The 114112-nt window shown below is 70.8% G+C and carries 99 protein-coding genes and 2 tRNA genes (2 of these 101 cut by a window edge); 28 read left to right on the forward strand and 73 right to left on the reverse strand.

What is annotated here, in order from left to right; translation table 11 throughout:
• Nucleotides 1-1450, reverse strand: partial view of an AbgT family transporter gene (locus tag PKE79_RS07760; protein ID WP_271173116.1) — the 5' portion only. The gene continues 101 nt to the left of window position 1, outside the view; only the first 1450 of its 1551 coding nucleotides appear in the window; its start codon is at nucleotides 1448-1450; its stop codon lies beyond the left edge, outside the window.
• Nucleotides 1451-1583: 133 nt separating this feature from the next.
• Between PKE79_RS07760 and PKE79_RS07765 the strand changes: the two genes are divergently transcribed.
• Nucleotides 1584-2564 carry an Lrp/AsnC family transcriptional regulator gene (locus tag PKE79_RS07765; RefSeq protein ID WP_271173117.1) on the forward strand — a complete coding sequence of 327 codons (981 nt, stop codon included), beginning with the start codon at nucleotides 1584-1586 and terminating at the stop codon, nucleotides 2562-2564.
• Between the two features lie 36 nt (nucleotides 2565-2600).
• Here PKE79_RS07765 and PKE79_RS07770 read toward each other — a convergent pair whose 3' ends face one another.
• From PKE79_RS07770 to PKE79_RS07795, 6 genes are read right to left on the reverse strand one after another with little or no spacing between them, the layout of a single operon-like run.
• A complete protein-coding gene (locus tag PKE79_RS07770) occupies nucleotides 2601-3821 on the reverse strand; it encodes an aspartate transaminase (RefSeq protein WP_271173118.1) in 1221 nt (406 codons plus the stop codon).
• Nucleotides 3818-4504 carry a 4-carboxy-4-hydroxy-2-oxoadipate aldolase/oxaloacetate decarboxylase gene (locus PKE79_RS07775; RefSeq protein WP_271173119.1) on the reverse strand — a complete coding sequence of 229 codons (687 nt, stop codon included), beginning with the start codon at nucleotides 4502-4504 and terminating at the stop codon, nucleotides 3818-3820. Before PKE79_RS07775 ends, PKE79_RS07770 begins: the two co-directional genes overlap by 4 nt.
• A 10-nt stretch (nucleotides 4505-4514) precedes the next feature.
• Nucleotides 4515-5276, reverse strand: coding sequence for an SDR family oxidoreductase (locus tag PKE79_RS07780; protein ID WP_271173120.1), 762 nt, complete (start codon nucleotides 5274-5276; stop codon nucleotides 4515-4517).
• Entirely contained in the window at nucleotides 5273-6271 is a 999-nt protein-coding gene (locus tag PKE79_RS07785) for a 5-oxoprolinase subunit C family protein (RefSeq protein ID WP_271173121.1), read from the reverse strand. Before PKE79_RS07785 ends, PKE79_RS07780 begins: the two co-directional genes overlap by 4 nt.
• The gene (locus PKE79_RS07790; protein WP_271173122.1) at nucleotides 6268-6978 is read right to left on the reverse strand and encodes a 5-oxoprolinase subunit B family protein; all 711 of its coding nucleotides are present in this window, start codon (nucleotides 6976-6978) and stop codon (nucleotides 6268-6270) included. The genes PKE79_RS07785 and PKE79_RS07790 overlap by 4 nt, the downstream gene beginning before the upstream one ends.
• Nucleotides 6975-7751: a LamB/YcsF family protein gene (locus PKE79_RS07795; protein WP_271173123.1), complete on the reverse strand. Its 777-nt coding sequence runs from the start codon at nucleotides 7749-7751 to the stop codon at nucleotides 6975-6977. The genes PKE79_RS07790 and PKE79_RS07795 overlap by 4 nt, the downstream gene beginning before the upstream one ends.
• Before the next feature lie 207 nt (nucleotides 7752-7958).
• Between PKE79_RS07795 and PKE79_RS07800 the strand changes: the two genes are divergently transcribed.
• On the forward strand, nucleotides 7959-8972 hold the full coding sequence (locus PKE79_RS07800; RefSeq protein ID WP_271173124.1) for a LacI family DNA-binding transcriptional regulator: 1014 nt from the start codon (nucleotides 7959-7961) through the stop codon (nucleotides 8970-8972).
• A gap of 48 nt (nucleotides 8973-9020) precedes the next feature.
• Here the strand turns inward: PKE79_RS07800 and PKE79_RS07805 are convergent, their stop codons facing one another.
• The 5 genes from PKE79_RS07805 to PKE79_RS07825 all read right to left on the reverse strand — a co-directional run bounded on the left by PKE79_RS07805 (nucleotide 9021) and on the right by PKE79_RS07825 (nucleotide 15348).
• A complete protein-coding gene (locus tag PKE79_RS07805; protein ID WP_271173125.1) occupies nucleotides 9021-10385 on the reverse strand; it encodes an MFS transporter in 1365 nt (454 codons plus the stop codon).
• 352 nt (nucleotides 10386-10737) lie between these two features.
• A tRNA-Ser gene (locus tag PKE79_RS07810) sits at nucleotides 10738-10828 on the reverse strand.
• A gap of 45 nt (nucleotides 10829-10873) precedes the next feature.
• On the reverse strand, nucleotides 10874-11914 hold the full coding sequence (locus tag PKE79_RS07815) for an alpha-hydroxy acid oxidase (protein WP_271173126.1): 1041 nt from the start codon (nucleotides 11912-11914) through the stop codon (nucleotides 10874-10876).
• Between the two features lie 52 nt (nucleotides 11915-11966).
• Nucleotides 11967-14117: an alpha-galactosidase gene (locus tag PKE79_RS07820; protein ID WP_271173127.1), complete on the reverse strand. Its 2151-nt coding sequence runs from the start codon at nucleotides 14115-14117 to the stop codon at nucleotides 11967-11969.
• Between the two features lie 79 nt (nucleotides 14118-14196).
• A complete protein-coding gene (locus tag PKE79_RS07825) occupies nucleotides 14197-15348 on the reverse strand; it encodes an ROK family transcriptional regulator (RefSeq protein WP_271173128.1) in 1152 nt (383 codons plus the stop codon).
• 113 nt (nucleotides 15349-15461) lie between these two features.
• Between PKE79_RS07825 and PKE79_RS07830 the strand changes: the two genes are divergently transcribed.
• A complete protein-coding gene (locus PKE79_RS07830; protein ID WP_271173129.1) occupies nucleotides 15462-17573 on the forward strand; it encodes a glycoside hydrolase family 36 protein in 2112 nt (703 codons plus the stop codon).
• A gap of 74 nt (nucleotides 17574-17647) precedes the next feature.
• Here PKE79_RS07830 and PKE79_RS07835 read toward each other — a convergent pair whose 3' ends face one another.
• From PKE79_RS07835 to PKE79_RS07900, 14 genes are all read right to left on the reverse strand, one after another.
• Nucleotides 17648-18541, reverse strand: coding sequence for an ABC transporter ATP-binding protein (locus PKE79_RS07835; RefSeq protein ID WP_271173130.1), 894 nt, complete (start codon nucleotides 18539-18541; stop codon nucleotides 17648-17650).
• Entirely contained in the window at nucleotides 18538-19425 is an 888-nt protein-coding gene (locus tag PKE79_RS07840) for an ABC transporter ATP-binding protein (protein ID WP_271173131.1), read from the reverse strand. The genes PKE79_RS07835 and PKE79_RS07840 overlap by 4 nt, the downstream gene beginning before the upstream one ends.
• Nucleotides 19422-20435: an ABC transporter permease gene (locus tag PKE79_RS07845; protein WP_271173132.1), complete on the reverse strand. Its 1014-nt coding sequence runs from the start codon at nucleotides 20433-20435 to the stop codon at nucleotides 19422-19424. The genes PKE79_RS07840 and PKE79_RS07845 overlap by 4 nt, the downstream gene beginning before the upstream one ends.
• Nucleotide 20436: 1 nt before the next feature.
• Nucleotides 20437-21426, reverse strand: coding sequence for an ABC transporter permease (locus PKE79_RS07850; RefSeq protein ID WP_271173133.1), 990 nt, complete (start codon nucleotides 21424-21426; stop codon nucleotides 20437-20439).
• A gap of 40 nt (nucleotides 21427-21466) precedes the next feature.
• Nucleotides 21467-23170: an ABC transporter substrate-binding protein gene (locus tag PKE79_RS07855; RefSeq protein ID WP_271173134.1), complete on the reverse strand. Its 1704-nt coding sequence runs from the start codon at nucleotides 23168-23170 to the stop codon at nucleotides 21467-21469.
• Nucleotides 23171-23370: 200 nt separating this feature from the next.
• Complete coding sequence (locus tag PKE79_RS07860; protein ID WP_271173135.1) at nucleotides 23371-25809, reverse strand: glycoside hydrolase family 2 protein; 2439 nt, start codon at nucleotides 25807-25809, stop codon at nucleotides 23371-23373.
• Between the two features lie 106 nt (nucleotides 25810-25915).
• Nucleotides 25916-26563, reverse strand: coding sequence for a VOC family protein (locus PKE79_RS07865; protein WP_271173136.1), 648 nt, complete (start codon nucleotides 26561-26563; stop codon nucleotides 25916-25918).
• Nucleotides 26560-27183, reverse strand: coding sequence for an alkylhydroperoxidase domain protein (locus tag PKE79_RS07870; protein ID WP_271173137.1), 624 nt, complete (start codon nucleotides 27181-27183; stop codon nucleotides 26560-26562). The genes PKE79_RS07865 and PKE79_RS07870 overlap by 4 nt, the downstream gene beginning before the upstream one ends.
• Nucleotides 27180-27782 (reverse strand): CMD domain protein, encoded by a 603-nt coding sequence (locus PKE79_RS07875; protein WP_271173138.1) that lies wholly within the window; start codon nucleotides 27780-27782, stop codon nucleotides 27180-27182. Before PKE79_RS07875 ends, PKE79_RS07870 begins: the two co-directional genes overlap by 4 nt.
• On the reverse strand, nucleotides 27779-28846 hold the full coding sequence (locus PKE79_RS07880; protein WP_271173139.1) for a putative FMN-dependent luciferase-like monooxygenase: 1068 nt from the start codon (nucleotides 28844-28846) through the stop codon (nucleotides 27779-27781). Before PKE79_RS07880 ends, PKE79_RS07875 begins: the two co-directional genes overlap by 4 nt.
• Nucleotides 28843-30492, reverse strand: a complete 1650-nt coding sequence (locus PKE79_RS07885; protein WP_271173140.1) for a dipeptide ABC transporter ATP-binding protein — start codon at nucleotides 30490-30492, stop codon at nucleotides 28843-28845. The genes PKE79_RS07880 and PKE79_RS07885 overlap by 4 nt, the downstream gene beginning before the upstream one ends.
• Complete coding sequence (locus tag PKE79_RS07890) at nucleotides 30489-31328, reverse strand: ABC transporter permease (protein ID WP_271173141.1); 840 nt, start codon at nucleotides 31326-31328, stop codon at nucleotides 30489-30491. The genes PKE79_RS07885 and PKE79_RS07890 overlap by 4 nt, the downstream gene beginning before the upstream one ends.
• A complete protein-coding gene (locus PKE79_RS07895; protein WP_271173230.1) occupies nucleotides 31325-32287 on the reverse strand; it encodes an ABC transporter permease in 963 nt (320 codons plus the stop codon). The genes PKE79_RS07890 and PKE79_RS07895 overlap by 4 nt, the downstream gene beginning before the upstream one ends.
• A gap of 7 nt (nucleotides 32288-32294) precedes the next feature.
• Entirely contained in the window at nucleotides 32295-33944 is a 1650-nt protein-coding gene (locus PKE79_RS07900; RefSeq protein ID WP_271173142.1) for a TIGR04028 family ABC transporter substrate-binding protein, read from the reverse strand.
• Between the two features lie 178 nt (nucleotides 33945-34122).
• Here PKE79_RS07900 and radA point away from each other — a divergent pair, with 178 nt between their 5' ends.
• The gene (radA, locus tag PKE79_RS07905) at nucleotides 34123-35481 is read left to right on the forward strand and encodes a DNA repair protein RadA (protein ID WP_271173143.1); all 1359 of its coding nucleotides are present in this window, start codon (nucleotides 34123-34125) and stop codon (nucleotides 35479-35481) included.
• 22 nt (nucleotides 35482-35503) lie between these two features.
• On the opposite strand, the gene PKE79_RS07910 is transcribed toward radA, so the two are convergent.
• The 4 genes from PKE79_RS07910 to PKE79_RS07925 form a co-directional block, all read right to left on the reverse strand.
• Nucleotides 35504-35917: a dehydrogenase gene (locus PKE79_RS07910; RefSeq protein WP_271173144.1), complete on the reverse strand. Its 414-nt coding sequence runs from the start codon at nucleotides 35915-35917 to the stop codon at nucleotides 35504-35506.
• A gap of 253 nt (nucleotides 35918-36170) precedes the next feature.
• Nucleotides 36171-36827, reverse strand: coding sequence for a hypothetical protein (locus tag PKE79_RS07915; protein WP_271173145.1), 657 nt, complete (start codon nucleotides 36825-36827; stop codon nucleotides 36171-36173).
• Between the two features lie 12 nt (nucleotides 36828-36839).
• On the reverse strand, nucleotides 36840-37343 hold the full coding sequence (locus tag PKE79_RS07920) for an amino-acid N-acetyltransferase (protein ID WP_271173146.1): 504 nt from the start codon (nucleotides 37341-37343) through the stop codon (nucleotides 36840-36842).
• Between the two features lie 97 nt (nucleotides 37344-37440).
• Nucleotides 37441-39966, reverse strand: a complete 2526-nt coding sequence (locus tag PKE79_RS07925) for an ATP-dependent Clp protease ATP-binding subunit (RefSeq protein WP_271173147.1) — start codon at nucleotides 39964-39966, stop codon at nucleotides 37441-37443.
• Between the two features lie 307 nt (nucleotides 39967-40273).
• On the opposite strand from PKE79_RS07925, the gene PKE79_RS07930 reads away from it, so the two are divergent.
• From PKE79_RS07930 to PKE79_RS07940, 3 genes are all read left to right on the forward strand, one after another.
• On the forward strand, nucleotides 40274-40891 hold the full coding sequence (locus PKE79_RS07930) for a hypothetical protein (protein WP_271173148.1): 618 nt from the start codon (nucleotides 40274-40276) through the stop codon (nucleotides 40889-40891).
• 137 nt (nucleotides 40892-41028) lie between these two features.
• Nucleotides 41029-41673, forward strand: coding sequence for a hypothetical protein (locus tag PKE79_RS07935; protein ID WP_271173149.1), 645 nt, complete (start codon nucleotides 41029-41031; stop codon nucleotides 41671-41673).
• Entirely contained in the window at nucleotides 41670-41903 is a 234-nt protein-coding gene (locus PKE79_RS07940; protein ID WP_271173150.1) for a helix-turn-helix domain-containing protein, read from the forward strand. The genes PKE79_RS07935 and PKE79_RS07940 overlap by 4 nt, the downstream gene beginning before the upstream one ends.
• Nucleotides 41904-41906: 3 nt before the next feature.
• Here PKE79_RS07940 and PKE79_RS07945 read toward each other — a convergent pair whose 3' ends face one another.
• The 6 genes from PKE79_RS07945 to PKE79_RS07970 form a co-directional block, all read right to left on the reverse strand.
• The gene (locus tag PKE79_RS07945) at nucleotides 41907-42302 is read right to left on the reverse strand and encodes a type II toxin-antitoxin system VapC family toxin (protein WP_271173151.1); all 396 of its coding nucleotides are present in this window, start codon (nucleotides 42300-42302) and stop codon (nucleotides 41907-41909) included.
• Nucleotides 42299-42568 (reverse strand): hypothetical protein, encoded by a 270-nt coding sequence (locus PKE79_RS07950; protein WP_271173152.1) that lies wholly within the window; start codon nucleotides 42566-42568, stop codon nucleotides 42299-42301. Before PKE79_RS07950 ends, PKE79_RS07945 begins: the two co-directional genes overlap by 4 nt.
• A gap of 59 nt (nucleotides 42569-42627) precedes the next feature.
• Entirely contained in the window at nucleotides 42628-43473 is an 846-nt protein-coding gene (locus PKE79_RS07955; RefSeq protein ID WP_271173153.1) for a TY-Chap2 family putative peptide chaperone, read from the reverse strand.
• Nucleotides 43474-43710: 237 nt separating this feature from the next.
• Nucleotides 43711-46251: a GIY-YIG nuclease family protein gene (locus tag PKE79_RS07960; RefSeq protein WP_271173154.1), complete on the reverse strand. Its 2541-nt coding sequence runs from the start codon at nucleotides 46249-46251 to the stop codon at nucleotides 43711-43713.
• Nucleotides 46244-47935 (reverse strand): Eco57I restriction-modification methylase domain-containing protein, encoded by a 1692-nt coding sequence (locus PKE79_RS07965; protein WP_271173155.1) that lies wholly within the window; start codon nucleotides 47933-47935, stop codon nucleotides 46244-46246. Before PKE79_RS07965 ends, PKE79_RS07960 begins: the two co-directional genes overlap by 8 nt.
• Nucleotides 47932-48561 (reverse strand): N-6 DNA methylase, encoded by a 630-nt coding sequence (locus tag PKE79_RS07970; RefSeq protein WP_271173156.1) that lies wholly within the window; start codon nucleotides 48559-48561, stop codon nucleotides 47932-47934. The genes PKE79_RS07965 and PKE79_RS07970 overlap by 4 nt, the downstream gene beginning before the upstream one ends.
• A gap of 91 nt (nucleotides 48562-48652) precedes the next feature.
• On the opposite strand from PKE79_RS07970, the gene PKE79_RS07975 reads away from it, so the two are divergent.
• Both PKE79_RS07975 and PKE79_RS07980 read left to right on the forward strand, forming a co-directional pair.
• A complete protein-coding gene (locus PKE79_RS07975; RefSeq protein ID WP_271173157.1) occupies nucleotides 48653-48928 on the forward strand; it encodes a helix-turn-helix domain-containing protein in 276 nt (91 codons plus the stop codon).
• A gap of 143 nt (nucleotides 48929-49071) precedes the next feature.
• Nucleotides 49072-50466 (forward strand): dicarboxylate/amino acid:cation symporter, encoded by a 1395-nt coding sequence (locus PKE79_RS07980; protein WP_271173158.1) that lies wholly within the window; start codon nucleotides 49072-49074, stop codon nucleotides 50464-50466.
• 71 nt (nucleotides 50467-50537) lie between these two features.
• Here the strand turns inward: PKE79_RS07980 and PKE79_RS07985 are convergent, their stop codons facing one another.
• Nucleotides 50538-52310, reverse strand: coding sequence for a cation:proton antiporter (locus PKE79_RS07985; RefSeq protein ID WP_271173159.1), 1773 nt, complete (start codon nucleotides 52308-52310; stop codon nucleotides 50538-50540).
• A 95-nt stretch (nucleotides 52311-52405) separates the two neighbouring features.
• On the opposite strand from PKE79_RS07985, the gene PKE79_RS07990 reads away from it, so the two are divergent.
• A complete protein-coding gene (locus tag PKE79_RS07990) occupies nucleotides 52406-54493 on the forward strand; it encodes an acyltransferase family protein (RefSeq protein WP_271173160.1) in 2088 nt (695 codons plus the stop codon).
• A 68-nt stretch (nucleotides 54494-54561) separates the two neighbouring features.
• On the opposite strand, the gene PKE79_RS07995 is transcribed toward PKE79_RS07990, so the two are convergent.
• Together PKE79_RS07995 and PKE79_RS08000 are read right to left on the reverse strand one after the other, a co-directional pair.
• Nucleotides 54562-56019 (reverse strand): LAVTG motif-containing sortase-dependent surface protein, encoded by a 1458-nt coding sequence (locus PKE79_RS07995; RefSeq protein WP_271173161.1) that lies wholly within the window; start codon nucleotides 56017-56019, stop codon nucleotides 54562-54564.
• A 248-nt stretch (nucleotides 56020-56267) separates the two neighbouring features.
• Nucleotides 56268-56621 (reverse strand): collagen-binding domain-containing protein, encoded by a 354-nt coding sequence (locus PKE79_RS08000; RefSeq protein ID WP_271173162.1) that lies wholly within the window; start codon nucleotides 56619-56621, stop codon nucleotides 56268-56270.
• Nucleotides 56622-56872: 251 nt separating this feature from the next.
• On the opposite strand from PKE79_RS08000, the gene PKE79_RS08005 reads away from it, so the two are divergent.
• Nucleotides 56873-57925, forward strand: a complete 1053-nt coding sequence (locus PKE79_RS08005; RefSeq protein ID WP_271173163.1) for an LLM class flavin-dependent oxidoreductase — start codon at nucleotides 56873-56875, stop codon at nucleotides 57923-57925.
• Between the two features lie 307 nt (nucleotides 57926-58232).
• Here PKE79_RS08005 and pheA read toward each other — a convergent pair whose 3' ends face one another.
• Entirely contained in the window at nucleotides 58233-59201 is a 969-nt protein-coding gene (gene pheA / locus PKE79_RS08010) for a prephenate dehydratase (protein ID WP_271173164.1), read from the reverse strand.
• A gap of 81 nt (nucleotides 59202-59282) precedes the next feature.
• Between pheA and pgm the strand changes: the two genes are divergently transcribed.
• The 5 genes from pgm (at nucleotide 59283) to PKE79_RS08035 (ending at nucleotide 67519) form a co-directional block, all read left to right on the forward strand.
• A complete protein-coding gene (pgm, locus tag PKE79_RS08015) occupies nucleotides 59283-60926 on the forward strand; it encodes a phosphoglucomutase (alpha-D-glucose-1,6-bisphosphate-dependent) (protein ID WP_271173165.1) in 1644 nt (547 codons plus the stop codon).
• 63 nt (nucleotides 60927-60989) lie between these two features.
• The gene (locus tag PKE79_RS08020) at nucleotides 60990-62441 is read left to right on the forward strand and encodes a DUF3375 domain-containing protein (protein ID WP_271173166.1); all 1452 of its coding nucleotides are present in this window, start codon (nucleotides 60990-60992) and stop codon (nucleotides 62439-62441) included.
• Complete coding sequence (locus PKE79_RS08025) at nucleotides 62438-63085, forward strand: DUF4194 domain-containing protein (protein ID WP_271173167.1); 648 nt, start codon at nucleotides 62438-62440, stop codon at nucleotides 63083-63085. Before PKE79_RS08020 ends, PKE79_RS08025 begins: the two co-directional genes overlap by 4 nt.
• Nucleotides 63072-66374 (forward strand): ATP-binding protein, encoded by a 3303-nt coding sequence (locus PKE79_RS08030; protein ID WP_271173168.1) that lies wholly within the window; start codon nucleotides 63072-63074, stop codon nucleotides 66372-66374. The genes PKE79_RS08025 and PKE79_RS08030 overlap by 14 nt, the downstream gene beginning before the upstream one ends.
• Nucleotides 66371-67519, forward strand: coding sequence for a Wadjet anti-phage system protein JetD domain-containing protein (locus PKE79_RS08035; protein WP_271173169.1), 1149 nt, complete (start codon nucleotides 66371-66373; stop codon nucleotides 67517-67519). Before PKE79_RS08030 ends, PKE79_RS08035 begins: the two co-directional genes overlap by 4 nt.
• 3 nt (nucleotides 67520-67522) lie before the next feature.
• On the opposite strand, the gene PKE79_RS08040 is transcribed toward PKE79_RS08035, so the two are convergent.
• Together PKE79_RS08040 and PKE79_RS08045 are read right to left on the reverse strand one after the other, a co-directional pair.
• Nucleotides 67523-67774 carry a hypothetical protein gene (locus PKE79_RS08040; protein ID WP_271173170.1) on the reverse strand — a complete coding sequence of 84 codons (252 nt, stop codon included), beginning with the start codon at nucleotides 67772-67774 and terminating at the stop codon, nucleotides 67523-67525.
• A gap of 167 nt (nucleotides 67775-67941) precedes the next feature.
• Nucleotides 67942-68784 carry an alpha/beta fold hydrolase gene (locus tag PKE79_RS08045; RefSeq protein WP_271173171.1) on the reverse strand — a complete coding sequence of 281 codons (843 nt, stop codon included), beginning with the start codon at nucleotides 68782-68784 and terminating at the stop codon, nucleotides 67942-67944.
• Between the two features lie 92 nt (nucleotides 68785-68876).
• Between PKE79_RS08045 and PKE79_RS08050 the strand changes: the two genes are divergently transcribed.
• Nucleotides 68877-69440 carry a TetR/AcrR family transcriptional regulator gene (locus PKE79_RS08050; RefSeq protein ID WP_271173172.1) on the forward strand — a complete coding sequence of 188 codons (564 nt, stop codon included), beginning with the start codon at nucleotides 68877-68879 and terminating at the stop codon, nucleotides 69438-69440.
• Nucleotides 69441-69446: 6 nt separating this feature from the next.
• Here the strand turns inward: PKE79_RS08050 and PKE79_RS08055 are convergent, their stop codons facing one another.
• From PKE79_RS08055 to PKE79_RS08090, 8 genes are all read right to left on the reverse strand, one after another.
• Nucleotides 69447-70592: an AI-2E family transporter gene (locus PKE79_RS08055; protein WP_271173173.1), complete on the reverse strand. Its 1146-nt coding sequence runs from the start codon at nucleotides 70590-70592 to the stop codon at nucleotides 69447-69449.
• Between the two features lie 82 nt (nucleotides 70593-70674).
• Nucleotides 70675-71769, reverse strand: a complete 1095-nt coding sequence (locus PKE79_RS08060; RefSeq protein ID WP_271173174.1) for a Gfo/Idh/MocA family protein — start codon at nucleotides 71767-71769, stop codon at nucleotides 70675-70677.
• On the reverse strand, nucleotides 71748-72443 hold the full coding sequence (locus PKE79_RS08065) for a ThuA domain-containing protein (protein ID WP_271173175.1): 696 nt from the start codon (nucleotides 72441-72443) through the stop codon (nucleotides 71748-71750). The genes PKE79_RS08060 and PKE79_RS08065 overlap by 22 nt, the downstream gene beginning before the upstream one ends.
• Nucleotides 72440-73618 (reverse strand): Gfo/Idh/MocA family protein, encoded by a 1179-nt coding sequence (locus PKE79_RS08070; RefSeq protein ID WP_271173176.1) that lies wholly within the window; start codon nucleotides 73616-73618, stop codon nucleotides 72440-72442. Before PKE79_RS08070 ends, PKE79_RS08065 begins: the two co-directional genes overlap by 4 nt.
• A gap of 47 nt (nucleotides 73619-73665) precedes the next feature.
• On the reverse strand, nucleotides 73666-74799 hold the full coding sequence (locus PKE79_RS08075) for a Gfo/Idh/MocA family protein (protein ID WP_271173177.1): 1134 nt from the start codon (nucleotides 74797-74799) through the stop codon (nucleotides 73666-73668).
• Nucleotides 74796-75608, reverse strand: coding sequence for a DUF6807 domain-containing protein (locus PKE79_RS08080; protein ID WP_271173178.1), 813 nt, complete (start codon nucleotides 75606-75608; stop codon nucleotides 74796-74798). The genes PKE79_RS08075 and PKE79_RS08080 overlap by 4 nt, the downstream gene beginning before the upstream one ends.
• Entirely contained in the window at nucleotides 75605-76621 is a 1017-nt protein-coding gene (locus PKE79_RS08085; protein WP_271173179.1) for a LacI family DNA-binding transcriptional regulator, read from the reverse strand. The genes PKE79_RS08080 and PKE79_RS08085 overlap by 4 nt, the downstream gene beginning before the upstream one ends.
• 3 nt (nucleotides 76622-76624) lie before the next feature.
• The gene (locus tag PKE79_RS08090) at nucleotides 76625-78130 is read right to left on the reverse strand and encodes a glycoside hydrolase family 43 protein (protein WP_271173180.1); all 1506 of its coding nucleotides are present in this window, start codon (nucleotides 78128-78130) and stop codon (nucleotides 76625-76627) included.
• 73 nt (nucleotides 78131-78203) lie between these two features.
• On the opposite strand from PKE79_RS08090, the gene PKE79_RS08095 reads away from it, so the two are divergent.
• Both PKE79_RS08095 and PKE79_RS08100 read left to right on the forward strand, forming a co-directional pair.
• Nucleotides 78204-79325, forward strand: a complete 1122-nt coding sequence (locus PKE79_RS08095; protein ID WP_271173181.1) for an alpha/beta hydrolase — start codon at nucleotides 78204-78206, stop codon at nucleotides 79323-79325.
• Nucleotides 79326-79401: 76 nt separating this feature from the next.
• Nucleotides 79402-80871, forward strand: a complete 1470-nt coding sequence (locus PKE79_RS08100; RefSeq protein WP_271173182.1) for an alanine/glycine:cation symporter family protein — start codon at nucleotides 79402-79404, stop codon at nucleotides 80869-80871.
• A gap of 13 nt (nucleotides 80872-80884) precedes the next feature.
• Here PKE79_RS08100 and PKE79_RS08105 read toward each other — a convergent pair whose 3' ends face one another.
• The 9 genes from PKE79_RS08105 to PKE79_RS08145 all read right to left on the reverse strand — a co-directional run bounded on the left by PKE79_RS08105 (nucleotide 80885) and on the right by PKE79_RS08145 (nucleotide 88662).
• Nucleotides 80885-81076, reverse strand: coding sequence for an ATP-binding cassette domain-containing protein (locus PKE79_RS08105; protein WP_271173183.1), 192 nt, complete (start codon nucleotides 81074-81076; stop codon nucleotides 80885-80887).
• On the reverse strand, nucleotides 81070-81870 hold the full coding sequence (locus PKE79_RS08110; protein ID WP_271173184.1) for an NAD-dependent epimerase/dehydratase family protein: 801 nt from the start codon (nucleotides 81868-81870) through the stop codon (nucleotides 81070-81072). Before PKE79_RS08110 ends, PKE79_RS08105 begins: the two co-directional genes overlap by 7 nt.
• Nucleotides 81871-81975: 105 nt before the next feature.
• A tRNA-Arg gene (locus PKE79_RS08115) sits at nucleotides 81976-82051 on the reverse strand.
• An 86-nt stretch (nucleotides 82052-82137) separates the two neighbouring features.
• Entirely contained in the window at nucleotides 82138-82707 is a 570-nt protein-coding gene (locus PKE79_RS08120; protein WP_271173185.1) for an asparagine synthase, read from the reverse strand.
• 50 nt (nucleotides 82708-82757) lie between these two features.
• Complete coding sequence (locus PKE79_RS08125; RefSeq protein ID WP_271173186.1) at nucleotides 82758-83153, reverse strand: tautomerase family protein; 396 nt, start codon at nucleotides 83151-83153, stop codon at nucleotides 82758-82760.
• 84 nt (nucleotides 83154-83237) lie between these two features.
• A complete protein-coding gene (locus PKE79_RS08130; RefSeq protein ID WP_271173187.1) occupies nucleotides 83238-85418 on the reverse strand; it encodes an alpha-galactosidase in 2181 nt (726 codons plus the stop codon).
• Between the two features lie 79 nt (nucleotides 85419-85497).
• A complete protein-coding gene (locus PKE79_RS08135) occupies nucleotides 85498-86826 on the reverse strand; it encodes an ABC transporter substrate-binding protein (protein WP_271173188.1) in 1329 nt (442 codons plus the stop codon).
• Between the two features lie 29 nt (nucleotides 86827-86855).
• Nucleotides 86856-87776 (reverse strand): carbohydrate ABC transporter permease, encoded by a 921-nt coding sequence (locus PKE79_RS08140; protein ID WP_271173189.1) that lies wholly within the window; start codon nucleotides 87774-87776, stop codon nucleotides 86856-86858.
• Between the two features lie 10 nt (nucleotides 87777-87786).
• Entirely contained in the window at nucleotides 87787-88662 is an 876-nt protein-coding gene (locus PKE79_RS08145) for a carbohydrate ABC transporter permease (protein WP_271173231.1), read from the reverse strand.
• Between the two features lie 212 nt (nucleotides 88663-88874).
• Here PKE79_RS08145 and PKE79_RS08150 point away from each other — a divergent pair, with 212 nt between their 5' ends.
• Entirely contained in the window at nucleotides 88875-90116 is a 1242-nt protein-coding gene (locus PKE79_RS08150; protein WP_271173190.1) for a Gfo/Idh/MocA family protein, read from the forward strand.
• 1 nt (nucleotide 90117) lies between these two features.
• Nucleotides 90118-91131, forward strand: coding sequence for a LacI family DNA-binding transcriptional regulator (locus tag PKE79_RS08155; protein ID WP_271173191.1), 1014 nt, complete (start codon nucleotides 90118-90120; stop codon nucleotides 91129-91131).
• Between the two features lie 60 nt (nucleotides 91132-91191).
• On the opposite strand, the gene PKE79_RS08160 is transcribed toward PKE79_RS08155, so the two are convergent.
• Entirely contained in the window at nucleotides 91192-92649 is a 1458-nt protein-coding gene (locus PKE79_RS08160) for a sugar porter family MFS transporter (protein WP_271173192.1), read from the reverse strand.
• A gap of 195 nt (nucleotides 92650-92844) precedes the next feature.
• Here PKE79_RS08160 and PKE79_RS08165 point away from each other — a divergent pair, with 195 nt between their 5' ends.
• The 3 genes from PKE79_RS08165 to PKE79_RS08175 are packed head-to-tail and all read left to right on the forward strand — an operon-like array spanning nucleotide 92845 to nucleotide 95762.
• A complete protein-coding gene (locus PKE79_RS08165) occupies nucleotides 92845-93795 on the forward strand; it encodes a substrate-binding domain-containing protein (RefSeq protein ID WP_271173193.1) in 951 nt (316 codons plus the stop codon).
• A gap of 54 nt (nucleotides 93796-93849) precedes the next feature.
• On the forward strand, nucleotides 93850-94905 hold the full coding sequence (locus PKE79_RS08170) for an ABC transporter permease (RefSeq protein WP_271173194.1): 1056 nt from the start codon (nucleotides 93850-93852) through the stop codon (nucleotides 94903-94905).
• Nucleotides 94906-94910: 5 nt separating this feature from the next.
• Entirely contained in the window at nucleotides 94911-95762 is an 852-nt protein-coding gene (locus PKE79_RS08175; protein WP_271173195.1) for an ATP-binding cassette domain-containing protein, read from the forward strand.
• Nucleotides 95763-95826: 64 nt separating this feature from the next.
• Here the strand turns inward: PKE79_RS08175 and PKE79_RS08180 are convergent, their stop codons facing one another.
• From PKE79_RS08180 to iolC, 10 genes are all read right to left on the reverse strand, one after another.
• Nucleotides 95827-96828 carry a Gfo/Idh/MocA family protein gene (locus PKE79_RS08180; RefSeq protein ID WP_271173196.1) on the reverse strand — a complete coding sequence of 334 codons (1002 nt, stop codon included), beginning with the start codon at nucleotides 96826-96828 and terminating at the stop codon, nucleotides 95827-95829.
• 11 nt (nucleotides 96829-96839) lie between these two features.
• Nucleotides 96840-97724: a sugar phosphate isomerase/epimerase family protein gene (locus tag PKE79_RS08185; RefSeq protein ID WP_271173197.1), complete on the reverse strand. Its 885-nt coding sequence runs from the start codon at nucleotides 97722-97724 to the stop codon at nucleotides 96840-96842.
• Between the two features lie 3 nt (nucleotides 97725-97727).
• Nucleotides 97728-98597 carry a sugar phosphate isomerase/epimerase family protein gene (locus tag PKE79_RS08190; RefSeq protein WP_271173198.1) on the reverse strand — a complete coding sequence of 290 codons (870 nt, stop codon included), beginning with the start codon at nucleotides 98595-98597 and terminating at the stop codon, nucleotides 97728-97730.
• 18 nt (nucleotides 98598-98615) lie between these two features.
• Nucleotides 98616-99629, reverse strand: a complete 1014-nt coding sequence (locus PKE79_RS08195) for a Gfo/Idh/MocA family protein (RefSeq protein WP_271173199.1) — start codon at nucleotides 99627-99629, stop codon at nucleotides 98616-98618.
• Nucleotides 99630-99648: 19 nt separating this feature from the next.
• Nucleotides 99649-100599 (reverse strand): sugar phosphate isomerase/epimerase family protein, encoded by a 951-nt coding sequence (locus PKE79_RS08200; protein ID WP_271173200.1) that lies wholly within the window; start codon nucleotides 100597-100599, stop codon nucleotides 99649-99651.
• 26 nt (nucleotides 100600-100625) lie between these two features.
• Nucleotides 100626-102539 (reverse strand): 3D-(3,5/4)-trihydroxycyclohexane-1,2-dione acylhydrolase (decyclizing), encoded by a 1914-nt coding sequence (iolD, locus tag PKE79_RS08205; RefSeq protein ID WP_271173201.1) that lies wholly within the window; start codon nucleotides 102537-102539, stop codon nucleotides 100626-100628.
• A 4-nt stretch (nucleotides 102540-102543) separates the two neighbouring features.
• Nucleotides 102544-103434 (reverse strand): 5-deoxy-glucuronate isomerase, encoded by an 891-nt coding sequence (iolB, locus tag PKE79_RS08210; protein ID WP_271173202.1) that lies wholly within the window; start codon nucleotides 103432-103434, stop codon nucleotides 102544-102546.
• Between the two features lie 102 nt (nucleotides 103435-103536).
• The gene (locus tag PKE79_RS08215) at nucleotides 103537-105060 is read right to left on the reverse strand and encodes a CoA-acylating methylmalonate-semialdehyde dehydrogenase (RefSeq protein WP_271173203.1); all 1524 of its coding nucleotides are present in this window, start codon (nucleotides 105058-105060) and stop codon (nucleotides 103537-103539) included.
• A gap of 24 nt (nucleotides 105061-105084) precedes the next feature.
• Entirely contained in the window at nucleotides 105085-105990 is a 906-nt protein-coding gene (locus PKE79_RS08220; RefSeq protein WP_271173204.1) for a class I fructose-bisphosphate aldolase, read from the reverse strand.
• A gap of 1 nt (nucleotide 105991) precedes the next feature.
• Nucleotides 105992-106936, reverse strand: a complete 945-nt coding sequence (gene iolC / locus PKE79_RS08225) for a 5-dehydro-2-deoxygluconokinase (RefSeq protein ID WP_271173205.1) — start codon at nucleotides 106934-106936, stop codon at nucleotides 105992-105994.
• Nucleotides 106937-107102: 166 nt separating this feature from the next.
• On the opposite strand from iolC, the gene PKE79_RS08230 reads away from it, so the two are divergent.
• Nucleotides 107103-107864 (forward strand): GntR family transcriptional regulator, encoded by a 762-nt coding sequence (locus PKE79_RS08230; protein WP_271173206.1) that lies wholly within the window; start codon nucleotides 107103-107105, stop codon nucleotides 107862-107864.
• A gap of 24 nt (nucleotides 107865-107888) precedes the next feature.
• On the opposite strand, the gene PKE79_RS08235 is transcribed toward PKE79_RS08230, so the two are convergent.
• Nucleotides 107889-109391: a glyceraldehyde-3-phosphate dehydrogenase gene (locus PKE79_RS08235; protein ID WP_271173207.1), complete on the reverse strand. Its 1503-nt coding sequence runs from the start codon at nucleotides 109389-109391 to the stop codon at nucleotides 107889-107891.
• 62 nt (nucleotides 109392-109453) lie between these two features.
• Entirely contained in the window at nucleotides 109454-110716 is a 1263-nt protein-coding gene (locus PKE79_RS08240) for a multidrug effflux MFS transporter (RefSeq protein WP_271173208.1), read from the reverse strand.
• Nucleotides 110717-110772: 56 nt separating this feature from the next.
• Between PKE79_RS08240 and PKE79_RS08245 the strand changes: the two genes are divergently transcribed.
• The 3 genes from PKE79_RS08245 to PKE79_RS08255 all read left to right on the forward strand — a co-directional run bounded on the left by PKE79_RS08245 (nucleotide 110773) and on the right by PKE79_RS08255 (nucleotide 113883).
• Nucleotides 110773-111231, forward strand: coding sequence for a MarR family transcriptional regulator (locus PKE79_RS08245; RefSeq protein WP_271173209.1), 459 nt, complete (start codon nucleotides 110773-110775; stop codon nucleotides 111229-111231).
• A 112-nt stretch (nucleotides 111232-111343) separates the two neighbouring features.
• A complete protein-coding gene (locus PKE79_RS08250) occupies nucleotides 111344-112801 on the forward strand; it encodes a MinD/ParA family ATP-binding protein (RefSeq protein WP_271173210.1) in 1458 nt (485 codons plus the stop codon).
• 116 nt (nucleotides 112802-112917) lie between these two features.
• A complete protein-coding gene (locus PKE79_RS08255; RefSeq protein WP_271173211.1) occupies nucleotides 112918-113883 on the forward strand; it encodes an IS481 family transposase in 966 nt (321 codons plus the stop codon).
• A 13-nt stretch (nucleotides 113884-113896) separates the two neighbouring features.
• On the opposite strand, the gene PKE79_RS08260 is transcribed toward PKE79_RS08255, so the two are convergent.
• On the reverse strand, nucleotides 113897-114112 hold the 3' portion of the coding sequence (locus PKE79_RS08260; RefSeq protein ID WP_271173212.1) for a DEAD/DEAH box helicase. 2289 nt of this gene lie beyond the right edge of the window; 216 of the gene's 2505 nt are visible here — the last part of the coding sequence; its start codon lies off the right edge, out of view; the stop codon is at nucleotides 113897-113899.

Raw genomic sequence — 114112 nt, forward strand, 5'->3', positions numbered from 1 at the left:
AGATGAGGCTGAACAGGGTTCCGAATCCCGCCTTCGGGGCATACCGCTGCATCAGGCCGAGCACGACCGGCATCATCGGGTAGAAGGGCGAAAGGGGGTTCGTCGCGGAGTCGGTGATGCGGAACGCCGCCTGCACGTACGCCGGGTCGACTCCGCCGAGCATGAACATCGGGACGAAGATCGGCGCCAGCAGAGTCCACAGGGCCGAGCCGCTCGAGAGTAGGAGCGCGGGAACGATGACGAAGAGACTCAGGAGGACGAGCCCCCAGATCCCCTCGATGCCCGCAGCTGCCATCCCGTCGGCCCCGACCGTCGCCAGCACGATGCCGAGGTTCGTCCAGTCGAACCACGCGATCGCCTGCGCCGCCGCGAACATCACGACAATGAACGGGGCGAGTTCGCGCACCGAGTCGACCATCATCCTGGGGATGTCGTTCGCGCTCTTCAACGTGCCCGCCGTCACCCCGTACGAGACCGCCGTCGCCAGGAAGAAGAGCATGAGGAACAGCGGGAGGTTGCTCATGAACGGCGATCGGAGGATGGCGCCGCCCTCGCCGCGAAGCGGTGAGCCGGGCCAGAGGAGCGCGGTCGCGAAGAGGGCGATGGTGAGCGCACCCGCGAGGGCCGCTGCAACCAGCCCCTTCCGCTGAGCCGAGGTCATCGGCTCGAGGTCGGACGGGTCCGATACCCCCGAATAGGTGCCGAGTCGAGGCTCGACGTACACCTGGCAGACGATCGTGATGACGACGGCGAGGACGATGGTCGACGCCGACATGAAGTACCAGTTCGACAGCACCGAGACGTGGGCATCGGGGTCGACGATCTGCGCCGCGGACGTCGTGATCCCCGAGAGGAGCACGTCCGTCCCGGCAGGGACGAGGTTCGCGGAGAAGCCCGCAGCGACGGCCGAGAAGGACGCCACGAATCCGGCGAGCGGGTGGCGCCCCGCGGTCAGGAAGGCGGCAGCCGCGAGCGGCGGGAGGATGAGGCTCGCGGAATCCGACGCGAGGTTCCCCATCAGGCTCACGACCACCACGACGAAGGTCACCGCCCAGCGCGGCGCGGAGAGCACGGCCGCCCGCATGAACGCTTGCAGCATGCCAAGACGCTCGGCGACGCCGATGCCGAGCATCACCGTGATGACGAGCCCGAATGGTGGGAAGAGGACGAAATTCTCGATCGCCGAACCGACGACGTATCCGAGGCCATCCACGGAGAGGATGCTCTGCACCGCGACCTCATCGCCGGTCGCCGGGTCGGTGGTCGTCACACCGAACGCCGCTGCCACGGCGGATGCGGCGGCGACAAGCCCGGCGACGATGAGGAAGAGGTAGAGGGGGTGCGGAAGCCTGTTCCCGACCCGCTCGATCGCACGAAGCACCCGTCCGCCGAGGCCTCTGGCATCGGCGAGGGTCATCACGGGATCCGTCTCGGAGGTTCTGATCGTCATGTCTGCTCCTGGTGTGAGAATGCCCCAATTGTCCGGATCCCCGTGTTTCGCCGCAGTTTCGTGATCGATCTGATCTGTCAAACCCATCTAGAGTCTCGATATGGACATGACCGGGGCGATTGAGGTGCCGTCGATGTCCGAATCGGACCTCGACCTCATCGACGCTCTGCTCGTCGCACCGCGCGCCCCGTGGGCCTCTGTCGCGCGCATGCTCGGCACGAGCGCGCCGACCGCTCGTCGCCGCTGGTCTCGTCTTGTCGAGTCGGATCGCGCATGGGTCACGTCGTACGTCGGCCACCCCGCCGGAATCGTCTCGGGGTACGTCGAGATCCGCTGCCAGCCGGGCTCGGTGGATGCGACCGCGTCCGAGATCAGCGCTCATCCGCGCGTGCTCAGCATCGTCGGCGTCACCGGCGACCGCGACCTCGTGCTGAGTGTCGTCGCCGAGGACATGCGCGGCTTCAGATCGGTCATCCAGCACGAGATCGGAGCTCATCCGAAGATCGTCCATGCGCGCACCGCGCTCGTTTCGCGTCTCTTCCGCGATGGGTCGAGCTGGCGCACGAGGGGAAGCGCGCCCGCCAAGCCCTTCGACGTCGAGCGCGACGCTCCTCCGGGCCGCGACGCGCGGGAGAGGGCAACCCTGCGGACGGTGCTCCGGGTTCTCGAGCGCGATGGGCGAGCGACGAGCTCCGAGCTCGCAGCGGCTCTGCAGACGAGCGAGGCGCAGGCTCGTCGCACCGTCGGGCGTCTGCTCCGAACCGGGCAGATCATTCAGAGCGTCGATGTGGCGCGTTCGGTCGCGCACTACGCGCACGCGCTTCTGCTCTGGCTCGTCGTGCCCGCCGCGCGCATCGAGGAGAGCGCGCGGCTTGTCTCCGCGCTGCCGTTCGTGCGCCTGTGCGCCGCGATCGCAGGGGGCCCCAGCAACCTCTATGTGATCGTCTGGGCGCGGTCGCTGTCGGAAGCAGCCGACCTCGAAGCCCAGCTGATGCAGCGGGTGGAGGGCCGGGTCGCTGATCGCTCGATCGTTCTGCACCACTACAAGAGATTCGGCCACTGCTTCGATGACGATGAGCGCCGCGTGGCGCACGTCGCCTGGTCGGCGGGCTGACCCCAGGTCCGACGGGCACAACCGGGATGACCGCGCTCAGCGGAGCGCTCGCACCGCCTCCGCGATTCCCTCGACCGCTTCGGCGATCGTCCGCAAGTCGGTCGCGAACGAGATCCGGAAGAACGGCGACTGGCCATATGCCGACCCCTGGATCACCGCGACGCCCGCCAGGTCGAGCAGGTACAGGGTGACGTCCTGGTCGTCGGACAGGATGCGTCCGTCCGGTGCGGTGCGGCCGATGATCCCGGCGCAGTCGACGTAGAGGTAGAACGCACCGTCCGGGACGACGGGAAGGAGACCGTCGATCGCCCCGATGCCCGCCACGGCGGCGTCGCGGCGCTCGGCGTAGCGGGGAACCGAATCGGCGATGAAGTCCTGCGGCCCTTCGAGCGCGGCAGCCGCAGCCGCCTGGCTGATCGACGACGGGCAGGAGGACGTCTGCGACTGGAGCGTGTTGATCGCGCCGATGAGGGCGGGATCGCCGGCCGCGTAGCCCAGACGCCAGCCGGTCATCGCGTACGACTTGGAGACGCCCGACACGACCAGCACGCGGTGCCGCAGATCGGGTGCGACGGCCGCGAGGCTCGGCGCGGGCGCCCCGGTGAACGAGATCTCGCTGTAGATCTCGTCGGAGAGGACGGACACCGCGGGATGGCGGCGGAGCACGTCGGCGAGCGCGGCGAGCTCCTGCTCGGTGTAGATCGCGCCGCTCGGATTGCCGGGGCTGTTCAGGATGACCCAGGTCGTGCGGGCGGTGATCGCCGATTCGAGCGCGTCCGCGGTGAGCTTGTACCCGCCCTCTGCCGAGGTCGCCACGATGACCGGCGTGCCGTCGTTCGCGCGGACCATGTCGGGGTAGGAGACCCAGTAGGGAGCAGGGATCAGCACCTCGTCGCCGACGTCCAGCGTCGCCATCAGGGCGAGGAAGATGACCTGCTTCCCTCCCCCGCCGACGGTGATCTCGGCGTCCGCGTACTCGATGCCGTGCGTGCGCCGCAGCGATCCTCGGATCGCCTCCCGCAGGCGAGGCGTCCCGTTCACGGCGGTGTACTTCGTCTCACCCGCCTCGATCGCGGCGATCGCGGCCTGCTTCACGTGCTCCGGAGTGTCGAAATCCGGTTCGCCGACTGTGAGATCGAGGATCCGGCGCCCCTCGGCCTTGAGCGCACGCACGCGCGCTGCCGCCGCCGTGCTCGGCGAGGGCTTGATGCGGTCGAGGCGCGCGGCCGCCCGGAACGACGAGGCAGCGGCGCTCACGGTGCGACCTCGATATCGGTCGTGAGCCCCTTGGCCTTCAGCACCTCGGCGAGGTTGCACAGCTCGATCGTCGTGCCTCCGGCCCAGTACTTCTCGATCAGGGACGCCTCGTGCGCATCGCGCGCCGCCGACAGCTCCGCCGCCTCTCGGACCTCCTCGCGGCGGACGACGACGACGCCGTCGGCGTCGCCCTTGACGACGTCGCCCGGACGGATGAGCTCGCCGCCGAACACGACCGGCTGGTTCAGGGCGCCGAGGGTCTCCTTCACGGTGCCCTTGATCGACACGCTGCCCGAGAACACGGGCAGGCCGAGCTCGCGAAGCTCTCGCGTGTCGCGCACGCCGGCGTCCGTGACGAGCGCGGCAATCCCCTTCGCCTTGCAGGCGTTGCCCAGCACGTCTCCGAACATCCCCGCTTCGGCGTACTCGCCCGCAGAGACGATGAGGACGTCTCCCGGCTGCGCGTAGTGGATCGCGACCTGCAGCATGAGGTTGTCGCGCGGGGCGCACACGACGGTGAAAGCCGAGCCGACGAAGGAGGTGTCCGGATCGATCGGCTTGATCCGCGCGTCCAGCGCGCCGCGCCGCCCCTGCGCTTCGTGAATGGTGGCCGCGCTGAACTGGCCGAGCCGTTCGACGTCGGACGCCTCGGCCCGCTCGATCCTCGTGGTGACGTGAACCATGTCGCTGTCCTTACTCCGCGTCCTGTTCGCGGCGATCGAAGGTGAGGCCTCCCGGCACCTGGAAGGTCGGCATGAGCTCGAGAAGGCCGACGTTGACGTGCGACGGCGCGTCGACCGCGAACTCGATGGCGGCGACGACGTCGTCGACCGTGAGCGACTCGTAGCCCTCGTAGTAGGTCGCCCATGCCTCCGCGTCCGTCTCCGGCGTGCCGCCGAGGTTGCGCGAGAAGATCTCGGTCTCAATGCGGCCGGGGCTGAGCTCGGTCACCCGCACGCGCCGGCCGAGCGCGTCATTGCGGAGCTGACGCGAGAGCTGATGCACGGCGGCCTTGGTCGCGTGGTAGGCGGTGTGGCCGAAGAAGTTGTAGTGCCCCGCGATCGAGGAGATGTTGAGGACGTGGCCGCGGTCGCGCTCCACCATCCCGGGGTAGAGCAGACGCAGGATCTGCATCACCGCCGTGAGGTTCACCTCGACGAGGTCGTCCAGATCCTCGGCCGACGCGCTCAGGATGTTCCCCGGTCGACTCACGCCCGCGCTGTTGAGCACGATGTCGGCCTCGATCCCGGCGAGCGCGCGCGTGAGCGCCGCGGTGTCCCGGACGTCGAGCGCGTGGGTGATCACCCCCTTCTCGGCAAGCGCCTCGAGTCGCGACTCGTCGCGCGCGACGGCGTGCACGGTCAGCCCCTTCGCGAGGAAGAGGTCGATCGCGCCACGGCCGACGCCGCTGGTCGCACCGGTGACGAGCGCGACGCGGTAGTCGGAGAAAGTCATGAGAGAGTCCTTCCGGTGGTGGCGGTTGAGAGCGCGTCCAGCGCCGAGAACACGGACTGGACGCGAAGACGGAGTGCTTCCAGCTCGACGCGGTCGGCGCGTGCCCTCGCCGCCGCGCCCGACGTCGACATCCTGCGGAATCGCACACGCTGACCCGGCCGCACCTGGGCGAGCAGGTCGAGCGATCCGGGTGTCACGACCGCGAGCACGGGATAGCCGGCGGTGACGCCGCGCCCCCGATGGAGGACGAGGAGCTCGTCCCCGGGCGGCACCTCGACGGCGCCGACGGGCACGCCGCGCGAGAGCACCTCGCCCCCGGCCGTGCGCTCGGGGAGGGGGCCGGTCATCCGGAGTCCGATGTGGTTGCTTGTCGGCGTGACGAGATAGGGCTGGTCGAAGAGGCGCCCCGCTGTGCCCGCGAAATCCGCGATGTCCGGGCCATCCGTGACATCGATGACGAATCCCGTCGGCAGGCGCGGCACGTCGAGGCAGTACAGCTCGGCGGCGAAGTGCTGGTTGAAGATCACCGGCGTCGACCGCCGGACGGCGATCGCCTGCCCCGCCGCGACGCGCCCGCCGAATCCGAGGACCGAGTCGGGTGCGCAGCTGCCGAGCAGTCGCGGGACGTCGAATGACCCGCGCACGGCGACGTACGCGCGCAGCCCGCCCTGGAGGTCGCGCAGGGCGACCGTCTCACCCGCGCGGACGGAGACGGGCTGGTTCGAGGGCCGGCCGACGCCGTCCACCGTGAGGTGCCCGTCGGCGCCCGTGACCGCGAGGAGGATATCGACATCGGGTACGAACTCGACGTCGAGCGCGGTGAGCTCCAGGAGCGGCTCGACATCGGAGTTGCCGACGAGGATGTTGGCGATGCGAGCCGACCTCTGGTCGAGCGCGCCGTTGACCGGGACGCCATAGCGAGGGCCGCGACGGCGGCCGAGGTCGGTCACCTGGGTCGAGCCCGCCTCGATGAACGTCAGCGCTCCCGCACTCATCGCGCCTCCATGCGCGTGCCGAGCAGCGAGGCGTACTCATCCGCCTCGATCGGCCGGAAGCGGATCACGTCTCCCGGCTCGTAGGGCACGAACGGCTCGGCGCCGAGGTCGAGAACCGTCAGCGGCGTCCTCCCGATGAGCGGCCACCCGCCCGGGGCCGCGGCGGGTGTGATCGTCGCCTGGCGTCCTGCGACCGAGACGACCCCCTGAGGCACGTGGGGTCGCGGGCTCGCGAGACGGGGCACCGGGCGTGGGAACGGCGGCCCGTCGAGCATCGGCGATCCCCCCGGCGCTCCCAGGCAGCGCACGACATAGGCGGGCTCGCTGTGGAGGCGAACCACCTCGTCCACGCTCAGGCCCTGCGCATCGGCGACGTCGCGGAGGTCGAGCTCGCCCGCGAGGTCGTACAGCACCGGCACGTCGAACTCGCGCGGCCTCTGGCTGAGCGGGCGGTCGACGTCGATCTGCTCGGCCGCCTGAGCGAGATAGTCGCGCAGCCCGTCGAGGGAGACGTCGATCGGGTCGATCTCGACGAGCACCGCGTCGTAGGTCGGGATGACGCATGCGACGCCGGGGACGCGCGAGGCGTCGAGGAAGCGCGCGAGATGGTGGACGAGCCGCCAGCCTGCCTCGCGGTCGGGCAGAGCGCTCGCGACGCGGAGAGCGGATGTCCCGCTCGGCGAGATCACCACGCGCGGATTCGTCACGACGGCTCCAGCCAGTCTGCGAGCGGGGCGATCTCGACACCGGCGGCCTCGAGGCCGCGGCGGATCTCCTGCGCGAGCGCGACCGCTCCCGCGGTGTCGCCGTGGACGAGCACTGTGTCGCACGTGACGGGGATGAGCACGCCGTTGCGGCTCTCGATGACGCCGTCGACGACCATCCGCACGGTGCGGCGGCGGATCTCCTCTGCGTCGTGGATCACCGCGCCGGGCTCGCTGCGCCGCACGAGCGTGCCGTCATCCTCGTATGCGCGGTCGGCGATCCCGACGATGCCCACGCGCAGCCCCGCGGCACGCGCCGCGTCGGCGAGCATGCCGTCCTGCGCGAGGATGATGAGCTCGGGGTCGAGGCGGCGCGCGGCCGCGGTGACGGCGTCGGCGTAGTCCTCACGCACGGCGACGAGATTGCCGAGCCGACCGTGGGGCGCGACGTGGGCGACCCGTGCACCGTGGAATGCGGCGAACGCCTGCAGGGCGCCGATCTGGTAGAGCACGTCGGCACGCACCTCGTCGGCCGTCAGCCCCATGTCACGGCGCCCGAACCCCTGCCGGTCGGGGAAGGAGGGATGCGCCCCGATGCCGACCCCGCGCTGCACGCAGGAGCGCACGGTCTCGTCCATGATCTGCGGGTCGCCGGCGTGGAAGCCGCAGGCGATGTTCGCCGACGTGAGGATGTCGAGCAGAGCGGCATCGTCGCCCATCCGCCAGGCGCCGAAGCCCTCGCCGAGATCTGCGACCAGATCGATCCTCCGGGTCATCGTCAGCTCCTCTCCTCTTCGATCCGCTGGCGTGCCCAGGCTAGAACCGTGGAAATCCGATGCGAAGAGAATGTGCGATCCTTGTGCCGCAATCGCCGCACCGCCCCCGTCAACTCAATGACGGAGAACCAAGAGATGGCACATTCGTTGCCATGTTCCCTGCCTCGTGCCGCACCCGATCGTGCCGGTCTCGGATACCATCGACCCATGGTCATCCCCGCCCGTCGCATCCAGCGTCGCGTCACGCTGACCGAGATCGCCGAGGCGTGCGGGGTCGCGCCCTCCACGGTGTCGCGCGCGTTCTCGAACCCGAATCGGGTGAGCGCCGAGATGTACGAGCGCATCACCGCGAAGGCGCGGGAGATGGGCTACACGTCGGCGCTTCTTCCCGCCGCGGACAACAGGATGGCGCGAGGCACGATCGCCCTCGTCCTCCCGAACCTCACCAACCCCTTCAACCTCGACGTGACGCGCGGAGCGCAGGCGCAGATCCGCGCCGCGAGCTACCTCCATCTCCTCGTCAGCACCGAGGAGTCGCTGCCCATGGAGGAGCAGTGGCTGCGCGAGATGGCGCGGACGGTGGACGGGATCGTCGTCTCCTCCCCGCGGATCGACGACGACGCGCTTCGCGCCGTCGCCCAGATCACGCCCACGGTCATGATCAACCGCGCGGCACCGGGCCTCTCCGGCGTCGTCATCGACACCCCGGCGGGGCTCGGTCAGGCGGTGCACTACCTCAACTCGCTCGGCCACGATCGCATCGCCTATGTGCGCGGCCCCCACGGGTCCTGGACCGACGAGATCCGCTTCGAGGCGATCTCCGCCGCGGCCGCGGAACGGGAGGTCGAGCTCGTGGTCGTGGGCCGCTACCAGCCGACGCTCGCGAACGGAGCGGCGGCCGCCGATGCCGTCGTCCTCACCGGCGCCACCGCGTGCATCTTCTTCAACGACGTGCTCGCCATCGGCGCGCTCGATCGCCTGCACCGCCTGGGTGTGTCGGTTCCCGAGGATCTCAGCATCGTCGGCTGCGACGACATCTTCGGCTCCTCGTTCTCCCATCCGCCGCTGACGACCGTGACCTCGCCCGGCGAGAGCGCGGGTCGGGCGGCCGTCGACATGCTCATCGGCCGCCTCTCCACTCGGGATCGGTCCGATCGCGTCGACCACATCTCGGCGCATCTCACCGTGCGCGCGTCGACCGGTCCCCGACAGCGCGACTGACCCCTCAGTCCGCGGAGAGCGGGCTGAGGGGTCGGTCGCATCCGGGCCCTACGAGACGGACCGCGGGAGCACGATCGCGGCCGTGACGACCTCCTTCTCGCGCTCGCTCTGCTGCAGGTCGTCGATCTCGTCGAGGGTATGGCCACGCGTCTCCTTGGCCGTCGCCGCGGAGATCGTCGCGACGAGCATCAGGCCGATCGCGAGCAGGGCCGGCCCCACCCATCCGGTCAGGTCCGCCCCCGCAAGCGCCGTCGACGCGACGGGGCCGATGGCGCCGGCGATCGCGAAGCCGATCTGCGTCCCGGCCGCGAGGCCCGACACCCGAACACGGTGCGGGAACATCTCGGCGAAGAAGGCGGGCCACGCCGCATTCGCGGTCGAGTAGAAGAGGCCGTTGCAGAGGATGCCGAGCACGAAGATCAGGGGCCAGTTGCCCTGCGTGATCGCCCACAGGTAGGGGGCGGTCGTGATGCCGGCCCCGACCGCGCCGATGATGAAGACGGTGCGCCGTCCGATGCGGTCGGCGAGCAGGCCGGCCAGAGGGGTGTACAGGATGGCGAGGAAGCTCGCGCAGACCGGCACCCACAGCATCGTGGGCTTGTCGAGCTCGTAGCCGACCGTCGCGAAGGAGACCGAGAAGGAGGCGAAGAGGTAGCTGACGCCCGCGATCATCGCGCAGGCCGCGATGCGGATGATGGTGACCCAGTGGAATCGCGTCGCCTGGGTGAGGGGAGAGAGCTGGACCTTGATCGCCTGCGTCTCGAGGAAGGCGGGCGGCTCCTCGAGGCTGCGGCGGATGATGTAGGCGACGACCACGACGACCGCCGACAGCCAGAACGGGACGCGCCACGCCCACGCGAGCAGCTGCTCCTGCGGAAGGGCCGCGAACGGGATGAACACGGCGGTCGCCAGCAGCCCACCGGACGCGGACCCGCTCGTCACGAAGCTCGTGGTGAACGCCCGACGGCGTTCGGGCGCGTGCTCGAGGCTCATCGTGATCGCGCTCGCCTGCTCGCCGGACACCGAGAGCCCCTGGAGGATGCGGATGACCGTCAGGAGGATCGGCGCGAGCACTCCGATCTGCTCGTACGTGGGCAGGCATCCGATCAGGAACGTGCACGCGCCGATCCCGAACAGCGTGATCATCATCACGAACTTCCGCCCGAAGCGGTCGCCGATGGGGCCGAGGATGAAGGCGCCGAGCGGACGCACCACGAATCCGATCGCGAACGTGGCCATGCTCAGCAGCACCTTGATGCCATCCGGCAGGTCCTCGGGGAAGAAGAGCACATTCAGAACCAGCGCTGCGGCCGTTCCGTAGACCGCGAAGTCGTAGTACTCGAGGGTCGTGCCGACCCAGGACGCGATCGCGGCCTTCGCCGGCGTCTTCCTGTGTGATGCAGTGTTCGTCATTTCGCCTCCATCGGCGGGATCTCGGTGAACGTCGGCGATCGGGTGTCATTCGCCGTTCACCCGGACAGGGGGTGCTGCAGGTCAGCTCTCGTGAGGGGCGACGAGGTGCTGCTCGCACTGTAGGAACGGGAGAACGACAGGAACAAGCAATGTGCCGTCGATGTGCCAGACGATCGCCGATGACCCGCGGAATCCCCGCACGGAGGGCCCGAGGAGCTCGCGCTCTGTGCCACGCGCTTTGCCGTCGCTCATCCGCTTCATCATCCGGACGGAGTCGGTGGCGTCGTCGAAGATCGTGCGGATCACCGCGTTCTACAACGACGAAACCCCCTCACGAGGAGGGGGTTTCGGGTGGCGGTGACGGTGGGATTTGAACCCACGGTAGGGGGTTACCCTACACAACTTTTCGAGAGTTGCACCTTCGGCCGCTCGGACACGTCACCGCGGACAAGCTTAGGACAACTGCGCCCCAGACGCGAATCGAGCGTTCACCATCCCGTCACCCGGGCGAGTCGCGCGGCGCTCGCCTCGGCGCCCGTCGCAACCCCGGCCTGGAGCAGCGCGAGCCGCAGCTCGTCGGCCATCCCGTCGAGCAGCCGCGCGACACCATCCGCCCCGTCCGCCGCGAGCGCCCACCAGGCCGGGCGCCCGACGAAGACGGCCCGCGCACCGAGAGCCAGGGCCGCCAGCACGTGACGCCCGTCGCGGATGCCGCTGTCGACGGACACCTCGGCGTCCGCGCCGACCGCCTCGACCACCTCGCCGAGAGCGTCGACCGCCGAGATCGAGCCGGCGAGTCGCCGGTGCCCGTGCGTCGAGACGACGACGCCGGCCGCGCCCGCGTCGACCGCGCGACGCGCGTCGTCGCCGCGCAGCACGCCCTTCACGACGACCGGCAGGCCGGTCACGTCGCGCAGTCGGGCGATGTCATCGAGGCCCGGATTGCGCGCAGGACGGTCGCCGAGCAGGGCGCGCTCGTCGGCCGTGAGGTTGGCGAGCCGCGCGCGGGCCGGCCCCTCCGGCCAGTTCACCGGCTCGACGTGCGGCTCGACGCGCAGCGCCGTGAGCTCGACGGTGAGCAGGATCGCCGCGGCCCCGGCCTCCGCCGCACGCTCGGCGAGCGCCCAGGTCAGAGCGGGCTCGGCGAGGAGATACGTCTGGAACCACCACGGCGCCCCCTGCTCGGCGATGCGCGCGAACGGGATCGCCGTGTTCGTCGAGACGCCGATCAGGGTGCCCGACGCCGCGGCCGCGCGCGCCATCTCGATCTCGCCGTCGGGATGCGCCGCGACCTGCTGCGCCATCGGCGCGAGGAGGATCGGATGGTCGACAGGCGTTCCGAGAACGGTCGTCGCGACCTGAGCATCCAGCTCGCCGCGGAGGGCGGCCGGACGGAACCGCACGGCATCCCAGCGATCCGCCTCGGCCTCGCTCGAGCCATCCGCCGTCGCCGCGACGTAGTCGAACACGTGCGCGGGGAGCAGCGCCCGCGCGCGCTCGCGCAGCCGCTCGATCTCCGCACGGGTCATCCGCTCACCGTACCCGCGTCGCGCGCTCCACCCGCTCCCCCTCCCGCGCGCCTCACGCGACCACGGTCGCCTCGAGCACGAGCGCCGACGCCGGGGCGAGCAGCGGCGTGCGCACGCCGACCGTCGACAGCAGCGAGCCCGGCAGCGTCACCGAGCCCTCCGCGACCCACGGCACCGGCCGCATGTCGAGCAGGTGGCCCGTCGTGAGCGCGCGGACGACCTCGACGCGATAGGTCCGCGACGGGTCGAGACCCGGGAGGCGCAGCGCGGGCGGCACGGCCCACTCCCCCGTCGCCTCGCGGGTGAGCCGGTAGAGCGCGTGCGCGCGGTCCTCCGACACGACGCCCGTGAGCGCGGCCCCCTCGTCGGCGACGGCGTCGTGCAGCAGCTCGCCCGTGTGCATGAGGGAGCGGAGGCGCTTGTACTCCGCGATCCACTCGGCGAGCTGCGCGCGCTCGTCGGCCGTGAAGCGCGTGATGTCGGTCTCGATGCCCGCCGAGGCGAAGAGCGTCGTCGCGATCCGGAACCGCAGGTCGGTGACGCGGTCGGTCGTGTGCGCCTGCGTCGGGCCGACGTGGCTGCCGATGAGCTCGGGCGGCAGGAGCAGCTCGGTCCAGCGCTGGATGCGCGTGCGCTCGAGCGGGTCGTTCGTGTCCGACGCCCACACGCGATCGGTCCGCTCGAGGATGCCGAGGTCGACGCGCGCGCCGCCCGACGAGCACGACTCGATCTCGACGTGCGGATGGCGGCGGCGCAGCTCGTCGAGGAGCGCGTAGACCGCGCGCGTCTGCGCGTCGACGCCCGCGCGCCCCGCGTGCACGGCCTCGAGCAGATCGCGGTTGTGGTCCCACTTGAGGTACTCGATCGGGTACTCGTCGAGCAGGGCCCCGAGGGTCGCGAGCAGCCACTCGGCCACCTCGGGGCGCGCGACGTCGAGCACGTGCTGGTGACGCCAGGTGCGCGTCGCGCGATCGGATGGCGCGAGCACCCACTCGGGGTGCGCGCGGGCGAGATCGGAGTCGGGGTTGACCATCTCGGGCTCGACCCACAGCCCGAAGCCCATGCCGCGCGCGCGCACGTGGTCGACGAGCGCGTGCAGGCCCTCGGGCCAGACGGCCGGATCGACGGCCCAGTCGCCGAGCCCCGCCCCGTCGCTGCGCCGAGCCAGGAACCAGCCGTCGTCGAGGACGAACCGCTCGACGCCGACCTCGGCCGCGGCATCCGCGAGCGCGATGAGCGGCTCGAGCTCGTGGTCGAAGTAGACCGCCTCCCACGTGTTGAGCACGACCGGTCGCGGCGTGCGCGGATGGCCGGGGCGCGCGCGCAGCGAGCGGTGGAAGCGCGAGGAGATCCCGTCGAGCCCGCGGTCGCTCCACGCGAACCAGGCCGTCGGCGCGGCGAACGCCTCGCCCGCCGAGAGCACGATCTCGCCCGTGCGGAGCAGCTCGCCCGCTCCGAGCACGTTCCGCCCCTCGGCGAGGCGGTCGGTGCGGTACACCGCATCGCCGCTCCAGGCCAGGTGCACGGCCCACGCCTCGCCCGTGCGGTCGTCGAAGCCGGGCGTCCCCACGACGGTCAGCGTCGGGGCGTCATGCCCCGTCCGCCCGCGCCGCGAGTCGCGGGCGTGCGAGCCCATGGCGACCGGCCGGCGCTGCGGCGCGCGCTCGCGCGTCCAGCGGCCGGCGAGGTCGAGCAGCTCGCTCGCGCGCGCGGGAACCGGCAGCGTCGCATCGAGGGCCGCCAGGTGGACGACGGCGTCGCCCGCGTTCTCGACGCGGTGGTCGACGCGCAGGATGCCCGCGGCGTCGAACCGCAGGGCGCTCTCGAGCACGAGGCCGTCCGCGCATGCCCGCAGGGCGAAGCCGCGGTCATCGCTCTCGACCGACTCCACGCGCCACCCCGGCAGGAGCGGCGCGCCGTCGACCGTGCCCGCGATGCCCGGGCGCCCCTGCCATCCGTCGCGCTCGGTCGGGAGCACCGTGAGCGGCCACGCCTCGTCGAGTGCGCTCGCCGTGATCTGACGTGCGGACGCCGCGTCCAGCGCGGCGAGCGCGGCCCCGTCCACCGCTCCCGGATCCGCGCCCCAGTGGAGGACCTCGGGGAGATCCTCGCCGCGGAACGCCACGATGAGCGCCGCGCCCGCGGCGCGGAACAGCGCGGTCGTGCGCGGGGGTGCGCTCACGGGAGCTGAGGTGATGGTCATGCGGGCCTCCGTCTCGACGGCATCGTCAGAGACCAGGTTCCCGCGTGGGGATCACTTTGTCAAATGCTGAAACAAACACTCACGCGAGAAGTGCGCGGATGGCCAGCCCGGCCCCCGCGCGTGCCCACTCCGAGAAGTCCCACGTCCGCACGTCGAGATCGACCGGAGCGGCGTCCTTGTCGAGCCGCTCGTCGAGCGCTGCGCGCAGGGCGTCGCCCGCGAGCTCGACCACGGCGATGCCGTCTCCCGTGACGACGACCTTCTGGGGGTCGACGAGGCTCGCCACCGTCGCGATCATGACGCCGAGCGCGCGACCCGCGTCGGCGAACGCCGCGAGCGCGAGCTCGTCGCCCGCGCGCGCGGCCTCGACGACGCCCTCGTACTCGACGCCCGGGCGCCGGTAGGCGTTCACGATCGCGCTGTTCACGAGCAGGCTCGACGCGCAGCCGCGGTGGCCGAGGCCACATCGCGGCCCGGCCTCGTCGACGATGAGGTGGCTGATCTGGCCCGCGCGATTGTGCGCGCCGTCGACCGGCCGGCCGTTCACGACGAGCCCGCAGCCGATGCCCGCGCCGACCGTGATGAGCACCATGTCGTCGATGCCCGCCCCCGCCCCGAACCAGTGCTCGGTCGCCGTGAGCGCCTGCACGTCGTTCTCCACGGCGCACGGAAGCCCGGTCGCGTCGCGCACGAGCGCCCCGAGCGGCACGTCGGTCCAGTCGAGGAAGAACGACCGCTCGACGAGCGCTCCGTCCGCACCCTGGCTCACGCGGCCCGCGATCGCGATCCCCACCGACGTCAGCGTCGGGTAGTCCGCCGCGTATCCGCGCGCCACGTCGGCGATCTCGGCGACGACATCCGCGGGCTCGCGCGATGCGAGCGGACGCTCGGTGCTCTCGACGGCGGACGCCGAGAGGTCGGTGACGACCGCGTAGAGCGTGTCGCCGGTGAGCTTGATCCCGAGGAAGTGGCGAGCCGACGCGCGCAGATGCAGCATCTCGGACGGACGCCCCGTCTGCGCCATGAGGCGCGTGCCGCCCTCGGTGAGCAGACCGGCGTCGACGAGGGAGCGCGTGATGCGGGTGAGACTCGCGCGGGAGAGGTGGAGACGGCGCGCGATCTCGGCGCGCGGGAGCTCGCCGTGGATGAGCACCTCGAGAAGCGCCGCCCGCATCGCCGGCGACATCTCGCCGATCTCGCCGCCCGGGAGCGCCGTGTCCTCGACGTCCATGTTTGTCACCCTTCTGAACATACTCGCTTGTGCTCGGCCACCCGCGCTGGAAAGATCACAGTACACACGCGGCAGCGCCCCGCCGCGACACCCGAGATCACGGAGGATCCGTCGTGCCCGAGACCCTGCACTGGCGCGCCGAGCGCGTCCAGGTCGCCCTCGCCCTGCCCGAGGACGGGCCCGTCTCGGTGCTCGCGATCCGGCCATCCGGGTCTCCGGCGCCCGCTCCCGTGCTGCCCGAGGGACACGGCGAGCAGCCTCTCGTCGAGCTGTCGGCGTTCGGCCACGGCCGGTTCCCCGGCAGCTTCCGCCACGTCGACACCGTGATCGGGCGCGCGCTGCGCTACGTCGGCCACGAGGAGTCGGAGCAGGACGGATGGCGCGAGCTGCGCGTGCGCCAGGAGGACGCGTCGCGAGGGCTCCGCGTCACGAGCGTGCTCGCGGCGCATGCGTCCGCACCGGCGCTGCGCGCGTGGACCGAGGTCGCGGTCGACGGCGACCTCGTCGTCGACTTCGTGTCGAGCTTCGCGACCGGCTCGTTCCTCGCCGACGCGCGCACGGCATCCGTCGACGACATCGTCGTCGCGCACGCCGACAGCGACTGGATCGCCGAGAGCAGGTGGCGCGTGCAGCCGCTGCGCGAGGCGGGCCTCGTCGACGTGGGCCGCGCCGCGCACAACCACCAGCCGCCCCGCACGCGCCTCGCGCTCGGCAACCGCGGGTCGTGGTCGAGCGGCGAGAAGGCGCCCACCGGGGTCATCGCGTCCGCGCGCGACGACTACGCGCTCGCGTGGCAGATCGAGCACAACGGGCCGTGGGTCGCCGAGCTCGGCGAGAACGGGCACGGCGCCTACCTGCTGCTGTCCGGCCCGACGGACCAGGAGCACCAGTGGTCCGTGCGGCTGCGCGACGGGGAGACGTTCACCTCCGCGCCGGTGTCGATCGCGGTCGCCGAGGGCGGCGTGGAGGCGGCGCTGCAAGCGCTCACCGACCAGCGCCGCGCCATCCGCCGCCCGCGCGACGCCGACGACGCGCTGCCCCTCGTCTTCAACGACTACATGAACACGCTCATGGGCGACCCGACGACCGAGAAGCTCCTGCCGCTCATCGACGCCGCGGCCGAGGCCGGGGCCGACACGTTCTGCATCGACGCCGGCTGGTACGCCGACGGGCACTGGTGGGACGGCGTCGGCGCGTGGGAGCCGTCGACCGCGCGCTTCCCGGGCGGAATCGGCGAGGCGACCGCGTACATCCGCTCGCGCGGGATGACCCCCGGCCTGTGGCTCGAGCCCGAGGTGATCGGCGTGCGGTCGCCGCTCGCGCAGACGCTGCCCGACGCCGCGTTCTTCTCGCGCGGCGGCGTGCGCATCGCCGAGCACGGGCGGCACCTGCTCGATCTGCGGCACCCCGCCGCCCGCGCGCACCTCGACGCGGTCGTCGACCGGCTCGTCGGGGAGTACGGGGTCGCGTTCATCAAGATGGACGAGAACACGATGACCGGCCCCGGCACCGACCGCGACGGCCTCGCGCCCGGGCACGGGCTGCTCGAGCACGCGCGCGCGGTTCTCGACTGGATCGACGGCGTGCAGGCGCGCCATCCGGATCTCCTCATCGAGAACTGCGCGTCGGGCGCCATGCGGATGGACTACGCGATGCTCTCGCGCCTGCACCTGCAGTCGACCTCCGACCAGCAGGACCCCGTGGCGTACGCGTCGATCGCCGCGGCGGCGCCCGCATCCATCCTCCCCGAGCAGGCCGGCAACTGGGCCTATCCGCAGGCCGGGATGACCGATGAGGAGCGCACGTTCGCGCTGGCGAACGGAGTGCTCGGCCGCATGTACCTGTCGGGCTACCTCAACCGGATGGCCCCGCACGAGCGGGCGGCAGTCCGCGACGCAGTCTCGGCGCATAAGGCCGTGCTCGGCGACATCCGGTCGCGCCGGCCGATCTGGCCGCTCGGCCTCCCGGCGTGGGAGGACGACTGGGTCTCCCTCGGCCTCGCGCTCGACGGCCACGCCTACGTCTCGGTGTGGCGGCGGCGCGGCGACGCGTCGGCACGGCTGTCGCTGCCCTGGGCGCGCGGACGCGCCCTCGAGGTCGCGCCGTTCTTCCCGTCGAGCGAGGGCGGATGGTCGTGGAGCTGGGATGCCGAGACCGGCGTCCTCGAGATGACGGCCCCGACGGCCGAGCCCTCCGCGCGCGTCCTCGAGGTCTGGATCGCCTAGCACCCCTCTGCATGTCTCGCTTCCCGCGGCCATCCGGTCGGGAAAGCCAGGGAGAACGAGACATGCAGGGTCTGTCAGGCCGCGCTGGCGGGAGCGGTGCGCGCGCCCTCCCACTCGCCCGTGAAGTGGTTGAAGCACACGGCGTTGTCGAGCTTCGCCCGGTCGGGCGCCGCCTCGCCGCTCACGACCTTGCCCACCCGCTCGGGGTCGGGCGCGGCCATCGCGAGCAGGCGCGTGTAGTCGTGCTGCGGGTCGAGGATGACCGCGTCGGCCGGGCCGCGCTCCACGACGCGCCCCTTGTACAGCACGAGGATCTCGTCGGAGAAGTGCCGTGCGGTCGCGAGGTCATGCGTGATGTAGAGCACCGCGAGGTCGTCCTCGCGCTGCAGCCGGCCGAGGAGGTTCAGCACCCCGAGCCGGATCGACACGTCGAGCATCGACACCGGCTCGTCGGCGAGCACGACCTGCGCGCCAGGTGCCAGCGCCCGCGCGATCGCCACGCGCTGCCGCTGCCCGCCCGAGAGCTCGTGCGGGCGACGCGATGCGAACGACGCATCGAGGTTCACGCGCTCGAGCATCTCGATCACGCGCTCGTGCGTCTCGTCGGCGCCGCGCGTGCGCCGATGGATCCGCAGCGGCCGCGCGATGTGGTGCTCGATCGAGTGGAACGGGTTGAGCGACGCGAACGGATCCTGGAAGACCATCTGCACGTGGCGCCGGTACTCGGCCGGGGCGACCGGGCGGCCATCCGCCTGCCGCACGTCGATCTCTCCCGACGTCGGGTGCTCGAGCTTCGAGAGGATCCGCGCGATCGTCGACTTGCCCGACCCCGACTCGCCCACGAGCGCGACCGTGCGCCCGGGCACGAGCTCGAACGAGACCCGGTCGACCGCGCGGAACCGCCTGCGGCGCAAGCCCTCCCGCACGCTGAACTCCTTCACGAGGTCCGTGACGCGCACCATGGTCATGCTCGAGCCTCCGCTCCGTCGGCGACCGGCGACTCGTCGACGCCGGATCGGATGAACGCCCCGCGCGAGCCGCTGAGGCTGGGGAACGAGCCGAGGAGCTTCCTCGTGTACTCGTGGTGAGGATCGCGGTACATGTCGTCGGCCGCGCGCAGCTCGACGATCTCCCCGCGCAGCATGACCGCGATGCGGTCGCTGATCTCGAGCAGCAGCGGCAGGTCGTGCGTGATGAAGATCACCGCGAAGCCCAGCTCGTCGCGCAGGCGGACGATCTCGCGCAGGATGTCGCGCTGCACGACCACGTCGAGCGCCGTCGTGGGCTCGTCCATGATCATGACCTGGGGCTCGAGGATCATCGCCATCGCGATCATGACCCGCTGGCGCATGCCGCCGGAGAGCTCGTGCGGGAACGACGTCAGGCGCGACGGATCCACGCCCACGCGGCGCAGGACATCCGCCGCGCGCTCGCGCCGCTCGGCCTTCGACATCCGCGGTCGGTGCGCGACGAGCACGTCCTCGAGCTGCGCGCGGATGCTGATGACCGGGTTGAGCGCGTTCATGGCGCCCTGGAACACCATGGAGAGCTTCGACCAGCGGAAGGCGCGCAGCTCCTCGTCGGCGAGGGCGAGCAGGTCGACGTCGCCGCCCTCTCGGTCGTGGAACACGATGCTGCCGCTCGCGATGCGGGCCGGCGGCTTGTGCAGCCGGTTCACGGCGTAGGCGAGGGTCGTCTTGCCGCAGCCCGACTCGCCCGCGAGGCCGAGGATCTCCCCCGCCGCGAGCTCGAACGACGCGCCCTTCACGGCCGTCACGGGCTGCTCCACCTCGTACACGACCGAGAGGTCGTCGATGGTGAGGACGGGCCGGCGCGCTGTCGTCGCGCTCATGCCGCACGCTCCTTCCTGCGGGCCTCACGGCGCGCGCGACGCTCGCGACGCGCGTGGAGGCGCACGTTCTTGAGCTTGGGGTTGATGATCTCGTCGATCGAGAAGTTCACGAGCGACAGGCCCATCCCGAACAGCGCGATGACGAGGCCCGGCGGGACGAACCACCACCAGGCGCCCAGCGGCAGGGCGAACCCGTTCTGCGCGTAGAAGAGCATGGTGCCGAGCGTCGACGAGTTCGAAGCGCCCAGGCCGAGGAACGACAGGCCGGCCTCGCCGAGGATCGCCGCGATGACGGCGAAGACGAACTGCGACGCGAGCACGGGCAGGAGGTTCGGGAGGATCTCGACCGCGATCACGCGCCACGCCCGCTCGCCGGCGACCTTCGACGCCGCGACGTAGTCGCGACTGCGGATGGACAGGGTCTGGGCCCGCAGGACGCGCGCCGACCCCGCCCAGCTCGTCACGGCGAGGACGACCGCGATCGTCCAGAGGCCGCGCGCCTCGGCGGGCACGAAGCCTGAGATGACGATCACGAGCGGGAGGCCCGGGATGACGAGGAACACGTTCGAGAAGAGCGAGAAGGCCTCGTCGGCGAAGCCGCCGATGTACGCGCCGAGGATGCCGAAGAAGGCCGACAGCACGGTCGCGAGCACGCCGACGATGAGGCCGATCTCGAGCGACCCGCGCGTCGCGATCGCGAGCTGAGCGAAGACGTCCTGGCCGGTCTGGGTCGTGCCGAGGAGGAACTCCGCGGATGGCGGCGTGAGCCCGATGTCGCGGATGGCGCTCGGGTCGCCCACGAAGAAGGGGGCGATGAGGCCGAACAGGGTGATGCCGCCGATGAGCGCGAGCCCGAGCGCGAGCCACGGTGTCATCGTGGGGAGCATCTGCCGCAGCGCCGAGCGCGAGCGGCGCACGCGGTCGGCACGCTGCTCGCGCGCGGTGCGCGAGACGATCGCCTCGGTCGCCTCGGCGACGGAGGGCTCTGTCCTGGGGGCGATGTTGGTCATGTCAGCTCCGGGCCCGCGTGCGGGGGTCGATGAGGCCGTAGAACAGGTCCACGACGAGGTTCGCGCCGAGCACCGCGAGGGTGATGAAGAGGAACAGCCCCTGCATGAGCGCGTAGTCGTTGTTCGTGACCGCCGACAGGAGCTTCGATCCGATCCCGGGGTACGAGAACACCTGCTCGGTGACGACGGACCCGCCGACGACGAACCCGAGCGAGATCGCGAAGCCCGCGATCGACGGCAGCACGGCGTTGCGCGCCGCGTAGCTGCGCAGGATGTGCGACGCCGGCAGACCCTTCGCGTGGGCGGTGAGGATGTAGTCCTCCGAGAGGGTCGAGACCATCATGTTGCGCATGCCCAGCAGCCATCCGCCCAACGAGGCGATGACGATCGTCAGCGCCGGCAGGAAGCCGTAGTAGACGGCGGAGCCGATGAACTCGGCGTTCCACCCCGGGTTGAGCGCCACGTCGTACCCGCCCTGCGAGGGGAACATCCCGAGCAGGGTCGCGAAGAAGTAGACGAGGATGAGCGCGAGCCAGAAGTAGGGCACCGCTGCCAGCAGGGTGGTCGCCGGCACGAGGGAGTCGAGCCACGTGCCGGGCTTCCACCCGACGAGGGCGCCGAGGCCGACGCCGATGACGAACGAGAGCACCGTCGCGATGCCGATGAGGGCGATCGTCCACGGCAGGGACTGCCCGATGACCTCCGTGACCGGCGCCGGGAAGTAGGTCACCGACAGGCCGAGGTCGCCGCGCAGCACGTTCACGAGGTAGCTCCCGTACTGCACGATGAGCGGCTCCGACGTGTTGCCGCCGAGGAGGAGCTCGTAGGCCGCCCGGGTCTCCGCCGTCACCGTGCCGCCGCGCTGCTGGAGCTTGGCGAGCAGGATGTCGACGGGGTTGCCCGGGAGCAGCCTCGGGATGAGGAAGTTGAGCGTCAGCGCCGCCCACAGGGCGACGAGGTAGAAGCCCAGCTTGCGCAGGAAATAGCTCATGAGGTCGCGCCTCCCGTCTCGAACTCCTCCTCGGCCACGGTCACTTGCCCGTCGGCTCGAGGGCCTTGAAGACCTCGGCGTTGTCAGGCGATGCCCACACGGCCGGGAACGCGTACAGGTCGTCCTCGGTCGGCCATCCGCTGAACTTCTCGACGTTGTACTCGCTGGTCGTGCCGCCGGTCAGGATCGGGATGTAGGGCATGTCCTCGACGATCGCCGCCTGGATGACGTCGAACTGCTCCTGCCGCGTCGCGGTGTCGTCCGGGTTCGTGCGCTTGAGGACGGCGAGCGCCTCGTCGACGGCCGGGTCGCTGAAGCGCGCCACGTTGACGGGAGCCGCCTGGCCGACCTCGGCGGTGTTCGCCGACGAGAGGAAGTTGTTGTACAGGTAGTACGGGTCGCTCACCGCGCCCTGGCCGAGCGAGTCGATCGCGAGCTGGTACGTGCCCTTGCTCTTCTTGTCGGTCCACTCGTTCCACGAGGACTGCGACGCCGAGAGGCCGATGCCGGCCGCCTTCAGCTGCTGCGACATCGTGTCGATCGCCGTGATGTAGTCGGTCCAGCCCGTCACGACCTCGACGGTGAGCTCGAGCTTGACGCCGTCCTTCGCGTAGATGCCGTCCGAGCCCTTCTCGTAGCCCGCGCCCGTGAGGATCTCGTCGACCTTGTCGAGGTCGGTCTTCGCGGGCGCGACCTTCTCGTCGATCTCCGCCGAGATGAACTGCTCCTGCGCGGGAAGCAGGGCGAACGTCGGCGACATCTCGCTCGCCGTGCCCTGGAACGCGAGGGCGTTGAGCTGGTCGCGGTCCATGGCGTAGTAGATGGCCTGACGGACGGCCGGGTCGGTCTGCGGGCCCTCGCAGCCGAGGTCGGCGTTCGAGCACGACAGGAGCGCTATCTGGTTCATGGGCACCGTGATCGCCTCGTAGCCGGGGTAGTTCTCCGAAACGTTCTCGATGTCGGGCACGGGGCCCGTCTGCCAGTCGATCGTGCCCGCGGCGAGCGCGTCGGCGCCGGCCGTGTTGCCCGACAGCGACAGGTAGCGGACGTTCTTCACGGCGGGAGCGCCGCCCCAGTAGTCCTCGTTGGCCGAGAGCGTGAACGCCTGCGGCTTGAACTCGCCGAGGACGTACGGCCCCGTGCCGACCGGCTCGGCCATGACGTCGGTCGTGGGGTCGACGTCGCCCCACAGGTGCTCGGGCACGATGAAGGTCTTGCCGAGCACCTCCGGGCCGGTGACGAACGCGGGCTCGGGGAACGCGATCGAGACGTGCGTCGCGTCGACCTTGGTGACCTCGCCGTTGAAGCCGCCCGTGTTGAGCGCCGGGTTGTCGCGGATGAGCTCGAAGGTGAAGACGACGTCGTCGGCGTCGAACGCCTCGCCGTCGGTCCAGGTCACGCCGTCGCGGAGCGTGATGTCGAGCTGCGTGCCGTCCTCGTTCCAGGCGTACTCGGTCGCGAGCAGCGGCACGTAGTCGTTCGTGTTCGCGTTGGTGACGAAGAACAGGGATTCGTAGATCGTGCCGAGGCCGCCGATCTTCGAGGGCGAGAACGGGTTGAAGTTGATCTGGTAGTCGCCGGACTGGCCGGTGTAGGCGACGAGGGTGTCGGCGGAGCCGGAGCCGCCGTTGGAGCCCGAGGCGCCGCCCGAGGGCGCGCAGGCGGTGAGGGCGAGGCCGAGGGCGGCGGCCCCTGCGGCGAGCGCCAGGGAGGCGCGGCGTCCGCGTGCTGTGCGAAGAAACATCGTTGTCCTTTCCTCACGCCGCGGCGGAGGCCGTCGGCGTCGACGAGCCCTGGAGACCAGGGTTCCGGGAGGCGGGCTCCCGTTGCGACCATTGTTACGCACTGAAACGAACTCGGTCAAGGGCGTTTCGTAACGAATGGAACAAAGAGCCCGCCCACGCCGCGGAGCTGCGGCGTGGGCGGGCGAGGGATGGCGCGGCGTCAGGCCCTGAGGTCGCCCGCGTGCCGGAGGACGAGCGGAGCGGTGAACGCCGACGGGTCGACATCCTCGGGCGCTCCGGTCACGGTGAAGACGTGCTCCTCGCCGGGGAGCAGGCTCACGAGCCCCGTGTCGACGGCGGCATCGCGGTGGCCGCGATCGGCCAGGAGGAAGACGTCGCGCACGTACGAGCGGGCCGTCACGTGCACCCGCACCGCGCCATCCGCCCGCTCGGCGCGCACCTCGAGCGGCGCGCGATCGAGCGACTGCTCGACCACCTCGGCGAAGTCGTGCAGCGCGCGCCCGAAGCCGGCCGCATCGACGACGAGCACCTCGCCGGTCGGCTCGCCCGCTGCCGCGACCTCGGCCGGCAGGGCGACCGTGGCGGCACCGCGCGCCTCGACCTCGGCGGCGATGACCGCCTCGGCCCGCACGGTGCCGTCGAACGCGAGCCGGCGCACGACGAGGTCGCCGCTCCACGCCTCGTCGGCGTCGTTGAGGAGCACCGCCGCGAGCCCGTCTCCGGCCGGCTGGATCGTCGCGAACCGCGGCGCGTACACGGCCTTGAGCGCGTACCAGAGCGGCTTGCGCCGCTCGGCGAAGTCGACGGCGGCCCACGAGATGACGGGCCAGTCGTCGTTCAGCTGCCACACGATCGTCCCGGTGTTGTACGGCGAGAGCGACCGGAAGTACGAGATGCCGAACCGCAGCGCGGCCGCCTGGTTCAGCTGCGTCGCCCAGTGCCAGTCGTCGATCGTCTTCGGGGCCGGCAGGTGCGGCCCGTACCCGCGCTCGAGGTTGATGTTGCCCTGCCACGCCTTCTGGTGCACGAGCATCTGCGCCCCCTGGGGGTCGAGCGGCGCGTCGTGCACGACATCCGTGAGCGTCGTCCACGCGGGCGGGCCCTGGAACCCGAACTCGGCGACGAAGCGCGGCTTCCACTCGCGGTACGAGGCGTAGTCCTTGGTGTTCCACACGTCCCAGATGTGCACGGTGCCGTACTGGTCGAGGTTCGGGCTGAGGTACGACGAGAACGAGTACGGGCTGCCCGCGGAGTAGAAGCGCGTCGGGTCGAGCTCCGCGAGGAGCGCGGGGAACATCCGGCGGTAGTACGCCTCGCCCCACGTGAGTCCGCCGAGCTTCGAGCGCCACCCCCAGTCGGCATAGGCGACGATGTTCTCGTTGTTGCCGTTCCAGATGACGAGCGACGGATGGGGCGAGAGGCGCGTGATGGCCTCGCGGGCCTCGGCCTCGATCTCGCGCGAGAGCCACTCCTCCTCAGCGTACGCGGCGCATGCGAGGAGGAAGTCCTGCCAGACGAGCACGCCCTGCTCGTCGCAGAGGTCGTAGAAGTCGTCGGACTCGTAGATCCCGCCGCCCCACACGCGCAGGAGGTTCATGTTGGCCTCGGTGGCGCCGGCGATGCGGCGCGCGTACCGGTCCCGGTCGACCTCGGTGAGGAACGCGTGATCGGGGATCCAGTTCGCGCCGCGCACGTGGATGAGCCGGCCGTTCACGTGGAGGGCGAACGGGCTGCCGTCCTCATCGGGGGCGATGTCGACGTGCACGGTGCGGAAGCCGACCCGCCCCCGCCACGCGTCGACATCCGCGAGGCGCACGGCGACGTCGTAGAGCGGCTGCGCGCCGTGGCCGCGGGGCCACCACAGGTCGGCGTCGGGCACCTCGACGCGGACGCGCGCGGAGGTCTCCCCCGGCGCGACCTCGACCTGCGCGACGCGGTCGTCGATCTCGACCTCCACCCGCAGCGGGCCACGGCGGAGACCGTCGGCCCGCTCGATCGCGACGTGGGCCTCGAGCACGCCGGTCGTGCCCTCGACGTCGACGAGCGGGCGCACGGACGCGATGCGCGCGGTCGACCACGTCTCGATCCGGATCGGCTTCCAGATGCCCGACGCCGCGACGTCGATGCCCCAGTCCCACCCGAAGCTGCTGCCCATCTTGCGCAGCGCGTTGTAGGGATGGTGATTCACGTGCGGGCGCGCCCCGTGCCGCTCCGAGCGCTCGTGCGCGGCGGGCACGGGCGCGTCGAAGTCGATCCGGAGCGCGTTCTCGCCCTCGACGAGCGCGGCGCCGAGGTCGAAGCGGTAGCTTCGGTGCTGGTTCTCGGTGCGGCCGATCTCGACGCCGTTGAGCGTGATCGTCGCGAGCGTGTCGAGACCCTCGGCGACGAGGTCGCGGCGCTCCGAGCCGTCCTCATGCCACCGGAACGTCGTCTCGAAGCGCCAGTCGACATCGCCGATCCACTGCTGCGTCGTCTCGTTGTCGCCGTCGAACGGCTCGTCGATGAGACCCGCGCGCAGCAGATCGAGGTGCACCGACCCCGGAACGGTCGCGGGGATGGCCCGGCCGGCGACGCCCTCGGGCGCGGGGCCGGAGAGGGCGGTCACGGTCCAGGATTCGGACAGCGGGATGACGGTCATGCGGCTCCTTCGCCTCGGGCGCCCACTCGGCGGAGCGCTGTACTTAGTTCCATAGTCTTACAAACTATGGCGCACAACGCGAGAGGGAAACCCGGCGGACGACCCGCTACAGAACGACCACGCGCCCGTCGTCGCGGCGCAGCGTGAGGCGGTAGCCGGCGGGAGCGCCCTCCTCGACCTCCGCGACGCCGTCGCCCAGGCCGAGGGCGTCGAGCTCACGGCGCAGGGGCGCGGGGTCGGGCTCCACGCGGACGAGCGACACGAGCTCGATCGCGGGGATGGCCGACAGTCCGGGCTGCGCGGTCGCGCCCCAGTCGATGAGGAACGGCACGTCCAGCCGGACGTCCTCGCCGCGCGTGAGGCGCCATTCGAGGAGCTCCCCGTCGGGTGTGCGCCGCGACAGCGGCTCGATCGGGCCCGGGTCGTACCCCCGCTCGCGCGCCGTGGCGACCGTCGCGTCGAGGTCGTCGGGGTGCACGGCGTACGTCTGCACGCTCGGCGCGGTGAGGCCCGCGATGCCGAACTTCGTCGGGAGCGCGGCGTCCTTCCGGTCGGGGTCGGGGCCGATGAGCTCGATGTACTGCGGGCCGCGCTCTCCGGCGACCGTGAGGGCGACGAGCGCGTTCGCGGTGCCCGTGGGATGCACGCCGCCGGGCGCGGCGCTCACCCCGGTCTCCTGCGCGAACCACCGCACGAGCGCGTCGAGATCGGGGCCTGCGATCACGACGTGGTCGAGGAGCCGCGGGATGCTCATGCGCCGCCGCGACGTCGGGCCGGCACCTCGGGCTCGCCGAGCGACAGCATGAGCCGGTTCGCCCAGTTGAAGAACGCGGCGCCGTTGATCACGTCGACGATCTCGGCGTCGTCGAGGCCGGCCTCGCGGAGGCGGGCGACGTCGTCGCCGTCGAACGCGAGCGGCGTCTCGGCGAGCGCGACCGACGACGCCACGATCGCGTTCCAGGTGTCGTCGCCGAGGTCGGCGCCGACGCCCTCGTCGAGGAGGCGCTGCACGTCGTCCTCCCGGCCCGACTCGCGCGTCGCCGCTGCCGCGTGCACGTGCGCGCAGAACACGCAGCCGTTGTGCCGCGACGTGGCGGCCGCCGCGAGCTCGCGCTCGGCTCGGCCGACGCCGCTCGAGACGTTGAAGAAGATGTCGAGGTCGGTCAGCGTGCGGGCCCTGAGCGCCTCGGGATCGCGCGCGAGCAGTCGGAAGTACGGCATCTTCGCGCGCGCCGGCTCGATGAGCGCCTCGCGCTGCGCGTCGGTCAGCTCGTCCTCGGCGACGGGCAGGAGCCACGGCACCCAGCCGAGGCCCTGCTGCGTGAACGCCTCGGGGCGGGCGAGGTCGGGGTACGCGGTGACGAGCTCGCTCATGCGACGCTCCCTTCTGCGGGGTGGGCGGCCAGGACGCGCAGGCCCCAGGCCGCGCGGAGCTGGAAGGACAGGAAGGCGACGAGCTGCGAGAGCGTGACGATGTCGTCTGCGCTCCAGCCCGCGTCGACGAGCGCCTGGAGCGCCTCCGGCCGCGCCTCGCGCGGGCGGAAGACGAGCAGGTGCGCGTGCGTGAGCGCGGCGGCGAGCCGCTCGCCGAGTGCTCCGGCGTCGGCCGTCCAGACGAGCCCCTCGCGGCTCTCGCCAGCGAGACCGGGCTCGCGGTAGACCCCGTACGGACCCGTCGTCGCACCGCTCGCGGCGGCCGCGTCGACCGGCGCGACGAGCTCGGGCGCCTCGTCGCCGAGCACATCGGCGTAGAAGTCGGTCGCGGCGTCGAAGCCGTGCAGGCGGGCGACGAAGGCGGCGACCGCGTAGCGCTCTGAGAGCGGGAACGTGCCGGGGTCGGCCGGCTCGAGGAGCGCCTCGAAGCTGCGCTGCGCGTTCTCGCGCGCCTGGGGGCGCTGGTCTCGGATGGCCGACAGCGCGCTGCCCGGGGCGACGCCCGCGAGCAGATCGATGATGTCCGCGTTCTGGCTCATGAGGCTCCTTCGGTTGCGGGGACGAGCGGATGGTGCGCGGTGCGCAGCGACGACGCCGCGTCGGCGCCGGTCGCGTACCCGAGCCGCGGGGCGACCTCGGTCGCCAGCAGCTCGAGGGAGCGGAGCGTGAGCTCGTGGGGCGCCGCGACCGAGTGCACCTGGAACGACACATCGGTCGCGGCGGAGATCGCCGCGTCGGCCGCGAGCGTCGCGACGACCTCGTCGACCGTGCCGATGTGGGTGTCGGTGATGCGCACGAGCTCGTCGATCCCGAGCCGGTCGGCGTCGAGGCCGAACATGGTCTCGGCGAGCCGACGCAGGCCATCCTGCGCGAGCTCGAGCACGCGCGTGCGGTTCTCGGGGTCGACGACGACCGCCGTGCGCGACGCGAGGACGCGCGCGGGCGCGCCGTCGGGAAGCGCGTCTCGGTGCGCCTCGATGATCGGCAGCTGCACCGTGTGCAGGGGCGCGTCGGCCGCTCCCTCGGGGCGCGGCTGCGTGCGCGAGAGCATGAGCCCGTCGCCGCGCTCGCCGGCACGGCGCCCTCCGTCGACCGAGAACGTCGCCTGCCACAGGCGCCGTGCGAGATCGCCGCCGTCGGGGTACATGCGCGACGCGGTGCCGCGGATGCCGCGCCCCTCGAGCGCATCGAGGAGGACGGCGAAGTGGTCCGCGAAGATCTCGCGGCGGCGCGCGGCGTCCTGCCCGAACGCGGCGAACGACGACGGAGTGCCGCCCGAGGCGACGCCGAGCTGCACGCGCCCGTCGCTCAGACGGTCGAGCACGGCCGCGTCCTCGGCGGCGCGCACCGGGTCGTCGATCGGCAGGGTGAGGACGGCCGTGCCGAGGCCGATGCGCGTCGTGCGCTCGGCCGCCGCCGCGAGGAGAACGAACGGCGATGGGAGCCCGCCCTCGTGCTCGCCGAAGTGGTGCTGCGCGACCCACGCCGACGCGAAGCCGGACTCCTCGGCCTGCGCGATCTGCTCGAGCGCGAACCGATAGCGGTCCGCCGCCGGCGCCTCCTCGAGAAGGCGCGAGAAGAATCCCAGACGCGGTCCGGTCATCGTGCTCCCTCCTGCGCGTGCCCGTCGGCCTCGCGGAACGTCGTCCCGGGGATCGCGGCGAGCAGCTGCCGTGTGTACGGGTCCTGCGGGTCGTCGAACACCTGCTGGGCCGTGCCGTGCTCGACCTGCCGGCCCCGCTGCAGCACCGACACGGTGTCGGCGATCTGCCGCACGACAGCGAGGTCGTGCGAGATGAAGACGTAGGTGAGCCCGAGCTCGCTCTGCAGGCGCGCGAGCAGGCGCAGGATCTGCGCCTGCACCGTCACATCGAGCGCTGAGACGGCCTCGTCGAGCACGACGAGCTCCGGCTCGAGGATGAGCGCCCTGGCGATCGCGATGCGCTGCCGCTGCCCGCCCGAGAGCTCGCGCGGCCGGCGGCGTCCGATCTCCGGCGCGAGCGAGACGAGCTCGAGGTGGTGCGCGACGCGGTCCGCGCGCTCCGCCCGGTCGCCCAGGCCGAAGTTCTCGAGCGGCTCGGCGAGGATGCTCGCGATCGTCTGGCGCGGATCGAGCGAGCCGTACGGGTTCTGGTAGACGAGCTGGGTCGTGCGGCGGAACTCCCGCGCCGACCGCAGTGCGGTCACGTCGACGTCGCCCACGCGGATGGACCCCGCGGTCGGGCGGTTGAAGCCGGCGATGCTGCGCCCCGTGGTCGTCTTGCCCGACCCGGACTCGCCGACGAGCGCGTGCGTCGTCCCCTTCGGGATCGCGAACGACACGTCGTCGACGGCGACGAGCGGCGCCCGCCCCGCCCCGCGGGCGAACTCCTGGCGGAGACCGGTCACCTCGACGAGCGGACGCGCTCCGGGGTCGACCGCGGGCGGCGTGCGCTCGACGACCTGCGCGAGCGACGGCGCGTCGGCGAGCAGCGTGCGCGTGTACGGCGACTGCGGCGCCGTGAGCACGGCCGCCGACGGCCCCTCCTCCTGCACCTCTCCCCCGCGCATGACGACGATGTCGTCGGAGCGGTCGGCCGCGACGGCGAGGTCGTGCGTGATGAAGAGGATGCCCGTTCCGGTCTCCTCGCGGAGACGGTCGAGGAGGTCGAGGACGGTGCGCTGGACGGTCACGTCGAGCGCGCTCGTCGGCTCGTCGGCGATCACGAGCTCGGGCTCGAGCGCGAGCGCGGCGGCGATGAGCACGCGCTGACGCATCCCGCCCGACAGCTCGTGCGGGTACTGGCGCGCACGCGTCTCGGGGTCGTCGATGTCGACGCGCTCGAGCAGGTCGAGCACACGCGCCTCGATCTTGCGGCGATCGCGCCAGCCGTGGATCCGCAGCGCCTCGCCGACGCTCGCGCCGATCGTCGCGACGGGGTTGAGCGAGTTGCCCGGGTCCTGCGGGATGAGCCCGATGCAGCGGCCGCGGAGATGGCGCCACCGACGCTCGCTCAGCCCGACGAGCTCGGTGGGGCCCTCCGACCGCTCGGCGAGCCGGATGCTCCCGCGCGAGACGTGCCCGTTCGAGGCGAGCAGGCCGATCACCGACTGGGCGACGGTCGTCTTGCCCGAGCCCGACTCGCCGACGAGGGCCGTGACCCTGCCGGCCTCGACATCGAACGAGGCGCCGCGGACGGCGTCGACCGGGCCGTGCGCCGTGCGGTACTGCACGGCGAGGTCGCGGATGGACAGCAGCGGTTCGGTCATGCCGGCTCGCCTCCTCGGATGGCCTGGCTCAGCCGGTTCGTCGCGAGCACGACCGCGACGACGACGGCGCCGGGCAGGACGGTCAGCCACCACGCGGTCGCGACGTAGTCGCGGCCCTCCGCGATGAGGAGACCCCATTCGGGCGTGGGCGGCGGGGCGCCGTACCCGAGGAAGCCGAGGGTCGAGATCTGCAGGATGGCCGAGCCGAGCTGCAGCGCGGCGAGGGCGATCACGGGCGTGAGCGAGTTGGGCAGGATGTGCCGCCACAGCACGCTGAGGAAGGTCCCGCCCGAGCCGTACGCGGCCTCGACGAACTCGCTGACGCGCACGCTCACGACCTCCGACCGCGCGAGGCGCGCGAACACGGCGATCGAGGTCACGCCGACGGCGATCGCGGCGTTCGTCGTGCCGAAGCCGAGCAGGATGACGACGCTCAGCGAGAGCAGGAGCGCGGGGATGGCGAGCAGCACGTCGACGATGCGCATGAGCACCTCGTCGACGACGCCGCCGGTCGCGCCGGCGGTGACGCCGAGGGCGGTGCCGACGACGAGGCCGACGAGCACCGCGATGAGCGCGCCGCTGATCGACTGGGAGGCGCCGTGCACGACGCGCGCGAAGACATCCCGCCCCGTGGCGTCGGTGCCGAACCAGTGCGCGGCGCTCGGCGCCTGCAGCGACGGCGCGACGGTGTCGGTCGGGCTGATGCCCGTGAAGAGGCCGGGTGCGATCGCCCAGGCGAGCGCGACGACGAGGACGACGACGGGGATGATGAAGCCGGGGCGCGCGAGCGACCGGCCGAGGCCGCGGCGCGCGCGGCCGGGGGCGATGGCGGTCATCGGACGGCTCCCTTCCGCGCGGGGCGCGCCGACGCGCGGGTGCGCAGCCGCGCATCGAGCACGGGGTACAGCAGGTCGACGACGAGGTTGATGACGACGAACGTGACCGTCGAGATGACGACGACCGCGAGGAGGACGGGGGTGTCGCGGTTCGCGACGGCCTGCGCCGTGATCTGGCCGATGCCGTTGCGGGCGAACACGGTCTCGGTGACGACCGCGCCGCCGACGAGCTCGCCGAACAGCAGGCCCGCCATCGTGAGGGTGGGCAGGAGCGCGTTGCGGGCGACGTTGCGCCAGAGCAGCCACGACGTGCTCGCCCCGCGTGCGCGGACCACCGCCACGAACGGGCGCTCGCGCACCTCGTCGATGCTGCGCATGAGCACCTGCGCGAGGGGCGCGGCGATCGGGATGGCGAGGGTCGCGACGGGCAGGATGAGCGACTGGACGGGGTCGGCGCCGATCGCGGGGATGAGCCGGAGCTGGAACGAGAAGATCTGGATGAGGATGATGCCCACCCAGAAGACCGGCAGCGAGACGAAGAACGGCGGGATCGAGCGGAACGCGCGACGCAGCCACCGCCATCCGCCGTACGTCGCGGTGAACGCGATCGTGACGGCGAGGAAGATCGCCGCGCCGAGCCCGAGCACCGCGAGGGTCAGCGTCGCGGGCAGGTTCACGGCGATGAGGTCGGACACGGCGGCGCCGCTTTGCACCGAGAAGCCGAAGTCGCCGCGCAGGAAGCCCGCGGCCGACTCGAGGTAGCGCACGACGAGCGGGCGGTCCACGCCGTACGCGGCGCGGATCTGCTCGAGCTGCTCGGGCGTGAGGCCGAGATCGGGGTTGCCGTACCGGGCGAGCACGGCGTCGCCGGGCAGGGCCGCGAGGAGCACGTACGCCGCCGTGTAGGCGAGCACGAGCACCAGCAGCGCCTGTCCGGCGCGTCGCAGGACGTAGGTCAGCAAGGGACTACTTGCTGAGCCACGTGTCGTAGAACAGCGGACGCCCGACCGACTCGGTGCGGAAGCCCTGCACGGCGTCGACATAGCCGAACACCTGCGGCTCCTCGAAGATCGGCAGGATGTAGGCCTGCTCGGCCATCCGCTGCTGCGCCGCGGCCGACGCCTCGGCGCGGCCCTCCTCGGTGGGGCTCGAGGCGATCTCCTGCAGGAGCGCGTCGAGCTCCTCGTCGCCGACCGAGCCGTCGGGGTAGCCGTTCAGCAGCGTGTTGCGGTTGCCCGAGTGGTACTGCGACTTCAGGACGTCGAAGTCGGCGCGGCCGACCATCGAGTGGTACACCTGCAGCGTGCCGACCTCGCCGCGAGCGGCGTCCTGCGCTGCCTGGTCGCCCGGCAGGAGGTTCACCTCGACGCCGAGCTCGCCCAGCTGCTGCTGGATGAGCGTGACGACCTCCTTCGAGCGCGGCTGCGGGAGCGCCTCGTTGAACGTGAGGCTGAGCTTCTCGCCGTCCTTCTCGCGGACGCCGTCGGAGCCGAGCTCCCAGCCCGCCTCGTCGAGCAGGTCGGCGGCCTTCTCGGGGTCGTACTCGTAGTACTCGGAGGTGTCGGTGTAGCCGAGCGCGGTCTCGGCGAGCGCGCCGGTCGCGAGCGGGTAGCTGTCCGTGAAGAGCGTCTCGACGATCTCCTCGCGGTCGATGCCCGCGATGAGCGCCTGGCGGACGCGGATGTCCTCGAGGAGCGGGTCGCGGAAGCGGAAGCTCAGGCCGTTGTTGACGCCGTTCGTCGCGGCGGCGTGCAGCGAGAGGCCGTCGGCGGCGAACTGGGGCTCGTCGGGCGCCTCGATCTGGCGGGCGATGTGCGCCTGCTGAGCCGTCACGGTGCCGACGCGCACGCTGTCCTCGGGCACGACGAGGTAGTCGATGCCGTCGAGGTACGCGCGGCCCTGGTGCTCGAGCGACGGCGGCGCCCAGTCGTAGTCCTCGCGCGCCTCGAGCGAGATCTCGGTGCCGATCTCCTCGTCGGCGACGACGAACGGGCCGCTGCCGATGATCTCGGTCGCGTTGCCCGGGCCGAACTCCTCGCCCGTGCGCTCGAGCGTCTCGTTCGAGAGCAGGCCCGAGTTGATCGTCGAGACCGCCTGCGCGAAGCCGGGCGAGGGCGCCGTGAAGTGGAACTTCACCGTGCGCTCGTCGACGACCTCTCCGTGGTCGTAGTTGTTGATGGCCTCCGACACGGTGAGGGCACGGTCGGGGTCGCCCTTTCCGAAGAGGTCGATGTTGCGCACGACGTTCTCGGCGTCGAGCGGCGACCCGTCGGAGTACGTCACGCCCTCGCGCAGGGTGAAGGTGTACTCGGTCGCGTCCTCGTTGACCTCCCAGTCCTCCGCGATCCACGGCTCGAGCTCGAGCGTCTCGGGGTTCTGGTAGAGCAGGCGGTCGGTGATGTTGTTGATGATGCCGCCGTTGGGGTAGAAGCCTCCGGCCGGCGGGTAGAGGGTGAGCCACGTCTGCGGCTCGAGGTACGTGAGCGTGCCGCCCTGCTGGGGCTCGCCAGAGCCGGCGGACTCCGTGGGGGCCGTGCCACCCGAGCAGCCGGCGAGAAGCGCTGCTGCCGTGACGACGGATGCCGCGGCGAGCGCGGCGCGGGGGAATCGGGACATGGGAGTCTCCTCGGGACAGGGCAAGGGCATCGGCTCGGGGGCCGATGGATCCAGTCCACCACAGGCGGAGCCGATGGGCGCTGACGCGCTTCATGCAGCGTAAAGTCTGTCGATCCGGTAGGGATTCCCGCACGCGCCGATCGATCGGATGTCGGTGCCCCCTCGTACGCTGAGGAGCATGGTCTCGAAGCGCCCCGCCCCGCCCGCCTACGTCTGCAGCGAGTGCGGCTGGACGAGCCCCAAGTGGGTCGGGCGCTGCGGCGAGTGCCAGCAGTGGAACACCGTGTCCGAGGCGGCGGCGCCCGCCGACGCGGGCCGTCGCGTCGCGCCGATGATCCCCACCGCGTCCGCGCGTCCGATCACGTCGATCAGCACGGCCGAGACGCCGCGCCGCGCGAGCGGCGTCGGCGAGTTCGATCGCGTGCTCGGCGGCGGCATCGTGCCGGGCGCGGCCATCCTGCTCTCCGGCGAGCCCGGCGTCGGCAAGTCGACCCTGCTGCTCGAGGTCGCGGCGCAGTCGGCGCGCGAGGGGCGCCGCGTGCTCTACGTGAGTGCCGAGGAGTCGCCCGGGCAGGTGCGCCTGCGCGCCGAGCGGACCCGTGCGCTGCACGACGAGCTGTTCCTCGCGAGCGAGACCGATCTCGCGCGGATCCTCGGGCACATCGACGCGGTCCAGCCCGCGCTCGTCATCATCGACTCGGTGCAGACGATCTCGTCGTCCCTGTCGGACGGCGCGGCGGGCATGCCGGGGCAGGTGCGCGAGGTCGCGTCGACGCTCATCCGCGTCGCGAAGGAGCGCGACCTCCCTGTCATCCTCGTCGGGCACGTCACGAAGGACGGCCAGGTCGCCGGCCCGCGCCTCCTCGAGCACCTCGTCGATGTCGTGTGCCACTTCGAGGGCGACCGGCAGACGAGCCTGCGGTTCATCCGCGCGCTCAAGAACCGCTTCGGCGCGGCCGACGAGGTCGGCTGCTTCGAGATGGCGGGCGACGGCATCGTCGAGGTGCCCGATCCCAGTGCGCTGTTCCTCTCGCAGGGCAGCCCCGAGCCCGGCACGTGCATCTCGATCGCCCTCGAGGGGCGGCGGGCGCTCCCCGTCGAGGTGCAGGCGCTCACCGTTCCGACGTCGGCGAACAACCCGCGCCGCGTCGTCCACGGCGTCGATCCGTCGCGCGTGGCCATGGTGCTCGCCGTGCTCGAGCGCCGCGCCGGCATCAAGACGAGCGAGCTCGACGTGTACGTGTCGACCGTCGGCGGTGTGAAGTTCACCGAGCCCGCCGCCGATCTCGCGATCGCGATCGCCGTGGCCGGATCGGTGCGGAACCATGCGATCGCCCGCAACGTGGCCGCCGTCGGCGAGCTCAGCCTCGCGGGCGACGTGCGTCCGGTCACGCAGGGCGCGCAGCGGCGTGCCGAGGCGGCGCGCCTCGGCTACACGCGCGTGGTCGACGACCGCTCGGGCAAGCTCACGTCGGCGCTCAACGACATGCGGTCGCTGCACCTCGTCCCGCAGCACACGGGGTTCGCCGACTTCTGATCAGGCGCGCCCCGCCATCCGCTCAGGCCTCGAGAGCCGCGAGCAGGTCGCCGGGGGTCGCCTGCATGGGGTGCGGGCCCGCGATGTCGAGGAACACCGACGTGATCGTGCGGCGGTGCTGCGTGAGGAACGCGCGCAGCCAGGCGGGCGAGTAGACGCCGACCGCGGGCGGCAGGTTCGCGGGCTTGTGGCGGGCGTCGCTGAAGAGCAGCAGCGCGACCTGGCCCGTGCTCGCGTCGCGGTACGTCCACACCTCGCCGCCGTCGAGCGGGTCGTCCTTCGGCCCTGGCGAGAGCAGCGGCACGACGGTGTTGCCGTTGCGGAGGGCGAGGGCGACCGCCGCCATGTCCTGCTTCTCGAGAGCCTGCGCGAGCGCCTCGGAGCGGAACGCCGAGGGGTCGGCCGCGACGGACTTCTTGCGCTTCGAGGAGGCCATGCCCTCCACCCTACGGAGCCGCGCCGTGAGGAGGGTAAATGAGGGGCCCCTCGCCTCCGGGGTTCCGGGAGGTGAGGGGCCCTGATCCCTCCGATATTCGATGCCGCCGTGCTGGGGACACGATGTGCGGCGAGCTGCTGGGGACAGCTCTGGGATCATCTTCGGAGTCACGTACGACTTTACGCGGCGCGCTTCGTCCTGTATGTCCCCCTTTCGGGGGACACCGCGCCTCGGGCGTGTCCGCCCGAGGCCCTCAGCGCAGCAGGAACTGGGTCGTCTGCTTCGACATCACTCCGGCGATCTCGACCTCGAGGTGGTACGACGCGCCGCCCCCCGGAGCGGCCGGCCGCTCGTCGCTGTCGCACGTGTCGACGCTCGACCGCGTGCGGTCCCACACGACCGGCTCGGCGCTCGTCACCGTCTGGCCCGCGGCGAGCGTGACCTCCATGTCGCTCGGCTCGCTCTGGCAGTCGGTCGAGGTCCACCACGTGTCGGCGCCGCTCGTCACCGTGAAGCGCTGCGTGGTGGTGCCGACGTTGAGCACGCAGTCGACGTCGCCCGTGTTCGTGAGCTCGATCGAGAAGCGGGGCTGCTGGTCGGCCGCGTACTCGCCCTGGTCGGCGAGCCCGACGACCTCGAGCTTGGCAGGATCGCACTCCCCCGGTGCCGCGGGCTCGGTCGGCGTGGGCGTCGACGTCGGCGTGGGCTCCTCGCTCGGCTCGGCCGCGGCGGCGGGCGCCTCGGTCGTCGACGCGGGGGCGGGGGTCGCCGCGGGTCCCGCGAAGAGCGCCTGCCAGGGCTGCGCGATCGCGAGCCAGACGATCCCGCCGATCAGGAGCACGGCCAGCAGCAGCACCATGAGACGACGCCGTCGGTAGACGGCCTTCGAGGGGCGGCGACGCTGGCTCACGGGTGCATCCTCTCAGAGGTGCTTGAGCATCCGGGTGTTGCCGAGCGTGTTCGGCTTCACATGGGCGAGGTCGAGGAACTCGGCGACGCCCTCGTCGGGGCTGCGCACGAGCTGCGAGTACACGTCGGGCGAGACGACCTGCTCGCCGATCGGCTCGAAGCCGCGCCGGCGGAAGAAGTCGACCTCGAAGGTCAGGCAGAACAGTCGCGTGAGGCCGAGGTCGCGCGCCTTGCGCTCGAGCCCGTCGACGATGGCGCGGCCGACGCCGTGGTGCAGCCATCCGTCCTCCACGAGGAGGGTGCGGATCTCGCCGAGATCCTCCCACATGACGTGGAGCGCGCCGCAGCCGATGACCCGCCCGCTCGCGTCCTCCGCGACGAGGAACTCCTGCGTCGCCTCGTAGAGCACCACGAGGTCCTTGCCGAGCAGGATCCGCCGCATGACGTACGGCTCGAGCATCCGGTGCACCTGCTCCATGTCGGCCGCTCGCGCCGCGCGCACCGTGAACTCGGTCATCCTCCCACCCTAGGACGGCGCACCTCAGGCTCCGCTGAGCGCGCCGCGGGCACGCGAAAGGGGCGGAGCCCGAAGGCTCCGCCCCTTGTCGTCTCCGTCAGTCGCCGAGCGCCGCGAGGTCGGGCGTGGCCGAGATGTCGCCGCCCGTGTTCACGCCGACCGCGACCTTCTCGCCGCGGGGTGCACTGTGGAACGTGAACTGGCCGTCGACGAGGTCCACCTTGATGTGGTGGCCCGACTCGAGCTGGCCGTTGAGCAGCTGCTCCGACAGCCGGTCCTCGACCTCGCGCTGCATGGCGCGACGCAGCGGACGGGCGCCGAGCGCCGGGTCGAAGCCGACCTCGATGAGACGCTCCTTGGCCGCCTGCGACAGCTCGATCGTCATGTCGCGGTCGAGCAGGCGCTCCGCCAGACGCTTCGTGAACAGGTCCACGATCTGGATGAGCTCGTCCTTCGACAGCTGCGGGAAGACGATGATGTCGTCGACGCGGTTGAGGAACTCGGGCTTGAAGTGGCGCTTGAGCTCCTCGTCGACCTTGCCCTTCATCCGCTCGTAGGTCGTCTGGGTGTTGCCCTCGACCTGGAAGCCGACCGGACCGCCCGCGATCGCCGACGAGCCGAGGTTCGTCGTCATGATGATCACGGTGTTCTTGAAGTCGACGACGCGGCCCTGGCCATCCGTCAGACGCCCCTCCTCGAGGATCTGGAGGAGCGAATTGAAGATGTCGGGGTGCGCCTTCTCGATCTCGTCGAAGAGCACGACCGAGAACGGCTTGCGACGGACCTTCTCGGTGAGCTGGCCGCCCTCCTCGAAGCCGACGAACCCGGGAGGGGCGCCGAACAGACGCGAGACGGTGTGCTTCTCGCCGAACTCCGACATGTCGAGCGAGATGAGCGCGCCCTCGTCGTCGAAGAGGAACTCCGCGAGCGCCTTCGCGAGCTCGGTCTTCCCGACGCCCGTGGGGCCGGCGAAGATGAACGAGCCCGAGGGGCGCTTCGGGTCCTTGAGGCCGGCGCGCTGACGGCGGATGGTCTTCGACAGCGCAGCGATCGCCTCCTCCTGGCCGATGACGCGCTGGTGCAGCGCCTTCTCCATGAAGACGAGGCGGCTGGTCTCCTCCTCGGTGAGCTTGAACACCGGGATGCCCGTGGCCTGGGCCAGCACCTCGGCGATCAGGCCCTCGTCGACGACCGCGTGCGCGGCGACGTCACCCGAGCGCCACTGCTTCTCGAGGCGCAGGCGCTCGCCCAGGAGTGCCTTCTCCTCGTCGCGCAGGGCGGCGGCCTTCTCGAAGTCCTGCTCCTCCGACGCGGCCTCCTTGGCCTCGCGGACCTTCGCGATCTTCTCGTCGAACTCGCGCAGAGCGGGCGGCGACGACAGGATCGACAGGCGCAGGCGGGCGCCCGCCTCGTCGATCAGGTCGATGGCCTTGTCCGGGAGGAAGCGGTCGCTCACGTAGCGGTCCGCGAGGTTCGCGGCCGCGACGATCGCGCCATCCGTGATCTGCACCTTGTGGTGCGCCTCGTAGCGGTCGCGCAGGCCCTTGAGGATGTTGATCGCGTGCGGCAGCGAGGGCTCGGCGACCTGGATGGGCTGGAAGCGGCGCTCGAGGGCCGCGTCCTTCTCGAAGTGCTTGCGGTACTCGTCGAGCGTCGTGGCGCCGATCGTCTGCAGCTCGCCGCGCGCGAGGAGCGGCTTGAGGATCGAGGCCGCGTCGATCGCGCCCTCCGCGGCGCCCGCACCCACGAGGGTGTGGATCTCGTCGATGAAGACGATGATGTCGCCGCGCGTGCGGATCTCCTTGGTGACCTTCTTCAGGCGCTCCTCGAAGTCGCCGCGGTAGCGCGAGCCGGCGATGAGCGAGCCGAGGTCGAGCGAGTACAGCTGCTTGTCCTTGAGCGTCTCGGGCACATCGCCCTTGACGATCGCCTGCGCGAGGCCCTCGACGACGGCGGTCTTGCCGACGCCGGGCTCGCCGATGAGGACGGGGTTGTTCTTCGAGCGGCGCGACAGGATCTGCATGACGCGCTCGATCTCCTTCTCGCGCCCGATGACCGGGTCGAGCTTGTTCTCGCGCGCGGCCTGCGTGAGGTTGCGGCCGAACTGGTCGAGCACCTGCGAGCCGCCCTGCGCCGCCTGCTGCGACTCCTGCCCGCTCGGCGCGACGCCCACGGGCTCCTTGCCCTGGTAGCCGGAGAGCAGCTGGATGACCTGCTGGCGCACCTTGTTGAGGTCGGCGCCGAGCTTCACGAGCACCTGGGCCGCGACGCCCTCGCCCTCGCGGATGAGGCCGAGGAGGATGTGCTCGGTGCCGATGTAGTTGTGGCCGAGCTGCAGCGCCTCGCGCAGGGACAGCTCGAGCACCTTCTTGGCGCGCGGCGTGAACGGGATGTGCCCCGTCGGCTGCTGCTGCCCCTGGCCGATGATGTCCTGCACCTGCTCGCGCACAGCGTCGAGCGAGATGCCGAGCGATTCGAGCGCCTTGGCAGCGACGCCCTCACCCTCGTGGATGAGCCCGAGCAGGATGTGCTCGGTGCCGATGTAGTTGTGGTTGAGCATCTTCGCCTCTTCTTGGGCGAGGACGACCACACGACGGGCACGGTCGGTGAATCTCTCGAACATGTCACTCCTCAGGGCCGAGGCCAGGACGCGTCGATAAAGGACGGTCGACGCGTCGTGGTTCCACCGTAACGAGCGCCCGTCGCTCGAGGAGCCGTGTTCGCCCTGGGCATAGCGCCTTGACGCGATGGTCGAGCGCGGGCGCGTCTCTCCCCATCCGGTCATTGAGCGAGGGAGCGAAGCGACCGAGACGAAATGCCCCACCCCTCCCTCATCACGGAACGGTCACGATGACGCCGCGCCCCTGGCGCACCCCGCCCGCCTTAACGACTATCGTTGTTATCGATTTTCGTTACGAGGGGAAGTCAGAATGCCGTCGAACTCGGATTCTCCGATCACGCGCGGAGACCGTCGGGCCATCTCGTTGGTCGCCTGGCTGAGTTTGTGTGCGCTCGCGCTCACGATCGTCTGGACGATCTGGCAGCTTGTGAACGGCGTCTTCGCACGCGCCATCCCGGTGCACGTGCCGATCGCGGATGACGCGGTCTTCTTCGAGGACGGACTCAGGCAGGTGCCGTCTTCGATCTTCACGGAGGCTGAGGTCACGGTCGTCGGGGCCCCGTGGTCCGTGCGCGTCCCCCTCGCGCTCGGCGTCCTTCTCTCGGCGAGCTCCGCTCTGGCGATCTGCGTGCTCATCTTCATCCTCGGCCGGCGCTTCGCCTCCCACCGCCCGCTCTTGCCCGGAACGGCGACTGTCGCCCTCGTCGCCGCACTGCTGTCCTTCGCGGCGGCCCTGTTGACGCCGCTCCTGCGCGGCCTCGCGGCGGCAGCCGCGACCGAGGCACTCGGGCTCCACAACTTCGGCTTCGCGATCCTCATGTTCGAATTCCCCGCCGGCGCCCTGGTGACCCCGACGTTGTTGTTCCTCCTCGCTGCCGCACTCACGATCGGCGCGCGGCTTCAGCACGACACAGAAGGACTCGTGTGATGAGCGCCGGCGGAACGGACCTCGTCTCAGCCCTCTGGATGGCGGGAGGGATAGTGGGAGCTCTCCTGATCATCGCCGCGATCCTCATCTGGTTCGCGAAGCGCCGTCGCAGCGCCTCGATCGCGCTCGATCTCGTTATGACGCTCTCGTCGTGGTTCGTGCTGATGAACCTGATCGGGCTCGCGCTCGGTCTGCTCGGGACCTTCACGAATTCGTGGATCCTGTTCGACTCGGCCGCGATCGCTCCATTCTCCCCTTCGAGTTCTTCCTGTGCGTCTGGCGGGCCAGGCGACGCCACATCGACGGCAAGCCCCAGGATCGACTGCCTGAACTACGACCACGCACAGGTCACCATCGGATCGCCCACCATCGAGATGAGATGGACCGTCGCGCTGATCCAGCTTCTGTCCACCGTCGCGTTCCTGACGCCTTTCGCCGTCGTCGCGCTCATCTCCTTCCAGGCGATCGCTCGTCGTCCGTTCCACACCCTGACGACCCGAGCCCTCTACATCGGCGCGGCGCTCGTCGCGGTCACGGGTCTGGGCGCGGACCTCGCGACCTCCGTGGGGCAGACGCTCGTTCTTCGCGAGGTGCTCAGCCCTGGAGATGTCGGCTACCCGGAGTACTTCCGCATCGAGTCCACTCTCTGGCCGGTCGGCGCCGCGCTGCTGATGGCGGCCCTGGCCGCGATCTTCCGCCACGGAGCGCGCCTACAGAGCGAGAAGGCGCGGCTCGAGGACGAGACAGATCGGCTCCGCCGCGACACGGAAGGCCTCGTGTGACGCCCCCCACAGACGACGAAGAGACTGGCGTCCACTGCCGACTCGACGAACTCCTCGCCGAACGGGAGATGACGCTCACACGACTGAGCGAGATCGTCGGTGTGAGCATCGTCAACCTTTCGATCCTCAAGAACGACAAGGCCCGGGCCGTCCGCTTCTCGACCCTCATCGCCATCTGCCAGGCGCTCGACTGCGAGATCGGGGATCTGCTCGTCCGCGCGGACCGCTGAGAGTCAGACGCACGTGATGCCGAGAGCGCCCGCTACTTCGCGCATCTGCGTGTCCGACGTGAGCAGTTCGGCACCCGCAAGGGCACAGGTCGCGAGATGGATGGCGTCCAGCGTGCGCACGTGCTGGCGGATCGCATGCGCGCGGCGCCAGACATCATCATCGAGAGGCAGCAGGCTCACGCCGCGAACGTATGCGCGAACCGGCTCACCATCGCGGCCATCGACGACCTCGAGGCGCGTGGCCACGCGCTCAGCTTCGAGCCAGAGCAGCTTCGACGACACCATCCGGTCGCCAGCCGCGAGATGCGCGCGCATCCGTTGACGTTGCACCTCACCGTCGTGCTCCGCTAGGGCGGCGCGCACGAGCGTCGACGTGTCGACGTAGATGACGCGGGTCACGACTCGCCTCGGAGATCGTCGAGGATCTCCTCGGCGGTGAGATCGGTGTCGACGGCGCCAATCCTGTCGAACTCCTCCACGCTCAACGTCGCATGCTCGATGAGCCCCTGGGCCTCCCAGCGTTCGAGGGCGGACCGAGGGCGCGGGAGGATCACCACGGCTCGCCCGTCGCGCCCGACGACCTCCACGGGCTCTCCCGTGTCGAGAACCGCGTCGAGCACGCGCGCCGTCTCGTGCGCCAAGGTCCGCCGGTTGATCGTTCGCATGGTGCCATTCTATGGCGAGGTGACACATGTGTCACTTCTCAGTGACGCCTGTCGGCCGGCTACAGCCAGCGGTTCATGAGCGCCGCGGTCATCCGGCGTGTTCGCGCGCCGTGTTTCCCGTACGCCGCGAGCAGATCGACCGGAGCCTGCGATCGACGATGGAGCCGCCCCGCAGTCGTCACGACGGCCGCCGGCTCCTCGTCGCGCAGCAGGACCCAGAGTCGGCTGTAGGGCGCACTCGCTGTGCTCAGACGGCGCGCCTTCTCGTCCTCTTCGAGAACGGAAGGAAAGGCATCGACATGGTGGTGCCGTGAGGCCTCGACTCCGGAGGAGTCGATGTGCTCGCTGCGGGCGTCCCAGAGGTGCCGTTCCCCTCCGAGCATGTGCAAGGCCGTCGAGATGAAGCGATACGCCAGGTTTCGCGCCGTCGCCGTCGGAACGGAGAAGGGCTGCGCCCAGTCGGCCGCTGCCTCGAGTTCGGCGACCACTCGGCCCACGCCCGCGCCCAGGAGGACGTCCGCCCACTCGGCGACCTTCCGCATCTCGGATTGACCCCGATGCACCTGCAGGGACCCGGCGCGGTTCAGCATGACGCGCGGTCGCGACGCTGTATGGGGCAAGCCGAGGTCCTGCTCCTTCACGACCATGAGGACGTCGTAGAGGCCACCGCCGGGATGCGTCTCATGCACGACCAGATCCGGGTGACGACGCGTCAGCACGGACGCGACATGCCAAGACGCAGCGAGGACGTTCTGATGCGCCCCGCCCTGGGGCACAGCCGGCTCATCACGCGGATGGCTCGCCATCAGCTCGACGGCATGGCCTTTCGCCTCGTGAGCATCCCGCTCGCTGACGAAGATCGCCCTCAACACATACTCGACGCCGACCGTCGCGATCAGCGCCACCGTCGCGATGTCATCGTGGAGCCGCCACGCCGGAGACGACGAGGCCTTGAACCGAGCCCACTCCTCGAGCGGAAGCCCCGGTTGTGCGGTCAGCGCGTTCCAGCCGCGCTCTCGGAACCTCTCATTCTCGGGCGGATAGTACGACTCCGGCCGGTCGCCCTCGATCGCCCACACCCCGACCGGCGCCATGCCGCCTGTCGAGACGCGAGCACGATGGACGACGACGATCACGGCAACTCAGCTCGCCTCGATGGCGACGACCGTGTCGTAGAGCCCGTACCGACGCAGGCCCTTATGCGATTCGATTCCGGTGTACGACAGCGACGAGTCCTCATATCGGCGGAATGCGAACACCGCCTGATTCATGTGCCCAGCGTTGAATACACCCAGCGAGACCAGCAGCTCGAAGTCGGCCACGGTGAGGCCGGTGACCGACTGGAACAGGTCGGAATCGATCTTGGTGATGACGTCGTATAGCGTGTTCTCCCGGAAGTCGGTCAGGTACATGAACGCGGGAATCCGCGTCGCGAACTTGATCAGCTTCTCCTGGATCTGCTTCCGCTTGGACTTGTACTCCTTCTCCTCCGCCGAGAGTTCCTTCTTCTCGGCGGGAGTGATGTCGTCGCCCTTCTCCTTCTTCGTCTTGCCGACGGCTTCGCTCTTGTTGACGACCGTCTCGATGATGTTGGCGCCGAGCGCTCGGAAGCCCTCGATGTTCATGACTGCGGCCATGGCGCGCTCATCCGCCATGATCTTCTTGAGGGTCGCGTTGTCGACGTTCACGAGGATGGCCGACTCCCATTTGCGCGCGAGCAGGGTCGCGGATGTCCCCGACATCGCGATATCGAGGATGCCGGCCGCGTCCACCTGCGTCATGTGGGAGCCGTCGTAGGCAAGCACCGGCAGGAAGCTGACGAGTTCCTCGACCGCCTTCTCCGGGTTCGGGTTCTCAGGCGAAAGTCCGCGACCGTACTCCGCGATCTGACGAAGGGCCCGCGTCGGCGCGAAGTCGAACACGAAGCAGACGGGCTTGAAGATCTCGATCGCGTTCGGATCGTCCCCATTGGGATTGCGGATGGTCCAGGGCGACTGGACGCGGAAGGCCGCCTGGAAGTACGTCTCTGGCGCCTGCAGGTTCCGCAGCATGAGGATGGACGACCACTGCGGCACGGTCACGCCGGTCGTCAGCTTGCCGACCGTGAGGGTGATCGACTTGGTATCGAAGCCGCTGCCGATCGCATTGCGCACGGGAGGCAGCGCGTCCAGGCCGACGCCCACATTCGGGGCCGAGACGTTGATCACTCGGTAGTCGCGCCAGAATGCGTTCTGCGGTTCCGCCAGCAGATTCTCCATCGCGGCGCACGACGCCGTACGGGGAAGCATCCAGATGGAGTGCTGCAGGTGCGGCAGCAGGCGCGTGTCGGAGTAGGGGAACGGGGGCCTCGTGCCCGCCTTCAGCGCGTCGAGCTGAGTCGGGGCGTACTCTCCCCGGATGATGTCGAGCCACTTCTGGACGTCGTCCTTGTGCACGAACTCCGCGTCATCCCCGGTTCCCTTCGCCTCGAAGAAGGCGTTGAGGTCGAACTCGTCGAACTCGCCCTGGCTCGCGATCGCCAGAAGCTCGTCCGGCATCTGGTACGTCAGAAGCCGCATCTCCGGCAGCGGCGCATAGGGGTTGGGCTCGTCCGGGTGGGCGGCCGCGAACTCCGCCTTCGCCCGCTGCTCGTCGGTGTAGGTCCAGTTGAAGATCTGCTCCTCGATGAACCGCCCCTCGTTCAGCACCTTGAAGGGAGTGCCGGAGAGGTAGAGGTACGCGTTCGCGCGCACGGGGACGAACTGGTCCTCTTCGCTGCCGCGCTCCTCGAGCTCCTCGGCGAACGTCTCGAGATCCGCGCCGAACTCCTGCTCGCTCGCCTTCTTGCGGGCCTTCTCGTCTTCGCCCTCGAAGAGCTCCTTGGCGGTGTCGCGCCACGCACCGAAGTGGTACTCGTCGAACACGACGAGATCCCACGCGACGTCGGACAGCCACTTGTGCTTGGGCTTGAAACCTCCCGCCTTGTCGCGCCCCAGGAGGTCCTGGAAGGAGCCGAAGAAGACAAGCGGTCGGTCGGCCTCAATAGTCGACGGGTCGCCGCCGGTCGCCCGCGAGAGGTACTGCCATCCGTCGAAGTCGACATGGCTCCTGAGGTCCTGCTCCCATGCGTCTTCGACCGCCGGCTTGAACGTCATCACGAGCACGCGCTTCGCGCCGAGCCTCTTCGCGAGCTGGTACGTCGTGAAGGTCTTGCCGAAGCGCATCTTCGCATTCCAGAGGAACTCCGGGACTGCGTCGGAATCCTCAGCCCATCGGGACTGGAAGTACTCGTACGTCTTGTCGACAGCGGCCTGCTGCTCGGCGCGCATGGGAAAGCTCTGGGTCGGAGTGCCCTCATACTCCTTGTGCAGCCGGAGCTCGGCGATGGCGGTGCGGACATCCTCCACCGAACAGCGCATCCACTCGAGCTGGGGATTCGCGAACCCCTTCTTCTTGAGGCGCGTCCGTACATCGTGGTCTCGGAACACGGACCCGTCTGAACGGTCAGCGGGCTCGTCGAGGACGATCTCGTAGTTCTCGATCGCCGCGGTCTTCAGCTGCTGAGCGACACGGGTCTTCACGTCCTGCGTCGTCTGGCCGACCTTCAGCAGCCCCGCGTGCGCGTCGTCATGGATGGCGTACGCGTAGATGCGTAGGCGGGTCGCGGGCTTAGTCGGGAGGAGATCTTCGATCGACTTACTCATTCCCCAGCTCCATGGGCCGAATCATGCTCTCAATAAAGGCGATCTCCGCAGAGTTCAACGCATACTTTTCATAGAGTGCATCGTCAGACCAATGCTCCGAGAATTTCTGCATCGGCACGAACGTGTACACGGGACGCGTTGCGTGCTGCGTCGGCTTATGCAAAAGAACAAGGAAGCGAAAGAAGCGTGTCGCGATGTATGAGCAGACTGACCGCGCAGTATTTTCCGATTCGAGGGGCCCCACATACATGTATGTCCACGAGGAAGCAGTACCTGGCGAACCGACGAACGGCTTACCGAGTATCGAATGCGGGAACGAGTCGCTTCCGCTGCCCGCCGCCGGCACGAATACCTTCCACGCGTCGATATCCGGAGAGTCGCGCGGGATCGCGCTCCGTTCGATCCACCCGACGCCGCCGTTTCGGTAGACCTTGACGTCACCCTCCCGCGAGTCGGGGTTACCCCTAAAGCCCGTATCAAGGCCAAAAGAACCGATCGAGCTGACGAGATTCATGAAGCGCTTCTCGGGCGGCAAGGAGAATACGACCTCACCCCCTTCGTGCTCAACCGACATGACCTTTCTAAGAATCGACACGCCCTCGTTATAGCGAATAAAGACGTCGCTACCCTTCTCGACGAGAGATCTCGTACTCGAGGACACGAGCCCCGCCGTCCCGTAGGTCTCGACCGTGACGTCGCCTGCGCCATCTCGGTCCCACAGCCAGTATGAGATGCCACCCTTGATCTGCGTCCCAGGGAACACGTCACTCGAGTCCGGGTAGTCCGCGATCGTGCGCAACCTAGTATCAGCAAGCATCGATTCACGAAATGAGTCCAGGCCCATTCCGCCAGAGAACCAACGGGAAGGCGTGACCATCACAACGAACCGAGGCTCCATTGCTTTGGCCTGTTCCACAAACCGCGGGTAGAGCGGACGCGCTTGAGTGCCGTTTCCGCCGGTCCCTCCTGTACTCAACTGATACGGCGGGTTCCCGATGATGACGTCGAACTGCATGTCGGCTCCGAACAGCTCGGCGATCCGAGCCCTGATATCGCTTGCATGAATAAACGCGTAGGCATGGGTCTCGAGCGCGTCGTCTCGCGCGTACTCGGACTCGCTCGCGCCGCAGAAGCGGCACCTCCGGTTCGTGAAGACGGCGATCTCGCGCCCGGTCAGTGGGTCCGCACGGAACTCCCGGCGCCCGCCTTCCCAGGTGTGCTCCGTCCGCTCGAACCAAATGTTCCCCCAGTCGCGGTCGAAGCTCTTCGCGATCGAGTGCGGGCCGGTCGCGTCGCGCGAGCAGTACACACTGCGTCGAGCGAGCAGCGCCGTCAGCTGCGTGATCGCGATGCCGAACACCTGCTTCGTGAGGATGTGGTCGACACGCTCCTCCAGATCCGGGATCACGTCCGCGAGGCCATCCGTCAGTCTCCTCGTGATCTCACGCAGGAAGACCCCCGACTTCGTGAACGGGTCGAGGAACGTGACGGTCGGATCGGACCAGATGACGGCGCCGTCGTTCGATTCCGCCCACCCCTGCTCGAGAGTGTCGAGCATCTGGTTGGCGAACTCCGGCGGTGTGAACACTTCGTCATTAGAGAGGTTCGCGATGCACGTCAGCACATCGGGGTTGTGCCCGTGGAGCGCGAAGGTCGCCTTGCCTTCGACGATCGGCGCGCTCATGCCGCAATCTCCTGCACCGTCATCGCCGGGTAGGACTTCACGGGAGCGAAGACGTCATGCTCCTCGAACGCAGCGAAGAGGCCGTCGAACGCCGCCTTGCGGGCGAGGCTGTCGAAGCGGAAGTCGCGTCGCTGGTACTTGCCGCGACCGAGGTACCCCCACTCGGGGAAGACGATGTGCTCTCCGCGCGCATCGGTGAGCTTCAGCGCGTCACCCTGCACGATGTTGGCCGCGAGCACCGCTTGCGCAGCCCGCAGCCAGACCTGATCGTCCGCACCGAGTTTCAGATACCGGGCGAAAGTACCCGCGAGGTTCTCTCGGCACTCCTGCGCGTTGTCCGCCAGCAACTCGATGCCGTAGATGCACATGAGCGCGTAGAGGGCATAGTGGCGCTTCTCGAAGTCACTGCGGCCGTGCCGCGCCTGGACTGCTGCGAGCTTGCGCTCGAGCACGGGCACGAGGAAGTTGCCCGAACCGCAGGCGGGCTCGAGGAAGCGCGAGTCGATGCGCTCCGTCTCGCCTTTGACGAGGTCGAGCATGTCGTCCACCAGCCACCGGGGCGTGAACACCTCGCCGTGATCCGAAACCCGCTGTCGCGACTTGACCAGCCGCTCCCCCGACGTCATCGCGTCGAACCCTCATACATGTGCATGAGTGTACTTGTACACGGTACCTCCGACCCTGGCGCGAGGTACCGGTGCCGACAACGCTTGTCTGGTGCCCCGCGTGTCCTCCGCCGCAGCCGCCTACGTGGGCGAGCGCATCGCCGAGATCCGCCGGCGGCAGACGAAGACGCAGGACCAGCTGGCCGTCGAGGCGAACATCGACTCGTCGAACATCCGCAGCTACGAGAGCGGCCGGTCGATGATGAACATCCACTCGCTCGTGCGCATCGCGGCGGCCCTCGGCGTCGAGCCGGGCGACCTCATCGACGGACTCACTCCTGAGATGTTCACGACCCCGAGGTCAGACGCCCGCCGCAGCGCGGTCTGACCGTCGCGACCCGCGCCATCCACCGTCCCCGACACATGTCGTCACGTGACGACTTCCTGCGCCTCATCGGCCCTTCACCTATTCAGGCGGATTTAAAGTAGACCCTCGTGCCGGGTGGGAGATCCCCGCCGCCACAGGAGACCATGAGCAGCAGCAGCACCGCGTCGGCGCGCCCCGTCAAGGCGAAGCGCCCCTTCTACACCTCGTTCGGCTTCCAGATCATCGCCGCCCTCGTCGTCGGCATCGTGCTCGGCCTCGTCGGCCGCTCGATCGGCGCGAGCGCAGACGGCGAGCCGAACCCGCTCGCCGCGACCCTCGACACGATCGGCAGCTCGTACGTCACGATCCTGCGCACCGCCGTCGTGCCGCTCGTCTTCACGGCGATCGTCGCGAGCATCTCCAACCTGCGTCGCGTGCAGAACGCCGCGCGCCTCGCGGGCCAGACCATCCTCTGGTTCGCCATCACGGCCTTCATCGCCGTGGTCATCGGCATCGGCCTCGGCCTCCTCCTCCAGCCGGGCAACCGCGCGGGCGCGGGCCTGGAGACCTCCGAGCCGTCGCGCGTCGGCTCGTGGTGGGACTTCCTCCTCGGCCTCATCCCGCAGAACTTCCTCGGCCTGAGCGTCTCGACGTACGCCGCCGAAGACGGCGCTCTCAGCTCGAGCGTCAACTTCAACATCCTGCAGATCATCGTGGTCGCCGCTGTCGTCGGCGCCGCCGCGCTGCGCGCCGGACGCAAGGCCGAGCCGTTCCTCGTCTTCACCGAGTCGCTCCTGAAGGTCATCCAGCGCGTCGTGTGGTGGATCATCCGCATCGCCCCGATCGGCACGCTCGGCCTCATCGGCAACGCGGTCATCGAGTACGGCTGGGAGCGCCTGACGTCGCTCGCGTGGTTCGCCCTCGCGATCTACATCGGCCTCGCCCTCGTCCTCTTCGTCGTCTACCCGATCCTCGTGAAGACGCACGGCCTCTCGATCAAGCAGTTCTTCACGGGCGTGTGGCCCGCCGTCCAGCTCGGCTTCGTCAGCCGCTCGTCGATCGGCACCCTGCCGCTCACGCAGCGCGTCGCCGAGCGCAACTTCGGCGTCCCGCGCGAGTACGCGTCGTTCGCGGTCCCGTTCGGCTCCACGACCAAGATGGATGGCTGCGCCGCGATCTACCCCGCGATCGCCGCGATCTTCGTCGCGCAGTTCTTCGACATCCAGCTCACCCTGATCCAGTACCTGCTCATCGTCGTGGTCTCCGTGGTCGGATCCGCCGCGACCGCGGGCACGACCGGCGCGACCGTCATGCTCACGCTGACGCTCTCGACGCTCGGCCTGCCCCTCGAGGGCGTCGGCCTGCTGCTCGCGATCGACCCGATCCTCGACATGGGCCGCACGGCGGTCAACGTCGCGGGCCAGGCGCTCGTCCCCGCGATCGTCGCGAAGCGCGAGGGCATCCTCGACGAGGAGCTCTACGACGCCGAGCGCGCGGGCCTGCCGTTCATCGACGAGTCCGAGCGCGAAGACGCCGAGCCCGTCGGCGCCAAGGCCTGATCACCTGATCTCCGCACGAAGGCGGCCATCCGATCGGATGGCCGCCTTCGTCGTCCTCGGATGGTCGCGCCTCAGCGGGTCGGCGGCCGCAGGTTCCCGCGGGTGTCGAGCGCGAGCTCCTCGGCGTCCATGGCGGTGATCAGCTCGCGCATGACCTCCTCGCTGAGGTTGCCGCGATCGCGCTCCTCGAGCAGCACCTGGCGGCGCACCTCGAGCCACCCCTTCGACAGGTCGCGCACGCTCTCGTAGCTGGGGCGCTTGAGGATCGGCGGCGCCCCCTCCGCGCGCTCGAGCGCCCGCTCGGCCTTGTCGGCGTTCTTCTCGACCCGCAGCAGCGACCGGGCGACCTTGTTGAACTTGTCGATCGAGTCCTCGCCGTACAGCTCCGCCCACTCCTGCTGCTTGACGCGCAGGTACTCGCGCCCGGCCTCGGCGCTGCGCCGGCGGATGGCCTCGAGCTGGCGGGCATCCGCGGCGCGCTCGGCGTCGGCGTTCACGCCGAGCGCCTTGATCAGCGGCGCGAGCGTGAGGCCCTGCAGCAGCAGCGTCCCGACCGTGACGACGAACGCGCACACGATGAGCACCTCGACGTTCCCGTGCGACATCCCGCCTTCGGTGAGGTCGGGCAGAGCCGCCGCCATCGCGAGCGTCACGACGCCGCGCATGCCGGCCCACGAGACGACCGCCCGCTCCTGCACCGACATCGGGGGCTCGATGATCCGCTGGCGGATGGTCTTCTCGGTCACGGGGCGACCGTGCCGCTCGAGGCGCTCGCGCTGCCTGCGGACCATCCGCGCCCGCGGGCTGTCGGGGTTCGCGCGGAACTCCTCGGCCGCGTGCTTCCACCGCAGCAGGCGGAGCCGCTGCCACATCTGACCCCACGCATAGCTCGCGTACACGAACACCGGGCGCACGAGCAGGACCACGACGAGCACGGCGAGCGCGAGCACGAGCGTCTGCACGCCCGAGACGCCGCCCAGCTCGCGCACGACGTCGGGCAGCTGGAGGCCGATGTACGCGAAGACGAAGCTCTCGAGGAGGAAGTCCATCGACGACCACAGCGGGCCATCCTGCTGCCGCGTGACATACCGCGTCTTCGGCGCGTTGAAGCCGACGTACAGCCCCATCGCGACGACCGCGAGGACGCCCGATCCGTGCAGCTGCTCGGCGACCGCGTAGGCGCCGAACGGCACGAGGAGGCCGACCGTCCCCGTCACGACCGGGTCGCTGATCCGCAGGCGCAGCTGGTGCAGCACGATGCCGAACACGAGGCCGACCGCGACGCCGACGACCACCGCGAGCGCGAACTCGACGACGCCATCCCACACCGTCACGGTCGCTCCCGCGACGATGGCCGCGAAGACGCGCACGAGCGTGAGCGACGTCGCGTCGTTGATGAGGCTCTCGCCCGACATCACGGTCATCACGCGGCGAGGCAGCCCGAGCTTCCGGGCGATCGCGGCCGCCGACACGGCGTCGGGCGGCCCGACGATCGCGCCGAGCAGCAGCGCGCCCGCGATCGTGAGCTCGGGCATGATGAGCCACGCCACGAGACCGACGGCCGCAGCCGTCACGACGACGAGGCCGACACCGAGACGGCGGATGTGCGGAAGCGATCGCTTGAAGCTCACGAACGACACCTCGAGCGCGGCCGAGTAGAGCAGCGGCGGCAGGGTGAGGTTGAGCAGGAGGTGACCGTCGATCTCGACCGTCGGCACGAACGGCAGCAGCGAGGCCGCGAGCGCGACCGCGGTCACGACCAGCGGCGCCGGCCATCCTCGCCATCGGGCGAAAGCCGCGACCGCGACGGAACAGACGAGAATCACGAACACCTCGACGCCCATACTCCCGAGGCTATCTCCCCGCGTGCGAACACCCCGGGCACAGCCGGCCCGCGCTTGCCGGACTTCCTCGGCTCGACGTCGTATGGTCTCTCGCGATGCAGACGACAGCCGCCCCCGACACGCGCGTGCCCGCGACCGGCCAGCCAGCGCGGCGCGGCACCTGGCGCACCGACATCCAGGGGCTCCGCGCGATCGCGGTCGGGCTCGTCGTCCTCGCGCACGCGGGCGTGCCGCGCCTCGACGGCGGCTTCATCGGCGTCGACGTGTTCTTCGTGATCTCGGGCTACCTCATCACGGGCCTTCTCCTGCGCGAGCACGAGCGCACGGGTCGGATCAGCATCGCGGACTTCTATGTGCGGCGCGCGCGGCGCATCCTCCCCGCGGCGACCGTCGTCATCCTCGCGGTGCTCGCGGCCGCGGCCGCGCTCCTGCCCACGACGCAGGTCGAGCAGACGACGTCAGACGCGCGGTGGTCGGCGGTCTTCCTCGCGAACGCGCACCTCGCGGCGCAGGGCACGGACTACTTCTCCTCGAGCGAGCCGTCGCTCCTGCAGCACTACTGGTCGCTCGCCGTCGAGGAGCAGTTCTACCTCGTCTGGCCGCTGCTCGCGATGCTCGTCCTCACACGTCTGTCGCGGCGGGCATTCACGATCGCGGCGGCCGCGGTGTTCGCGGGCTCGCTCGCCTGGTCGCTCCTCTACACGGCCTCCTCCCCCGCGGCGGCCTACTTCAACACCCCGGCTCGCGCGTACGAGCTCGCCGCGGGCGCTCTGCTCGCGTGCGTGCTGCCCGCCACCCTCCGCGCACCGTGGCGCGCCCTCACGAGCCTGCTCGGCGCCATCCTCATCGCCGTCGCGGCGGTCGCGTTCGACGCCGGCTCGGCGTTCCCGGGATGGCAGGCCCTCGTGCCGACGATCGGCACAGTGCTGCTGCTCGCCTCGGGTCCGCGCTGCCTCGTCGGGCGCCTGCTGTCGCTGCGCCCCCTGCGATGGATCGGCGATGTGTCGTTCTCGCTCTACCTCTGGCACTGGCCCGCGATCCTGCTCGTGCCGGCGATCCTTCCCGACGGAACGCCGCCTCTCGCGTCGGGGGCGCTCGCGGTGGGCGTCGCCGTGGCTCTCTCGGCCGTCAGCTACCACCTCGTCGAGGTGCCGTTCCACCACCGGCGCGTCCCGTTCATCTCGCAGGGGCGACGCGCGCTCGCTCTCTGGCCCGCCTCCGTCGCCGTCGTGCTCGTCGGCGCGCTCGCGGCGACGGCTCTGGCCGACTACCGCGACCAGGCGGCGGACCGCGCGGCAGCCGCGTGGTTCGAGAGCGGCGAGACGAGCGGCTTCACCCAGCTCGGCGGCACCCCCGACGTGGCGTGGGAGCTGGAGACCGCACTCCGCCTCGCCGACGAGGGCGCGCCCATCCCTCCGTCCATCGACGGCTCGGCGCTCACGAAGGACAACTGGGGTGCGGTCGGCGAGGGATGCTTCGCGACGGATGGCCAGACGAGCGCCCCCGAGTGCGTCTTCGGCGACGAGAGCGCCGACCGCGTCATCGCCCTCGTCGGCGACTCGCACGCGGCGATGTGGCTGCCGGCGTTCGACGAGATCGGCCGCGAGCGCGGCTACCAGGTGCGGATGTTCGCCAAGCTCGCGTGCGCGCACTACGCCGTCTACCAGGCGGCCAAGGCGATGACGCAGGAGGAGTGCGACGCCTTCCGCAGCTGGACGAGCGCGGAGCTCGCCGAGCTGCGACCCGACACGATCTTCACGACCGCGCGCGGCATGCTCTTCCTGCAGGATGGCCGCGGCGGGGTGAGCGCGCGCGACCAGTGGTCCGCCGCGGTCGAGGCGTCGGTCGCCGAGCTCGCCGGCGTGACCGATGACATCCGCGTGCTCGGCGACGTGCCCACGCGCCCCGGCCCTGCCGATTGCCTGACCGCACCCGGCGCCACGCAGGCCTCGTGCATCTCGGCGCCGGGCGGTCTCGAGTACGACAGCAACGCCCTGACGAAGGCCGCCGTGGAGGCTGCCTACGTCGGCGCCGAGTACATCGACGTCGTCGGGTACGCCTGCCTCGACGGACGCTGCCCGCTCGTCGTCGACGAGTACCCGGTGTACGAGGACGACAGCCACCTGTCGACGCCCTGGGTCCGCCACATCGCCCCGCGCGTCGCGGACGACTGGGGACTGTAGTGCGGTAACGAGAGGATGCCGCGCCCGAGGCGGGCGCGGCATCCTGAACGAGCGTCCGGTCTGCTGAGTCAGACCCTGTTCGTGCGACGACGCAGGGCGATGATCGCGGCGCCGCCGAGCAGCAGCGCGACGGCGAGCGCCGCCGCGCTCGGAGCGATGTCCGCTCCGGTCGGGGTGAGCGCACCGCTGTCGGAGTCCGCCGTTGCGTCGGTGTCGGCCGTCGCGTTCGCTCCCGTTGCGGTATCCGCATCAGCGGTCGCGCCCGTCCCTGCCGCCGCATCAGCGTCCGCCTCGGCCGTCGCATCAGCGTCCGCAGACGCCGTCGCATCGACATCCGACGTCGCATTCGTCCCGGCGTTTGCGCCGCCGTCGCTGCCCGCATCCGCGTTCGCGTTCGCGTTCGCGTTCGCATGGGTGCCTGCGTCCGCTGTGGCGTTCGCGTCAGCGGTCGCACCGGCATCCGTGTCCGCACCCGTGTCAGCAGTGGCTTCAGCCTGCGTGTCCGCCGTTGCGTCGACGTCCGACGCGGCGTCGACCTCCGACGTCGCATCGACATCCGACGTCGCTTCAGCGTCAACATCCGCAGCCGCGGAAGCATCGACATCCGACGTCGCGGAAGCACCGGCATCCGCCCCTGCGGCGGCATCGGCATCCGCCGTCGCATCCGCTTCGACGTCCGACGCCCCTTCAGCGTCAACGTCCGCACCTGAAGACGCATCTGCGTCTGCTGTCGCACCAGCGTCGACATCCGCACCCGCGGCGGCATCGGCATCCGCCGTCAGGTCTGCATCAACGTCCGCACCCGAAGACGCATCCGCGTCCGCTGAGGCCTCCACGTCCGCATCCGCGTCGAGATCCGAGCCCGCGGCGGCATCGGCGTCCGACGTCGCGCCTGCGTCATTGTCCGCACCCGAAGACGCATCTGCATCGGCGTCAGCGTCGACATCCGCGTCAGCATCGACATCCGCGTCAGCGTCAACATCCGCAGCCGCATCGACATCCGCAGCCGCGGAAGCATCCGCAGCCGCCGTCGTGTCAGCATCGGCGTCCGTCCCGGGCCCCGACTCGCACGGGATCTGCCCCTGGAAAAGATAGTGATGCAGTTCGCCGCCGCCCTGCGACGTGAACGATCCGGTGACCCACTGCCCGTTGTGCGTGCGACTGCCCGTGAACGTGACGTCCGCATTCGGGGCGAAGACCGCTCCGTACTCGAGTCCGTCGATGATCAGCTGCCCCGTGACCGATGACGCGTCGATGAGGATGTACGACGATCGTGCCTGGTCGTTCCATCCCTCGATGTTGATCGGGCCGATCGTCGTCGTGCTCGGCGCCACGCGGACGACCAGGGGTGCCTGCGCGGTCGGCTCGTAGCCCGCGAAACCGTCGCGCTTGACGATGAGGCCTTCGATGTCCTCGTAATCGATGACATTCGGACGGTCGACGGCGAAGCCGGTCGGGTACGCCATCCCACCCTGCACGTTCGGGTCGACGTGATTGACGCGGTCGGTCTCATACGTGTCGGCCATGCAAGCAGCGGCCGCGCCGTACGAGGGCACGTCGAGATAGGCGGCGACGGATGCCTGCTCGGTCTCGACAGCGGCGAGCGCGACCGACGAGTAGGGCAGCTTCTCGAGGTCGAGGATGGCGCCGCTGTCTGTCGTGAGGCGCGTCCAGTCGCTGCCGCGCGGCGCTGCGGTGAGGTTCGACGTATCGACGAGCTTCGCAATCGCCTCGCTCTCGGGCGTCCCGTCGACCGATCCCCGGTTGGTGACAGCTACCCTCGGCCCGCGCCGCCGACGTACGAGCCCGCGAGCAAGCGCACCGGTTCGCCGTCGATAACGGGCACCGTGTACGTGGACTGGCCCGCTGCCTGGTGGATCAGGGGGTAGTTGTCCCTGGTCGTCGACAGCGTGCCGCCGACGGCGATCGAGCCTTCGAGCTCCCCGTTCCCGAGAGACGCGTCGCGGTGGGCGTAGATCGTGAACGCACCACTCCCCTCGAACGGGTTGATGTACTCGACGGCCGCGTTGGCGGGTGCGGCGACAGCCGCCCCTCCGAAGGCCACAAGAGCCGAGATGGCTCCGGCCGCGATGAGCCGACGCGACGCGCCGGCAGGGCTGTTCCCCATATGAGTCCTCCCCAGAACTGTTTCTGCGCAGGCAGAATCCGAGAAGGACGGCGGATCGCAGGGACCGCCACGTATGGCCCTCCCCAGACCCATACCGGCTCGGTCGACCGCCCCAGACGGTTTCCTCGACCGGGCGCAACCCTAGCAGGCGCTCCATGTGAGCGCTCTCAGCGTGCGCAGCGCCGTGGGCAGCGCGGCGGTTCTCGGCGTGCGGAGGAATACGCTCGCCCGCGGCGCGGTTGTCTCGAGCGATGTCCGACGCACCCGCTCCCGCTCTGTCCATCCTCGATCTCGTCTCGGTCCGCACGGGGCAGTCCAGCTCCCAGGCGATCGCCGCCTCCCTGCAGATGGCGCAGCGCGCCGATGAGCTCGGCTACCGCCGGTACTGGTTCGCGGAGCACCACAACATGCCCGCGGTCGCGTCGACCACGCCGCCCGTGCTCATCGCGGCGGCGGCCGCGCGCACTGCGCGCATCCGCATCGGGTCGGGCGGCGTCATGCTGCCGAACCATGCGCCGCTCATCGTCGCCGAGCAGTTCGCGGCCCTCGAGGCGCTCGCTCCCGGGCGCATCGACCTCGGCCTCGGCCGCGCACCGGGCAGCGACCCGGTCATCACGCAGCTCCTGCGCCGCTCGGGCACGACGAGCGAGGCGGAGCGGTTCCCCGATCATGTGACCGACATCCTCGCGATCATGAGCCCGGAGGGCGCGACCGTCCGCTTCACCTCGGGCGGCGAGTACGCCGTGCACGCGACGCCGGCCGCGACCGGCGCTCCGGAGGTGTGGCTGCTCGGCTCGAGCGACTACTCCGCGCAGCTGGCCGCGAGCTTCGGGCTGCCCTACGTCTTCGCCAACCACTTCGCGGGCGACGGACTCGAGCGCGCGATGGCCCTCTACCGCAACCAGTTCAAGCCGAGCGCGTGGCTGGACGCACCGAAGTCGTTCGTCACGGCCAACGTCGTCGTCGCCGAGACGCCGGAGGAGGCCGAGCGGCGCGCACTCCCCCAGCTGCGCCAGTTCGCGCGCCTCCGCACGAACAAGCCCATGCGCCCGATCGAGACGATCGACGAGGCACTCGCGGCGCCATCCGATGCGCTCGAGGAGTCGTTCATCCAGCAGTCACGCTCGCGCTGGTTCGTCGGCACGCCCGATACCGTGGCCGCCGAGCTGCGCGCGTTCGCGGCTCAGCACGGTGTCGACGAGATCATGATCTCGCCCGCCGCCGGGTCGTACGAGGCCGACCCGCTGGACGCGGCCCCCGGTCGCCTCGAGACGGTCGAGCTGCTCGCTGCCGCTCTGGCCTGAACGATCGCCCACCCGCCCAGGTCGCACAAACCGTCCTCCAGAGGCCCCGGAAGGCCGCAAACTGCGACCCGGACGGCCAGCCCCGACGGCCCATCCGCCCAGGTCGCACAAACCGTCCCCCGAAGGCCCCGGAAGGCCGCGAACTGCGACCCGGACAACCAGCCCCAACCAGCCATCCGCCCAGGTCGCACAAACCGTCCCCCGAAGGCGCCGGAAGGCCGCAAACTGCGACCCGGACAGCCAGCCCCGACGACCCGGACAACCAGCCCCAACGGCCCCAACAACCCGGACGGCCGAGAACGGAGGGCTACGCCTCGGGCTCGCCGGCGAGGAGGCCGCGGAGCCAGTCGCGCGCCTCGACGAACGCCTCGTCCCCATAGCGCTGCGGGTAATGGACGACCTGGCGATCGGCGCGCGGGTACGAGCCGAGGAACACCACGTTCGGGCTGAAGCGCCGCAGGCCCATCAGCGCGTCGGCCATCCGCTCGTCGAACACGTGCCCGTCGGCGTCGATGACGAAGCGGTACCGCCCGAGGGCGTCGCCGATCGGGCGCGACTCGAGCAGGCTCAGGTTGATCCCGCGCGTCGAGAACTGCTCGAGCAGCTCGAGCAGGGCGCCGGGCTCGTCCTTCGGCAGCTCGGCGACGAGAGACGTCTTGTCGGCTCCGGTGGGCGCGGCCGGCGCGACCGTGCGCGTGACGAGCACGAAGCGCGTGACGGCCTCGGGGTTGTCGCCGATGTCCTTCGCGAGCACCTCGACGTCGTGGTGCTCGGCGACGCCCGGCGCGACGATCGCGACCTGCGCGGGCAGCGAGCCGTCGAGCATCCCCACGGCGCTCGCGACATTGCTCGACGCGACGACGTGCTCGTGATCGGGGATGTTGTCGGCCAGCCATCCGAGGCACTGCGCGTAGGCGACCGGATGGCCCGCGACGCCGACCGGCTTCTGCGCGCGGATGTCGTCGAGAGACGCCCCGGGATGCGCGACGAGCCAGAAGCGCACGGGGACGAGGTACTCGCCGACGATCCGGAGCCCGGGGATGGTCGCGAGTGCGTCCTGCGCGCTCGAGACGCCGCCCTCGATCGAGTTCTCGATCGCGATCATGGCGGCGTCGCTGCGCCCCGACACGACGTCGGCGAGCGCCTGCCCGACGTTGCTCACCGGGCGCCAGATCTGGCCGCGCGCCTCGGGGACCTGCGCGAGCGCGGCCTCGGTGAAGGTGCCGGCAGGCCCCAGATAGCTGTACGTCCGGCGTTCGGGGGCATCCGTCGACATGACGATCAGCCTAGACGGCTCTGCGACGACTCCGAGACGAAGAACTGTGCACGGAGGGCCTCGACGGGGCAGACTTGCCCTATGACGAGCCGTGCCGGACTCCCCGCTGAAGCATCCGACCTCATCGATGTCGATGAGCTGATCTCCGCCTACTACGACCGCGCACCCGATCCCTCGATCCCCGCGCAGCAGGTCGCGTTCGGCACGAGCGGTCATCGCGGCTCGAGCCTCTCGACGAGCTTCAACGAGAACCACATCCTCGCGACGACCCAGGCCATCGTCGACTACCGCAACGAGCAGGGCATCGCCGGCCCGCTCTTCCTCGGGCGCGACACCCACGGCCTGTCGCTGCCCGCCGAGCGGAGCGCGATCGAGGTGCTCGTCGCGAACGGCGTCGACGTGCGCGTCGACGCGCGCGACTCGTGGGTGCCGACCCCCGCGCTCAGCCACGCCATCCTCGCGTACAACCGCGGCCGCGCCGCCGACGACCCAGGCCGCGCGGACGGCATCGTCGTGACGCCGAGCCACAACCCGCCGGCCGACGGCGGCTTCAAGTACAACCCGCCGCACGGCGGCCCCGCCGACACCGATGCGACCGGCTGGATCGCTGACCGGGCGAACGCGCTCATCGCGAGCGGCCTCGACGCAGTCAAGCGCGTCAAGCACGCCGACATCGACCTCGACTCGCTCGGCCAGTACGACTTCCGCGAGGCGTACGTGCGCGACCTCTCGACGATCATCGACGTCGAGGCCATCCGCAAGGCCGGCGTCCGCATCGGCGCCGACCCGCTCGGCGGCGCGTCCGTCGAGTACTGGGCGCTCATCGCCGAGATGCACGGCCTCGACCTCACCGTCGTGAACCCCGACGTCGACCCGACCTGGAAGTTCATGACGCTCGACTGGGACGAGAAGATCCGGATGGATCCGTCGTCGCCGTCGGCCATGGCCTCGCTCGTCGCACGTCGCGACGAGTACGACATCCTCACGGGCAACGACGCCGATGCCGATCGGCACGGCATCGTCACGCCCGACGCGGGGCTCATGAACCCCAACCACTACCTCGCCGTCGCGATCGACTACCTGTTCTCGCATCGTCCCGGATGGTCGCCGGACGCGGCCGTCGGCAAGACGCTCGTCTCGTCGATGATGATCGACAAGGTGACCGCGGCGCTCGGGCGTCGCCTGCTCGAGGTGCCCGTCGGCTTCAAGTGGTTCGTCCCGGGCCTCCTCGACGGCTCGGTCGCGTTCGGCGGCGAGGAGTCGGCGGGCGCGTCGTTCCTCCGCATGGACGGCTCGGTCTGGACGACCGACAAGGACGGCATCCTCCTGTGCCTGCTCGCGGCTGAGATCCTCGCCGTCACGGGCAAGACGCCCTCGCAGCGCTACGCGGAGCTCGAGGCCGAGTACGGCTCGTCGGCCTACCAGCGCGTCGACGCCCCGGCCACCCCCGAGCAGAAGTCCGCCCTCAAGGCGCTCTCCCCCGACGACGTCTCGGCGTCCGAGCTGGCGGGCGAGCCGATCACGGCCAAGCTCTCGCACGCTCCGGGCAACGACGCGGCGATCGGCGGCCTCAAGGTGCAGACGGAGCACGCGTGGTTCGCCGCCCGCCCGTCGGGCACCGAGGACGTCTACAAGCTCTACGCCGAGTCGCTCAAGGGCGAGGAGCACCTCCGCCAGGTGCAGGAGGAGGCGCGCGCGGTCGTGACCGCGGCCCTCGGCGGCTGAGCGTTGTCCGGGGTCGGCGGCAGGATGGCCGTCGACCGCGTTCCCGATCATCACGCAGGATTCATGTCGGCTCTCGCACGCGCTCATGCCCTCACGCGGCTCCTCGCCGACGAGGCCACCTGGCGACTGCTGCGCGCCGACCTCGCACCGGTGATCGTCGCTGTGCTCGACTCCCACCTCGGCGGGGAGGAGCGCCGGATCGACAGCGAGGAGCTGTACGAGCGCATCGACGTCGATCTCGAGGAGCTGCGCGCGCACGGCTTCGAGCTGCCCGGTTCCGCGCGCGGATACTGCGCCGCGTGGCGCACCGACGGCTACCTCGTCCGCCGGCCGTCCGAGGCATCGCGAGGAGAGACGTTCGAGCTCTCCCCGGCGGCGCTCGGCGCGATCCGATTCCTCGCTCAGCTCGCCCAGCCGCGGCAGAGCGTCACGGAGTCGCGGCTCACGAGCATCGCCCGACAGCTGCAGCAGCTCGCGATCGACACGGATCCCGACGCGTCGCGTCGACTCGCGCAGCTCTACGCTCAACGCGACCGCATCGACGCCCAGATCGAGGCGATCGCGGCCGGCGAGGAGACGACGCTCGACGCGAGCCGTGGACTCGAGCGCGTCCGGGACATCCTCGCGCAGGCCGAGGACATCCCGTCCGATTTCGCCCGCGTCCGCGCGCAGTTCGAAGACCTCAACCGCGAGCTCCGCGCGCGGGTCGTGGAGTCGGACACGGCGCAGCGCAGCGTGCTCGACGAGATCTTCCGCGGGGTCGACCTCATCGCCGACTCCGATGCAGGCCGCAGCTTCTCCGGGTTCTCCTCCCTCGTCCTCGACCCGGAGGTCGGCGAGGCGTTCGACGACGACATCCGCAGCGTTCTCGAGCGAGAGTTCGCGACATCCCTCACGCAGCAGGAGCGGCGATTCCTGCGTCGCCTCCTCCGCACGCTCAAAGAGCGCAGCGCCGAGATCCACGACGTCATCACCTCGTTCGCCCGCGGCCTTCGACGCTATGTGCAGTCGCAGGACTACCAGCGCGACCGGGTGCTGCGGCGCGAGCTCCGCGCCGCCCTCGCCGAGGGCCATGCGGCCTCGACGCACATCAAGCCGTTCCATCCGACCGCCCTCCGCCTCGATCTCGCGGCCGTATCGCTCACGAGCGCGGGTGCCGTCCGCCTCCACGACCCCTCGGAGCACGACGCCTCGCAGGAGGTCGTCGCCCATTCCGCCGAGCTCGCGTCGTACGAGGAGCTGCGCGCGATGGCGCGCGAGACCGAAATCGACTTCGACGAGCTCACGCGCAACGTCAACGATCTCCTCGCCGAGGGAGGACCCTGCTCGGTCGGGGAGGTGCTCTCCCGCCGTCCCGCGACACAGGGTGTCGCGAGCGTCGTCGGACTGCTCGCGCTGGGAGCCGAACAGGGAGTCGCCGAGGAGGCGACCGAGCGCGTCTCGTGGCGCGGAGAGGACGAGGTCGAGCGGATGGCCGAGGTGCCGGTGTTCCGATTCACGGGGAGGCTGCTGTGACGGAGGAGGCGGAAGCCCGGCAGGATGGGCTGTGGCGCGGCGACGAAGGCGCCCTGAAGCTCGAGTCGCGCAAGGCGCTGCTCAAGCTCATCCAAGGCCCCTACCTGTCGGCGTCCCGCTCGCCACGGCAGTGGGCCGCGCTGCTCTCCGACGAGGCGACGGTGCGCTCGCGCCTCAACGACCTCTTCCTCGACCTCGTCGTCGACCGAGACGGCGGCTTCGCCTTCGTGCGCAACGTCGACGCGGGCGAGCTCGACGTGCCGAGCGCGGTCCGCTCCGAGTCGCTGACCTTCCTCGACACGGCGATGCTGCTCGTCCTGCGCCAGCTGCTTCTGAGCGCCGAGAGCGAGGGGCGCGTGATCGTCGGGCAGGACGAGGTGTTCGAGCAGCTCGAGCCGTTCCGCACCGCGGATCGGGACGAGACCGACTTCCGGAAGCGCCTGAACGCATCGTGGGTCAAGATGAAGAACCGCCTCCGCGTCGTGCACACGGTCTCGGAGGATCGCGTCGAGATCTCGCCCGTGCTGCGCCTCCTCGTCGACGCGGAGCAGGCGCGGGCCATCGCCGCGGAGTACGCCCGGATCCGCGCGGGCGAACGGACGCCCGATCGCGACGCCGAGGAGGCCGCCGATGACGATGCTTGACCTGCCGATCGCACCCTCCCGTCCGCAATGGCGCCTCGCCCGCATCGAGGTCGTCAACTGGGGCACCTTCGACGGCGCACACGGCATCGACGTCGCGCGCAAGGGTCATCTCTTCACGGGGGCTTCGGGATCGGGCAAGTCGTCGCTGCTCGACGCGGTCGCGGCCGTCATGACGCCGGACCGATGGCTCCGCTTCAACGCGGCCGCACAGGACGGCTCTTCGCGTGCCGACGACCGCAGCCTGGTCAGCTACGTCCGCGGCGCATGGAGCAAGGAGGCCGACGAGGCGCTCGACCGCGCCGTCAGCGCCTACGTGCGGCCGAGAGCGACGTGGAGCGGCATCCTGCTCCGCTACGAGAACGAGGTCGACGCGCCGGTGACCCTGGTCCGGCTCTTCCATCTCCCCGGCAGCGGCACGGATCGGGCCGATCTGCGCGACGCGCTCCTCCTCCTGCGAGACACGGTCGCCCTCGTCGACTTCGCCCCGTTCGCCGCGAAGGGCATCGAGGCGCGTCGGCTCAAGGCCGCATACCCCGACGCCTACGTCTCGACCGGCTCACACGGCGGTTTCTACCAGCGGCTCCGCCGCTCGCTCGGCATCGGATCGGACAACGCGCTCCAGCTCCTGCACCGCACGCAGGCGGCGAAGAACCTCGGCAGCCTCGATCACCTGTTCCGCACCTTCATGCTCGACCGGCCGTCGACCTTCGAGCGCGCCGACAACGCGACCGAGCAGTTCGGCGAGCTGAGCGCGGCGCATCAGCACGTCGTCCAGCTGCGCCTGCAGGCCGAGCAGCTTCGCGAGATCTCGGCGACGATCGCCGCATACGAGCGGGAGTCGCGCGTCGCCGCCGAGCTCGAGCGCCTGCTCGCGGTGCGCGAGGTGTTCCAGGATCGCTTCCACCTGAAGATCACCCAAGACGATCACGCCGATCTGATCGCCGCGAAGGCGCGCGCCGAGGATGTCGCACAGAGAGCCGCCCGCGCACGCGAGGAGGCCGACGAGCAGCTCCGCGCCGCACAGCTGCGCGAGGCCCAGCTCGGCGGCGGCGACGCGCAGCACCTCCGGGCTCGCCTCGACGACGCGCGTGCAGCAGCCGACGCGACGGCCCGACGCTGGTCGCAGCTCGCCGCCGAGCTGTCGGGAGTCGGCCTCGACACCCCACCGCAGAGCGCGGCCGACTTCGCCGAGCTGCAGCAGGCAGCCCGCTCCGCACTCGACGAGGAGCGCCCCGCTGCCTCCCGCGACCACGCGGCGAATGCGCGGTTCTTCGAAGCCAGGCGCGAACTCGAGAAGATCGACGCCGAGCTCGAAGCGCTGCGCCGTCGGCGGAGCAACATCCCCGCCGATCTCCAGGGCGTCCGGGCGTGGCTGTGCGCAGAGACCGGGTTGACCGAGCAGGCGCTCCCCTTCGGCGGAGAGCTCATCGAGGTCCTGCCAGAGTACGAGGAGTGGACGGGGGCGATCGAGCGCGTGCTGCGACCGATCGCGTCGTCACTGCTCGTACGGGATGAGCATCTCGCCGCGGTGCGACGGCTCGTCGAGGGCCGGCACCTGGGGGCACGGCTCGTCGTCGAGGCCGTCCCCCTCGTCGCGGAATCGCCTCGCCCCGCCCGGGCTCCCCAGACGCTGCTCCACCGCATCCGGGTGTCGGACGGGCCGTTCGGCACCTGGCTCTCGTCGCGCCTCGCGACCTCCTACGACATCTCGTGCGTCGACGGGCCGGACGCCCTCGACGACGTCGAGCGCGGCGTCACGATCGGCGGCCAGATCAAGCTGTCGTCACGGCGCTATGAGAAGAACGACCGCGTGGCCATCGACGACCGCCGCCACTGGATCCTCGGCGCGGACAACGAGGCGAAGGTCGAGCTCCTCCTCGTGCGCAGGCGCGACGCCGAGCGACGGATGGCCGAGGCCGCGGGGCTGCTCGACGCCGTCCAGCGCGAGATCGAGGCCGCGGCTCGGCGGCGGGCGACGCTCGAGCGCGTGCTCGAGACGGAGTGGTCGAGCATTGACCGCGAGGCGGCGGAGGCGGCGGTGGCCGCTCGCCTGCGCGAGCTGGCCGCCCTCACGGAAGGCAACGGCGAGCTGGCCGACGCGACCCGCGTCGCAGAGGAGGCCCGTGCGCTCTGGCATCAGCGGGATGAGGCGTCGCGCCTCGCCGACACCGAGCTCGCGCGCGCGGGGGATCGCCTTCACGACACCGAGCGTCTCATCGAGACGCTCACGGCACGTCTCGATGGCCGGACGATCGACGAGGCGGACGCGCGAGATCTCGAGGCCCGCTACCGGTCCATCCAGCGCCGCATCGGGCGCGACGACATCGAGCGCGTCGGACAGCGGGTCACCTCCGCGATGCACCACGAGGCGACGGCGGCAGGTGCGCGGCGAGCCGAGGCGCAGTCGTCGTTCCAGGAGCAGGCGGGCGCGTTCCGCGCGCGCTGGGAGAGCGCCGCTGCTGATCTCACCTCATCGATCGAGGATCGCGACGGTTACCGAGCACTCCTCGCCACGATCGAGTCGCGAGGGCTCCCCGAGCACGAGAGCAACTTCCAGCGCCTCCTGCGAGAGCGCTCACGCGACCTCATCGGGCATCTGCTCAGCGACATCCGCGACGCGCCCAAGCAGATCGCCGAGCGCATCGACCCCGTCAACAGCTCGCTGGGGCGCTCGCTCTTCGACACAGACCGCTTCCTGCGCATCGTCGTCAAGGTGCGCCGCGGACCCGAGGTCGTCGAGTTCATGTCGGATCTCAAGTCGATCGTCGACGGCGCGTGGGCCGACGACGATCTCGACCGTGCCGAGCAGCGGTTCGCCGTGCTCGAGCGCATCATGCGCCGCCTCGCTTCCGATGACAGCGCCGACCGCGGGTGGCGGCAGCGATGCCTCGATACGCGCGAGCACGTCTCCTTCACCGCGCACGAGGTCGACAGAGCGGGTCGCGTGGTGGGCGTGCACGATTCGAGCGCGGGGCTCTCGGGTGGACAACGCCAGAAGCTCGTCATCTTCTGCCTCGCTGCTGCTCTCCGCTACCAGCTCACGACGGATGACGAGGATGTTCCGACCTACGCGACGATCGTGCTCGACGAGGCCTTCGACAAGGCGGACAGCCGGTACACGCGGATGGCCATGGATGTGTTCACGGAGTTCGGCTTCCACATGATCCTCGCGACACCGCACAAGCTCCTGCAGACGATCGAACGCTACGTCGGCGCCGTGACGTCGGTGTCGAATCCGAGCAGACAGCAGTCCGTGCTCGCGAACGTCGCGTTCACGGAGCGGCGATGAGCGCCCCCGTCTCGATCGCGACCGCTCGCGAGCGGGCGGCTCGCGTCGTCGCCCGCGAGCAGAGAGCGTGGGCTGCGCACGGCGGCGACGACGTCCGCTGGGAACTGCCGCTCCATCCTCCGAGCGAGCGAGCGGCTCTCGCGGATCTGAACGCGGCGATCGGATGGGCCGCAGGGTGGCGGATCGACGAGGACGGCGTCGAGGTGACGTGGACGACACGCCGCTGGCCCAGCGCGGGCGCGCAGGCGATCCCTGAGCGGTGCACAGTGACGGGTGCCGACGCCATGGCGCGATTCGCAGGGCGCTCCGTCGAGCGCGAGTGGCGAAGGCTCAGGGATCGGGCGCACGCGCTCCGCGTGCGCCTCGGCGATTCCGCCGAGGTCCGGTCCGCCGTGCAGCGTCATGGCACGTCCCTCGCGCGACTGTCCGAGGCCGATCTCCTCCTCCTCGGCGAAGTCGTCGAGTGGCTGGTGGAGAACCCGGCTTCCGGATACCGGCTCCGGCAGGTTCCGATCCCGGGGATGCACACGAAGTGGCTCGGCGCCCACCGCGCGCTCGTCGAGGCGCTGCACAGCGCCGCGACGGGAAGGGAGTCCCTCGGCCTGATCACCTCGATGCCCGGCGTGCGCGTGCGCTTCCTCGACGCTCGTCTGCGCCCCGGCGGACTCGCCGACATCGTCGCCCCGCTCGATGAGCTTGCGGGCCTCCGCGTTCCCGCGCGGACGGTCGTGGTGGTCGAGAACCTGGAGACGCTGCTCGCGCTGCCCGAGCGAGGTGGCGTCGTCGCGGTGCACGGAAGTGGATACGCCGTCGCCGACGCGATCCCGCGGCTGCCCTGGGTGGCGGCCGCGCGCGTCCTCTACTGGGGCGATCTCGACGCCGACGGATTCGCCATCCTCCATGCGCTCCGAGTTCGCGGTGTGACGGCGCAGAGCCTGCTCATGGACGAGGAGACGCTCATCGCGTTCCGCGATCTCTGGGTCGCCGATCCGGGCACGGCCGCGCCCCGCGCGCTGTCGGCTCTGACCGCGGCGGAGCAGCGAGCGCTGGGCCGTATCCACAGCGAGGGCGGCATCCGGCTCGAGCAGGAGCGCGTGCCCTGGCCCTATGCGCTCGCGGCGCTCGACGACGCGATTGGCGGCTGACCTTCAGTCGCGGGGCCCGCGATCCTCCCAGACGCGCTTCGCGATCGCGGCCACCTCCGCGTCCAGATGCTCCATCCGGGTATCCATCGCGTCGAAGCGCGCGTCCATCCGGTCTCCGAGCGCCCGCATCGAGTCGCTCACCGCCTGAAGCGAACGGTGCGTCGCGGTCCAGATCATGCTCGCCGAGAGCGTCGTCACGCCGAGCATGGTCGCGCCGAACACGCTGATCAGCACCCACACCTGGATCTCGGTCATGGACATCTCCCCATTGTGTCGCGGGCGTGCTCGGAACTCCAGGGTGTCGCGTCGCTCGAGCACTCGGTGCTGCACGACGGCGATGTGAGCGGAAACGCCGAATGAAATGGTGCTGTGCACGCGACGACGGCCCGCCCCGATCGGGGCGGGCCGTCGTCGCGTGCGGGCTACTTCGCGAGGAAGTCCTTGAGCGCCGCGTTGACCTCGTCGGCGTGCGTCCAGAGCAGGCCGTGCGGAGCGCCCTCGACCTCGACGTAGTCCGCCTCGGGGACGGCCTCGTGGAACCGGCGGGCGGTCGCGTCGATCGGGAGGATCTGATCCTTCGTGCCGTGCAGGATGAGCGTCGGCTTGCCGGCGGCGCGGACGGCCTCGACGTCGCCGCGGAAGTCCTCGATCCACGCGGGCACGACCGCGTAGGCCGCGACCGGAGCGCTGCCGATCGCGACGTTCCAGCTGGCGGTCACGGCCTCCTGGCTGATCCGGGATCCGAGGTTCTCGTCGAGGTTGTAGAAGTCGCGGTAGAACTGCGTGAACCACGCGAAGCGGTCGCCCTTCGCGGCGGCCGCGATCCCGTCGAACACGTCCTGCGGAACGCCCTCGGGGTTGTCGTCGCGGGCGACGAGGAACGGCTCGAGCGACGCGAGGAACGCGAGCTTCGCGACGCGCTCGTGCCCGTAGCGGGCCACGTAGCGCGCGAGCTCGCCCGTGCCCATCGAGAAGCCCACGAGCACGACGTCGCGCAGGTCGAGCGTCTCGAGCACCGTGTTCAGATCGGCGGCGAAGGTGTCGTAGTCGTAGCCCGCCCCGACCTTCGACGACTGGCCGAACCCTCGGCGGTCGTAGGTGATGACGCGATAGCCCTGCGCGAGCAGCTCGCGCGTCTGCCGCTCCCAGCTGTGCCCGTTCAGGGGGTAGCCGTGGATGAGCACGACCGACTGCCCGGACCCGTGGTCCTCGTAGTACAGCTCGACCGGGGTGCTGTTCTCGTCGCCGACGGTGATGTAGCCCATGATCTCTTCCTCTCGATCCCCGAGAACGGTCGTTCTCGCTGGTGAGGTCCACGGTAGAGAACGATCGTTCTCGTGTCAAGTAGACTGGGCGCATGACCGAGGAAGAAGCACGCGAGCGCATCCTCGCCGCGGCCGAGGAGCTCTACTACCGCAAGGGATACGCGGCCGTCGGCATGGACGAGCTGCGCTCGGCGGCCGGCGTGTCGCTGCGGCGCCTGTACGCGCTCTTCCCCGCCAAGAACGACATCGTCGCGGCCGTGCTCGACCGTCGGCATCGCCAGTGGGAGTCGGCGCTCGACGGGGCGATCGCCGCCGCCGGCGACGATCCGCGCGAGCGCCTGCTCGCGGTCTACCGCTATCTCGAGGACTGGTTCTGCACGGGGGACTTCCGGGGCTGCGCGTTCATCAACGCCTTCGGCGAGCTCGGCGGAACGCATCCCGAGGTCGCCCGCATCGTCCGCGAGCACAAGGCGTCGTTCCAGGAGCACATGGCGGCGCTCGTGGCGGCGTCGGGAGCCCCCGCCGCCCTCGCGGCGCAGCTCTCGATCCTCGCGGAGGGCGCGCAGAGCACGGCCGCCATCTCGGGCGACCCGCAGGTCGCGGCTCAGGCGCGCGCTGCGGCCGAGGTGCTCATCGACGCCGCGACGGCGCGCTGAGCGCGCTCACGCCCGCGCGCCGACCGTCCGGTCCTTCCGCCGCGCCCAGCGCGCGGGCGTGGCCGGTCCGTCCCAGACCTGCACGATGCCCCACACGACCGCGGCGAACGGCGCGGCGAGGATCGCGCCGAGGATGCCGCCCAGCACGGTTCCGATGGCCAGTGCGATCAGGACGACGAGCGAGTGCAGCTTGAGCGCCCGCCCCATGAGGATGGGCTGCAGCAGGTTGCCCTCGAGCTGGTTCACGACGACGACGATCGCGATGACGATGATCGCGACGATCGGACCGTTCGCCACGAGCGCCACGAGCGAGGCGAGGATGCCCGCGACCGTCGCGCCGACGATGGGGATGAACGCGAGGAGGAACACGAGGATCGTCAGCGGGAAGGCGAGCGGCACGCCGAGCACGAACAGCCCGATGCCGATGCCGATCGCGTCCACCGCGGCGACGGCCGCCGTTCCGCGCACGTAGGCGCCGAACGTGTCCACCGACTTGGCTCCCGCGCGCTGCACGCGCGCGTACCACTCGCCCTCGAACGGCCGCGTGAGGAAGGACCAGATCTGCGGGCCGTCCTTGAGGAAGAAGAACAGCACGACGACCATGAGCACGAAGCCCGTCACGAAGTTCGCGACGGCGCCGACCCCGGCGACCGCGCCAGAGCCGAACTGCGCGCTCGTGAAGAAGTCGGTCACCGACGCGATCCACTCGTCGATCTGCGCCTGGTCGGGCGCGAACGGCAGCGTGTTGACCCACGCGACCACCTGGAGGAAGCCCTCCTGCGCCTGCGCGTACAGCTCGCTCCACTGGCTGCGCACGGCCGAGACCATCGCCCATCCGAGTCCGCCGATAATGAGCACGATCGCGAGGAGCACGATCGCCGTCGAGAACGACGGCCCGAGCCGCGGCCGCAGCCACCCCATGAGGGGCTCGAACGCGCACGCGAAGATCAGCGCGAGGAGCACGGGGATGACGACGACCGACAGCGTCTGCGACGCGTAGACGAGCCCCGCGGCGAGGATGACCACCGCGATGATCTGCACCGCGCGCGTCGCGAGCGTGCCGAACCCGTCGGACCACAGCCGGCGCGGCGTGCGGCCGTCGGTCACGACCGGCGCGGGCGCCGGCGCCTGAGGCGTGCGTCGTCTGAACATCGTGCTCCCCCTGTCGTCGCGAACGCGTCGTCACCATCCTGCCGGACGCCGCGCGCGAGTCCCGGGAGCTTGACCCTGCGGATCAGCTGTGCCAGTCCTCCCGCGCGGTGAAGGGAACGGCCTCGGGACGCGCGGTGGTCGTGGTGAGCTCGACGCGCCCGCCCTGCTCGGCCGCGCGCAGGATGCCGGTCATGATGTCGAGCACGTGGAGCGCCATCGCGCCGCCCGCGCGCGGCTCGACGCCGGGCGCGGTCCGCACGAAGTCGACGAGGCCGACGCCGCGTCCTGCCCCGTCGTAGCCGCCCGAGACGGCGAGCGTCTCGGGCTCGGCGCCCGGCCGGTGCAGCACGACGTCGCCGTCGAACCGGTTGGGGTCGGGCACGAGGAGCGTGCCGTCGGTGCCGTGCACCTCGATCGGCGACGCGGTCGTCGTCGTGCCGTCGAAGCTCGTCACGATCGTCGAGATCGCGCCGTTCGCGTGCTCGAGGATGCCCGTCACGTGCGTGTCGACGTCGACCGGGATGGTCTCGCCCGCGCGCGGACCGGATCCGATCACGCGCTCGGAGCGGAGGCGCGATGCCGCACCGCTCACGGCGACCACCGGCCCCAGCAGCGTCACGAGCGCCGAGACGTAGTAGGGGCCCATGTCAAGCATCGGGCCGCCGCCCGGCTGGTAGTAGAAGTCGGGGTTCGGATGCCAGCGCTCGTGGCCGGCCGTGATCATCGTCGCCGATGCCGCGACGGGTCGCCCGATGAGGCCGTCGTCGACCGCGCGGCGGGCCGTCTGCACGCCCGTGCCGAGCACCGTGTCGGGTGCGGAGCCGACCGCCACGCCGGAGCGCGCGCCGGCCTCGACGATCCCCCGCCCCTCGTCGACCGAGACCGCGAGCGGCTTCTCGCCGTACACGGCGCGGCCGGCCTCGATCGCGGCGTGCGCGATCTCGGCGTGCGCGGCCGGGATCGTCAGGTTGAGCACCGTCTGCACCGCGGGGTGCCGCACGAGCTCGGCAGCCGGAACCGCCTCCGCGCCGGTCTCCGCGGCGACCGCGGCCGCGCGCTCCTCCGACAGGTCGGCGACCGCGACGATGCGGATCTCGGGATGGCCCGCGAGCGCGTCGAGGTACTGCCGCGAGATGTTGCCGAGTCCGACGATGCCTACGCCGTGCGCGTCGCCCACACCAGGCCCCTCTCGATGATCGTGCGGACGTTCTCGTCCTGCAGGACGTCCGGGCTGTGGCCGGGCGTGGCGACGAAGATCCGCCCCTCGCCCCACTGCCGCGTCCAGACCGCGGGCGACGTGATCGGCCGGTGCCACGGATGCCACGGGCGCACGGGGTGCGTCGTGGTCGCGAGCACGTCGTTCAGGTCGTCGTGCAGCACCCAGTACTGCTCGGTCTCGAGCGCGAAGTCGTCGATCCCGGCGGTGATCGGGTGCGTGCGGCCGAGCTCGGTGATCTCGACCGTGTACGGCAGGTAGTTGTCGCTCGCGTCGCCGACGAGCTCGCCGGGCTCCTTGCTCGGGTGGGTCGCGAACTGGCCGCCGACGAGCTGCAGGTAGTCCGAGCTGTTGCGGAACGAGTCCGCGATCCCGCCGTGCCATCCGGCGAGGCCCGTGCCGGCGCGCACCGCGGCGATGAGCCCCTTGAGCTCCTCGGGCTCGATCGTCGACATCGTGACGCTCTGCAGGATGAGGTCGGTCTGCGCCATCGCGTCGGCATCGGCGTAGACCGCGGTCGTCTCCTCGACGCGGACGTCGTAGCCGCGCTCCTCGAGGAAGGGGAGGAAGAGGTCCGTCGACTCGACGGGCTTGTGCCCGTCCCATCCGCCGCGGACGACGAGTGCCCGGGTCACGCGCCTCCCCCGACCTGCGTGAGGACGGCGTCGGCCGCTGCGCTGCGCTCGACCGCGTCGAGGACGCGCTGCACGCTGAGCGCCTCGTCGAAGCTCGGCGACGGGTCGCGCTCCTCGGCGATGGCGGTGACGAGGTCGACGACCTGGTGCGTGAAGAGGTGCTCGTAGCCGAGGCCGTGGCCGGCGGGCCACCACGCGTCGACATACGGATGGGTCGGCTCGGTCACGAGGATGCGGCGGAAGCCCTGCTCGCCGTCGGCGTCGGCCGCGTCGTAGAACTCGAGCTCGTTCATCCGCTCGAAGTCGAAGGCGATCGATCCGCGGTCGCCGTTGATCTCGATGCGGTTCGCGTTGCGGTGCCCGAGCGCGAAGCGCGTGGCCTCGAACACGCCGAGGGCTCCGCTCGCGAACGACGCGGTGAACGCGACGGCGTCGTCGACCGTCACCGGGCCGCGCTCGGCGTCGGCCGCCGCGCGTCCGCCGAGACCGCGCTGCTCCGAGAGCACCGGGCGCTCGGCGACGAACGTGCGCAGCTGCGCGGAGACCGCCTCGAGCGGCTCGTCGAGGAGCCACTGCGCGGTGTCGATGATGTGCGCTCCGATGTCGCCCAGCGTTCCGGACCCCGCGATCTCCTTGTCGAGGCGCCACGTGAGGGGCGCGTCGGCGTCGGTCAGCCAGTCCTGGAGGTACTGCGCGCGCACGTGGCGGATGGTGCCGAGGCGGCCGTCCGCGACGAGGCGCTTCGCGTAGGCGAGCGCGGGCGTGCGGCGGTAGCTGAAGCCGCACATCGCGCGCGTGCCCGCGGGCGCGCTGCGCGCGGCCTCGGCCATCCGCTCGGCCTCCGGCAGCGTGCGGGCCAGCGGCTTCTCGCACAGCACGTGCTTGCCTGCGGCGAGCGCCGCGATCGACACCTCGGCGTGCACGTCGCCCGGCGCGCAGACGTCGACGATGTCGATGTCATCGCGCGCGATGACGGCGCGCCAGTCGTCCGACCACTCCGCGGCTCCGAGCTCGTGCGCGGCGCTCTCCGCGCGCTCGGCAGAGCGGCCGACGACGACCGCCAGCTCGGGTCGGGCCGGGAGGTCGAAGAACCGCGGTGCGGTCCTCCAGGCGTGAGCGTGTGCACGGCCCATGAAGGCGTGTCCGATGATTGCCACCCGCAGCGTCGAGGTCATGGCGTCTCCTCTCCATTCAGGAGCCATCGTGCCATATAGCGGGGCTGTCAACAAATGAAGGGCGCGCCGAGCTCGGTGAACGTCCGCTGCGTGCGCAGGGCGTCGTGCAGCGCGGCCTCCACGCCCCGGACGACGCGATGACGGCCGGCGTCGTCGACGGCCTCGGTCCAGTGCTCGGCGGGGATCGCGCGCGGCTCGGGAGCGGCCATCACGGCGTCGACGAGGCGCATGAACGCGCCCGTCTCCGCGAGGGGCACGGCGAGCGGCGCGCGGCCCGCGCGGGCGTCGAGCAGGTTCTCGAGGAGCGGCGCGCGGCCGAACGCGCGCGTGACGGGCGGACGCCCGTCGCCGCGCACGAGCTGCACGACGTCGAGCGTGTAGTACAGGCGCACCGTGCCGTGCGCTCCCACGACTTCCACCCAGGGCTCCTCGCGCTGCGCGGCGCACAGCGTGACGGCCGTCGTGAGCGTCCGCCCGTCGCGCAGGGCGAACCGCGCGACCGAGGTGTCGTCGGCCTCGATGTCGTTCGCGTGGAAGAGATCGAGCGCGATGCCGTCGACGTCGTCGGCGCGCTGCATGCCGGCGAGCGCGAGCGCCGTCGCCGACGCGTGCGCGAGCGGGTTGGTGAGCGCTCCGTCGGCGACGACCACGCCGCCCATGCGGCGCCGCCCCGCCCACGCCGCCCGCGCGTAGTAGCGGTCGTCGCGCACCCACGCGCCGGTCGCGCCGTAGCGCAGCACCTCGCCGATCGCGCCGTCGGCGACCAGGCCGCGCACGTACGGCACGGCCTCCGACCCGAGGCTCTGGAACCCGACCTGCGCCCGCGCGCCCCGCGCCGCGGCGTGGACCTCGAGCGCGTGGAACTCGTCGAGGGTCGCGGTCGGCGGCTTCTCGAGCAGCACGTCGCACCCGGCATCGAGCGCGGCCGCCGCGATCGCGGCGTGGGTGTGAATGGGCGTCGAGATGATCGCGACGTCGACGATGCCCCGCGCGAGCATGCCCTCCGCATCGTCGTCGTGGACCACGTGCGCGGGCAGCGCGCCCGGCGCGGGCGGCGTCGGGTCGGCGACCGCGACGAGGCGCGCGACGCCGCGCTCCTCGAGCGCGAGCGCGCGGCGGACGTGCGATGCCCCGTGGCCGTGGATTCCCACGATCCCGATGCGCGGCGTCTCGACGGTCATGCCCTCACCTCCGTGCGGATCCGCTCCGCGATGCGCGCCGCGTCGTCGGCGGCGACCGGCCCGTCGAGGACGACTGCGGAGAGGTCGAGCTCGAGCGTCTCGGATGGCGCGAGCACGCGCCGTCGCACGGTCGCGACGGCCGGCCCGAATCCCACGTACCCGCCGGTGCGGACGAACCACGGCAGCCCGCTGTCCGTCGCGGCGACGACGGTCGCGCGGTCGCCGACGATCGCGAGCCACGGCGAGCGGGAGCCGTGTGCGATGTCCGTGCCCTCGCCGTCGGCGCACACGGCGTGCGCGCGGGCGAAGGGCGTGCGCCAGAAGATCCCGCCGTAGAACGCGCCGTCGCGTCCGTTCGTGTGCGGGCTGCCGAACTCGGCTCCGCCGGCGCCGGCGGTCAGGGTCGAGCGCCACGACATCCGCCATCCGTCGCGGTCGGGCGCGATGCGCAGCGCGCGCCGCTCGGAGAGCAGCACCGCGCCATCCGGGCCCGCCCACGCGAGCTCCTCCTCGACGCCGTCGCCGTCGGCATCCCGCGCGAGCACGCGCTGGACGCCGTGGTTGTCGAGCATCGTCGAGCCCCGCCCGGCGACGAACGTGCGACCGCCCCAGAACGAGGCGCGCGAGACGTCGGGGATCGCGAGGCTCACCCCCAGGTGGTGGAGGTGATCGGCCGGCCCGACCGCGGTCACGGCCTCGCCGCCGAGCGTGACGGCCTCGAGATACGGGCGCGGCGACAGGCGCGGGGCGACGTCGAGCCCCTCCCGGTACCGCGCGACCGCCGCGTCGCCCGCGTGCAGGGCGATCATGGCCGGGGCCCCGTGCTCGCGCGCACGGTCAGCGCCGGCGTGAACACGACGGGGTCGCGGCGCAGGCCGCCGCCGATCTCGTCGTGCAGCTCGCGCCACACGGCCGCCCCCACCCCGGGCAGGTCGACCGTCATCGTCGTGAGCGGCGGCGCGGAGTACCGCGAGAAGGGGATGTCGTCGAAGCCCGTCACGGAGAGGTCGTCCGGCACGCGCACGCCCTCCTCGTCGAGACGGCCGAGGAGACCGAGAGCGACGATGTCGTTGAAGGCGAGCACGGCGGTCGCGCCGCTGCCGCGCACCGCGTCCCACGCGCGATAGCCGTCCTCGAAGCCCGACCCGCACGCGAGCTCCCGGATCTCGATGTCGGGGTGCGTCTCGCGGAAGGCGATGAGCCCGCGCAGGCGCTCGTGGTTCGATCGCGACGCCTCGGGGCCGGAGAGGAACGCGATCCGCTCGTGCCCGAGGTCGACGAGGTGCTGCGCGAGGGTCTGGATCCCGGTCGCGTAGTCCACCTGCGCGACTGCCGCGTTGCGGCCCGTCGTGCGGTTGACGACCGCGACCGGCTGCACGCGCGGGAGCAGGTCGAGCAGCTCGGGTCGTGTCATGCGCGGCGCGATGAGGACGACGGCGTCGGTGCGGTTGCGGATGTCGATGGCCGATGCGGCCTCACCGGCCTCGTCCTCGAGGGTGTCGGCGACGAGCACGCGGTACCCGTCGGCCGCGGCCGCCCGGTGCACCCCGTGGAGGACCTGGTGGAACATGGGGTTCGACAGGTCGGGCACGAGCACGCCGATCGTGCGGCTGACCCCGAGCGAGAGCGACCGCGCGGTCTGGCTGGGCGTGTACCCGAGCTCGTCGATCGCCGCGCGGACGCGCTCGGCGATGTCCTCGGCGACCGTGGGGACGCCGTTCATCACGCGAGACACGGTGGCCTTGGAGACTCCCGCGAGCTCCGCGATGTCGGAGATCGTCGTCTGCCGGACGGGGTGCCGTCGGGTGCGCTTCGTCGCCATGGCTCATCTTCTCCCGTCTCGCACGTCGATCTCGACGTCTGCGAAGCGCGCCGTGGCGTGCTGGGCCGCCCCGGTCGCCGCGAACAGCACGTACTCGGCGCCGATCCACTGCCCCTCCGCCGCGCGGAAGCGCACGGGGAGCGCGCGGTCACCGCCGGGCTCGCGCACCGCCACCGCGATCTCGCCGTCGGCGTCGCACGACAGCGCGAGCCGCACGGAGGCTGCGGGCGCCGCCTCGTCATGCCGCAGGGTCTCCCCCGGCTCGTCGCGATGCCGCGTCGCGACGACGAGCCGATCGCCCTCGGCCGTGCGGCGGAGTCCGGCCCAGAGGTAGTCGAGGCCGAGCACCCCGGCGCCCGCGCGCGTGCCGGCCGGGCCCTCGAGCGAGAGGGAGACCGCCATCGTGGACGGGACGCCCGGCAGCGGCTGCCCGATCACGCGCGGCAGCGTGCGCAGGTTCCCCGCGTCGACCCCCGCGACGATCCGCAGGCATCCCGGTTCCGGGAGGAGCCATCCGTCGTCGGGATTCGCCTGCCACGCCCACTGCGCGCCAGGGAGCCCGTCGGGGAAGCCGTCGCCGCGCGCGAGCGTGCGCGGGCCCTGGGGCGCTCCCTGGGGCGACGCGTGCTCGAGGACCGGGCGCCCCTGGTCGCCGAGCACGGGCCATCCGTCGTCGCCCCAGTGCATCGGCTGGAGATGCAGGACGCGGCCGAAGACCCCGCGGTCCTGGAAGTGGAGGAACCAGTGCGCGCCATCGGCCGTCTCGACCCACGCGCCCTGATGCGGCCCGTTCACGGGGGTGTCGCCCTGCGCGAGCACGACGCGCTCCTCGTACGGCCCGTACGGGTCGCGCGCGCGGAAGGCGTACTGCCATCCGGTCGCGACGCCGCCCGCGGGGGCGAGGATCCAGTACCACCCGTCGCGCTTGTAGAGCTTCGGGCCCTCGAGCGTGACGCATCCGTCGATCGCGTCGCCGTCGACGACGTCGCGCGACGGCCCGACGACGGCCGTGAGGGCCGCGTCGACCGGCACGATGCTGAGGACGTTCTTGCGGCCCGCGCGGCTGCGCGCCCACCCGTGCACGAGGTACGTCGCGCCGTCGTCGTCCCACAGGGGGCACGGGTCGATCACGCCGAGCCCGGGCAGGAGCAGCCGCGGCGCGCTCCAGGGCCCGCGCGCGTCGGCGGCGCTCACCACGAAGACGCCCTGATCCGGATCCGGGTAGACGATGTGGAAGAGGCCGTCGTGATGGCGGATGGATGGCGCCCAGACGCCGGCGCCGTGCCGCGGCTGCGCGAACCACGCCTGCGGGGTGTTCCCGGCGACCGCGTGCGAGATGATCTCCCAGTTGACGAGGTCGGTCGAGGCGAGCACGGGCAGCCCGGGCGCGCGGTTGAAGCTCGAGGCGACGAGGTAGTAGACGTCGCCGACGCGGATCGCATCGGGGTCGGGGACGTCGGCGTCGATGATCGGGTTGCGGTACCGCGCGGCGCTGGTCGGCTCTGTCATGGGATCCCGTCTGAGAAACCGGTTACTCTCGTTCCATCGTAGGGTGCTGCACGACGCCAGGGGAAGGACGAACATGACCCGCCGCGATCTCCGGGGGCTCGAGGGGCTCGATGCGCTCCTCGGCCGGCCCTTCACCGCGCGGCCCGAGGAGGTGGATCTCGGCGCCGTCCCCGCCCGCCTCGCGGCGGCGCTCGGCGTGCCGCCCGTGCCCGACACGACTCCCGTCGTCGAGGAGGGCACCTGGACGCGCGACGGCGTCGACGGCCTGGCCCTGCGCTGGAGCACGGGGTTCGGATCCGACACCCGCGCCTGGCTCCTGCGCCCGGCCGGCGAGCGCGCGCCGCTCCCGGGCATCGTGGCGCTGCACTGCCACGGCGGGATGAAGTTCCACGGGAAGGAGAAGATCGCCGACGGCCCCGTGGACGAGCCGCGGGTGGCGGCGTTCCGCGCCGAGGCGTACGACGGCGTCGCCGTGGCGAACGCGTTCGCCCGCGCCGGCTTCGCCGTGCTCGCGCACGACGCGTTCGGCTGGGGCAGCCGCCGAATGCGCCGGGAGGACATGCCCGAGCGCACCCTGCGGGCAGCCGCCGACGCGATCGCCGCACGGGGCGGCGCGCTCGACGATGCCGCACGCTACGACCTGCACGCCGGCCCGAACGAGGACGCCGTCGCCAAGACGCTGGGCGTCCTCGGGACGTCGTGGGGCGGCCTCGTCGCGCGCGACGACCTCATCGCCGCGCGCGTGCTCGCGGCCCGGGCGGACGTGCGCCCCGGCGGCGTCGTCCTCGTGGGACTGTCGGGCGGCGGCGCCCGTGCGGCCCTGGCCGGCGCGCTCGACGAACGGGTCGTGCGCGCGACGGCGGTCGTCGCGATGATGGCGACCTTCGATGCGATGCTCGACGGGTACATCCAGCGCCACACGTGGATGCTCATGAACCCGGGGATGGCCCGGGTCGGGGAATGGCCCGACATCGCGGCCGCACGCGCACCGCGTCCGCTGTTCGTCGGCTTCGCCCGCCGCGACGCGCTCTTCCCCCTGCGCGGCATGCTCGACGCCGAGGCGCGTCTGCGCGCGCACTACCGTCGAGCGGGCGCCGAGCACGCTCTGCACACGGCGTGGGCCGATCGCCCGCACTCCTTCGGCGCCGACACGCAGCAGGCGTTCCTCGCCTGGGCGGGAGCGCTCTCCTCCTAGAATCACGCGGAGGAGCGCCACCCGCGCCTCCGACGGAGAGCGCGCGACGAGGCGCGCATGGCAGGAAGGCACACGAATGCTCGACACGATCCAGGCGTTCCTCGATCAGCTCGGCGCCATCATCTGGGGCCCGTGGCTGCTCATCCCGCTCCTCCTCGGGACGGGGCTCTACCTCACCATCCGGCTCGGCGGCATCCAGTTCCTCCGCCTCGGCCCCGCCCTCCGCCTCGGCCTCTGGCGCCGCAAGGACGCCGGCGCGGAAGGCGACATCTCGCAGTTCCAGGCGCTCACGACCGCGCTCGCCGCCACGGTCGGCACGGGCAACATCGTCGGCGTCGCGACGGCCATCGCGATCGGCGGCCCCGGCGCCCTGTTCTGGATGTGGATCACGGGCCTGCTGGGCATGGCGTCGAAGTACACCGAGGCGTTCCTCGGCGTGCGCTTCCGCACGACCGATGCGGCCGGCGAGCGCAACGGCGGCCCGCAGCAGTATCTCGAGCGGGGAATCCGCGGGCCGGTCGGCAAGGTGCTCGCACTGGCGTTCACGATCTTCGCGATCTTCGCGAGCTTCGGCATCGGCAACATGACGCAGGGCAACTCGGTCGCGGCGAACCTCGAGAGCAGCTTCTCGATCCCGACCTGGGTCACCGGCGTCGTGCTGACGATCATCGCGCTCGCGGTGCTCGTGGGCGGCATCAAGTCGATCGGCCGCGTGACCGCGGGCTTCGTGCCGATCATGATCGTGTTCTACGTGCTCGGCGCGATCTACATCCTCATCGCCAACATCGGCGAGGTGCCCGCCGCGTTCGCGACGATCTTCCGCGACGCCTTCACGGGCAGCGCGGCGGCGGGCGGCTTCGCGGGGTCGGTGCTCATCATCGCCATCCAGTTCGGCGTCGCGCGCGGCATCTTCTCGAACGAGTCCGGTATGGGGTCGGCGGCGATCGCCGCGGCCGCCGCGCAGACGAGCCACCCGGTGCGCCAGGGCCTCGTGTCGATGACGCAGACGTTCATCGACACGATCATCGTCGTGTCCATGACGGGCCTCGTGATCGTCACGACCGGCGCCTACACGTTCACGGACGAGACGGGCGCCCAGATCGATCCGTCGGTCATGACCGGCGAGGCGTTCACCCACGGCCTGCCCGGCGAGTGGGGGCACTGGGTCGTCACGCTCGCGCTCGTCATGTTCGCGTTCTCGACGGTGCTCGGCTGGTCGTACTACGGCGAGCGCTGCATCGAGAAGCTGCTCGGCCGACGTGCCGTGCTGCCGTTCCGCGTCGTCTTCTCGCTCATCGTCTTCGTCGGCTGCACGACCGAGCTCAGCGTCGTCTGGTCGTTCTCCGACGTGATGAACGGCCTCATGGCGCTGCCGAACCTCATCGGCCTGCTCGTGCTCTCGGGCCTCGTCGCCCGCGAGACGCGCGCATACCTCAAGCACGACCCGAAGCTCGAGGCCTCCCAGGACGAGATCGAGCGCTTCATGGCCGGCGACGCCGGCTGGGAGGAGTGGCGCGCCGCCGAGGCGGTCCGCGAGACGCGCTGACGAGCGGGAGCGCTCAGCCGACCGGCGCGGGCGCTCCCGGCCGGAACAGCACCGTCGCGCGGCCCGTCTCCGGGTCGCGCGACACGTCGGCGCGCACGCCGTAGACGTCGGCGATGAGCTCGGGCGTGAGCACCTCGGCCGGATCGCCCGCCGCCACGACGCGCCCCTCGCGCAGCACGAGCACGCCGTCGCAGAACATCACCATCGCGTCCCGATCGGATGGTCTGGGCGCGTGAAGGGCCCTCCGATCGGATCGGTCGGATCGGGATCGGGAACCGACACGCCGAGCCGGTGCAGCTCCGCCATCGCGTCGTCCTGCGGGCGGTAGCCGATCTCCTCGCCCGCCCCGAGCGGAAACCATCCCTGCGCGTTGCGCGAGACGCCCCACACGATGTGATGCCGGCCATCCGCGAGCGCGATCGCGGCCTCGAAGAGGCGGGCGGCGTCGCCCGGCGAGAGCCACGACGCCGCGGCCCTGCCCGGGTCGGGCGTCTCGAGAAAGGTGCAGATGCGCGCGCTGACGATCGACATCCCGAAGCGGTCGCTGAAGAGGCTCCCGAGCGCCTCCATCGCCGCCTTCGTGACCCCGTAGTAGGTGTCGGGTCGCGGCAGGAGGGGCTCCGCCTCGCCGACGCGATCCGGCACGTGGAACCCGGCCGCGTGCACGGAGCTCGAGAGGAGCACGGCGCCGACGCCTGCGTCTCGCGCGGCTTCGAGCAGGATGCGCGTGCCGTCGACGTTGACGCGCAGGAGGTCGCTCCAGGGTGCCTCCGATGCGATGCCGGCGAGGTGGATGACCGCTCGCGCATCCGACAGCGCGTCCCGCAGCCCGGTCGCGTCGTCGATCGAGAGGTCGCGCCACTCCCCGGGCTCGGCGGCCGACGGCTCGGCCGTGTCGACGAGACGGAGCTCGCGCCCCTCCCGACGCAGAAGCGGCACGACGGCCGACCCGATCCGCCCGGAGGCCCCGGTCACCACGACGATCTCGCGCTCGCGCATGCCTCCTGCCTAGCGCATGCGCGGCGAGCGCCGCGATCCCCTTGACGCGCGGTCGTCCCACCCGAACGCAGAACGGCCCCCGCCGAAGCGGGGGCCGTTCTCGTGTGGTGCGCCCCGAGGGACTCGAACCCCCAACCTTCTGATCCGTAGTCAGATGCTCTATCCATTGAGCTAGGGGCGCATTCACCGCTGCCGAAGCAACCGTATGAGCATACAACGCGTTCGCCGCACCGGACAAATCGGGGCGCGCCGCCCGGGCGCGTCGCGTCAGTCGACCGCCGCGGAGGCGCCCTCCGACCGGCGCTCCTTAGTCTCGACAGCGAGCTTCTGCAGGTCGACGAGGCGCAGCGCCTGCATGCGCGCCTCGCGCATCGAGGCGTAGTCCGGGTCCTCGTCGGGGCGCATCGCCTCGACGCGCAGACGGTTGTCGAGCGTCGACGCGATGTCGCCCCATGCCGCCTCGCGGGACTGCTCGACGAGCGCGAGCAGCTGCGCCTCGTCTTCGAGCTCCGTGCGGAGAGCCTTCGCGACGCCGACGTACTGCTTGGCGCGGCGGCGGAGGTTGCGCACGTCGCGGTCGCGGTAGTCGTGCGTGCCGCGCGACTGCGAGTGCCGCCCCCACGCGGCCTTCCGCGCCTTCGAGATCTCCTGCGCCGCCTGCTCGGACTCGTCGGCGAGCGCCGCGATCGTCTCGCGGGCGACCGGCAGGAAATGGGACGCGTCGAACGCCTCGTCGAGCGAGATCGTGCTCACGAGGATCCTGTTCTTCACCGCGAGCCGCGCGGCGGCATGCGCGATCGCGAGACCCTCGGCGATCGCATCGGCGTTCCGTCCCACCGCACCTCCTCGTACCAGATTAGCCGCGAGGACCGGGCGGCGGGCGCGGGTCACGCCTGCGGGACGGCGAGCTCTCCCGTGAGGTACTGGGCGCGGCCGAAGCCGAAGCTCCAGTCCTCCGGCCCGTTCTCGACGTACCCGATGAAGACGTCGGACGAGGCGACGCCGACCGGCTCGAGCGCCGCGGCGATCGCGGCGTACAGGCGCTGCTTCTGATCGACGGAGCGACCCCGCTGCGTGAAGATCTGGATGACGACGGGGTCGGTGCGCTCGAAGCCGAGCCCGGCATCCTCCGCGACGATTGTCGACGCGGGGCGCGAGGTGATCACCTGGAACCGGTCGCGCTCGGGGATCCCGTAGACGGAGACGATGGCGTCGTGGACGGCGCCGGCGATCTCGGCGGGATTCGTGCGGGCGTCGCTGTGGTCGATGCGGACGAGGGGCATGCGGACTCCTGAGAGAGGTCGAGGACTTTGTCCTGACATTCTCTCATATGCGTCTCCGGGAGGACAACCCCTCGTCCGCCCACCTCACTCCGCGGCGGCGTGCAGGAGCAGCGCCTGCTCGGGGCGCAGGATCGGCAGCGTCACGCCCACGGCGTCGAGGAAGCGCCCCGTCGCCGTGAGCCCCTCGTCGAACCATCCCGGTCCCCGGTGCTGCACGAAGGGGCTCGCGCTGTCGCCCTCGGTCGTGCGCGGGAAGTCCTCCGCCGTGGGCAGGAGCGGCACGACGCGGTAGACCCGGTCGGGGTCGAGCCCCGGAAGTCGCACCCGGCCGGGCATCTCGGCGACGGGGGTCCGGTGCATGACCGCCGTGAAGAGCGCCTCCCCCCGGTCCTGCGCGACGATGCCGTGGAGCGCGAGCGCCGGCTCGACGAGGTCGGCGTTGACGCGGACCCCCGAGTGGATCAGGCCGCGGAAGCGCTTGTACAGCTCGATGCCCTTCCGCAGGACCGCTCGCTCGTGCTCGGAGGCCGCGCGGATGTCCCACTCGATCCCGAAGTGCCCGAAGAGGGCCGTGAGCACGCGGAACCCGATGTCGTGGACGCGGCCTGTCGTGTGGGAGTGGGTGGGTCCGACGTGGGCGCCGACGAGCTCGGGCGGGAGCACCGCCTGGGTCCACCGCTGGATCGTCTGGCGCTCGAGCGCGTCGTTGCAGTCCGACGCCCAGACGCGGTCGGTGTGCGCGAGGACGCCCAGATCGATGCGCGCGCCGCCCGACGAGCACGACTCGATCTCGACACGGGGGTGGGCCTCCTTGAGCGCCGCGAACAGGCGGTAGACCGCGAGGGTCTGCGCGTGCACGGACGGGCGCCCATCGTGCCCGTGCTCGCGCAGGTCGCGATTCTGATCCCACTTGAGGTACGCGATGTCGTTCTCGCGGAGGAGGGCGTCGATGCGGTCGTAGACGTACTGCCACGCGTCGGGGTTCACGAGATCGATGACCTGCTGATGCCGCCATTCGACGGGCAGGCGCCCGCCCTCGTCGTGCGAGCGCGCGTCGGGTCCGGCGATCCAGTCGGGGTGCTCCCGCGCGACGTCGGAGTCGAGGTTCACCATCTCGGGCTCGACCCACAGCCCGAACTCCATGCCCCGCGACGTGACGGCCTCGATGAGCGGCGTGAGGCCATCCGGCCACAGCCCCTCGTCGACGTGCCAGTCGCCGAGCCCCGCACGGTCGTCGCGGCGCCCGCGGAACCATCCGTCGTCGAGCACGAAGCGCTCGACGCCGAGCTCGGCGGCCGCCGCGGCGAGCTCGACGAGCGGCTCGATGCGGTGGTCGAAGTAGACCGCCTCCCAGGTGTTGAGCACGACCGGCCGGGGGCGACCGCCGTCGACCTCGACGTGCTGCGGACGCGCACGGAACCAGCGATGGAACCGCTCCGTCACGCCGTCGAGGCCGCGATCCGACCATGCGGCGTACAGCGCGGGCGTCTCGTAGGCCTCTCCCGGCGCGAGCACGACCTCGCCCGATCCGAGCAGCTCCGCGGCGCCGATCATCTGGCGCCCGTCGGCGAGCGCGTCGAGGAACTGCTCGTGGTCGCCCGACCAGGCGAAGTGCGCTGCCCACACGGCGCCCGAGCGGTTGCCGAAGCCCGGCGTGCCCGCCGCGACGAGCAGCGAGGAGTCGTGCCCGGTGCGGCCGTGCCGCCCCGTGCGGACCCACGTGCCACGGCGGATGGCCTGCCGCTGCGGGTGGTTCTCCCGGCACCAGCGCCCGGTGAGGTCGAGCAGCTCGCCCGCATCGGCGGGCACCGGGAGCTGGATGGCGAGCTCGTCTACCTGGTAGGGGGTCGCGCCCGTGTTCGTCACCGAGGACGCCGCCTCGAGCAGCCCGGACGGGTGCAGGCGGAGCCGCGTCGCGACCTCCAGCCCCGCGCTCGCATCTCGCTGCACGATCCGCGCGGTCTCGCCATCCGCCTCCGCCGCGACGACGCGCAGAGCCGGCGAGAAGTCCCGCCCCGGTCGCCCGTCCTCGTCGATGCGGCTCCCGCGCAGGCCCGGCCGTCCGAGCCATCCCGACGACGGCTGCGGCACGACGCCCGCGATCACGGGCACGTCGAGCGCCGAATGCGGGACGGGGTCGGTGAGCAGCTCGAGATCCGGCACGTGCGCGCCGAGGTCGGCACCCCAGTGGACGATCTCGGCCTCGCCCGAGCGGAAGGAGAGCAGCACGCTGACGCCGTCGGCGCGCAGATGGATGGGGTTCATTCGATTCGCTTTCGTGTGTCTCGGGGTGCCGACGACGCGCGGGGCGCGGCCGTGCCGCGCCCCGCGGGTCATCGGGGGGCTACTGGAACAGGGCGTTGACCTGCTCGTTCGCGTCGGTGAACGAGCTCGCCGGCGCGTCTCCCGTGAGCACCGCGTCCGAGGCCGGCTTCATGATGCCGACGATCTTCGCGGCGTTCTCGCCGATCGGGAACAGGAACGTCGTGCCCTCCTCGACGTGGACGGTGAACGAGGAGACGTCGACACCCTTCGCCTCGAACGCCTCGGAGGCCTTGTCGCTCGACGTCGTGATCGCGGGGAAGACGACCGCGTGCTCGGCGACGACGTCCTGGCACGCGGCCGAGGCGAGGTACTCGACCCACTTCTTCGCGCCCTCCGGGTTCTCCGTGCCCGCCCAGATCGAGTCGGCGAGGCCGTTGAACATCGACGCGCGTTCGCCGCTCGGGCCGATCGGCGTCGGCGCGATGCCGACCTCGATGCCCTCGTAGCCCGTGTACTGTCCGATCATCCACGAGCCGTTCGAGTTGATCGCCGTCTTGCTCGCGCCGAAGTTGTCGGGCATGGACGCGCCGACCGTGGTCTCGAGCGGCGGCATGTAGCCCTTCTCGACCAGAGACGCCCACCAGGCGAAGGTGTCCTGGAACTCCGGTGCGTCGTAGTTGTACGACGTGCCCCACGGGTTCTCATCCGTGTGGGTCCATCCGAGCGTGGCCGTGAGGAAGGACCACTCCGTCTGCCCCATCCCCTCGCCCGAGCTGTTGAGCCCCAGCCCGTACACCTCGACGTTGTCCTTATCGAAGCCGGGCTCGTCGCCGCGCACGCCGTTCTTGTCGATCGTCAGCTTCGCGATGACGTCCTCGTACGTGCCGCCGTCCTCCGGGTTCCACTCGAGGCTCGCCATCTCCTCCTCGCTGATGCCGGCCTCCTCGATCATGGCCTTGTTGTAGAACAGGGCGACCGTGTCCCAGTCCTTCGGGAAGCCGTAGCGCTTGTCGTCCTGACCGACCCAGAGGTCGGCGAGGCCCTCGATGTAGACCGAGGTGTCGACGTCGAGGTCGTCCAGCGGGAGCAGCTGGTCGGTCTTCACGAAGTCGGGGTACTTGCTGAGGTGATCCGTGAAGACGTCGGGCGCGGTGCCGGCGGCCATCCCGTTCGTGATCTTGCTCCAGTAGTCGTCCCAGCCGGTCTGGGTGACCTTCACCTGGACGTCGTCGTTCGCCGCGTTGAAGTCCTCCGCGCACTGCTGGTAGGCCGGCAGCTGATTCGCGTCCCACAGCCAGTAGTCGATGGTGCCGTCGCCGCCGCCTCCCCCCGCGCCACCGCCGCAACCTGTCAGGGCGAGGGTCGTGGTGCCCGCGAGCGCCATCGCTCCGAGTGCCTTCTTCTTCATCTTGTTCTCCTTACTCCGGGTGTGAAGGGTCATTTGGTGCCGTTGAAGCCGATGGAGTTCACGATCCGCTTGCCGAAGATCGCGAACAGGATGAGCACCGGCAGGGCCGAGATGAGGGTCGCGGCCATGAGGCCCGACCAGTCGGGCGCGCCCTGCGGGGACTGCGATTTGAAGACGCCGAGGCCGACGGTCAGGACGCGCGTGCTGTCGTCGGAGGCCACGAGGAGCGGCCAGAAGTACTCGTTCCACTGGGTCATGAAGGTCAGCAGTGCGAGGGTCGCCAGCGGAGCCGCTGCGTTGGGCAGGACGATCTGGAAGAAGATCCGCCAGTGCTTCGCGCCGTCGAGCATGGCGGCCTCCTCGACCTCACGCGACATGTTGAGGAAGAACTGCCGCATGAAGAAGATCGCGAACGGCGTCATGAAGAGGTACGGCAGCACGAGGCCCAGCATCGTGTTCAGCAGGCCCAGGTTGCGCACGAGAAGGAAGTTCGGCAGCGCCGTGAAGATCGGCGGCACGAGCACCGTGGCGAGGAACAGGCCGAACACCTTGTCGCGCCCCTTCCAGCGCAGTCGGGCGAAGGCGTACGCCGCCATCGCGCTGAAGAACACCGCGCACGCCGTCGTGACCGTCGCGAAGACGGCGGAGTTCATGAGGTAGGTCCAGAAGCTGATCGAGGCGCCCGATCCGCCCTGCGCGATGGCCTCGGCCGAGGATTGCAGGCCGAACACGCGGGCAAAGGCGCCGAGGTTGAAGCCGGCCGGAAGCAGGCTCGCCGACTGCGAGGCGAGCATGCTGTTCGTCGACAGCGCCGTGCGGAGCACCCAGTAGAAGGGCAGGACACTCACGGCGATCGCGAGCACGACGAAGAACCAGGGGACGACGGTGCGCCAGGTGATCCGCGGCGCACGCCGCCGCTGCACAGTGAGGAGAGCTCGGGTTTCAGACATCGCAGGCTCCTTAGGCCAGATCCGACTCGTTGCCGCGCAGCACCTTCATCTGGATGAAGGCGACGATGGCGAGGATGAGGAAGAGCACCACGGCGATGGCGGAGCCGTACCCGAACTCCTGTTCGCTGAACGCCTTCTGCCAGATGTAGAACTGCAGCACGCGGCTCGCGTTGACCGGACCGCCCTGCGTGGTCACCGCGACGGTGTCGAACACCTGGAACGAGCCGGTGACGGTGAGGATCAGGACGAGCGCGATCACAGGCCGCAGCAGAGGAAGCGTGATGCGGAAGAACTGCTGGAAGGGGTTCGCGCCGTCGAGGTTCGCGGCCTCGTAGACGGTCTCCGGGATGGCCTGCAGACCCGCGAAGATGAGCAGCGCGACGTAGCCCATGTGCCGCCAGGTGTTGATGAGGGCCTGGGTCGGGATCGCCCACTCCTGCGCGCCGAAGAACGCCACTCGCGGGAGTCCGAGCCACTCGATCATCTGGTTGACGATGCCGATGTTGTAGTCGAGCATCCAGAACCACAGCAGGGCCGCGATCACGTTCGCCATGAGGTAGGGCATCAGCAGCATCCCTCGCACGAGCGTCGATCGCGCGACGCGGTGCATGAGTAGAGCGAGCCCGAGGGCGACCGCAGTCTGCAGCACGATGTTGATGAGGACGTACTGGATGGTCACGACGAGCGCGTTCCAGAAGAGCGGATCGGCGAGGAGGCGCTCGTAGTTCGCGGTGCCGACCCAGTCCGGGTCGCCGAGGATGCTGTATTCCGTGAAGCTGAGGTACAGACCGCGCACGGTCGGCACGAGATAGAACGCGATCAGCCCGAACAGCGCCGGCGCGACGAAGACGAGCGCAATCTTCAGGTCGCTGCGCCCTTGCCGCATCCTGACGCCGCCGTCGCGCTGAGCGCGCCGCCGCCCGAGGACGATGGTCGTCGTGGTCATCTTCATACTCCGTTGTGATGAGGGATGTTGCCGGCGAGGTTACACGAGTCACCAAGATTGCCGCAAGCGCTGAAGGCGTCACGGAATTGCAACGACTGCGCCGAGCTAAGTGGCTGTTGACTCGTGTCACACGCCGTGGCAGACTCGCCCGCATGACCTCTCAGGCTTTCTCCCTCGGCATCGTCGGCGCAGGGCAGTTCTCCGGGCACTTCGCGAAGCTGTTCCAGGCGCACCCGCTCATCTCCGAGGTGTGGGTGACCGACACCATCCCCGAGCGCGCGGAGGCGCTCGTCGCGCGCGAGCACCTCGCCGGCACGCTCGTCGACTTCGACGCGATGCTCGCGAGCAACCTCGACGCGGTCGCGATCTTCACGCAGCGCTGGACGCACGGGCCGCTCGTCGTGCAGGCGCTGCGCGCGGGCAAACACGTGTACTCCGCCGTGCCGATGGCGATCAGCGAGGACGAGATCGCCGCGATCATCGACGCCGTGCGCGAGACCGGGCTCACCTACATGATGGGCGAGACGAGCTACTACAACCCCGCGACCGTCTACGCCCGCAAGCGCGCGGCGGAGGGCGCCTTCGGCCGCATCTTCTACGCGGAGGGCGACTACGTCCACGACATGGACCTCGGCTTCTACGCCGCCTACCAGTTCAGCGGCGGCGCGGAATGGAAGCGCACCGCGAGCTACCCGCCCATGCTCTACCCGACGCACTCGGTCGGCGGCGTGCTCGGCGCGATCGGCGGCCGTGCCGTCAGCGTGAGCTGCATCGGCGTGCGCGACGATCGAGGGGACGGCGTCTTCGACCGCGAGGTCAGCATGTTCGACAACGACTTCTCGAACGCCACGGCGCTGTTCGAGCTCGCCGGCGGCGGCAGCATGCGCATCAACGAGTTCCGGCGGGTCGGCTACCCGTCGCACCTGCGCGAGTCGCGCTTCCGCTACTTCGGCACGGAGGCGAGCTTCGAGCAGCTCGTCGAGACGGCCGTGTGGCAGGACAAGCAGGGCTTCTCCGACGTCACGGAGCTCCTCGAGACGAAGCCCAGCATGTCGCCCGACGACCCGTCGCTCGCCGACGTCGATCCCGCCCTGCGGGACGCCTTCATCTCGGGGCTCGCGCGCGTCCACGATGCCGAGCGGCTTCCGGTCGAGCTGCGCGGCCAGCCGACCGGGCACGAGGGCAGCCACCACTTCCTCGTCGACGACTTCGCCGTCGCCGTCGCGAACCGCACGCTGCCGCCGGTCAACGCATGGGAGGCCGCGCGGTACACGCTGCCCGGCATCGTCGCGCACCAGTCCGCGCTCCGCGGCGGGGAGCGCCTCGCCATCCGCGACTTCGGCGATGCCCCGGTCGCGGCTGACGCCCCGGATGGCCAGGTGCTCGCTCGTTAGGATGGCTGACGTGCCGCGCTCGACGTCCGCTTCTGCGAGCCGGGCGACGCGCAACGACGTCGCCCGGCTCGCGGGAGTGAGCCCCGCGGTCGTCAGCTACGTGGTGAACGGCACCAAGAAGGTGTCCCCCGACACCGAGGCGCGCGTGCGCGACGCGATCGAGAAGCTCGGCTACCGGCCCAACCCCTCGGCGCGTGCGCTCCGGCTCGGATCGACCGAGATGCTCGGGATGGTCGTGCCCACGTCGATCAATCCGTACTTCGCGCAGCTCGCGCACGAGGTCGAGCTCGCGGCGGCGCGGCGCGGCTACCTGCTTCTCACGTCGAGCTCCGACGGATCCATCGAGTCGGAGCGACGGCACCTCGAGCACCTCACGACGCGGCTCGTCGACGGCATCTTCCTGTGCAGCAACGTCTTCGAGCCCGACCTGCGCGGACTCGAGCACTCGAACATCCCCGTCGTCCTCCTCAACCACAGCGCTGGCGTGCCCGCCCGCAACTCGATCGGCGTCGACCTCGTGCAGGGCGCGCGCCTCGCGGTCGAGCACCTGGCGGGGCATGGCTACGAGGAGATCGGCCTCGCGATCGGGCGCACGTCGGGCGACGAGGAGGACGGCCGCGAGATCGGATGGCGCGAGACGCTGGAAGAGCTCGGGCTCGAGCCGGGCCCCATCGCGCGCGGCGCCTTCTCGCCCGACGGCGGGTACGAGGCGATGCGGCGCCTGCTGCAGCGCGGGCGCGTGCCGCGCGCGCTCTTCGTGAGCTCCGACCAGATGGGCCGCGGCGTGCTCAAGGCCGCGCACGAGGCGGGCGTGCGCGTGCCCGAGGATCTCGCGATCGTGTCGTTCGACGGGTCCGTCGACGCCGCCTACAGCTGGCCGACGCTCACCTCCGTCGCACAGCCGCTCACGGAGATGGCCGCCGCCGCCGTCGAGGCCCTGCTCGACCACACCGGCGACCCCGTGCATCGCATCATGCCTCCGCACCTCGTCGTCGGCGCCTCCTGCGGCTGCTGACACCGCGGACGCCGCAGGCCCGGCCCCGTTCGCGGGGGCCGGGCCTGCGGGCGCGCGGAGTCAGCGGCGGCGTGCGGCCGACTTCGAGACGGTGTAGATCGCGCCGGTCGTGACGTCCTCCTCGAGCGCCTCGAGCGTGCGGCCTCGCGTCTCGGGCACCTGAGTGAGGACGAAGAGGAGGGCGAGCGCCCCGACCGCGGCGAAGAGGAAGAACGTGCCGGTGATGCCGATCGCCTCGACGAGCGAGAGGAAGTACAGCGACAGGACGCCGTTCACGACCCACAGCATGAAGACCGAGATGCCCATGCCGACGCCGCGCATGTGCAGCGGGAAGATCTCGGACAGGTACACCCACACCGCGATGTTGAGGAACGTCTGCATCGAGCCGACGAAGGCGACAACGAGGAAGAGGATGACCCACGGGCGCAGGGGGTTGCCGACCTCAAGCACGGTCGACGCGACGCCGATGAGCAGGTGGCACGACGTCGTGAGGGTGAGGCCGATCGCGAACGTCTTCCGACGGTCGAGCCGGTCCATCATGGCGAGGGCGATGACGCCGCCGACCACCGCGATGACGCCCGGGGCGATGTTGGCGATGAGCGCCGCGCTCTCGTCGAAGCCCGATTCGATGAGCACCGTCTGGCCGAAGTACATGATCGAGTTGATGCCGGTCAGCTGCTGGGCGACGCCGAGGCCGATGCCCACGAGGAGGATGCGCGTGAGGTTGCGGTTGCCGAGGATCGCGCGCCATCCGAGCTGGCTCTCCTGCTTCTCCTCGTCGGCGACCTTCTCGAGCTCGGCGAGCTCTGCCAGGGCGCGGTCCTCCGAGCGGACGCTCTTGAGCACCGCGAGCGCGCCCGCACGGTCGCCCTTCTCGATGAGCCAGCGGGGCGACTCTGGCATCCGCAGCATGCCGAAGAACAGCGCGATCGCCGGCAGGGCGCAGATCGCGAACATGATGCGCCACACGCCGTCGAGGTGCCCGAGGGTGTTGCCGATGATCGCGTTGACCACGAAGGCGGCCAGCTGCCCGGTCACGATCATGAGCTCGTTGCGGCCCGCGAGCGATCCGCGGATCTCGTACGGGGCGAGCTCGGCGAGGAAGACCGGCACGACCGTCGAGGCGCCGCCCACGGCGAGCCCGAGGATGATGCGGCCGATGACGAGCACGGGCAGGTTGGGCGTGAAGACGACGAACAGCGTGCCCGCGAAGAAGAGCACCGCGAGCAGGATGATCGTCTTGCGACGCCCCCAGCCGTCCGAGAGCCGCCCGCAGAACATCGCGCCGATCGCGGCGGCGAAGATGAGCGAGCTGGTCGCGACGCCCTCGGTGAACGCGTTCAGGCCGAGCTCCTCGGCCATGGGGCGCAGCGCGCCGTTGATCACGCCGGTGTCGTAGCCGAAGAGCAGCCCGCCGAAGGTCGCGATGAGCGCGACCAGGCCGAGCCGCTTCCGGTGCGGTCCTCCGACGAGCGGGGGAAGGGTCGTACTCGAGCCCTCCGCGTGTGCATGTGCCATGGTGACTCCTTCGTCCGGCGAGCGACGCCTTTGTCCTTACATAGTAGCGCGTCACTTTGTCCTGTCAAACGGACAAGCGGCGTCACTGCCTTCCATAACGAAAATGACACTATGTCTTGACAATCTGTTGACAAGCGCGCGATCACGGGTCACAGTGATCGCAGTGCCGACGAGGACGCCGGCCACGCACCGCGGATGGGCAGAGCGGCCCGCCCGCGCACGGCATCCTCTGCCCGCCCGCCGCAGCAGAACACGGCCGATGACGGGTCCGGAGGAGGCGGCGGCGACTCCGGCTACGTCATCTCGATGGTCACGCACGAGACCCCGGGAGACACGTTCTGGGACAAGATCCGCGCCGGCGCCGAGCAGGCCGCGAAGGACGTCGGAGCGACGCTGCAGTACTCGAACGACCCGGCGGCCGACAAGCAGGCCCAGCTCATCCAGACCGCCATCGACTCGGACGTCGACGGCATCGCGACCACGCTCGCGACCCCCGACGCGCTTGCGGCGTCAGTGCAGGCGGCGGCCGATGCGGGCATCCCGCTCGTCGGCTTCAACTCCGGCATCGACCAGTACCAGGAGGTGGGCGCGCTCATGTACTTCGGCTCGGACGAGACGCTCGCCGGGCAGACGGCGGGAGAGCGCATCGCCGAGGCCGGCGGCGCGCATCCGCTGTGCGTCATCCAGGCCGCCGGCTCGGTGGCCCTCGAGGCGCGCTGCGCGGGCGTGAAGAGCGCCGTGCCGGGCACGGAGAACATCCAGGTGAACGGCGCCGACGACTCCGCCGTGGTGGCGAGCCTGCAGGCGAAGCTCCAGCAGGACCCGTCGATCGACTACATCGTGACGCTCGGCGCTCCCATCGCGCTGGACGCGCTGAAGGCGATGGAGCAGTCCGGCAGCGAGGCGAAGCTCATCACGTTCGACCTCAACGCCGACGCCGCGCAGGCGATCAAGGACGGCCAGATCGAGTTCTCGATCGACCAGCAGCCGTACGTGCAGGGGTACATGGCCGTCACGTCGCTCTACCTCTACCTGAAGAACGGCAACGACATCGGCGGCGGGAAGCCCGTCCTGACGGGCCCGTCGTTCGTCGACGAGTCGAACATCGACACGATCCTCCCGTTCGCTGAGAACAACACCCGCTGACCACCGCGGAGGGCGGGCCGCAGGGCCCGCCCTCCCCCACCACCAGGAGTACCCATGTCACAGGGTTTCGCTTCCTCCGCTCCGTCGGAGGCGTCGAACCGGGTGAAGCTCGGCTGGTCGCACCGCCTGCTCGCCCGTCCGGAGGTCGGCGCGGCGGTCGCCGCGGCGCTCATCTTCGTGTTCTTCCTCGCCGTCGCACCCGCGTTCCGCTCGGCCGACGCGCTCTTCACCGTGCTCTACCAGGCCTCCACGATCGGCATCGTCGCCGTCGCCGTCGGCCTGCTCATGATCGGCGGGGAGTTCGACCTCTCCGCCGGCGTCATCGTCACGAGTGCGGGGCTCTTCAACGCGCTCTTCTCGTACTACCTCGGCATCAACCTCATCGTCGGGGCCGTCCTCTCGCTCGTGTTCTGCCTCGGCGTCGGCTTCGTCAACGGCTACCTCGTGATGCGCACGGGCATCCCGAGCTTCCTCATCACGCTCGGCTCGTTCTTCATCCTCCAGGGTGCGAACCTCGGCATCACCAAGCTCGTCACCGGCGCCGTGGCGAGCCCGAACATCTCGCGGATGGACGGCTACGACATCCTCCGGACGATCTTCGCCGGGTCGTTCCAGATCGGCGGGATCACGATCTGGAACAGCGTCCTCTACTGGATCGCGTTCGTCGCCCTCGCCGCGTGGATCCTCCAGCGCACGCGCGTGGGCAACTGGATCTACGCGGTCGGCGGGAACGCCGCCTCCGCCCGCGCCGTGGGCGTGCCCGTGGTCGCCGTCAAGATCGGCCTGTTCATGACGGTGTCGTTCCTCGGCTGGTTCGTCGGCATGCACACGCTGTTCCGGTTCAACACGCTCCAGGCGGGCAACGGCGTCGGCAACGAGTTCCTCCACATCATCGCCGCGGTGGTCGGCGGGACGCTCCTCACGGGCGGCTTCGGCAACGCCATCGGCGTGGCCATCGGCGCCTTCATCTTCGGGATGACCTCGCTCGGCATCGTGTACGCCGGATGGGACCCGAACTGGTTCCGCTCCTTCCTCGGGGCGATGCTCGTCATCGCCGTCCTCGTGAACCTCTATGTCAAGAAGCTCTCCACCGCACGGAAGGTCGGGTGACGACGATGACCGAGAGCCCCCGCGGCGGCGCGCCGCTCATCCAGATGACCGAGGTCGGCAAGAGCTACGGCGCCATTCGAGCGCTCAAAGGCATCAACCTCACCGTCAACGCCGGGGAGGTCGCGTGCGTGCTCGGCGACAACGGCGCGGGCAAGTCCACGCTCATCAAGATCATGGCCGGACTCCACCCGCACACCGAGGGCACCCTCCTCGTCGAGGGCGCCGAGCGCCGCTACGAATCCCCCCGCCAGGCGCTCGAGGACGGCATCGCGACGGTCTACCAGGACCTCGCCGTCGTGGGCCTCATGGAGGTGTGGCGCAACTTCTTCCTCGGCTCCGAGCTCGTCCGCTCGCGCTTCCCGCTCGCGAGCATGAGCATCCGCGACATGAAGGCGATCGCCGATGCCGAGCTGCGCAAGATGGGGATCGTCGTGAAGGACCTCGACCAGCCCATCAGCGAGCTCTCCGGAGGCCAGCGCCAGTGCGTCGCGATCGCCCGCGCCGTCTACTTCGGGGCCAAGGTGCTCATCCTCGACGAGCCCACCGCAGCCCTCGGCGTCAAGCAGTCCGGCGTCGTGCTCAAGTACGTCGCCGCGGCCCGCGACGCGGGCCTCGGCGTCGTCTTCATCACGCACAACCCGCACCACGCGTACCTCGTGGGCGACCACTTCGTCATCCTCAAGCTCGGCCAGGCCGTCCTCGACCGCAAGCGCGACGAGGTCACCCTCGACGAGCTCACGCGTCAGATGGCCGGAGGCGACGAGCTCGCCGAGCTCAGCCACGAGCTCAAGGAGCTCGGCGGCCGCACCGAGGCCATCCGCACCGTCGAGGAGGACACACGGCGTCGCCGACGCTGACGCGGTGCACGAAGAAGGGGCCCGATCCGCAGGCGACGCGGATCGGGCCCCTTTCGTCGCGCCGTCAGACGAGGGCGTCGACGGGCTCGCTGCGCCCCGACGCGAGCGAGCGCGTCGCCGCCTCGGCGATCGCCTGCGCGCGGAGCCCGTCGCGCAGGCCGACGGGCACGGGAGCGCCCGTTTCGAGCGCCGACACGAACGCGCCGAGCGCGGCGGCGTAGGTCGGCTGCACGCGCTCGAACCATCCGGCGTGGAGGCCGTCGGACACCGCCTCCGTGCCGCGGAAGCGGGTGACCCCGCCGGCGCGCATGCGACCGGACTCGGCCATCCCCGTCGAGCCCAGCACCTCGATGCGCTCGTCGTAGCCGTAGCCCGTGTGCCGCACGCTGTCGATCTGGACGAGCGCGCCTCCGGCGAGCTTCAGCGTCGCCGCCGAGGTGTCGACGTCGCCGATCTCGGCCACGCGCGGGTCGGCGAGCGCCGACCCCGCGACGTGCACCTCGACGGGCTCGAGGCCCGTGATCCACCGCGCGAGGTCGAAGAAGTGCACCGTCTGGTCCCGCATCTGGCCGCCGGACACCCGCAGGTAGTCGAGCGGCGGCAGCGCCGGCCCGCGCGAGGTGAGCTGCACGAGCGCGACCTCGCCCACGGCGCCCTCGTCGACGAGCCGCTTGAGCTCGGCGTGGTCGCGGTCGAACCGGCGGTTGAAGTCGACCATGGCGGGGACGCCCGCCCGCTCGACGTGCGCGACGGTCTCGGCGGCGTGCGCGAGGTCGAGGTCGATGGGCTTCTCGACGAGCACGGCGAGACCGGCGTCGGCGGCGCGTCGCAGGTTCTCGGCATGCGTGTCGGTCGACGAGGCGATGAAGACGGCGTCGACGAGCTCGGGATCGAAGGCCTCGGCGAGCGAGCGCGCCGCGCGGGCGCCGTGCGCCGTGGCGAGCGCTTCCGCGCGGGCGCTGTCGACGTCGTAGACGAGGCGGAAGTCGACGGCGGGATGGGCCGCGAGGCTCTGGGCGTGGACGGAGCCGATGAAGCCGGCTCCGATCAGGGCGAAGCGCTGCATGGTCTGCCTTCTCAGGAAACGAGGATGTGGAGGAGCCCGCGGATGGTCGTGGCCACCTCGAGGAAGTCGTGCTCGTTCGCCTTGTCGGAGAACATCTCCGACACCCACCAGCCGTCGTACCCCGTCGACTTGATCGCGTCGACCCATTCCTGCAGCGGGATGGCGCCGCCGCCGATGACGACGTTGCGGTGCACGCTCTGATCCGGCACGTCGTGCTCCCGGTCGAGGTCGAGGCCGTCGGAGATGTGCGCGGCCTTGATGAGCTCCTTCGGCGTCGCGGCGACCTCCTCGAGGGTGTCGCCCGTCGTCCAGTAGTGCCATGTGTCGAGCGCGATGCCGACGTTGTCGCGGCCGGCACGCTTGATGATCTCGAGGGAGTGCCGGTGCCGGTTGAGGTTCGACCAGGCGAGCGGCTCGAGGTAGAGGTCGAGGCCGCGGTCGGCTGCGATGTCGGCCGCCTCGCGCACGTTCGTCGCGGCCACGTCGAGCGCATCGCTCTCGGGGAGCCCGAGCGTGCCGCGGTAGCGCACGTCGTCGGCCGACAGTCGTCCGGCCCGGAAGTCCTTGACGACCTCCCAGTCGACGGGGCCGGTGCACATCTGCAGGATGGGGGCGCCGACGACGACGGCGATGTCGGCCATCCGCTCGACCTCGGCGAGGAGCGCCTCGCGGCCGGCGCCGCGTCGCTCGAGATCCAGGACGGCGCCGATGCCCGACACCTCGATCCCCTCGAGGAGGGGAGGCAGGGACTCGACGGCGTAGCCCGCGTCGAGGTAGCGGTAGAGCTTGGGGCTCTGCAGCTCGATCCCGGCGTAGCCCGCGGCCTTCGCAACAGCGATGTCGCTCACGACATTGCCGTAGAACGTCGTCGTGACGTTCATCGACAGCTTGGTCATGGGTCAGGATCCGATCAGCTCGCGCAGCTTCTCGAGCTGGTAGCGCGACACCTCGTCGCGGTTCTCGTCCTCGGCGAACACGTTCGACACGATGAGCGCGTCGTCGCGGTCGAGGTAGCCGATCTCGCGGAGCGTCGTGAAGAGCTCGTCCCAGTTCACGTCGCCGTCGCCGATCTTCAGGTGCTGATGCACGCGCACCGCGTTGCCCGGCGGGTTCGTGATGTAGCGGAGCCCGTGGGAGCGCGTGTGGTCGAACGTGTCGGCCGTGTACACGGCGCCGACGCGGTCGCCGATCTCGGGCAGGAGCGTCGTCGCGCGGTCGCCGTAGTGGAACGTGTGCGACGCGACGTACACGAAGCCGACGGCGGAGGAGTTCAGCCCCCGCAGCACGCGCCATCCCTCGAGCCCGTCCTCGACGAAGTCGTCGGGGTGCGGATCGACGTTGAGGCGGAGGCCCTCGCGCTCGATGATCGGCAGGAGCTCCTCCATCGAGGTGTAGAACGCCGCCTCGGAGTCCTCCTGACGCTCGGGGCGGCCCGAGAACTCGGTGTTGATGACGGGCACCTCGAGCTCGACGGCGAGCTGGATGATCCGGCGGAAGTTCCGCACGGCCGCCTGGCGCTGCGGCTCGTCGGGCCACGAGATGCGCTGAACCGGGAGGATGGCCGGGATCGACACGCCGGCATCCCTCGCGGCCCTCTTCAGCTTCGCCACGAGGCCGTCGTCGGCCTTCGGGTAGCGGAAGAAGGGCGAGAAGTCGGCGTGAGGCGTGAGCTGGAGGTGCGTGTAGCCCAGCCGTGCGGCGATGTCGGGGAACTCGAGCAGCGCGTGCCCGTCGTGGAACGGCGTCGGGTCGAGGGCGATGCGGACCATCGTCGTGCTCCTTCGGTGTCAGGCGTAGAAGGCGGGGCGGGCGGGTGCGTCGACCGGCTGCACGCCGCCGTCGAGCGCGCGCACGCCGGCCTCGCACGCGAGCGCGACGAGGTAGCCGTCCCACGCGTTCGGGCCGTCGACGAGGCGTCCGTCGCGCACGGCGTCGACCCAGCGCTGGATCTCGTTGTCGTACGCGGTCGCGAACCGCGTCGTGAAGCTCACGTGCTCGGCGGTCGAGACACGGCCCGCCTGCCACAGGTGCAGCCCGGACGGCTGGCCGATGCGGGCGATCCCCTGCTGGAAGACGGCCTCGGTCGCCACCTGGTAGCCGAACTGCACGCTGACGTTCATCTCGACGTCGACGAGCACGCCGTTCTCGAGCTCGATGAGCACGAGGATGGGCTCGCGCAGGCGCTCGGGCGAGAGGTCGTTGCGACGCGGGTACTTCACCTCGACGCTCACGATCGGCGAGCCGGCGAGCCACGGCACGACGTCGAACTCGTGCACGACCGAGTCGGTGATGAGCATCGTCTGGCTGTAGCTGTCGGGCACGCTCGGGTTGCGGTGCACGGCGCGCACCATGAGCAGCTCGCCCGCCTCGCCCGAGGCGACGAGCTCGCGCAGCCGGGCGTACTCGGGGTCGAAGCGGCGCATGAAGCCGACCTGGATGTGCGGCCGATCGAGTCGCTGCTCGAGCTCGAGCACCTGGCGCGACGTCTCGGAGTCGGGCGTGAGCGGCTTCTCGCAGAGGATCGGCAGGCCCGCGGCGAGCGCCGGCTCGAGCACGGGCAGGTGGAACTGACCCGGCGTCGCGATGAGCACGGCGTCGACGGCGTCGGCCGCGATCGCGTCCTCGATGCGGGTGAAGGTCTGCGCCCCCGGCGCGTTCCCCGCGGCGGACGCGGCGCGCCCTGCGTCGGGCTCGATGATCGCCGCGACGCGGGCGCCGCTGATGCGCTGCGTGATGCGGGCGATGTGGTCGGCGCCCATGGCGCCTGCGCCCACGACGCCGATGCGGAGGTCCTGGCTCATGTCGTCTTCTCCTGGAGACTCAGTGCTGGCGCGCGAAGTGCGTGCAGCTGAAGATGTGCTGGCGGGTGCGGCTCGCGATGGGGAACGGGGTGTCGACGTCGCAGCCGTACATGTCCTGCTCCACGATCGCGAAGATGTCGGGGTCGATCGCCGCGACGGCCTCGATGATCGGGCCGAGGTCGGGCACGCCGTGCGGCGGCTCGATCATGATGCCCTGGCTGACCGCCTCGGCGAACGGCACGTCGTTCTTGAGCACGTCGAAGAGCAGCGACGTGTCGACCTGCTTGAGGTGCAGGTACCCGATGCGGTCCGGCCGCTCCTCGATGAGCTTGAGGTTGTCGCCGCCGTAGTACGCGAAGTGCCCGGTATCGAGGCACAGGTTCGTGTAGCGCGGGTCGGTCTCGTCGAGGAAGCGGAGCACCTCGCGGGTCGTGCCGACGTGGCTGTCGGCGTGCGAGTGGAACTGCTGGCGGACGCCGTACTCCTCGAGGAGCGCCTTGCCGAGCCGGTCGTGCCCCGCGGCGAGCTTCGCCCACTGCTCGTCGGAGAGCGTGCGCGCCTCGAGCACCTCGCTCGTGGCGTCGCTGCGCCAGAGGTCGGGGATGACGACGATGTGCTCGGCGCCGAGCTGCGACGCGAGACCGGCGACCTTCACGGCCTGGTCCCATGCGCGCTGCCACTCGTCGTCGCTCTTGTGGAATCCCGTGAAGACCGTGCCGCCCGAGAGCCGGAGCCCTCGGCTGCCCAGCTCGTCCTCGAGCTGGTGCGGGTCGGTCGGCAGATAGCCGTAGGGGCCCAGCTCGATCCACGTGTACCCGGCCTCGACGACCTCGTCGAGGAACCGCTGCCAGGGCACCTGCTTCGGGTCGTCGGGGAACCACACGCCCCACGAGTCCGGCGCGGTGCCGATGCGCAGGCCGGCGTCGGAGCGGACGACGATGTCTGCGTCGTCGGGGATGCTGTCGGTCATGCTGTGTCTCCTGTCGATGCCCGCGCTCAGCCGATGAGCGGCTTCTGCGCCTGGACCTGCTGCTCGTACTCCGCCCTGGCCGCCTGGGTCGATGCGAGCGTCGACACCTGCGCGACCGGGACGTCCCACCATCCCTCGCCGTCGGGCGCGTAGATGTGCGGGTCGCTGTTGATGTGGATGAAGGTCGACCGGTCGGACGCCTTGGCGCGCGCGATCGCGTCGCGGAGGTCGTCGACCGCGGCGGGCGTCGGCTCGATCTCGATGACGTCCATGCCGTAGCTGCGCGCGTTCATCGCGAGGTCGACGGGGAGGACGTCCTCGCCCTGGAAGTCGCGGGCCTGCGGGTCGTAGGCCCGGTACTTCGTGCCGAAGCGCTCCGACCCGACCGTCTCGGACAGGTGGCCGATCGAGGCGTACCCGTGGTTCTGGATGAGCACGACGATGATCTTGATGCCCTCGGCGACGGCCGTCACCAGCTCGGTGTTGAGCATGAGGTACGACCCGTCGCCCACCATGACGATCACGTCGCGGTCCGAGCCGTCGGCCACGGCGCCGCGCTTGACGCCGATGCCGCCGGCGATCTCGTAGCCCATGCACGAGAAGGCGTACTCGACGTGGTACCCGAGCGGGTCGCGCACGCGCCACAGCTTGTGGAGGTCTCCCGGCAGCGACCCCGCGGCCTGGACGACGACGTCCTCGGGGGCGCTCGCCTGCTGCACGGCGCCGATGATCTCGGGCTGGCCCGGCAGCGCGAGTCCCGAGCGGGCGAACGCCTCGTCGACCGTGGCGTCCCACGCGGCCTTCTCGCGCGCGATGCGCTCCGCGTACTCGGCGGTCACACGGAGCCCCTCGAGCTCAACGAGGAGCTCGACGAGGGCCTCGCGCGCGTCCGCGACGACCGGCAGCTGCGTGCCGTGCTTGTAGGCGTCGAACGACGCGACGTTGATGTTCACGAACGCGACGTCGGGGTTCTGGAACGCCGTGCGCGACGCCGTCGTGAAGTCGCTGTAGCGGGTGCCGATGCCGATGACGACGTCCGCCTCGGCCGCGAGGCGGTTCGCGGCGAGCGTGCCCGTGGCGCCGACGCCGCCGAGGTACTGCGGGTGGTCCCAGTTCAGCACGCCGCCGCCGGCCTGCGACGTGCCCACGGGGATGCCCGTGGCCTCGACGAGCGCGCGCAGCTGCTCCTCGGCGTCGGAGTAGAGCACGCCGCCGCCGGCGACGATGAAGGGGCGCTGCGCGCCGCGGATGGCCCGCACGGCGAGCGCGAGCGCGTCGCGATCCGGACGCGGACGGCGCACGCGCCACTCGCGGTCCTGGAGGAACGCGAGCGGCACGTCGATCGCCTCGGCCTGGACGTCCTCGGGGAGCGCGATCGTGACGGCCCCGGTCTCGGCGGGGTCGGTGAGCACGCGCATCGCGGCGAGCGCGATCGAGTACAGCTGCTCGGGGCGCTGCACGCGGTCGAAGAAGCGCGACACGGGGCGGAAGGCGTCGGTCACCTGGATGCCGATGTCGTGCGGGTGCTCGAGCTGCTGCAGCACGGGGTCGGCGACGCGCGTCGCGAACGTGTCACTGGGCAGGAGCAGAGCCGGCAGGCGGTTGGAGGTCGCGAGCGCCGCGCCGGTGAGCATGTTCGCCGCTCCGGGGCCGACCGACGCGGCCGACGCGAAGGTCGCACGGCGACGGTGCATGCGCGCGTACCCGACGGCCTGGTGCACCATGGCCTGCTCGTTCCGGGCCTGGTAGTACGGCATGAGGCCCGGCTGCTCCTCGTGGACCTGCTTGAGCGCCTGCCCCACGCCCGCGACGTTGCCGTGGCCGAAGATGCCGAACACGCCGGGGATCGTGCGCTCGCGGCGGTCGCCGTCGACCGTCCACTGGTGCGCCAGGAACTCGACGAGAGCCTGGCTCACGGTCATCCGCTTGGTGCTGCCCATGGGATCAGCCTTCCTTGTTCTCGTAGGGGAGGCGGGAGTCGAGCTCCTGCCCCTCCCAGGTCTCGCGCACCCAGGCGTGCCCGGGGTCGTCGCTGATGAGCCAGACCCTCTCGGCGTCGGGCCCGGCCATCACGTTGAGGTAGTAGAGGTCGTAGCCCGGCGCGGCGACCGCGGGGCCGTGGTAGCCGTACGGCACGAGCGCGACGTCGCCCGTGCGCACCTGCGCGTTGATGTCGATCTCGCCCGCGGGCGAGGAGTAGGTGCTGAACATGCCGAAGGAGGCCTCCGGCGTGCCCTTCGCGCCTCCGACCCGGGCGGGAGCCGTCTCGAAGTAGTAGATCTCCTCGAGGCGCGACTCGTGGCCCGGCACGTGCTCGTCGTGCTTGTGCGGCGGGTACGACGACCAGTTCTCGGCAGGGGTGATGACCTCGCACACGATGAACCGCGCCGCGTCGAGCGCATGGGGAGTGCCGAAGTTGTGCACCTGGCGGCTCGAGGCCCCCGCGCCGCGCAGCTCGACCGGCGTGTCGGCGGCGGGGATGAGGCGCGTGGCGAAGACCCTCTCGGTCGGCGATGTCGCGACCGCCACGCGCCCCTCCCCCGACAGCACGCCCTGCTCCGCGGTCGACAGGTAGAGCACGTCCGTCGGCCCGTCGAACACGGAGCGCCGGCCCGCGAGCGCATAGGTGGCATCCCCCGTGCGCACCTCGAACGCACCCGCGAGCGGCACGACGAGCTTCTCGGTGCCCGGCTCGAGCGCGAGCTCGTCGCCGGCGGCGAGCTGCGCGACCCGCAGGCCCGTGTGCTCCCAGCCCTCGATCGAGCCGTCGACGACGGTCTCCCAGCCGTCGCGCGCGAGCGCGCCGCGGCGGTGGAACCAGCGCTGGTCCGTCATGTCCATCTCTCTTCTCGTCGTTCTCGGGGTCGTCTCGCGGCGTTTCGACTCGCTGGCGCTCGCTCAACGACCGGGAGCGGCTCGCTCCGCTCGCCTCATCATCTAGTCGTTCTGGGGGAAGCCGAGGTTGATGCCGCCGTGGGCCGCGGGGTCCAGCCAGCGGCTCGTGACGGCCTTCTCGCGCGTGAAGAAGTCGAAGCCGTGCACGCCGTACGCCTTCGCCTCGCCGAACAGCGACTGCTTCCATCCGCCGAACGAGTGGTACGCGACCGGCACGGGGATCGGCACGTTGATGCCGATCATGCCGACCTGGATCTCGTTCTGGAAGCGGCGTGCCGCGCCGCCGTCGTTCGTGAAGATCGCGGTTCCGTTGCCGAACTGCCCGGAGTTGATGAGGTCGACGCCCTCCTGGAAGCTCTGCACGCGGACGACCTCGAGCACGGGCCCGAAGATCTCCTCCTGGTACGCGCGAGAGGTGGTCGGCACCTTGTCGATGAGCGTCGGGCCGAAGAAGAAGCCGTCCTCGTGCCCCTCGACGCGGAAGTCGCGCCCGTCGACGACGATCGTGGCGCCATCCTGCTCGGCGATGTCGACGTAGCCGGCGACCTTCTCGCGGTGCTGCGCGGTGATCAGCGGGCCCATGTCGGGCTCGACGCCGTCGACGCCGGCGCCGTTGCCGATGCGGAGCTTCGCGATCCGCTCCGAGATCTTCGCGATGAGCTCGTCGGCCACCGGCTCGACCGCGAGCACGACCGAGATCGCCATGCACCGCTCCCCCGCCGCGCCGTATCCGGCGTTGATCGCCTGATCGGCGACGAGGTCGAGGTCGGCGTCGGGCAGCACGAGCATGTGGTTCTTCGCGCCGCCGAGCGCCTGCACGCGCTTGCCGTGCTTCGACGCGGTCTCGTAGATGTACTGCGCGATGGGCGTCGAGCCGACGAACGACACCGACTGCACGCGGGGGTCGGTGAGAAGGCCGTCGACGGCGAGCTTGTCGCCCTGAAGGACCGTGAACACGCCGTCCGGCAGGCCGGCCTCCTTCCACAGCTGCGCGAGCCACAGCGCCGCCGAGGGGTCCTTCTCGCTCGGCTTGAGCACGACCGCGTTGCCGGCCGCGATCGCGATGGGGAAGAACCACATCGGCACCATGGCCGGGAAGTTGAACGGGCTGATCACGCCCACCACGCCGAGAGGCTGCTTGATCGAGTACACGTCGATGCCCGTCGAGGCGTTCTCGCTGAACGCGCCCTTGATGAGGTGCGGGAACCCGGTGGCGAGCTCGACGACCTCCTGGCCGCGCAGGATCTCGCCCATGGCGTCGGAGAGGACCTTGCCGTGCTCGGCCGTGATGATCGCGGCGAGCTCGCCCTTGCGCGCGTTGAGCAGCTCGCGGAACGCGAACAGCACGGTCTGCCGCTTCGCGACCGAGAACCGGCTCCACGTCTCGAAGCCGCGCTGCGCCGACGCGATCGCGGCGTCGATCTCGCTCTCGTCGGCGAGCGCCACCTCGGCGCTCACAGCGCCGGTCGCGGGGTTGAAGACGGGTGCGGTGCGCCCGCTCTGCGACGCTCGCGGTGCGCCGTCGATCCAGTGGCCGATGACCGTCGTGTCGGTGATGGTGCTCATGGGGTGTCCTTCGGATGGTCGGGGTCAGACGGACGCGGGGATGTCGCGGTGCACGAGGCGCGCGGCCGTGTCGACGGCCGCCGCGACATCGCCGTCGGGCGGGTAGAGGAGCGTGCGGCCCACGGTGAGGCCGCGCACGCCGGGCAGGGCGAGCGCGCCCTCCCAGGCGGCGAACGTCTCATCGGGGTCGGCGCCGGAGTCGCCGCCCAGCAGCAGGGTCGGCATGGTCGTGGCCGCCATGACGCGCTCCATGTCGTCGACGACGGGCAGCTTCATCCAGGTGTAGGCGCTGTCGGCGCCCAGCCCCGCCGCGATCGCGACGGAGAGGATGACGGCGTCGGTCGACAGGTCGTTGACGATGCGGCCGTCGCGCCACTCGCTCATGAACGGCTCGAGCATGATCGGCAGCCGCGCGGCCGCCGCCTCGTTCACGGCGCGGGCCGTGGCCTCGAGCGTCGGCGCCGTGGCGGGATCGCCGAGGTTCACGCGGATGAGGGTCTTGGCGAAGTCGATGCCCTTCGCCGCCATCGTGGCGACGTCGTACGCGCCGTAGCGGTCGTCCATCTCGAACGCCGCACCGCGCAGGCCGCCGCGGTTCATCGACCCGACGACCACCTTGTCGTCGAGCAGCCCGAGCGCCGCGAGGTCGTCGATGATGTCCGGCGTGCCGAGCACGCCGTCGACCCCCGGCCGGCCGAGCGCGATCGCGAGACGCTCGAGGAGCTCGTAGCGGTCGGCCATGGCCGTCTGGTCGGAGCCGACCGCGAGCGCGCCGCGCGCGGGGTGGTCTGCGGCCACGATGAAGAGCCGGCCGTCTCCGCGCAGCACGTCGCGGCGACGGCGGGCGGCGAACGCGGCGCCGATCTCGTCGGGCCGGTGGGCGCGGACGTCGCGGAGCCGCTCGAAGTCGGCTGCGGAGAGTGCGGTCATGTCATGCTCCCTGGAGGGTGTTCTCGACCTCGTCGGCCGTCGGCATGGCGGTCGAGCACTCGCGCCGCGACGCGACGATCGCGCCGGCGACGTTCGCGAAGCGCAGCGTGCGCTCGATGCTCCAGCCCTCGAGAAGTCCGTGGCAGAGGGCGCCGCCGAACGCGTCGCCCGCGCCGAGGCCGTTGATGACGTCGACCGCATGGACGGGGACCTCGACGACCTCGTCGCGCGTCTTCGCGAGCACCCCGCGGGGCCCCTGCTTCACGATCGCGAGCTCGACCCCGCGCTCGAGGAGGGCGTCGGCCGCCCGCTGCGGCTCGGTCTCGCCGACCGCGACCTGGCACTCCTCGCGGTTGCCGACGGCGACGGTGACCTGGTCGAGCACCTGGCCGATCTGCTCGGTCGCGAGCGCCGGGTCCTCCCAGAACATCGGGCGGTAGTCGAGGTCGAGGATGGTGTGGGTGCGGCGCTCGCGCGCGGAGAGGGCCGCGTGGTGCGCCTCGCGGCTCGGCTCCTCGCTCAGCCCCGTCGTCGTGAACCAGAGGATGCGCGCGGCGCGGACGGCGTCGAGGTCGATCTGCGCCGCGTCGACGTTCATGTCGGGCGCCTTGGGCTCGCGGTAGAAGTACAGGGGGAAGTCGTCGGGCGGGAAGATCTCGCAGAAGGTGACGGGCGTGCTCAGCGTCGGGTCGGTCGCGACGTACCGGTTGTCGACGCCGAGGCGCGTGAGCTCGCCGAGGAGGTAGCGGCCGAACGGGTCGTCGCCGACGCGCGAGACGAGGGCCGAGTCGTGGCCGTAGCGGGCGACGGCGACCGAGACGTTGGCGGCCGTCCCGCCGAGGTACTTGCCGAACGTCTCGACCTTCTCGAGGCCCACGCCGTCCTGCAGCGGGTAGATGTCGACGCCGAGGCGGCCGATCGCGAGGACGTCGGGTGAGGTGCTCATCGTCATACTCCGTTGTCGTGACTGGGCGGCTGCGCCCGCGGGTCGATCTATGTCCTGACAATATCACAAGAGCGACGGCGTGCAACAGTCAATCCGAGGTGACAAAGGTCGAGGCGGGTAAGGTTGTCGGGACATCACATCCTGACGATCGAGGAGGAGCGCAGCGATGGCAGCCGACGAGGCCGTGTGGCCGGACGAACTCTTCGCGGACCTCGATCGCACGGGGCCCGTGCCGCTCTACTTCCAGGTGTCCAGCCGGCTCGAGCAGGCCATCCGCTCGGGGGACATCCCTCCCGGTGCGCGCCTCGAGAACGAGATCGCCATCGGGCATCGGCTCGGGCTCTCGCGCCCGACCGTCCGCCGCGCGATCCAGGAGCTCGTCGACAAGGGCCTGCTCGTGCGCCGGCGCGGCATCGGCACGCAGGTCGTGCAGGGCCAGGTCACGCGGCAGGTCGAGCTCACGAGCCTCTACGAGGACCTCAAGAGCGCGCACCACGACCCGGCGACGCGCGTGCTCACGCGCGAGGTGCGCGCGGTCCCGGCCGACGTGGCCGAGCGTCTCGGCGTCGCGGCCGGCGACGACGTCCTCTACCTGCGGCGACAGCGCAGCACCGACGGCGTTCCGGTCGCCCTCCTCGAGAACTGGCTGCCGGGCGACCTCGCAGACATCTCGCTCGAGCAGCTCGAGCAGCAGGGTCTGTATCAGATCCTGCGATCGCGCGGCGTGACCATCCGGGTCGCGAAGCAGCGCATCGGCGCGCGTCGCGAGCACGGCGACGAGGCGGAGCTGCTCGACGTCGACCGGGGCGGGCCGCTCCTCACGATGGAGCGCGTGGCCTACGACGCGTCAGGGCGCGCGATCGAGTTCGGGCGGCACTGCTACCGGCCCGACATGTACAGCTTCGAGACGACGCTCGTCGCCAAGTAGCGACGAGCGTCGTCCGGCTGCGGCTCAGACCGCCGCGGGCTCCACGGCGTCGACCGCGGCCTCCGCGCCGAGCACGACGGGCTCGCGCACCGGGAGGATCGTCGGATGCACGTCCGCCATCTTCTCGAGCACGCGGACGACCTGGCACGAGTAGCCGAACTCGTTGTCGTACCAGACGTACAGCACGACGCTCTCCTCGCCGGCGACGGTCGCGAGGCCATCGACGATGCCCGCGCGGTTGCTGCCCACGAAGTCGGTCGAGACGACCTCGGGCGACTCGACGTAGTCGATCTGCTGGCGCAGCGGCGACGTGAGCGACGTCTGCCGCAGGTAGGCGTTGATCTCGTCCTTCGTGGTCGGGCGCTCGAGCTGCAGGTTGAGGATCGCGAGCGACACGTCGGGCGTGGGCACGCGGATCGCGCTGCCGGAGAGCCGGCCGGCGAGCTGCGGAAGCGCCTTCGCGACGGCCTTCGCAGCGCCCGTCTCCGTGATGACCATGTTCAGGGCCGCCGAGCGCCCGCGACGGTCGCCCTTGTGGAAGTTGTCGATGAGGTTCTGGTCGTTCGTGTACGAGTGGACCGTCTCGACGTGCCCGTGGCGGATGCCGAAGGCCTGATCGACCGCCGCGAGGACCGGCGTGATCGCGTTCGTCGTGCACGACGCCGCCGAGAGGATGCGGTCCTCGGGCGAGATGTCCTCGCTGTTGATGCCCGACACGATGTTCTTGATCGTGCCCTTGCCGGGCGCCGTGAGGAGCACGCGCGAGACGCCCGTCGCGCGGAGGTGCTGGCCGAGCCCCTCCTCGTCGCGCCAGCGGCCCGTGTTGTCGACGACGATCGCGTCGGAGATGCCGTACTGCGTGTAGTCGACGGCCGCAGGGTCGTTCGCGTAGATGACCTGGATGAGCGTGCCGTTCGCGAGGATCGTGTCGTTCTCCTCGTCGATCTCGATCGTCCCCGCGAAGGGGCCGTGGACCGAGTCGCGGCGCAGGAGGCTCGCGCGCTTCTTGAGGTCGTCCGCCGACCCCCGTCGCACGACGATCGCCCGCAGACGCAGGCCCGAGCCGTCGCCCTGGTGTGCGATGAGGATGCGCGCGAGGAGGCGCCCGATGCGCCCGAAGCCGTACAGCACGACGTCGGTGGGCTTCGATTCGCGGGCCGTGAGCACCTCGGCCAGCTCCTCGCGGAGGAAGTCGACGAGCTCGTCGGTCGCGTAGGAGCCCCCGCGCGCGTCGAAGCGCGCGACGAGACGCGCGACGTCGATCGAGGCCGGGCCGGGCCGGAGCGTCTCGAGCGCCTCGAGCACGGCGTAGGTCTTCTCGGGCCGCAGCACCTCGTCACCGACCTTGCGCGTGTAGCGGTGGGTGCGGAGGATCTCGACGGGCGAGATGTTCAGCAGGCGGCGGCCGTGGATGGATGTGACGATGCCGAGCTCGCGGTACAGGCGGCCGATGAGCGGGATCATCCGCTCGGCCAGCTCCTCTCGGGCGATCCACTCGACGCGACGTGCTTCGAACTGCTGGCTCACGCTGGCTCTGTCTCCTTCGGTCGGCGGGCCGCTGTGCCCGCGCTGCTCGTGGCGACTCCAGGCTATGCGCAGTGATCCGGGTCTTTGCGGCCAGTCGATGACGCAAGAACCGCAGTTCTTTCCGAATGCGCAAGCTGGAAGGCGATGAGCGCGATGGCGGCCGACACCGCCATGACGATGCCGCAGGGGACCGCCGTCGTCTCCCCGCCGAGGCCGACGAGGGGCGAGACGAGCGCGGCGAGGCCGAACTGCAGCGCGCCGAGCACGGCCGATGCGAGGCCGGCCGCACCGGGAGCCGCCGCCTGCGCGAGGGCCGTGGCGTTTCCGAGGACCAGCCCGAGCGGCGCGACCGCGACGAACACGGCCACCGCGAGGAGGGGCGCCGGCGCGCCGGCGACCGCGATCGCGAGGAAGAGCACCGCACCCGCGAGCGAGCCGGTCAGGCCCCACCCCAGGAGCCGGCGTGGCGCGACCCGGTCCGCGAGCCGCGCCGAGAGCGCGCTCGTCGCCATGAGAGCGAGTGCGTTGACGCCGAAGAGCAGTCCGTACTGCACCTCGTCGAAGCCCATCATCGTCTGGTAGAGGAACGGCGACGCCGAGATGTAGGCCATCATGACCGCGAAGGCGAGCGCGAACGCGAGCGCGTGGCCGAGATAGCCCCGCGTGCGCAGAGCCCGCGCGCCCGTGGCCGCGCCGGGAGTTCGGCGGGCGCGCGCTGACGCCGGATGGGTCTCGCGCACCACCACGAGCACGGCCAGGAGCATCGCGACCGCGATCGCGAGCACGACGGCGAGCACCCCGCGCCAGCCCAGGGGCGCCGAGATGAATCCGCCCACGAGCGGAGCGATCACGGGGGCGACGCCGCCGACGATCATCATGAGGCTGAAGGCGCGTGCCGCTGCGGGTCCGGTCGCGAGGTCGGAGATGACCGCGCGGCCGAGCACCATGCCGGCCGCCCCCGCGAGCCCCTGCACCACACGCGCGGCGATGAGGATCTCGAGGGTCGGGGCGACGACCGCCGCGGCGCTCGCGACCACGAGCGCGATCGCGCCCGCGAGGAGCGGTCCGCGCCGCCCGAACCGGTCGGAGAGCGGGCCGAAGAGGAGCTGCCCTGCCGCCACGCCGACGAGGAAGCCCGTGAGGGTGAGCTGGGCGCCGGTCGCGTCGGCGCCGAGCTCGGCCGCGAGCTGCGGGAACGCGGGCAGATAGAGGTCGGTGGCGAACGGCGCCACCGCGGAGAGCAGTGCGAGCACGGCGAGCAGCCCTCCCGTGATCCCGCTCGCGCGGACGACGGCGCCGGGCGCGGCGATGGTTCCCGTGGTCATGTGATTCCTCCAGATAGTTATGCATACATAACTATACCGCCCGATAGCCTGAACGCATGCCCGACGACGTCCCGACCCGCGCCGCCCTCGCCGACCTGGCGGACGCCGTCCTCACCCTCGCGCGCGAGCTCGACCTCCGCGTCGGCGAGGATCCTGAGATCATCCCGCTCACCGCGACCGCGCGGATGGTGCTGCGGTTCGTCCATCACCATCCGGGCGTCTCACCCAGCGGGATCGCCGACCGGCTCGCGCTCAAGCGCCCCAATGTGAGCGAGGCCCTGCGCCAGCTCGAGCGCCTCGGCCTCGTCAGCCGCTCGCGGCCTGCCGGCGACGGCCGCGGCGTCGTCGTCGCGATCACGCCGCTCGCGGAGGCGAACCTCGAGCGGCTGCGGCGGGTCTGGGCACGCGCTCTCTCCCCGGCGGCCGACCTCGACGTGGCCATGCTCACCGACACGATGAGCGCGCTCGCCGACGAGGTCGCGCGCGATCGCCGCGAGGCCGACGACCGCTCGTGACGCGGCGTGGGCAGTTCTGCCCTCTCTCACCGCGGGCAGTGATGTCGACGTCTGTAGGCTGAGAGCGACGTTCGCCGATGACATCGGCCTTTTCCCCAGAGGAGACGACCAGATGCTTGACGACTCGAGCCAGGCCGGGCTCTCTGCTGTGATCCGCCCCGACGGATCCGCCGAGCTCACCGTCGACGAGACGCCGCAGCAGATCACGACGACGCTCGTCGAGGATGCGCGCCGCGAGATCGTGCGCCGGGCCGCCGAGATCGCCGCGATGCTCTCCGGCCCCGTGCACGTGACGGTGCACGAGCCCGACGGCGACTGGCCGCTCCTCGTGCACCCCGACGGCCGCGTCGATTCCGACGAGGGCGCCGCCGAACCTGCCCCCGCGGGCGGCGAGACCGCCGATGACGACCTCCTCGCCGCCGACACGCAGATCGTGACGCGCATCCCCGTGACGTTCGAGCCCTCGCCGCAGCAGGCATCCGCGCCCGCCCCGACTCCTGCACCGGCTCGGGCTCCCGCGCGCGCGGCGGGTCAGCCCGGGCCCATGCGCACGGGGTCCGCCCCGCAGCCCGCGAGCGCCGCGCCGCAGCCCCCGAGCACTCAGGCGCAGCCCGCGAGCGCGCCGGCCGACGGCGGCGCGCAGCGCCCGTCGTTCCTGGCCCCTGAGCGCATCGAGGAGCCCGCGACCCGCGGATGGCGGGGCGCGCTCGTGCGCGCGGGCATGCGGGTTCCGCCGGGGTCGGCGGAGCGCGCCGAGCGCGAGGACCAGGCCGCGGTCTCGCAGCACTGGGCGGGGCCCCGCACGATCGCCGTCGTCAACGGCAAGGGCGGCTCGGGCAAGACGCCCACGACGATCCTCACGGCGGCCGTCTTCGCGCGCTTCGGCGGCGCCGGCGTGCTCGCGTGGGACAACAACCAGACGCGCGGCACGCTCGGATGGCGCACCGAGCAGGGGCCGCACGAGTCGACGCTGCACGAGCTGCTGCCCGAGACCGATCACCTGCTCTCGTCGAGCGCGCAGTCGGCCGATCTCGCCCGCTTCGTGCACCACCAGACCCGCGACCGCTTCGATGTGCTCCGCTCGCAGCCGATGGCCCTCGCCGAGCAGCAGCGCATCGACGCGGCAGACGTCGACCGCATCCACGCCGTCGCGGCGAAGTACTACCGCCTCATCGTCATGGACTCGGGCAACGACGAGTCGGACCCCGTGTGGCTGCAGATGATCGACCACACCGACCAGCTGGTCGTCGCGACGACGTCGCGCGCGGAGCACGCCGAGGCCGGCGCCCTGCTGCTCGAGGCGCTCGCGATGCGCGACGAGCGCTCGGCGCGCCTCGCGCGGAACGCCGTCGCGGTCGTGAGCCAGGCCGACCCGAACGCGCCGTCGAGCGAGCACCGCAAGGTGGTCGACGGATACCGGGCCCTCGCGCGCGACGTCGTGAGCATCCCCTACGACCCGGCGATGATCGGCGGCCTGCTGCACTACGGCGCCCTGAAGCCCGCGACGCAGCGCGCGTGGCTCTCGGCCGGTGCGGCGATCGCGCGCGGCTTCGACGCGACGTCCGCATAGGCCCCGTCTAGTTGTACCCGGCCATGAGGTTGGTCCCCTCGTTGGGATTGTGAATGGGGAGGACCTCCGGGCTTAGTGGAGATATCTGACGTCTTCACGAAGCACACGGAGGTCCCATGGCCCACGCTAACGCCCGTCTGACCGTTCATGGCAGGCGGTTGATCATTGAACGTGCCCGAGCCGGCTGGAAGCAGGCGCACATCGCCGCGGCGATGGAAGTCTCACGTCGTTGCGTGAAGCGCTGGATCGAGCGTTACCGCGCCGAGGGCGAGGCTGGGCTGGTCGACCGTTCCTCGCGTCCGCACACCAGCCCGACGCGTACGAGTCCCGGGCGCGAGGAGGCAGTGCTCGAGCTGCGCCAGAGGGAGCGCATCGGGCGTGAGGAGATCGCCGCGCGACTGGGCATGTCGGCTCGGACGGTCTCGCGCATCCTCGCCCGTCACGGCATCCCGCCGCTGCGGGCACTGGATCCGATCACGGGGGAGGTGATCCGCGCGTCGAAGACCACCGCGGTCCGTTACGAGCGGGACCGGGCCGGCGAGCTGGTCCACATGGACGTGAAGAAGCTCGGCAAGATCCCCGACGGCGGCGGCTGGAAAGCACACGGCCGCGCCAGCGGATCCATCCTGCGAGACCGGAACACGAAGGTCGGGTACGACTATGTCCACTCCCTCGTCGACGATCACTCCCGGCTCGCGTACTCGGAGGTCCTGCCCGACGAGAAGGGAGCCACCTGCGCGGCGTTCCTGGAACGCGCGATCGCCTACTTTGCCGCCCACGGCATCCCCCACATCGAGCGGCTCATCACCGACAACGCCTGGGCCTACAGGTTCTCGCTGCGCGAGGTCTGCGCCGCGCACGGGATCCGGCAGAAGTTCATCAAGCCGCACTGCCCCTGGCAAAACGGCAAGGTCGAACGCTTCAACCGCACCCTGCAGACCGAATGGGCCTACCGGCACGTCTTCCTCACCAACACAGACCGCACCGCAGCGCTTGCACCCTGGCTCGAGCACTACAACACTGGACGGCGCCACTCAGCCCTCGGAGGCCACCCGCCGACCACCCGACTGGCACCAACGTGATGACCCGGTACAGCTAGAGCCGCACGACCTCGGTCACGCGGACGATCGCGGTGCCGGCCTCGGCCGACGCCTCGAGGTCGACCTCGGCGCGGATGCGCCAGTCGTGGTCGCCCTCGGGGTCGTCGATCGTCTGCTCGACCCGCCAGATCGCCCCCGCTTCCTCGATCCGACACAGCGCGGGCCACCGGGAGGCGCCGCCCGTTCCGATCGACTCGTGGTCGGCGTAGTA

Origin of the sequence: Microbacterium barkeri, from assembly GCF_027921765.1 — a bacterium.
GTDB classification, from domain to species: domain Bacteria; phylum Actinomycetota; class Actinomycetes; order Actinomycetales; family Microbacteriaceae; genus Microbacterium; species Microbacterium barkeri.

Coding starts and splice junctions, on each gene's coding strand:
- PKE79_RS07765 (WP_271173117.1), top strand. CDS start 1,584: ATGTCCGAATCGGACCTCGACCTCATCGACGCTCTGCTCGTCGCACCG.
- PKE79_RS07775 (WP_271173119.1), bottom strand. CDS start 4,504: ATGGTTCACGTCACCACGAGGATCGAGCGGGCCGAGGCGTCCGACGTC.
- PKE79_RS07780 (WP_271173120.1), bottom strand. CDS start 5,276: ATGACTTTCTCCGACTACCGCGTCGCGCTCGTCACCGGTGCGACCAGC.
- PKE79_RS07785 (WP_271173121.1), bottom strand. CDS start 6,271: ATGAGTGCGGGAGCGCTGACGTTCATCGAGGCGGGCTCGACCCAGGTG.
- PKE79_RS07795 (WP_271173123.1), bottom strand. CDS start 7,751: ATGACCCGGAGGATCGATCTGGTCGCAGATCTCGGCGAGGGCTTCGGC.
- PKE79_RS07800 (WP_271173124.1), top strand. CDS start 7,959: ATGGTCATCCCCGCCCGTCGCATCCAGCGTCGCGTCACGCTGACCGAG.
- PKE79_RS07805 (WP_271173125.1), bottom strand. CDS start 10,385: ATGACGAACACTGCATCACACAGGAAGACGCCGGCGAAGGCCGCGATC.
- PKE79_RS07815 (WP_271173126.1), bottom strand. CDS start 11,914: ATGACCCGTGCGGAGATCGAGCGGCTGCGCGAGCGCGCGCGGGCGCTG.
- PKE79_RS07820 (WP_271173127.1), bottom strand. CDS start 14,117: ATGACCATCACCTCAGCTCCCGTGAGCGCACCCCCGCGCACGACCGCG.
- PKE79_RS07825 (WP_271173128.1), bottom strand. CDS start 15,348: ATGGACGTCGAGGACACGGCGCTCCCGGGCGGCGAGATCGGCGAGATG.
- PKE79_RS07835 (WP_271173130.1), bottom strand. CDS start 18,541: ATGACCATGGTGCGCGTCACGGACCTCGTGAAGGAGTTCAGCGTGCGG.
- PKE79_RS07840 (WP_271173131.1), bottom strand. CDS start 19,425: ATGAGCGCGACGACAGCGCGCCGGCCCGTCCTCACCATCGACGACCTC.
- PKE79_RS07845 (WP_271173132.1), bottom strand. CDS start 20,435: ATGACCAACATCGCCCCCAGGACAGAGCCCTCCGTCGCCGAGGCGACC.
- PKE79_RS07850 (WP_271173133.1), bottom strand. CDS start 21,426: ATGAGCTATTTCCTGCGCAAGCTGGGCTTCTACCTCGTCGCCCTGTGG.
- PKE79_RS07855 (WP_271173134.1), bottom strand. CDS start 23,170: ATGTTTCTTCGCACAGCACGCGGACGCCGCGCCTCCCTGGCGCTCGCC.
- PKE79_RS07860 (WP_271173135.1), bottom strand. CDS start 25,809: ATGACCGTCATCCCGCTGTCCGAATCCTGGACCGTGACCGCCCTCTCC.
- PKE79_RS07865 (WP_271173136.1), bottom strand. CDS start 26,563: ATGAGCATCCCGCGGCTCCTCGACCACGTCGTGATCGCAGGCCCCGAT.
- PKE79_RS07870 (WP_271173137.1), bottom strand. CDS start 27,183: ATGAGCGAGCTCGTCACCGCGTACCCCGACCTCGCCCGCCCCGAGGCG.
- PKE79_RS07875 (WP_271173138.1), bottom strand. CDS start 27,782: ATGAGCCAGAACGCGGACATCATCGATCTGCTCGCGGGCGTCGCCCCG.
- PKE79_RS07880 (WP_271173139.1), bottom strand. CDS start 28,846: ATGACCGGACCGCGTCTGGGATTCTTCTCGCGCCTTCTCGAGGAGGCG.
- PKE79_RS07885 (WP_271173140.1), bottom strand. CDS start 30,492: ATGACCGAACCGCTGCTGTCCATCCGCGACCTCGCCGTGCAGTACCGC.
- PKE79_RS07890 (WP_271173141.1), bottom strand. CDS start 31,328: ATGACCGCCATCGCCCCCGGCCGCGCGCGCCGCGGCCTCGGCCGGTCG.
- PKE79_RS07900 (WP_271173142.1), bottom strand. CDS start 33,944: ATGTCCCGATTCCCCCGCGCCGCGCTCGCCGCGGCATCCGTCGTCACG.
- radA (WP_271173143.1), top strand. CDS start 34,123: ATGGTCTCGAAGCGCCCCGCCCCGCCCGCCTACGTCTGCAGCGAGTGC.
- PKE79_RS07910 (WP_271173144.1), bottom strand. CDS start 35,917: ATGGCCTCCTCGAAGCGCAAGAAGTCCGTCGCGGCCGACCCCTCGGCG.
- PKE79_RS07920 (WP_271173146.1), bottom strand. CDS start 37,343: ATGACCGAGTTCACGGTGCGCGCGGCGCGAGCGGCCGACATGGAGCAG.
- PKE79_RS07925 (WP_271173147.1), bottom strand. CDS start 39,966: ATGTTCGAGAGATTCACCGACCGTGCCCGTCGTGTGGTCGTCCTCGCC.
- PKE79_RS07930 (WP_271173148.1), top strand. CDS start 40,274: ATGCCGTCGAACTCGGATTCTCCGATCACGCGCGGAGACCGTCGGGCC.
- PKE79_RS07935 (WP_271173149.1), top strand. CDS start 41,029: ATGACGCTCTCGTCGTGGTTCGTGCTGATGAACCTGATCGGGCTCGCG.
- PKE79_RS07950 (WP_271173152.1), bottom strand. CDS start 42,568: ATGCGAACGATCAACCGGCGGACCTTGGCGCACGAGACGGCGCGCGTG.
- PKE79_RS07960 (WP_271173154.1), bottom strand. CDS start 46,251: ATGAGTAAGTCGATCGAAGATCTCCTCCCGACTAAGCCCGCGACCCGC.
- PKE79_RS07965 (WP_271173155.1), bottom strand. CDS start 47,935: ATGAGCGCGCCGATCGTCGAAGGCAAGGCGACCTTCGCGCTCCACGGG.
- PKE79_RS07970 (WP_271173156.1), bottom strand. CDS start 48,561: ATGACGTCGGGGGAGCGGCTGGTCAAGTCGCGACAGCGGGTTTCGGAT.
- PKE79_RS07980 (WP_271173158.1), top strand. CDS start 49,072: ATGAGCAGCAGCAGCACCGCGTCGGCGCGCCCCGTCAAGGCGAAGCGC.
- PKE79_RS07985 (WP_271173159.1), bottom strand. CDS start 52,310: ATGGGCGTCGAGGTGTTCGTGATTCTCGTCTGTTCCGTCGCGGTCGCG.
- PKE79_RS07990 (WP_271173160.1), top strand. CDS start 52,406: ATGCAGACGACAGCCGCCCCCGACACGCGCGTGCCCGCGACCGGCCAG.
- PKE79_RS07995 (WP_271173161.1), bottom strand. CDS start 56,019: ATGGCCGACACGTATGAGACCGACCGCGTCAATCACGTCGACCCGAAC.
- PKE79_RS08000 (WP_271173162.1), bottom strand. CDS start 56,621: ATGGGGAACAGCCCTGCCGGCGCGTCGCGTCGGCTCATCGCGGCCGGA.
- PKE79_RS08005 (WP_271173163.1), top strand. CDS start 56,873: ATGTCCGACGCACCCGCTCCCGCTCTGTCCATCCTCGATCTCGTCTCG.
- pheA (WP_271173164.1), bottom strand. CDS start 59,201: ATGTCGACGGATGCCCCCGAACGCCGGACGTACAGCTATCTGGGGCCT.
- pgm (WP_271173165.1), top strand. CDS start 59,283: ATGACGAGCCGTGCCGGACTCCCCGCTGAAGCATCCGACCTCATCGAT.
- PKE79_RS08020 (WP_271173166.1), top strand. CDS start 60,990: ATGTCGGCTCTCGCACGCGCTCATGCCCTCACGCGGCTCCTCGCCGAC.
- PKE79_RS08030 (WP_271173168.1), top strand. CDS start 63,072: ATGACGATGCTTGACCTGCCGATCGCACCCTCCCGTCCGCAATGGCGC.
- PKE79_RS08035 (WP_271173169.1), top strand. CDS start 66,371: ATGAGCGCCCCCGTCTCGATCGCGACCGCTCGCGAGCGGGCGGCTCGC.
- PKE79_RS08040 (WP_271173170.1), bottom strand. CDS start 67,774: ATGACCGAGATCCAGGTGTGGGTGCTGATCAGCGTGTTCGGCGCGACC.
- PKE79_RS08045 (WP_271173171.1), bottom strand. CDS start 68,784: ATGGGCTACATCACCGTCGGCGACGAGAACAGCACCCCGGTCGAGCTG.
- PKE79_RS08050 (WP_271173172.1), top strand. CDS start 68,877: ATGACCGAGGAAGAAGCACGCGAGCGCATCCTCGCCGCGGCCGAGGAG.
- PKE79_RS08055 (WP_271173173.1), bottom strand. CDS start 70,592: ATGTTCAGACGACGCACGCCTCAGGCGCCGGCGCCCGCGCCGGTCGTG.
- PKE79_RS08070 (WP_271173176.1), bottom strand. CDS start 73,618: ATGACCTCGACGCTGCGGGTGGCAATCATCGGACACGCCTTCATGGGC.
- PKE79_RS08075 (WP_271173177.1), bottom strand. CDS start 74,799: ATGACCGTCGAGACGCCGCGCATCGGGATCGTGGGAATCCACGGCCAC.
- PKE79_RS08080 (WP_271173178.1), bottom strand. CDS start 75,608: ATGATCGCCCTGCACGCGGGCGACGCGGCGGTCGCGCGGTACCGGGAG.
- PKE79_RS08085 (WP_271173179.1), bottom strand. CDS start 76,621: ATGGCGACGAAGCGCACCCGACGGCACCCCGTCCGGCAGACGACGATC.
- PKE79_RS08090 (WP_271173180.1), bottom strand. CDS start 78,130: ATGACAGAGCCGACCAGCGCCGCGCGGTACCGCAACCCGATCATCGAC.
- PKE79_RS08095 (WP_271173181.1), top strand. CDS start 78,204: ATGACCCGCCGCGATCTCCGGGGGCTCGAGGGGCTCGATGCGCTCCTC.
- PKE79_RS08100 (WP_271173182.1), top strand. CDS start 79,402: ATGCTCGACACGATCCAGGCGTTCCTCGATCAGCTCGGCGCCATCATC.
- PKE79_RS08105 (WP_271173183.1), bottom strand. CDS start 81,076: ATGGTGATGTTCTGCGACGGCGTGCTCGTGCTGCGCGAGGGGCGCGTC.
- PKE79_RS08110 (WP_271173184.1), bottom strand. CDS start 81,870: ATGCGCGAGCGCGAGATCGTCGTGGTGACCGGGGCCTCCGGGCGGATC.
- PKE79_RS08125 (WP_271173186.1), bottom strand. CDS start 83,153: ATGCCCCTCGTCCGCATCGACCACAGCGACGCCCGCACGAATCCCGCC.
- PKE79_RS08130 (WP_271173187.1), bottom strand. CDS start 85,418: ATGAACCCCATCCATCTGCGCGCCGACGGCGTCAGCGTGCTGCTCTCC.
- PKE79_RS08135 (WP_271173188.1), bottom strand. CDS start 86,826: ATGAAGAAGAAGGCACTCGGAGCGATGGCGCTCGCGGGCACCACGACC.
- PKE79_RS08140 (WP_271173189.1), bottom strand. CDS start 87,776: ATGTCTGAAACCCGAGCTCTCCTCACTGTGCAGCGGCGGCGTGCGCCG.
- PKE79_RS08145 (WP_271173231.1), bottom strand. CDS start 88,662: ATGCGGCAAGGGCGCAGCGACCTGAAGATTGCGCTCGTCTTCGTCGCG.
- PKE79_RS08150 (WP_271173190.1), top strand. CDS start 88,875: ATGACCTCTCAGGCTTTCTCCCTCGGCATCGTCGGCGCAGGGCAGTTC.
- PKE79_RS08155 (WP_271173191.1), top strand. CDS start 90,118: ATGGCTGACGTGCCGCGCTCGACGTCCGCTTCTGCGAGCCGGGCGACG.
- PKE79_RS08160 (WP_271173192.1), bottom strand. CDS start 92,649: ATGGCACATGCACACGCGGAGGGCTCGAGTACGACCCTTCCCCCGCTC.
- PKE79_RS08165 (WP_271173193.1), top strand. CDS start 92,845: ATGGGCAGAGCGGCCCGCCCGCGCACGGCATCCTCTGCCCGCCCGCCG.
- PKE79_RS08170 (WP_271173194.1), top strand. CDS start 93,850: ATGTCACAGGGTTTCGCTTCCTCCGCTCCGTCGGAGGCGTCGAACCGG.
- PKE79_RS08175 (WP_271173195.1), top strand. CDS start 94,911: ATGACCGAGAGCCCCCGCGGCGGCGCGCCGCTCATCCAGATGACCGAG.
- PKE79_RS08180 (WP_271173196.1), bottom strand. CDS start 96,828: ATGCAGCGCTTCGCCCTGATCGGAGCCGGCTTCATCGGCTCCGTCCAC.
- PKE79_RS08185 (WP_271173197.1), bottom strand. CDS start 97,724: ATGACCAAGCTGTCGATGAACGTCACGACGACGTTCTACGGCAATGTC.
- PKE79_RS08190 (WP_271173198.1), bottom strand. CDS start 98,597: ATGGTCCGCATCGCCCTCGACCCGACGCCGTTCCACGACGGGCACGCG.
- PKE79_RS08195 (WP_271173199.1), bottom strand. CDS start 99,629: ATGAGCCAGGACCTCCGCATCGGCGTCGTGGGCGCAGGCGCCATGGGC.
- PKE79_RS08200 (WP_271173200.1), bottom strand. CDS start 100,599: ATGACCGACAGCATCCCCGACGACGCAGACATCGTCGTCCGCTCCGAC.
- iolD (WP_271173201.1), bottom strand. CDS start 102,539: ATGGGCAGCACCAAGCGGATGACCGTGAGCCAGGCTCTCGTCGAGTTC.
- iolB (WP_271173202.1), bottom strand. CDS start 103,434: ATGACGGACCAGCGCTGGTTCCACCGCCGCGGCGCGCTCGCGCGCGAC.
- PKE79_RS08215 (WP_271173203.1), bottom strand. CDS start 105,060: ATGAGCACCATCACCGACACGACGGTCATCGGCCACTGGATCGACGGC.
- PKE79_RS08220 (WP_271173204.1), bottom strand. CDS start 105,990: ATGACCGCACTCTCCGCAGCCGACTTCGAGCGGCTCCGCGACGTCCGC.
- iolC (WP_271173205.1), bottom strand. CDS start 106,936: ATGAGCACCTCACCCGACGTCCTCGCGATCGGCCGCCTCGGCGTCGAC.
- PKE79_RS08230 (WP_271173206.1), top strand. CDS start 107,103: ATGGCAGCCGACGAGGCCGTGTGGCCGGACGAACTCTTCGCGGACCTC.
- PKE79_RS08240 (WP_271173208.1), bottom strand. CDS start 110,716: ATGACCACGGGAACCATCGCCGCGCCCGGCGCCGTCGTCCGCGCGAGC.
- PKE79_RS08245 (WP_271173209.1), top strand. CDS start 110,773: ATGCCCGACGACGTCCCGACCCGCGCCGCCCTCGCCGACCTGGCGGAC.
- PKE79_RS08250 (WP_271173210.1), top strand. CDS start 111,344: ATGCTTGACGACTCGAGCCAGGCCGGGCTCTCTGCTGTGATCCGCCCC.
- PKE79_RS08255 (WP_271173211.1), top strand. CDS start 112,918: ATGGCCCACGCTAACGCCCGTCTGACCGTTCATGGCAGGCGGTTGATC.